The sequence below is a fragment of the Solwaraspora sp. WMMA2065 genome (assembly GCF_030345075.1).
Classification (GTDB): Bacteria; Actinomycetota; Actinomycetes; order Mycobacteriales; family Micromonosporaceae; genus Micromonospora_E.
Window position 1 is genome coordinate 3,392,584 of sequence record NZ_CP128361.1, and the last position, 112,031, is coordinate 3,504,614.

General features: G+C 70.9%; 114 protein-coding genes and 2 pseudogenes (2 of these 116 only partly in view). 49 read left to right on the forward strand and 67 right to left on the reverse strand.

Going from position 1 to position 112,031, the window contains the following annotated elements; all coding sequences use genetic code 11:
• A protein-coding gene (locus tag O7610_RS15255; protein ID WP_289211216.1) for a copper chaperone PCu(A)C crosses the window boundary here: on the reverse strand, window positions 1–145 show its 5' end (the start). 449 nt of this gene lie to the left of the window's left edge; the window shows 145 of its 594 coding nt (coding positions 1–145); the start codon lies at window positions 143–145; its stop codon lies off the left edge, out of view.
• A gap of 66 nt (window positions 146–211) precedes the next feature.
• Window positions 212–814: a copper resistance CopC family protein gene (locus O7610_RS15260; RefSeq protein ID WP_289211217.1), complete on the reverse strand. Its 603-nt coding sequence runs from the start codon at window positions 812–814 to the stop codon at window positions 212–214.
• Between the two features lie 133 nt (window positions 815–947).
• Here O7610_RS15260 and O7610_RS15265 point away from each other — a divergent pair, with 133 nt between their 5' ends.
• The gene (locus O7610_RS15265) at window positions 948–1,832 is read left to right on the forward strand and encodes an ABC transporter substrate-binding protein (RefSeq protein ID WP_289211218.1); all 885 of its coding nucleotides are present in this window, start codon (window positions 948–950) and stop codon (window positions 1,830–1,832) included.
• 130 nt (window positions 1,833–1,962) lie between these two features.
• Window positions 1,963–3,489, forward strand: a complete 1,527-nt coding sequence (locus O7610_RS15270) for a catalase (protein WP_281551406.1) — start codon at window positions 1,963–1,965, stop codon at window positions 3,487–3,489.
• Window positions 3,490–3,537: 48 nt separating this feature from the next.
• Here O7610_RS15270 and O7610_RS15275 read toward each other — a convergent pair whose 3' ends face one another.
• Window positions 3,538–4,044 carry a hypothetical protein gene (locus O7610_RS15275; protein WP_281551407.1) on the reverse strand — a complete coding sequence of 169 codons (507 nt, stop codon included), beginning with the start codon at window positions 4,042–4,044 and terminating at the stop codon, window positions 3,538–3,540.
• Window positions 4,037–5,371, reverse strand: a complete 1,335-nt coding sequence (locus tag O7610_RS15280) for a molybdopterin-dependent oxidoreductase (protein WP_281551408.1) — start codon at window positions 5,369–5,371, stop codon at window positions 4,037–4,039. Before O7610_RS15280 ends, O7610_RS15275 begins: the two co-directional genes overlap by 8 nt.
• 115 nt (window positions 5,372–5,486) lie before the next feature.
• Here O7610_RS15280 and O7610_RS15285 point away from each other — a divergent pair, with 115 nt between their 5' ends.
• Complete coding sequence (locus O7610_RS15285) at window positions 5,487–6,575, forward strand: NAD-dependent epimerase/dehydratase family protein (RefSeq protein WP_281551409.1); 1,089 nt, start codon at window positions 5,487–5,489, stop codon at window positions 6,573–6,575.
• A gap of 39 nt (window positions 6,576–6,614) precedes the next feature.
• On the opposite strand, the gene O7610_RS15290 is transcribed toward O7610_RS15285, so the two are convergent.
• A complete protein-coding gene (locus O7610_RS15290) occupies window positions 6,615–8,012 on the reverse strand; it encodes a hypothetical protein (protein WP_289211219.1) in 1,398 nt (465 codons plus the stop codon).
• A gap of 144 nt (window positions 8,013–8,156) precedes the next feature.
• Between O7610_RS15290 and O7610_RS15295 the strand changes: the two genes are divergently transcribed.
• The 3 genes from O7610_RS15295 to O7610_RS15305 are packed head-to-tail and all read left to right on the forward strand — an operon-like array spanning window position 8,157 to window position 10,254.
• Window positions 8,157–8,831 (forward strand): glycosyltransferase family 2 protein, encoded by a 675-nt coding sequence (locus O7610_RS15295; RefSeq protein ID WP_289211220.1) that lies wholly within the window; start codon window positions 8,157–8,159, stop codon window positions 8,829–8,831.
• A complete protein-coding gene (locus O7610_RS15300; protein ID WP_281551412.1) occupies window positions 8,828–9,583 on the forward strand; it encodes a TIGR04282 family arsenosugar biosynthesis glycosyltransferase in 756 nt (251 codons plus the stop codon). The genes O7610_RS15295 and O7610_RS15300 overlap by 4 nt, the downstream gene beginning before the upstream one ends.
• Window positions 9,580–10,254, forward strand: a complete 675-nt coding sequence (locus O7610_RS15305; RefSeq protein WP_281551413.1) for a class I SAM-dependent methyltransferase — start codon at window positions 9,580–9,582, stop codon at window positions 10,252–10,254. Before O7610_RS15300 ends, O7610_RS15305 begins: the two co-directional genes overlap by 4 nt.
• A 4-nt stretch (window positions 10,255–10,258) precedes the next feature.
• On the opposite strand, the gene O7610_RS15310 is transcribed toward O7610_RS15305, so the two are convergent.
• Window positions 10,259–11,944 (reverse strand): glutaredoxin domain-containing protein, encoded by a 1,686-nt coding sequence (locus tag O7610_RS15310; protein WP_289211221.1) that lies wholly within the window; start codon window positions 11,942–11,944, stop codon window positions 10,259–10,261.
• A gap of 103 nt (window positions 11,945–12,047) precedes the next feature.
• Between O7610_RS15310 and O7610_RS15315 the strand changes: the two genes are divergently transcribed.
• Together O7610_RS15315 and O7610_RS15320 are read left to right on the forward strand one after the other, a co-directional pair.
• Window positions 12,048–12,707, forward strand: a complete 660-nt coding sequence (locus O7610_RS15315; RefSeq protein WP_281551415.1) for a TetR/AcrR family transcriptional regulator — start codon at window positions 12,048–12,050, stop codon at window positions 12,705–12,707.
• 73 nt (window positions 12,708–12,780) lie between these two features.
• On the forward strand, window positions 12,781–14,130 hold the full coding sequence (locus O7610_RS15320) for a LamG-like jellyroll fold domain-containing protein (RefSeq protein WP_281551416.1): 1,350 nt from the start codon (window positions 12,781–12,783) through the stop codon (window positions 14,128–14,130).
• Between the two features lie 28 nt (window positions 14,131–14,158).
• Here the strand turns inward: O7610_RS15320 and O7610_RS15325 are convergent, their stop codons facing one another.
• The gene (locus O7610_RS15325) at window positions 14,159–14,779 is read right to left on the reverse strand and encodes a TetR/AcrR family transcriptional regulator (protein WP_281551417.1); all 621 of its coding nucleotides are present in this window, start codon (window positions 14,777–14,779) and stop codon (window positions 14,159–14,161) included.
• Window positions 14,780–14,944: 165 nt separating this feature from the next.
• Between O7610_RS15325 and O7610_RS15330 the strand changes: the two genes are divergently transcribed.
• Window positions 14,945–15,778, forward strand: coding sequence for an alpha/beta fold hydrolase (locus O7610_RS15330; protein ID WP_281551418.1), 834 nt, complete (start codon window positions 14,945–14,947; stop codon window positions 15,776–15,778).
• 71 nt (window positions 15,779–15,849) lie between these two features.
• Here O7610_RS15330 and O7610_RS15335 read toward each other — a convergent pair whose 3' ends face one another.
• Together O7610_RS15335 and O7610_RS15340 are read right to left on the reverse strand one after the other, a co-directional pair.
• On the reverse strand, window positions 15,850–16,224 hold the full coding sequence (locus tag O7610_RS15335; protein WP_281551419.1) for a sensory rhodopsin transducer: 375 nt from the start codon (window positions 16,222–16,224) through the stop codon (window positions 15,850–15,852).
• A 124-nt stretch (window positions 16,225–16,348) separates the two neighbouring features.
• Window positions 16,349–16,624 carry a type B 50S ribosomal protein L31 gene (locus tag O7610_RS15340; protein WP_281555691.1) on the reverse strand — a complete coding sequence of 92 codons (276 nt, stop codon included), beginning with the start codon at window positions 16,622–16,624 and terminating at the stop codon, window positions 16,349–16,351.
• A gap of 148 nt (window positions 16,625–16,772) precedes the next feature.
• Here O7610_RS15340 and O7610_RS15345 point away from each other — a divergent pair, with 148 nt between their 5' ends.
• A complete protein-coding gene (locus O7610_RS15345; RefSeq protein ID WP_281551420.1) occupies window positions 16,773–17,066 on the forward strand; it encodes a hypothetical protein in 294 nt (97 codons plus the stop codon).
• On the opposite strand, the gene O7610_RS15350 is transcribed toward O7610_RS15345, so the two are convergent.
• From O7610_RS15350 to O7610_RS15405, 12 genes are all read right to left on the reverse strand, one after another.
• Window positions 17,051–18,691: a TIGR03773 family transporter-associated surface protein gene (locus tag O7610_RS15350; RefSeq protein ID WP_475054190.1), complete on the reverse strand. Its 1,641-nt coding sequence runs from the start codon at window positions 18,689–18,691 to the stop codon at window positions 17,051–17,053. The two genes, O7610_RS15345 and O7610_RS15350, sit on opposite strands and share 16 nt — an antisense overlap.
• Complete coding sequence (locus O7610_RS15355) at window positions 18,691–19,809, reverse strand: WxL protein peptidoglycan domain-containing protein (protein WP_281551422.1); 1,119 nt, start codon at window positions 19,807–19,809, stop codon at window positions 18,691–18,693. The genes O7610_RS15350 and O7610_RS15355 overlap by 1 nt, the downstream gene beginning before the upstream one ends.
• A gap of 90 nt (window positions 19,810–19,899) precedes the next feature.
• On the reverse strand, window positions 19,900–21,369 hold the full coding sequence (locus tag O7610_RS15360; RefSeq protein WP_281551423.1) for a choice-of-anchor M domain-containing protein: 1,470 nt from the start codon (window positions 21,367–21,369) through the stop codon (window positions 19,900–19,902).
• Between the two features lie 94 nt (window positions 21,370–21,463).
• Window positions 21,464–22,381, reverse strand: a complete 918-nt coding sequence (locus O7610_RS15365) for an anchored repeat-type ABC transporter permease subunit (protein WP_281551424.1) — start codon at window positions 22,379–22,381, stop codon at window positions 21,464–21,466.
• Window positions 22,381–23,157 carry an anchored repeat-type ABC transporter ATP-binding subunit gene (locus tag O7610_RS15370; RefSeq protein WP_281551425.1) on the reverse strand — a complete coding sequence of 259 codons (777 nt, stop codon included), beginning with the start codon at window positions 23,155–23,157 and terminating at the stop codon, window positions 22,381–22,383. Before O7610_RS15370 ends, O7610_RS15365 begins: the two co-directional genes overlap by 1 nt.
• Complete coding sequence (locus O7610_RS15375) at window positions 23,154–24,077, reverse strand: choice-of-anchor M domain-containing protein (RefSeq protein ID WP_502959027.1); 924 nt, start codon at window positions 24,075–24,077, stop codon at window positions 23,154–23,156. The genes O7610_RS15370 and O7610_RS15375 overlap by 4 nt, the downstream gene beginning before the upstream one ends.
• Window positions 24,078–24,087: 10 nt before the next feature.
• A complete protein-coding gene (locus O7610_RS15380; protein ID WP_353850258.1) occupies window positions 24,088–25,671 on the reverse strand; it encodes an anchored repeat ABC transporter, substrate-binding protein in 1,584 nt (527 codons plus the stop codon).
• 179 nt (window positions 25,672–25,850) lie between these two features.
• Complete coding sequence (locus O7610_RS15385) at window positions 25,851–26,504, reverse strand: choice-of-anchor M domain-containing protein (protein ID WP_281551426.1); 654 nt, start codon at window positions 26,502–26,504, stop codon at window positions 25,851–25,853.
• Between the two features lie 31 nt (window positions 26,505–26,535).
• Window positions 26,536–27,222 (reverse strand): choice-of-anchor M domain-containing protein, encoded by a 687-nt coding sequence (locus O7610_RS15390; RefSeq protein WP_289211222.1) that lies wholly within the window; start codon window positions 27,220–27,222, stop codon window positions 26,536–26,538.
• Between the two features lie 59 nt (window positions 27,223–27,281).
• Window positions 27,282–28,607 (reverse strand): GTP-binding protein, encoded by a 1,326-nt coding sequence (locus O7610_RS15395; RefSeq protein WP_281551428.1) that lies wholly within the window; start codon window positions 28,605–28,607, stop codon window positions 27,282–27,284.
• Window positions 28,604–28,783: a 50S ribosomal protein L32 gene (gene rpmF, locus O7610_RS15400; protein WP_281551429.1), complete on the reverse strand. Its 180-nt coding sequence runs from the start codon at window positions 28,781–28,783 to the stop codon at window positions 28,604–28,606. The genes O7610_RS15395 and rpmF overlap by 4 nt, the downstream gene beginning before the upstream one ends.
• Before the next feature lie 110 nt (window positions 28,784–28,893).
• Complete coding sequence (locus O7610_RS15405) at window positions 28,894–29,262, reverse strand: ArsR/SmtB family transcription factor (RefSeq protein ID WP_281551430.1); 369 nt, start codon at window positions 29,260–29,262, stop codon at window positions 28,894–28,896.
• A 66-nt stretch (window positions 29,263–29,328) separates the two neighbouring features.
• Here O7610_RS15405 and O7610_RS15410 point away from each other — a divergent pair, with 66 nt between their 5' ends.
• Window positions 29,329–31,284 (forward strand): heavy metal translocating P-type ATPase, encoded by a 1,956-nt coding sequence (locus O7610_RS15410; RefSeq protein WP_475052921.1) that lies wholly within the window; start codon window positions 29,329–29,331, stop codon window positions 31,282–31,284.
• Window positions 31,285–31,306: 22 nt separating this feature from the next.
• Here O7610_RS15410 and O7610_RS15415 read toward each other — a convergent pair whose 3' ends face one another.
• The gene (locus O7610_RS15415) at window positions 31,307–32,218 is read right to left on the reverse strand and encodes an AraC family transcriptional regulator (RefSeq protein WP_281551431.1); all 912 of its coding nucleotides are present in this window, start codon (window positions 32,216–32,218) and stop codon (window positions 31,307–31,309) included.
• Between the two features lie 90 nt (window positions 32,219–32,308).
• Here O7610_RS15415 and O7610_RS15420 point away from each other — a divergent pair, with 90 nt between their 5' ends.
• Entirely contained in the window at window positions 32,309–33,322 is a 1,014-nt protein-coding gene (locus O7610_RS15420; protein WP_289211223.1) for an aldo/keto reductase, read from the forward strand.
• A 76-nt stretch (window positions 33,323–33,398) separates the two neighbouring features.
• On the opposite strand, the gene O7610_RS15425 is transcribed toward O7610_RS15420, so the two are convergent.
• Window positions 33,399–33,899 (reverse strand): DUF456 domain-containing protein, encoded by a 501-nt coding sequence (locus O7610_RS15425; RefSeq protein WP_289211224.1) that lies wholly within the window; start codon window positions 33,897–33,899, stop codon window positions 33,399–33,401.
• Window positions 33,900–34,029: 130 nt separating this feature from the next.
• On the opposite strand from O7610_RS15425, the gene O7610_RS15430 reads away from it, so the two are divergent.
• Complete coding sequence (locus tag O7610_RS15430; RefSeq protein ID WP_289211225.1) at window positions 34,030–36,117, forward strand: alpha-glucuronidase; 2,088 nt, start codon at window positions 34,030–34,032, stop codon at window positions 36,115–36,117.
• Between the two features lie 10 nt (window positions 36,118–36,127).
• On the opposite strand, the gene O7610_RS15435 is transcribed toward O7610_RS15430, so the two are convergent.
• The gene (locus O7610_RS15435) at window positions 36,128–36,376 is read right to left on the reverse strand and encodes a hypothetical protein (protein WP_281551435.1); all 249 of its coding nucleotides are present in this window, start codon (window positions 36,374–36,376) and stop codon (window positions 36,128–36,130) included.
• Complete coding sequence (locus O7610_RS15440) at window positions 36,373–36,957, reverse strand: hypothetical protein (protein ID WP_281551436.1); 585 nt, start codon at window positions 36,955–36,957, stop codon at window positions 36,373–36,375. The genes O7610_RS15435 and O7610_RS15440 overlap by 4 nt, the downstream gene beginning before the upstream one ends.
• A gap of 299 nt (window positions 36,958–37,256) precedes the next feature.
• On the opposite strand from O7610_RS15440, the gene O7610_RS15445 reads away from it, so the two are divergent.
• The 4 genes from O7610_RS15445 to O7610_RS15460 are packed head-to-tail and all read left to right on the forward strand — an operon-like array spanning window position 37,257 to window position 39,102.
• On the forward strand, window positions 37,257–38,117 hold the full coding sequence (locus tag O7610_RS15445; protein WP_289211226.1) for a helix-turn-helix domain-containing protein: 861 nt from the start codon (window positions 37,257–37,259) through the stop codon (window positions 38,115–38,117).
• Between the two features lie 11 nt (window positions 38,118–38,128).
• Window positions 38,129–38,332 (forward strand): DUF397 domain-containing protein, encoded by a 204-nt coding sequence (locus O7610_RS15450; protein WP_281551438.1) that lies wholly within the window; start codon window positions 38,129–38,131, stop codon window positions 38,330–38,332.
• Between the two features lie 6 nt (window positions 38,333–38,338).
• Window positions 38,339–38,569 (forward strand): DUF397 domain-containing protein, encoded by a 231-nt coding sequence (locus O7610_RS15455; RefSeq protein ID WP_289211227.1) that lies wholly within the window; start codon window positions 38,339–38,341, stop codon window positions 38,567–38,569.
• Between the two features lie 29 nt (window positions 38,570–38,598).
• Window positions 38,599–39,102 carry an HAD domain-containing protein gene (locus O7610_RS15460; protein WP_289211228.1) on the forward strand — a complete coding sequence of 168 codons (504 nt, stop codon included), beginning with the start codon at window positions 38,599–38,601 and terminating at the stop codon, window positions 39,100–39,102.
• Here the strand turns inward: O7610_RS15460 and O7610_RS15465 are convergent.
• Window positions 39,092–39,298, reverse strand: a complete 207-nt coding sequence (locus tag O7610_RS15465) for a hypothetical protein (protein WP_289211229.1) — start codon at window positions 39,296–39,298, stop codon at window positions 39,092–39,094. The two genes, O7610_RS15460 and O7610_RS15465, sit on opposite strands and share 11 nt — an antisense overlap.
• Window positions 39,299–39,357: 59 nt before the next feature.
• Between O7610_RS15465 and O7610_RS15470 the strand changes: the two genes are divergently transcribed.
• From O7610_RS15470 to O7610_RS15500, 7 genes are all read left to right on the forward strand, one after another.
• Window positions 39,358–39,570: a helix-hairpin-helix domain-containing protein gene (locus tag O7610_RS15470; RefSeq protein ID WP_289211230.1), complete on the forward strand. Its 213-nt coding sequence runs from the start codon at window positions 39,358–39,360 to the stop codon at window positions 39,568–39,570.
• A gap of 15 nt (window positions 39,571–39,585) precedes the next feature.
• Window positions 39,586–40,248 (forward strand): GNAT family N-acetyltransferase, encoded by a 663-nt coding sequence (locus tag O7610_RS15475; protein ID WP_281551442.1) that lies wholly within the window; start codon window positions 39,586–39,588, stop codon window positions 40,246–40,248.
• Window positions 40,245–40,919: a nucleotidyltransferase domain-containing protein gene (locus tag O7610_RS15480; RefSeq protein WP_289211231.1), complete on the forward strand. Its 675-nt coding sequence runs from the start codon at window positions 40,245–40,247 to the stop codon at window positions 40,917–40,919. Before O7610_RS15475 ends, O7610_RS15480 begins: the two co-directional genes overlap by 4 nt.
• Window positions 40,920–41,044: 125 nt before the next feature.
• A complete protein-coding gene (locus O7610_RS15485) occupies window positions 41,045–41,452 on the forward strand; it encodes a YciI family protein (protein ID WP_289213632.1) in 408 nt (135 codons plus the stop codon).
• Complete coding sequence (locus O7610_RS15490) at window positions 41,449–42,597, forward strand: RNA polymerase sigma factor (RefSeq protein ID WP_281551444.1); 1,149 nt, start codon at window positions 41,449–41,451, stop codon at window positions 42,595–42,597. Before O7610_RS15485 ends, O7610_RS15490 begins: the two co-directional genes overlap by 4 nt.
• A gap of 63 nt (window positions 42,598–42,660) precedes the next feature.
• Window positions 42,661–43,557, forward strand: a complete 897-nt coding sequence (locus O7610_RS15495; RefSeq protein ID WP_289211232.1) for an ADP-ribosylglycohydrolase family protein — start codon at window positions 42,661–42,663, stop codon at window positions 43,555–43,557.
• Window positions 43,557–44,129, forward strand: coding sequence for a hypothetical protein (locus O7610_RS15500; protein WP_289211233.1), 573 nt, complete (start codon window positions 43,557–43,559; stop codon window positions 44,127–44,129). The genes O7610_RS15495 and O7610_RS15500 overlap by 1 nt, the downstream gene beginning before the upstream one ends.
• 24 nt (window positions 44,130–44,153) lie before the next feature.
• On the opposite strand, the gene O7610_RS15505 is transcribed toward O7610_RS15500, so the two are convergent.
• Complete coding sequence (locus O7610_RS15505) at window positions 44,154–44,885, reverse strand: hypothetical protein (RefSeq protein WP_289211234.1); 732 nt, start codon at window positions 44,883–44,885, stop codon at window positions 44,154–44,156.
• 122 nt (window positions 44,886–45,007) lie between these two features.
• Here O7610_RS15505 and O7610_RS15510 point away from each other — a divergent pair, with 122 nt between their 5' ends.
• The 3 genes from O7610_RS15510 (at window position 45,008) to katG (ending at window position 48,382) form a co-directional block, all read left to right on the forward strand.
• Entirely contained in the window at window positions 45,008–45,568 is a 561-nt protein-coding gene (locus tag O7610_RS15510) for a dihydrofolate reductase family protein (protein WP_289211235.1), read from the forward strand.
• Between the two features lie 85 nt (window positions 45,569–45,653).
• A complete protein-coding gene (locus O7610_RS15515; protein WP_281551449.1) occupies window positions 45,654–46,106 on the forward strand; it encodes a Fur family transcriptional regulator in 453 nt (150 codons plus the stop codon).
• Window positions 46,106–48,382, forward strand: a complete 2,277-nt coding sequence (katG, locus tag O7610_RS15520) for a catalase/peroxidase HPI (protein WP_281551450.1) — start codon at window positions 46,106–46,108, stop codon at window positions 48,380–48,382. The genes O7610_RS15515 and katG overlap by 1 nt, the downstream gene beginning before the upstream one ends.
• A 74-nt stretch (window positions 48,383–48,456) precedes the next feature.
• Here katG and O7610_RS15525 read toward each other — a convergent pair whose 3' ends face one another.
• From O7610_RS15525 to O7610_RS15555, 7 genes are all read right to left on the reverse strand, one after another.
• Entirely contained in the window at window positions 48,457–50,166 is a 1,710-nt protein-coding gene (locus tag O7610_RS15525; protein ID WP_289211236.1) for an FAD-binding oxidoreductase, read from the reverse strand.
• A 249-nt stretch (window positions 50,167–50,415) separates the two neighbouring features.
• On the reverse strand, window positions 50,416–52,452 hold the full coding sequence (locus O7610_RS15530; RefSeq protein ID WP_289211237.1) for a beta-galactosidase: 2,037 nt from the start codon (window positions 52,450–52,452) through the stop codon (window positions 50,416–50,418).
• Entirely contained in the window at window positions 52,449–53,138 is a 690-nt protein-coding gene (locus O7610_RS15535) for a hypothetical protein (RefSeq protein WP_289211238.1), read from the reverse strand. Before O7610_RS15535 ends, O7610_RS15530 begins: the two co-directional genes overlap by 4 nt.
• Window positions 53,131–54,660 carry a GH39 family glycosyl hydrolase gene (locus O7610_RS15540; RefSeq protein WP_289211239.1) on the reverse strand — a complete coding sequence of 510 codons (1,530 nt, stop codon included), beginning with the start codon at window positions 54,658–54,660 and terminating at the stop codon, window positions 53,131–53,133. The genes O7610_RS15535 and O7610_RS15540 overlap by 8 nt, the downstream gene beginning before the upstream one ends.
• A 79-nt stretch (window positions 54,661–54,739) precedes the next feature.
• The gene (locus O7610_RS15545) at window positions 54,740–56,389 is read right to left on the reverse strand and encodes an ABC transporter substrate-binding protein (protein ID WP_281551455.1); all 1,650 of its coding nucleotides are present in this window, start codon (window positions 56,387–56,389) and stop codon (window positions 54,740–54,742) included.
• 59 nt (window positions 56,390–56,448) lie between these two features.
• Window positions 56,449–57,375: a carbohydrate ABC transporter permease gene (locus tag O7610_RS15550; protein WP_281551457.1), complete on the reverse strand. Its 927-nt coding sequence runs from the start codon at window positions 57,373–57,375 to the stop codon at window positions 56,449–56,451.
• Window positions 57,372–58,364 (reverse strand): ABC transporter permease, encoded by a 993-nt coding sequence (locus O7610_RS15555; RefSeq protein WP_281551458.1) that lies wholly within the window; start codon window positions 58,362–58,364, stop codon window positions 57,372–57,374. The genes O7610_RS15550 and O7610_RS15555 overlap by 4 nt, the downstream gene beginning before the upstream one ends.
• Before the next feature lie 297 nt (window positions 58,365–58,661).
• Between O7610_RS15555 and O7610_RS15560 the strand changes: the two genes are divergently transcribed.
• Both O7610_RS15560 and O7610_RS15565 read left to right on the forward strand, forming a co-directional pair.
• Window positions 58,662–59,735 (forward strand): LacI family DNA-binding transcriptional regulator, encoded by a 1,074-nt coding sequence (locus tag O7610_RS15560; protein WP_289211240.1) that lies wholly within the window; start codon window positions 58,662–58,664, stop codon window positions 59,733–59,735.
• Between the two features lie 38 nt (window positions 59,736–59,773).
• Window positions 59,774–60,766 (forward strand): acetylxylan esterase, encoded by a 993-nt coding sequence (locus tag O7610_RS15565; RefSeq protein ID WP_289211241.1) that lies wholly within the window; start codon window positions 59,774–59,776, stop codon window positions 60,764–60,766.
• A 46-nt stretch (window positions 60,767–60,812) separates the two neighbouring features.
• On the opposite strand, the gene O7610_RS15570 is transcribed toward O7610_RS15565, so the two are convergent.
• The 3 genes from O7610_RS15570 to O7610_RS15580 all read right to left on the reverse strand — a co-directional run bounded on the left by O7610_RS15570 (window position 60,813) and on the right by O7610_RS15580 (window position 62,271).
• Window positions 60,813–61,052, reverse strand: coding sequence for a hypothetical protein (locus O7610_RS15570; protein WP_289211242.1), 240 nt, complete (start codon window positions 61,050–61,052; stop codon window positions 60,813–60,815).
• The gene (locus tag O7610_RS15575) at window positions 61,039–61,500 is read right to left on the reverse strand and encodes a helix-turn-helix domain-containing protein (protein ID WP_289211243.1); all 462 of its coding nucleotides are present in this window, start codon (window positions 61,498–61,500) and stop codon (window positions 61,039–61,041) included. The genes O7610_RS15570 and O7610_RS15575 overlap by 14 nt, the downstream gene beginning before the upstream one ends.
• A 78-nt stretch (window positions 61,501–61,578) precedes the next feature.
• On the reverse strand, window positions 61,579–62,271 hold the full coding sequence (locus O7610_RS15580) for a SanA/YdcF family protein (RefSeq protein ID WP_281551463.1): 693 nt from the start codon (window positions 62,269–62,271) through the stop codon (window positions 61,579–61,581).
• 74 nt (window positions 62,272–62,345) lie between these two features.
• Between O7610_RS15580 and O7610_RS15585 the strand changes: the two genes are divergently transcribed.
• Window positions 62,346–63,728, forward strand: a complete 1,383-nt coding sequence (locus O7610_RS15585; RefSeq protein ID WP_281551464.1) for an outer membrane protein assembly factor BamB family protein — start codon at window positions 62,346–62,348, stop codon at window positions 63,726–63,728.
• Window positions 63,729–63,783: 55 nt separating this feature from the next.
• Here O7610_RS15585 and O7610_RS15590 read toward each other — a convergent pair whose 3' ends face one another.
• The 7 genes from O7610_RS15590 to O7610_RS15620 form a co-directional block, all read right to left on the reverse strand.
• Entirely contained in the window at window positions 63,784–64,818 is a 1,035-nt protein-coding gene (locus tag O7610_RS15590; protein WP_289211244.1) for an iron-siderophore ABC transporter substrate-binding protein, read from the reverse strand.
• A 74-nt stretch (window positions 64,819–64,892) separates the two neighbouring features.
• The gene (locus O7610_RS15595; protein ID WP_281551466.1) at window positions 64,893–65,948 is read right to left on the reverse strand and encodes a FecCD family ABC transporter permease; all 1,056 of its coding nucleotides are present in this window, start codon (window positions 65,946–65,948) and stop codon (window positions 64,893–64,895) included.
• Complete coding sequence (locus tag O7610_RS15600; RefSeq protein ID WP_281551467.1) at window positions 65,945–67,015, reverse strand: FecCD family ABC transporter permease; 1,071 nt, start codon at window positions 67,013–67,015, stop codon at window positions 65,945–65,947. Before O7610_RS15600 ends, O7610_RS15595 begins: the two co-directional genes overlap by 4 nt.
• Window positions 67,016–67,018: 3 nt before the next feature.
• A complete protein-coding gene (locus O7610_RS15605; protein ID WP_289211245.1) occupies window positions 67,019–69,274 on the reverse strand; it encodes a glycosyl hydrolase family 95 catalytic domain-containing protein in 2,256 nt (751 codons plus the stop codon).
• 23 nt (window positions 69,275–69,297) lie between these two features.
• Window positions 69,298–70,200, reverse strand: a complete 903-nt coding sequence (locus O7610_RS15610) for a nucleoside hydrolase (protein ID WP_289211246.1) — start codon at window positions 70,198–70,200, stop codon at window positions 69,298–69,300.
• A gap of 276 nt (window positions 70,201–70,476) precedes the next feature.
• A complete protein-coding gene (locus tag O7610_RS15615) occupies window positions 70,477–71,457 on the reverse strand; it encodes a sulfite exporter TauE/SafE family protein (protein WP_281551470.1) in 981 nt (326 codons plus the stop codon).
• Between the two features lie 148 nt (window positions 71,458–71,605).
• The gene (locus O7610_RS15620) at window positions 71,606–73,024 is read right to left on the reverse strand and encodes a GH1 family beta-glucosidase (protein ID WP_281551471.1); all 1,419 of its coding nucleotides are present in this window, start codon (window positions 73,022–73,024) and stop codon (window positions 71,606–71,608) included.
• Window positions 73,025–73,352: 328 nt separating this feature from the next.
• On the opposite strand from O7610_RS15620, the gene O7610_RS15625 reads away from it, so the two are divergent.
• Together O7610_RS15625 and O7610_RS15630 are read left to right on the forward strand one after the other, a co-directional pair.
• The gene (locus O7610_RS15625; RefSeq protein WP_289211247.1) at window positions 73,353–74,039 is read left to right on the forward strand and encodes a phosphodiesterase; all 687 of its coding nucleotides are present in this window, start codon (window positions 73,353–73,355) and stop codon (window positions 74,037–74,039) included.
• A 194-nt stretch (window positions 74,040–74,233) separates the two neighbouring features.
• Entirely contained in the window at window positions 74,234–75,433 is a 1,200-nt protein-coding gene (locus tag O7610_RS15630) for an RtcB family protein (RefSeq protein ID WP_281551473.1), read from the forward strand.
• Window positions 75,434–75,545: 112 nt separating this feature from the next.
• On the opposite strand, the gene O7610_RS15635 is transcribed toward O7610_RS15630, so the two are convergent.
• Window positions 75,546–75,791 (reverse strand): hypothetical protein, encoded by a 246-nt coding sequence (locus tag O7610_RS15635; protein WP_281555821.1) that lies wholly within the window; start codon window positions 75,789–75,791, stop codon window positions 75,546–75,548.
• Window positions 75,792–75,943: 152 nt separating this feature from the next.
• Window positions 75,944–76,267, reverse strand: a pseudogene (locus tag O7610_RS15640) (glycoside hydrolase family 11 protein); the annotation flags it as partial.
• Here O7610_RS15640 and O7610_RS15645 point away from each other — a divergent pair.
• Complete coding sequence (locus O7610_RS15645; RefSeq protein ID WP_475048355.1) at window positions 76,189–77,208, forward strand: ADP-ribosylglycohydrolase family protein; 1,020 nt, start codon at window positions 76,189–76,191, stop codon at window positions 77,206–77,208. The pseudogene O7610_RS15640 and the gene O7610_RS15645 overlap by 79 nt on opposite strands.
• Window positions 77,209–77,394: 186 nt before the next feature.
• Here O7610_RS15645 and O7610_RS15650 read toward each other — a convergent pair whose 3' ends face one another.
• From O7610_RS15650 to O7610_RS30885, 3 genes are all read right to left on the reverse strand, one after another.
• On the reverse strand, window positions 77,395–78,921 hold the full coding sequence (locus O7610_RS15650) for a hypothetical protein (protein WP_289211249.1): 1,527 nt from the start codon (window positions 78,919–78,921) through the stop codon (window positions 77,395–77,397).
• Window positions 78,922–80,050: 1,129 nt separating this feature from the next.
• Entirely contained in the window at window positions 80,051–80,875 is an 825-nt protein-coding gene (locus O7610_RS15655) for a ThuA domain-containing protein (protein WP_353850261.1), read from the reverse strand.
• Window positions 80,872–81,630 (reverse strand): GbsR/MarR family transcriptional regulator, encoded by a 759-nt coding sequence (locus tag O7610_RS30885; RefSeq protein WP_502959028.1) that lies wholly within the window; start codon window positions 81,628–81,630, stop codon window positions 80,872–80,874. The genes O7610_RS15655 and O7610_RS30885 overlap by 4 nt, the downstream gene beginning before the upstream one ends.
• Window positions 81,631–81,774: 144 nt before the next feature.
• Here O7610_RS30885 and O7610_RS15670 point away from each other — a divergent pair, with 144 nt between their 5' ends.
• On the forward strand, window positions 81,775–82,053 hold the full coding sequence (locus tag O7610_RS15670; protein ID WP_281551477.1) for an efflux permease Rv1217c-related protein: 279 nt from the start codon (window positions 81,775–81,777) through the stop codon (window positions 82,051–82,053).
• Between the two features lie 13 nt (window positions 82,054–82,066).
• Here the strand turns inward: O7610_RS15670 and O7610_RS15675 are convergent, their stop codons facing one another.
• The 4 genes from O7610_RS15675 to O7610_RS15690 all read right to left on the reverse strand — a co-directional run bounded on the left by O7610_RS15675 (window position 82,067) and on the right by O7610_RS15690 (window position 84,978).
• Complete coding sequence (locus tag O7610_RS15675; RefSeq protein ID WP_281551478.1) at window positions 82,067–83,170, reverse strand: sensor histidine kinase; 1,104 nt, start codon at window positions 83,168–83,170, stop codon at window positions 82,067–82,069.
• Window positions 83,163–83,894: a response regulator transcription factor gene (locus O7610_RS15680; RefSeq protein WP_289211250.1), complete on the reverse strand. Its 732-nt coding sequence runs from the start codon at window positions 83,892–83,894 to the stop codon at window positions 83,163–83,165. Before O7610_RS15680 ends, O7610_RS15675 begins: the two co-directional genes overlap by 8 nt.
• Window positions 83,895–83,899: 5 nt before the next feature.
• Window positions 83,900–84,499, reverse strand: a complete 600-nt coding sequence (locus tag O7610_RS15685) for a DM13 domain-containing protein (protein WP_289211251.1) — start codon at window positions 84,497–84,499, stop codon at window positions 83,900–83,902.
• Window positions 84,500–84,579: 80 nt separating this feature from the next.
• On the reverse strand, window positions 84,580–84,978 hold the full coding sequence (locus O7610_RS15690; protein ID WP_281551481.1) for a hypothetical protein: 399 nt from the start codon (window positions 84,976–84,978) through the stop codon (window positions 84,580–84,582).
• Between the two features lie 106 nt (window positions 84,979–85,084).
• On the opposite strand from O7610_RS15690, the gene O7610_RS15695 reads away from it, so the two are divergent.
• From O7610_RS15695 to O7610_RS15710, 4 genes are all read left to right on the forward strand, one after another.
• Window positions 85,085–85,657, forward strand: a complete 573-nt coding sequence (locus tag O7610_RS15695; RefSeq protein ID WP_289211252.1) for a TetR/AcrR family transcriptional regulator — start codon at window positions 85,085–85,087, stop codon at window positions 85,655–85,657.
• Between the two features lie 65 nt (window positions 85,658–85,722).
• A complete protein-coding gene (locus tag O7610_RS15700) occupies window positions 85,723–86,667 on the forward strand; it encodes an oxidoreductase (protein ID WP_281551483.1) in 945 nt (314 codons plus the stop codon).
• The gene (locus tag O7610_RS15705; protein WP_281551484.1) at window positions 86,664–87,251 is read left to right on the forward strand and encodes a TetR/AcrR family transcriptional regulator; all 588 of its coding nucleotides are present in this window, start codon (window positions 86,664–86,666) and stop codon (window positions 87,249–87,251) included. The genes O7610_RS15700 and O7610_RS15705 overlap by 4 nt, the downstream gene beginning before the upstream one ends.
• A gap of 2 nt (window positions 87,252–87,253) precedes the next feature.
• Window positions 87,254–88,165 (forward strand): oxidoreductase, encoded by a 912-nt coding sequence (locus tag O7610_RS15710; RefSeq protein WP_289211253.1) that lies wholly within the window; start codon window positions 87,254–87,256, stop codon window positions 88,163–88,165.
• Between the two features lie 132 nt (window positions 88,166–88,297).
• Here the strand turns inward: O7610_RS15710 and O7610_RS15715 are convergent, their stop codons facing one another.
• On the reverse strand, window positions 88,298–89,227 hold the full coding sequence (locus tag O7610_RS15715; protein WP_289211254.1) for an SDR family NAD(P)-dependent oxidoreductase: 930 nt from the start codon (window positions 89,225–89,227) through the stop codon (window positions 88,298–88,300).
• Window positions 89,228–89,289: 62 nt separating this feature from the next.
• On the opposite strand from O7610_RS15715, the gene O7610_RS15720 reads away from it, so the two are divergent.
• The 3 genes from O7610_RS15720 (at window position 89,290) to O7610_RS15730 (ending at window position 90,745) form a co-directional block, all read left to right on the forward strand.
• Window positions 89,290–89,889, forward strand: a complete 600-nt coding sequence (locus O7610_RS15720; protein ID WP_281551487.1) for a winged helix-turn-helix transcriptional regulator — start codon at window positions 89,290–89,292, stop codon at window positions 89,887–89,889.
• Window positions 89,890–89,997: 108 nt separating this feature from the next.
• Entirely contained in the window at window positions 89,998–90,267 is a 270-nt protein-coding gene (locus O7610_RS15725) for a hypothetical protein (protein WP_281567280.1), read from the forward strand.
• A 79-nt stretch (window positions 90,268–90,346) separates the two neighbouring features.
• Entirely contained in the window at window positions 90,347–90,745 is a 399-nt protein-coding gene (locus O7610_RS15730; RefSeq protein WP_289211255.1) for a LysE family transporter, read from the forward strand.
• A 21-nt stretch (window positions 90,746–90,766) separates the two neighbouring features.
• Here O7610_RS15730 and O7610_RS15735 read toward each other — a convergent pair whose 3' ends face one another.
• From O7610_RS15735 to O7610_RS15760, 6 genes are all read right to left on the reverse strand, one after another.
• A complete protein-coding gene (locus tag O7610_RS15735) occupies window positions 90,767–91,387 on the reverse strand; it encodes a hypothetical protein (RefSeq protein WP_281551490.1) in 621 nt (206 codons plus the stop codon).
• Window positions 91,384–92,676 (reverse strand): DUF7224 domain-containing protein, encoded by a 1,293-nt coding sequence (locus O7610_RS15740; protein WP_281551491.1) that lies wholly within the window; start codon window positions 92,674–92,676, stop codon window positions 91,384–91,386. The genes O7610_RS15735 and O7610_RS15740 overlap by 4 nt, the downstream gene beginning before the upstream one ends.
• On the reverse strand, window positions 92,673–93,365 hold the full coding sequence (locus tag O7610_RS15745) for an ABC transporter ATP-binding protein (protein WP_289211256.1): 693 nt from the start codon (window positions 93,363–93,365) through the stop codon (window positions 92,673–92,675). Before O7610_RS15745 ends, O7610_RS15740 begins: the two co-directional genes overlap by 4 nt.
• Window positions 93,366–94,356: 991 nt before the next feature.
• The gene (locus O7610_RS15750) at window positions 94,357–96,567 is read right to left on the reverse strand and encodes a hypothetical protein (RefSeq protein WP_289211257.1); all 2,211 of its coding nucleotides are present in this window, start codon (window positions 96,565–96,567) and stop codon (window positions 94,357–94,359) included.
• Window positions 96,564–96,827, reverse strand: coding sequence for a DivIVA domain-containing protein (locus O7610_RS15755; protein ID WP_281555697.1), 264 nt, complete (start codon window positions 96,825–96,827; stop codon window positions 96,564–96,566). Before O7610_RS15755 ends, O7610_RS15750 begins: the two co-directional genes overlap by 4 nt.
• Before the next feature lie 304 nt (window positions 96,828–97,131).
• Window positions 97,132–97,332: a hypothetical protein gene (locus O7610_RS15760; RefSeq protein WP_289211258.1), complete on the reverse strand. Its 201-nt coding sequence runs from the start codon at window positions 97,330–97,332 to the stop codon at window positions 97,132–97,134.
• Between the two features lie 125 nt (window positions 97,333–97,457).
• Between O7610_RS15760 and O7610_RS15765 the strand changes: the two genes are divergently transcribed.
• Both O7610_RS15765 and O7610_RS15770 read left to right on the forward strand, forming a co-directional pair.
• Window positions 97,458–97,646, forward strand: coding sequence for a hypothetical protein (locus tag O7610_RS15765; protein ID WP_281551496.1), 189 nt, complete (start codon window positions 97,458–97,460; stop codon window positions 97,644–97,646).
• Window positions 97,647–97,795: 149 nt separating this feature from the next.
• Window positions 97,796–99,157 carry an NsdA family TPR-like regulatory protein gene (locus O7610_RS15770; RefSeq protein WP_289211259.1) on the forward strand — a complete coding sequence of 454 codons (1,362 nt, stop codon included), beginning with the start codon at window positions 97,796–97,798 and terminating at the stop codon, window positions 99,155–99,157.
• A gap of 21 nt (window positions 99,158–99,178) precedes the next feature.
• Here O7610_RS15770 and O7610_RS15775 read toward each other — a convergent pair whose 3' ends face one another.
• From O7610_RS15775 to O7610_RS15785, 3 genes are all read right to left on the reverse strand, one after another.
• Complete coding sequence (locus O7610_RS15775) at window positions 99,179–99,397, reverse strand: NUDIX domain-containing protein (RefSeq protein ID WP_348651180.1); 219 nt, start codon at window positions 99,395–99,397, stop codon at window positions 99,179–99,181.
• Between the two features lie 562 nt (window positions 99,398–99,959).
• The gene (locus O7610_RS15780; RefSeq protein WP_281551499.1) at window positions 99,960–100,616 is read right to left on the reverse strand and encodes a hypothetical protein; all 657 of its coding nucleotides are present in this window, start codon (window positions 100,614–100,616) and stop codon (window positions 99,960–99,962) included.
• A 1,151-nt stretch (window positions 100,617–101,767) separates the two neighbouring features.
• The gene (locus O7610_RS15785; RefSeq protein ID WP_289211260.1) at window positions 101,768–102,784 is read right to left on the reverse strand and encodes an SDR family oxidoreductase; all 1,017 of its coding nucleotides are present in this window, start codon (window positions 102,782–102,784) and stop codon (window positions 101,768–101,770) included.
• 638 nt (window positions 102,785–103,422) lie between these two features.
• Between O7610_RS15785 and O7610_RS15790 the strand changes: the two genes are divergently transcribed.
• Window positions 103,423–105,183, forward strand: coding sequence for a S8 family serine peptidase (locus O7610_RS15790; protein WP_289211261.1), 1,761 nt, complete (start codon window positions 103,423–103,425; stop codon window positions 105,181–105,183).
• Between the two features lie 15 nt (window positions 105,184–105,198).
• On the opposite strand, the gene O7610_RS15795 is transcribed toward O7610_RS15790, so the two are convergent.
• On the reverse strand, window positions 105,199–106,233 hold the full coding sequence (locus O7610_RS15795; protein WP_281551502.1) for a TerC family protein: 1,035 nt from the start codon (window positions 106,231–106,233) through the stop codon (window positions 105,199–105,201).
• A gap of 349 nt (window positions 106,234–106,582) precedes the next feature.
• Here O7610_RS15795 and O7610_RS15800 point away from each other — a divergent pair, with 349 nt between their 5' ends.
• The 3 genes and pseudogenes from O7610_RS15800 to O7610_RS15810 all read left to right on the forward strand — a co-directional run.
• Entirely contained in the window at window positions 106,583–106,951 is a 369-nt protein-coding gene (locus tag O7610_RS15800; protein ID WP_289211262.1) for a helix-turn-helix transcriptional regulator, read from the forward strand.
• A 211-nt stretch (window positions 106,952–107,162) separates the two neighbouring features.
• Window positions 107,163–108,422 carry a sensor histidine kinase gene (locus O7610_RS15805; RefSeq protein WP_289211263.1) on the forward strand — a complete coding sequence of 420 codons (1,260 nt, stop codon included), beginning with the start codon at window positions 107,163–107,165 and terminating at the stop codon, window positions 108,420–108,422.
• Between the two features lie 47 nt (window positions 108,423–108,469).
• A pseudogene (locus O7610_RS15810) lies at window positions 108,470–108,799 on the forward strand (response regulator); the annotation flags it as partial.
• A gap of 119 nt (window positions 108,800–108,918) precedes the next feature.
• Here the strand turns inward: O7610_RS15810 and O7610_RS15815 are convergent.
• Window positions 108,919–109,335 (reverse strand): RidA family protein, encoded by a 417-nt coding sequence (locus tag O7610_RS15815; protein ID WP_281567278.1) that lies wholly within the window; start codon window positions 109,333–109,335, stop codon window positions 108,919–108,921.
• A gap of 88 nt (window positions 109,336–109,423) precedes the next feature.
• Between O7610_RS15815 and O7610_RS15820 the strand changes: the two genes are divergently transcribed.
• Entirely contained in the window at window positions 109,424–109,816 is a 393-nt protein-coding gene (locus O7610_RS15820; protein ID WP_289211264.1) for a winged helix-turn-helix transcriptional regulator, read from the forward strand.
• Between the two features lie 120 nt (window positions 109,817–109,936).
• Here the strand turns inward: O7610_RS15820 and O7610_RS15825 are convergent, their stop codons facing one another.
• Window positions 109,937–110,335, reverse strand: coding sequence for a hypothetical protein (locus O7610_RS15825; protein WP_281551507.1), 399 nt, complete (start codon window positions 110,333–110,335; stop codon window positions 109,937–109,939).
• A gap of 142 nt (window positions 110,336–110,477) precedes the next feature.
• Between O7610_RS15825 and O7610_RS15830 the strand changes: the two genes are divergently transcribed.
• A complete protein-coding gene (locus O7610_RS15830) occupies window positions 110,478–111,017 on the forward strand; it encodes an ABC transporter substrate-binding protein (protein WP_289211265.1) in 540 nt (179 codons plus the stop codon).
• Between the two features lie 88 nt (window positions 111,018–111,105).
• On the opposite strand, the gene O7610_RS15835 is transcribed toward O7610_RS15830, so the two are convergent.
• On the reverse strand, window positions 111,106–112,031 hold the 3' portion of the coding sequence (locus O7610_RS15835) for a cellulose binding domain-containing protein (protein ID WP_289211266.1). It continues 97 nt past the right edge of the window; the window shows 926 of its 1,023 coding nt (coding positions 98–1,023); its start codon lies beyond the right edge, outside the window; the stop codon is at window positions 111,106–111,108.

Sequence of the window (112,031 nt, forward strand, 5' to 3'; positions counted from 1 at the left end):
TGTCCGACGGCGTCGGCTCGGCGGTTGTCGACGCCCCGTCGCCACCGCAGCCGGCGAAGGCGAGCACGACACCGGCGAAGCCGGACAGCGCCGCGAGCCGCCGTGCCCGCTTCCGTACCGAACCAGCCTGGACCGCTGTTGACATGCGCGTTCTCCTCACGAGTGGTATCCGAGTAGTCGGGCCGTGATCCACACCGGTTCCGGAAGTGACCTAGGTCACCCGTCGGCGACGCGCGGCGAAGAACGCCGCCACGGCCGCCCCGACGATCACGAGCGCCACCCCGCCGACCAGGTACGGCCACCGCCCGACGCCACCCGACGGCTCCTCCGGCTGCGCCTGCCCGGGTTCCGCTGCCGCGCTCCCGGTCGCGGCGGCGCTCGCCGTCGCCGCACCGGACGCGGCGGTCAGCGGCGCGTTCACCGCGAACCGGAACGACCCCTGCACCGGGTGGCCGTCCGCCGACACCACCCGGTACGCCACCGTGTAGACGCCGTCCGGCAACGGCTGCACCGGCCGCGCCACAGCCCGCTGCTGATCCACCACCGGGCCCTCCACCGGCACCTGCGCACCACCGGCGTCGCTGACCACGATGGTGGTGAACTCGCCGTTGAGCCGCTCGGTGAACACCAGCTCGATTTCTTCCGGCGCCTGCGTCACCCGGGTGTTCTGCCCGGGCTGCGAACTCACCAGCGCGTTGTGCGCCACAGCCTGCGACGCCGGCAGCAGGACGGCAGCAACGGCGGCGGTGACGGACACTGCCGCGCGCAGGCCCAGCGTGGCGAAGGCGACGCCACGGCGACCACGTACGGACATCTCGGCTGTTGTCGGCACGGATGACACCTCCCTCGGTCAGGGCTTCTGGACCCGGCCCGGAATCGATTGAACATTACTCACGTCGCGACGCTCGCCGCTGGTCGGACAGCTTGCCAGCCCGCACAATGACCTGATGCGCCTGATGTCGTTGCTGCCGTCGGCGACGGAGATCGTCTACGCGCTCGGGCTGGACGACGATCTCGTCGGGGTGACCTTCGAGTGCGACGAGCCGCCGACCGCCCGCCGGGACAAAGCCATCGTGGTCGGTGGCCGCGACACCCGGGGCATGACCCCGGCGGAGATCGACAGCTACGTCAAGGGCCGGATGGCTGCCGGGGACGACCTGTACACGCTGCACGCTGACGCGCTGGCCGGCCTGGCATCGGATCTGATCCTCACCCAGGACCTGTGCCGGGTGTGCGCGCTGCCGTCCGGCCAGGTGTCCAACGCCCTCGACTACCTCGGCTGCCGCGCCGACGTGCTGTCGCTCGACCCGTACACCCTCGACGAGGTGCTCGACACCTTCGTCGCGGTGGGTGAACGTACCGGCGTACCGGATCGGGCCGGCGTGCTGGTCGCCGGCCTGCGCCGCCGGCTCGCGGCGGTGGCCGCCGCAGTCGCCGGCGCCGCCGCGCCCCGGGTGGCGGTGGTGGAGTGGGTCGACCCGCCGTTCACCGCCGGCCACTGGGTGCCCGACCTGGTGTCGGCCGCCGGAGGCAACCCGGTTGCCGCCCGTCCCGGTGCCCGCTCGACGCAGACCACCTGGGACGCCTTCGCCGCCGCCGACCCGGACGTGGTGCTGGTGGCACCGTGTGGCTTCCATCTCGACGGCGCCGCCCAGCAGGCCCGAGTGGTGACGGACCGGATGCCGGGCGTACCGGTGTGGGCGCTCGACGGGGACTCCCTCGTCGTCCGGCCCGGACCGCGGCTGATCGACGGGGTCGAAACCATCGCCGCCGTGCTGCACCCCGACCGGGTGCCGGCCGCGCCGGCCGGCGCGGCCGCCCGCGTCGCCTGATCACGGCCGCCCGCGTCGCCTGATCGGGGATCCAGTGTCGGGCCCACCGGCCGAGCACGCAGGGCTGGGATCGTCGTTGGCTGGGTATGAGTGCCAGTAGCGCAGATTTCAGCCGACCCGAGGAGAACTCGTGACCGACCAGCGACAACGCCCACCGACCACCACCGACGCCGGGGTGCCGGTCGCCAGCGACGAACACTCGCTCACCGTCGGCCCGAACGGCCCGCTGCTGCTGCAGGACCACTACCTGATCGAGCAGATGGCGAACTTCAACCGGGAGCGGATCCCGGAGCGGCAGCCGCACGCCAAGGGCGGCGGCGCGTTCGGCGTGTTCCAGGTGACCGGCGACGTCAGCGCGTACACCCGGGCGGCGGTCTTCCAGCCCGGCACCGAGACCGAGGCGATCGTCCGGTTCTCCACCGTCGCCGGGGAACGGGGCAGCCCGGACACCTGGCGTGACCCGCGCGGCTTCGCCGTGAAGCTGTACACCAGCGACGGCAACCTCGACATCGTCGGCAACAACACGCCAATCTTCTTCATCAAGGACCCGATGAAGTTCCAGCATTTCATCCGGTCGCAGAAACGCCGGGCCGACAACAACCTGCGCGACCACGACATGCAGTGGGACTTCTGGACCCTGTCGCCGGAATCCGCGCACCAGGTCACCTGGTTGATGGGCGACCGGGGCATTCCGCGTACCTGGCGGCACATGAACGGGTACGGCAGCCACACGTACATGTGGATCAACGCGCGGGGCGAGAAGTTCTGGATCAAATACCACTTCAAGACCGACCAGGGCATCGAGTTCTTCACCCAGGACGAGGCGGACCAGATGGCGTCGGCCGACACCGACTACCACCAGCGGGACCTGTTCGAGCACATCGCCGCCGGACAGTTCCCGTCCTGGACGCTGTACGTGCAGGTGATGCCGTTCGAGCAGGCCAGGACGTACCGGTTCAACCCGTTCGACCTGACCAAGGTATGGCCGCACGGCGACTACCCGCTGCACGAGGTGGGCCGCCTGACCCTGAACCGCAACGTCACCGACTACCACACCGAGATGGAGCAGGCGGCGTTCGAGCCGAACAACGTGGTGCCCGGCACCGGGCTGTCCCCGGACAAGATGCTGCTGGCCCGCGGGTTCAGCTACGCCGACGCGCACCGCGCCCGGCTCGGCGTCAACTACCGGCAGATCCCGGTCAACTCGCCGAAGGTGCCGACACACAGCTACTCCAAGGACGGCGCGATGCGCGTACACAACGTCACCGACCCGGTGTATGCGCCGAACTCGTACGGTGGACCGCAGGCGCAGCCGGATCTCACCGACGACGGCGGCATCTGGTACGCCGACGGCGAGATGGTCCGGGCGGCATACTCGTCGCACGCCGAGGACGACGACTGGGGGCAGGCCGGCACCATGGTCCGCCGGGTGTTGGACGACGCGGCCCGCGACCGGCTGGTCGACAACATCGTCGGGCACCTGCTCAACGGGGTGAGCGAACCGGTGCTGCAGCGTGCCTTCGAGTACTGGCGCAACGTCGACAAGAACATCGGCGACCGGGTGGCCGCCGGAGTCCGGGCCAAGCAGGATGAGAAGGACCCGAAGGCGGCCAAGCAGGCCAATCCCGCCCGGTCCAGCATGCAGGCCAAGGCCTGACCCATGGCGGTACGTCCCGGTCGGGGTACCTCGACCCGACGCTTTGGATCATCGGCGGTCCCGCGACTGGACGCGGTGCAGGCGGACGGCGAGCCACAGCCCGCTGACGGCGAACATCACCGCGCTGGCCAGCAGCCAGCGAGTCAGGTACGGCTGCTGGGTCAGGCCGGTCGCGGCGGTGAACGTGCCGCCGCCGAGCCGCAGAATGCCGGGCAGGTAGACGATGAACAGCAGCGCCGACCCGAGCGCCGGCACCCGGACATGGTTCACCACGGACAGCCGCGCCGGGCGGCTACCGTTCCCGGTGGCCGCCTGGGTCGCGGTGAGCAGCGCCCGGTCGGCGGCCGCGTAGACCGGGAACATGACCAGGTCGTGCACGATCACTGCGGCCACGAACCAGATCAGCATCCGTACGGCGGTCGCCTCGCCGGCCAGCCGCAGCGCCACCCAGCCGGCGACCGCGAAGCAACCCACCAGCAACAGCGGGTGCCACCACGGCGCCCCGTAGCCGGCCCGGAGCCGCCCGGCCACCAGCTGCCTGCTCCGGTCACCCATTGCCGTCACCGTCGCCGCTGAAGTCGATGGTCGCCACCCATTTGGTGCAGTGCACGCCGGGCAGCGCCGGCACGATGATCCGGGCCGGAAAGCCGTGGTCGAGGGAGAGGTCGACGCCGTTGACCCGCAGCGCCAGCAGCGAGTCCGGGTCCAGCACCTGGTTGGCCTGCAGGGTCGCCTTGTTGAACAGGCCGCCGCGCTGGATCGAGGTGACCCGGGCCGACGCCGGCTCGGGCACCCCGGCCTCGGCGGCCAGGTCGCGCAGCCGTACCCCGGTCCAGGTCTGCAGGGTCGACCAGCCCTCCACACACGCGATCGGCAGCCGGGCGGTGTGCGAAGGCATGCCGAGCAGCTGTTCCCGGCTCAGGCTCACCACCCGGCCGTCGTCGCCGAGCAGTTCCAGGCGCCAGCCGTCGCCGGTGTCGGCCGGCCGGATCCCGGCCGCCGCGGCGGTGCGGTTGACCGGGAAGCCGTTCGGTCCGTCACCGGCCGGTCGACCACGGGGCAGCAGCAGGGCCAGCCGCCGCCACGGGCCGTCCAGGCTCTGCCCGACGGTGAGCACGGCCAGCAGTAGCGATCCGCCGCCGACCAGGGCGAGCGCTCCCCGGCGGCTGATCGTCGCCGGGGCGGGCCGCAGGGCGACCAGGCCGTCCGGGTCGGGCGGCTCGGGCCGGGTGTCGGCCCGCGAGGTACGCAGTTCGGCACGCAGCGGCCGGGACCGCAACGCGGTGACCATCCGGGGCAGCTTGAGTACGACGTGAACGACGAACGCGGCGGTGAACACCCACGCCCCGAAGTAGTGCGCGGTGTAGAAGTCGAACCCGAACAGGTACGCGTACTGCACGTTGAGCACACCGGTGACGGTCTGGAACAGGATCCCGCCGACCAGCAGCAGCAGGGAGATCCGCTCCAGTGCCTGCGCCGCAGACCGCACCGGCGGCCAGGCGAACAGTTTCGGAATCACCGACCACAGTTTGGCCAGGATCACCGGGATCAGCGCGATCCCCAACGCCACGTGCAGGCCCTGGCTGACCCGGAACAGCCAGGACGGGCGGGTCGGCCAGTCGAAGTACGGCAGCCGCAGCCAGCCGACGTCGCGCGGGAACGCCTGCCCGAACTGCGGTCCGTAGGCGATGTAGTCGAGCAGCCCGGTGATCATCACCACCGGCAGGCCGATCAGCAGGACGAGGCCGAGGACCGAGGTCAGCCAGGGGCCGCGCAGCGGGCTGCGCCAGCGGCGGGCAACGTCGGACGGGCCGGCGGAGGTAGGACCGGCGGAGGCGGGGCCGGAGCCCGGGTCCGGAACCGGATCGGTGGTGGCGGCCATGTACCGGGACGCTAGTTCGCGACGACCCGGTCAGGGCCCGGTTCGACGATTACGGAATTCTGACGACTGGCCGGAACCGGACCGGCGACCCACCGACCGGCCATACCGTGAGCGGATGCGGATACTGCTCACCGGCGCGGCCGGGTTCATCGGATCGCACGTCGCCGACCTGCTGGTCGACGAGGGACACGAGGTGGTCGCGCTGGACGCGCTGCTGCCGCAGGCACACGGCGACAAGCCACCCGACTGGGTCCGCCGGCACGACCTGGTACGCGGCGACGTCCGCGACGGCGAACTGTTGGACCGGCTGTTGCCCGGCGTCGACGTGGTCTGTCACCAGGCGGCGATGGTCGGCCACGGCCTCGACCCGTCGGACGCGCCGGCCTACGCCGGGCACAACGACTACGGCACCGCGGTACTGCTGGCCGCGATGCACCGGGCCGGCGTGACCCGACTGGTGCTGGCCAGCTCGATGGTGGTGTACGGCGAGGGCCGCTACACCTGCGCCGCCCACGGCGTCGTCCGGCCGGCGCCGCGCCGCCCCGACGACCTGGCCGCCGGCCGGTACGACCCGCGCTGCCCGCAGTGCGCCGGTGAACTCCGCTGGACGCGGGTGCCGGAGAACGCGCCGCTGGAACCGCGCAGCACGTACGCGGCGAGCAAACTCGCACAGGAGCATCTGGCGGCGGCGTGGGCGCGGCAGACCGGCGGCGGTGGCTGGGCGCTGCGCTACCACAACGTCTACGGCCCCCGGATGCCACGCGACACCCCGTACGCGGGAGTGGCGTCGCTGTTCCGGTCGGCGTTGGCCGACGGACGGGCACCGCAGGTGCTCGAGGACGGCCGGCAGCAGCGGGACTTCGTGCACGTCACCGACGTCGCCTGGGCGAACCTGCTGGCCATGGTCGCCGACCAGCCGGCCGGCATGGTGCCGGTGAACGTCTGCTCGGGTGAGCCGCACCCGGTCGGTGAGCTTGCCCGGCAACTGGCGGCGGCGATGGGCGGGCCGGAGCCGGCGATCGTCGGCGGTGCCCGGCCGGCGGACGTACGGCACGTGGTGGCCGACCCGGGCCGGGCGGCGCGACTGCTCGGCTTCACCGCCCGGGTCGGTTTCGCCGACGGGGTGACCGCGTTCGCCACCGACCCGCTGCGGGAGCCGGCCGCGCTGCAGGGTGAACCGGCAGCCCTGCCGGTGCCGGCCTGAGACCCGGGCCGGCGCTGCCAGCGCCGGCCCGGGACCCGGTCAGGAGAAGGTGAGTAGCAAGTGGTTGACGGCGAGCGCGGTCGCCGCCTGCCCGGCCAGCCACCAGCGGCGTGCGCCGGCCGGCAGGTGGGCGGTGGCGACCAGCAGCCACACCACGAACGGCAGCCAGATCCGTTCCACCTCGGCCTTACTCAGCCCGGACAGGTCGGCGGCGAGGATCGCGACGGCCGCCGTCAGCGGCAGCACGACCGTCGGCCGTGCGGCGGCCCGCAACCCGGCTAGCAGCCGTCGCCCGCGCGACGCGCCGGCCGGCTCGGTCGGGGCAGCAGGTACCGTCGGCGTGGCCTGCCGGGCCGCCCCGATCGTGCGCCGCAGCGCCGGCCCGACGACCAGGCCAGCGGAGAGCAGCATCGCCGCCAGGTTGGCCCACACCCAGTAGCTGTACGGACGCTCGGCCGCCCAGCCCTGGTAGTACCGCTCGACGACCAGTTGATAGCCCTCCCACCACCAGAAACCGGCGGCGGTGAACGCCACCACGACTGCGGCCACCCCGGTGCCGGCGATCAGCAGCGCGGGCAGGAACCGGCCGGGCCGCATCACCAGCACCGCCAACGCCAACGGTCCGACCAGCACGAACCCGTACGACAGGTAGAGCGCGAAGCCGAGCAGCAGGCCGCCGGTGAGCAGCGCCGCCGGGTGGCGGGCGGCCAGCAGGGCCAGCCCGGCGGCGACCACCCCGGTGAACACCGCGTCGCCGGACGAGCCGATCCACACCGCGCCGGGCAGCAGCACCAGGAACGGCAGGACGGTGCGGGCGGCGTCCTCCGCGCCGAGCCGACGCAGCGCCGCCGGCACGCTGACCACCATGGTCGCGCCGATCAGGATGCAGGCCAGGCCGGCCGCGGTGCCACCGCCGAGGCCGATCCGGTCCAGCCAGACGAAGACCAGCAGCGCCCCCGGCGGGTGGCCGGCGGTGTGCGTGGACCAGGAGCCGGGCTGGAAGTCGATGATCCGGTCGCTGAACCCGGCCAGCATCACCGGGATACTGGTGATCCGGTGCACCTCGTGCAGGTACTCGGCCTGGTTGGTGAGGCGTTCGGTGACCCCGGCGGTCCAGCCGTCGATCAGGGCCAGCGACAGTATCCAGGCCACCGCGGCGAGGTACCCGACGCCGAGCAGCCGCCCCCAGTTGGCGGTGCGCGCCCACCGTACCCCCCAGCCGACGACCGCGACGGCGACCACGACGGCGAGCGGCGTGCCCCAGCCGACGTGCGGACGCCAGAACGCGTACAGCGGTGCGGTCTCGGCATAGAGTCCGACGCCTCGCCGGTTGAGCACCACACCGACGACGACGGCGGCGGCGATCAGCGCCAACTCGACCCCGAGCACGATCAGGTCGGCGCGACCGGACCGCCGGGTGGCGGATTCTGGTGTCATGACCACCGGACGGTACGGCCTGCACCGGCATCCGGACCGGGCAACGGCCGGACCGTAACCCTCCGGTAAGAATTGCCGCCCGTAAGACTTCCGTAAGCGCGGAACGCCACCCGGTCGGGGGCGGTTCGTCCTAGCGTCGGCGGTATGCCGACACCGATCGACGTGGTGCTGCCCTGCCTCGACGAGGCAGCCGCCCTACCGGGCGTACTCGCCGCGCTGCCGCCCCGCTACCGGGCGCTGGTGGTGGACAACGGGTCCCGGGACGGGTCCCCGCAGGTGGCCGTCGAGCACGGCGCCCGAGTGGTGCACGAGCCCCGACGCGGGTACGGGGCGGCCGTGCACACCGGTCTGCTGGCCGCCGAGACCGAGCTGGTCTGCGTGCTCGACGCGGACGGGTCGTTCGACCCGGCGGAGCTGCCGGCGCTGGTGCGTCCGGTGGCCGACGGGCACGCCGAACTGACCGTGGGACGCCGCCGACCGGTGTCGGCGCGGGTCTGGCCCTGGCATGCCCGGGCCGGTACGGCGCTGGTTGCGGCGCTGCTACGGCAGCGCGGCGTACCGCTGCGGGACCTGAGCCCGATCCGGGTGGCCCGCCGCGAGGCACTGCTGTCGCTCGGGGTCACCGACCGGGCCTTCGGCTACCCGTTGGAGCTGATGATCCGGGCCGCCGGTGCCGGGTGGCGCATCGTCGAGCTGGACGTGACGTACGCACCCCGGGCGGCCGGCACCCGGTCGAAGGTGTCCGGCTCGGTACGCGGCACGCTCCGGGCGACCCGCGACTTCGGTCGGGTGTTGCGCACCGTGGACGGTGCCCGTTGACCGTCCTGCTGGTGATGGCGAAGGCACCGGTGGCCGGGCTGGTGAAGACCCGGCTCTGCCCACCGGCCACTCCCGCGCAGGCCGCCCGGATCGCCACCGCCGCGCTGCTGGACACGATGGACGCGGTCCGTGCGACCGGCGCGGCCGGTGCGGTGACGCCGGTGCTGGCGCTGGCGGGCCGGCTGACCGACGCTGACGCGTACCCGGGTGCCGCCGAGGAGTTGACCGTGGCGACCGCCGGCTGGCGGGTGCTGCCACAGCGCGGGGACGGTTTCGCCGACCGGCTGGCCAACGCGCACGCCGACGTGGCGGCGGCCTACCCGGGCCGGCCGGTGCTGCAAATCGGGATGGACACCCCGCAGCTGACCGGCGCGGCGCTGACCGCCGCCAGCAGGGCGCTGACCGGTGTCGATGGGAGATTCACCCGGGCCGCAGCGGTGCTCGGTCGGGCTGCCGACGGCGGCTGGTGGGCGCTGGGCCTGACCGATCCCCGGCACGCCGAGGTGCTGCGGCGGGTGCCGATGTCGACCTCGCACACCGGACGCGACACCTGGTCAGCGCTGCGCGCGCGAGGGTTGCGGGTCGCGCCGCTACCGGTGCTGTGCGATGTCGACGAGTGGCCGGACGCGCTGGCGGTGGCCGACGCGGTCCCCGGCAGCCGGTTCGCCGGACAGGTGGCGGCGGTTGGCGTACCGGCCCTGGCCCGGACACCGGTGACGGTGGCGATGCCTGCGGCTGGGGCACGACGGTGACCGCCAGCGTGCCCGGCCGGTACGCGGCGGACCACGGTTTCGCCGCCCCCCTGCTGGCTCCGGCTTCCGGCGGACACTGGCTGGTGCAGGGTGACGGGGTCCGCTGGCAGCTGCCGGTGGAGCGCTGGCACGGGCCGGTGGAGCCGACAGCCGACGCGGTGGTGGCCCGGTGCTGCGGCCCGACCCTGGACCTGGGCTGTGGGCCGGGCCGGGTCACGGTGGCGTTGACCCGGGCCGGGGTGACCGCCGTCGGGGTGGACGTGTCGGCCCGGGCGGTGGCGCTGACCCGGGCCCGGGGCGGGGTGGCGATCCACAGTGACCTGTTCGACCGGCTGCCCGCCGAAGGCCGGTGGCGGCACGCCGTACTGCTGGACGGCAACATCGGCATCGGCGGCGACCCGGTGGCGCTGCTGCGCCGGTGCCGGTCGTTGCTGCATCCACAGGGCACCCTGCTGGTGGAACTGGATCCGCCCGGGGTCGGGCTGTGGCGCGGGTACGCGCACGTGGTCAGCACCGCCGCCGGGGGCCGGCCCCGGCTGGGGCCGGCGTTCCGGTGGGCACGGCTGGACACCGACGCGGTCCGAGCCGCTGCGGCCGCCGGTGGGCTGACCGTCCGGGAGGTGTTCCGCGACGCCGGCCGGTGGTTCGGCGAACTGGCGGTGTCGCGGTGAGTGGCTACCGCCCGCCGTCCGACACCGCGCCGTCCGACACCGCGCCGTCCGACACCGCGCCGTCCGACACCGCGCCGTCCGACACCGCGCCGTCCGGCAGCGGGTAGCGCAGCACCAGTGGATCGGCCGACAGATTGTGCCGGGCGAGGAACTCGCGTACCTGCGGTTCGACGGCCGGGCCGGTCAGCGCGGCGAACCGCTGGAGCATCGACGCGACCGCGCAGACCACGGCGAGCTCGACCAGTTCGTCGGCGTCGAAGTGGTTGATGGCCGGCTGCACCTGCCGCCGGGGGGTCACCAGCGGCACCTGGGCGGAGAGCCAGGCCAGCCGCAGCGCCGCGCGTTCCCGGTCGTCGAAGACGCCGCCGTCGTCGGCACGGCCGGTGGCGGCGGCCACGCAGCGGTCGATCCGGGTCACCGCGTTTGACCGGTCCGGTGCGGCGGTGAAGGCGAGGTAGCCCTCGGCGGCGGCCAGGTAGCCGTGGTCCCGGGCGACGGCCGACACCCGGGCCATCAGGTGTTTGAGGTCGGCGGGGATCCGCGAGTGCGGCCGGTCGCGCATCAGTTCGACGTACAGGTGACAGTGCCGGCGGCGCTGCGCGGCCGGCCAGGCCCGCACCCAGGCCGGGACGAAACCCAGCTCGCGTTCGGCGTAGGTCTCCGGGTCGCCGACGAGTTCGTCGTAGCCGGCCATCAGCTGCGGCAGGGTCGGCCCGCCGGACGGCAGCTCGTGGTCGAGGTTGCGCGGGTTGGTGTCGCCGACCGCGTGCCGGCCGGCGGTCACGCCCCGGGCACTGGCCGTCGCCGCCCAGTCGCCCTCGATTTCCAGGCCGACCAGGTCGTTGAACACGTTGAGGAAGCCGAACGACGCCACCACCATGGTGAGCGCGTCCATCCTGGCCTGGGCGTCCCCGTCGCCGTGGCGGGCCTGGTCGACGGTGTCCCGGACCTTCGCCAACGCCTGTGGGGTGACGGCGTTGCGGGTGGCCCGGGCCGCCAGGTCGGTCAGGGCGGCTTCGTGCGGCCCGGTCGCGCTGTCCGGTTCCGCCGGGCCGGTCGCGCCGGGTACGGCGACGGCGTGGGTCATGCAGTAGGAGCAGCCGTGCGCGCGGGACGTCGCGTAGGCGACCTCGGACATCACCGCCCGGCCGAGCCGCTGCCCGCCGGCCTGCACGGCCGCCGCGTTCTGGCAGTAGACGAACAGCTTGTAGGCTGCCGGCCAGCGGTGCAGGTAGGCGAAGGTGTTGGGCCAGAAGCCGAAGAACCTCCGGTACATGTGCAGGATCGGCCAGGTCTGCGGGTCGGGGTCGTGGGTGCCGTCGCTGGTGGGGATGACTGTGGACAGTGCGAGGTCGGCCGCACCGTCGGCCAGCTCGTCGTCGGTGTACGCGTCGAGGTCCAGGTCGCCGCGGTGTGGTGCGGTGGTCAGGGCGGCCAGCCGGCCGGTCGCGGCCAGCCGGTCCAGGTCGTCGGCGCTGCCGACGTGGTAGTCGCCGAGGAAGATCTGCGGGACGGTGTACGCGCCGGAGAAGTAGGCGCTGGCGTTCGCGGTGCGGGCATCGGCGGTGACGTCGTACGACTGGAAGTCGATGCCTTCGCCGGTGAGCGTCCGCTTGGCCCGGGCGCAGAAGACACAGTCGGGCTTGGTGAACGCACGCACGGTCGGTCGGGTGGGCAGGGACGGGTGCACGATAGAGCCTCCTTTGGCTGCGGTTACCGGGCCCCGGGCGCTTCATTGAGCATACACTCATTGAGTTCTTACTCAACGAGTTTGGTCGAGGATGTGGAGGACCATGGCAACCAGTCGGCAACAGGCCGCCGAGCAACGGCGACGGCAGCTGCGTGAGGTCGCGGTACGCGTCTTCGCCCGGCAGGGCTTCGCGGCCACCACCACCAAGCAGCTCGCCAAGGAAGCCGGCGTCGCCGAGGGACTGCTGTTCCACTACTTCCCCACCAAACTCGACCTGCTCAAGGACGTGGTCTCCGAGTACGGCGGCTACCGGCTCGCGATCGGCGACGTCCTCGACCCGCTCGACCCGGACGACCCCCGGTTCGCGCTGGCCGCCTACTGCCGGGCGCTCCTCGCCCACCTGCGCGAACACGCCGACCTGATCGCCGTACTGGCCGGGGAGAGCCAACTCGACAGCGACCTGTCGAATGTGTTCTGGGACGTGGTCGGCGACATGCGGGCCGGTCTGGCCGGGTGGCTCGACCGGGCGGTGCGGGCCGGTTCGGTACGCCCTGATGCCTCGACCACCGTCGCGGCGCACCTGGTCACCTCGACGCTGTCGCTGTTCTTCCTGGAACACCGGCGACTGCCGGAGCGGCAGTGGCGTACCCGGGCAGCGGAGCACGTCGCCGCCGTGGTGGACAACACGCTCGCCGGCATCGGCGCGGCACCGGCATCCGGCACCGCCGCCCGGGTGGACCGGCCACCTGCCCCACCGAGTTGATCTTCCGTTGGTCGCAGACCGTCGTTCAGCCAGCTGACGCCCGGCGCTCACCACCGGGCGCGACGTTGCTCGGGTGACTGACGATCCCTGCGTACTCACCAGCCGCGACGCCCCGAGGGCCTCGGACCAGGGTCTGGCCTGGGCGCAGGGCGTCGTCGACGGACACCGTACGCTGCCGGTGATCCTCACCACCCACGACCTGGCCTGGGCCGACGACGCCGGTGCGGCCAAGCTGTCCGGCCACGGGCAGCGGCTGTGGGACCGGTTGATTCGGGACAACGACCAGATCTTCCTCACCCTCAACGGCCACTACTGGCCGCCCGGGCGGACCACGCTCACCAACGCGGCCGGCCACGACGTACACGTGCACATCGTCAACTACCAGGACCGGTACTACGGCGGGGCCGGCATGATCCGGCTCTACCATTTCGATCTGGTCCGCAACGTCATCGACGTGGAGACCTTCGCGCCCTGGTTCCTCACCCGGGATCCGGCCAAGCGGACGCCGCTGCAGGCCGAGACGGTCGAGCTGACCGGCCCGGTCGACCGGTTCAGCGTCGAGGTCGACTTCGCGGCCCGGTTCGACGGGTTCGCGCCGGTGCCGCCGGCCGCGCCCCGGCCGCCGGTCGCGGTGCTGCGGCACACCACCGTCGGCTACTGGCGGTTCGACTCGGCCGGCTTCGGTGCCGGCACCGGTAGCCCGGTCACCGGCAACCCGGTGCTCGACGGCACCGTGGTCCGCGACCTCAGCGGCAACGGCAACGACCTGACCGTGGGCCGGATCGGCGCCGGCACCGCCGAGACGTTGACCTTCTCCGACGAACACCACAGTGGCCAACCGGCGCACGCCAGCCTGCGCTTCGACGGCGGCAAGGGACCGGACCGGGGTGCCATCCTGCGAGCCGGCCCGGACGCGCCGATCAACGGTATGAAGTTCCGTGACGGCTACACCATCGAGGCGTTCGTGAAGCTGCCCGACCCGTACCCGGGCGACCACGCCTGGATGGGAATCCTGAGCTGGGAGGGGCGCAGCGGCGACGCCGGCAAGACCACCGGCTGGTCCCCGCTGGAGTGCACCTGCAGCCTGAACATCTCCCCCGAGCGCTTCCTGCAGTACGTTGTCTACGCCGACGTGCAGGACGCCGACCCGACGTCGTGGAGCCACGCCCTGCCGCCCGGCCGGTGGATGCACCTCGCCGTGGTCAACGACTCCGAGCAGACCGTCGTCTACGTCGATGGGTCGACGATCGCCCGCAACCCCACCCAGCCCTCGACCGGCATCGCCACCCTCGGCCTGCCGTTCGTGATCGGCGCGACCTCGTTCGACCTGCAGTACGGGCAGGGCTTCTACGGCTGGATCGGTGACGTGCGGATCACCGCGAAGGCGCTGCGCCCGCACCAGTTCCTGCACCCGTACAGCTGACCGTCAGCCGCCGGCGGCTGACGAAGGTTCAGCCGCCGGCGGTCGGGTCCGGTTCACCGGTCGGCGGTCGCTGTGCGGGCGCTGCCGAGAGGGCGCTGCCGATGAGAACCTCGGCGGCGGCGCGCGCGTGAGCGGCGGCGGCGTTGTCGCCGGCGATCGCGGTGGTGGTCTGTACTCCCTCGGCGAGAATCGCGAGTTGGGCAGCAAGGGTCGCGGATCCGCCGGCTTCGGCTACCAGTGTCGCCACCCGCTGCTGAAACTCCGCCTTCTGCCCCCGGACGAACTCGGCGACGCCTGGCGTGGTCCCGCCCAGCTCACCGAAGGTGTTGATGAACAGGCAGCCACGGAAGTCGTCGGCCGTGGCCCACTGGGCGAGCCCGTCGTAGATGGCGAGCAGCTTGTCGCGTGGTGTGCCGCCGCTGGCCACGGCGGCGTCCACGAGGTCGTTCCACATCCGCTGCCGGCGGGTCAGCACCTGCTCGACCACGGCTTCCTTCGACCCGAAGACCTGGTAGAGCCGCTTGAGCGGGACTCCTGCCTCGGCGCGCAGTGCGTCCATGCCGACGGCCTGCACGCCCCGGGCGTAGAAGAGCTGGTCGGCGGCGTCGAGCACCTTGTGCCGCACCTCGTCGTCGGTCAACGCCGGCATGTCTTCTCCTTCAGGTCGAGCCGCCACCCGGTTGGCCGTTGTCGCCGGTGACGAGGGTCACCGGCGAATCGTCGATTGCCGACTGGCGGAGAGAACGATCGTTTTCTACTGTAGGACACAGCGAGCGAGAACGACCGTTCTCACAACGAGCGACCGGAGGTCGTCATGCCTTACCTCACCGTCGGCCAGGAGAACAGCACCAACATCGACCTCTACTACGAGGACCACGGCCAAGGGCAGCCGGTGGTGCTCATCCACGGCTACCCGCTGGACGGACACTCCTGGGAGAAGCAGAGCGCGGCACTGCTCGCCGCCGGCTACCGGGTCATCACCTACGACCGGCGTGGCTTCGGGCAATCCAGCCAGCCCACCGTCGGGTACGACTACGACACCTTCGCCGCCGACCTGAACACCCTGCTGGAAACCCTGGACCTCACCGACGTCGTACTGGTCGGCTTCAGCATGGGCACCGGCGAGGTCGGCCGCTACCTGAGTCGGTACGGCTCCGCCCGGGTCGCCAAGGCCGCGTTCCTGGCCTCGCTGGAACCGTTCCTGCTGGCCACCGACGACAACCCGGCCGGCGTGCCGCAGGAGATCTTCGACGGCATCCTCGCCGCCGTCACCGCCGACCGGTACGCCTACTTCAGCGACTTCTACCGCGACTTCTACAACACCGACGAGACGCTCGGCGGCCGACTCTCCGAGGAGGCACTGCGCAACAGCTGGAACGTCGCGGCCGGCGCCGGGTGGTTCGCCTCCAGCGCGGTCGTGCCGACCTGGCTCACCGACTTCCGGGCCGACATCGACCGGATCGACGTGCCGGCACTGATCCTGCACGGCACCGCCGACCGGATCCTGCCGATCGACGCCACCGCCCGCGAGTTCCACAAGCGGTTACCAAAGGCCGAGTACGTCGAGATCGACGGAGCACCGCACGGCCTGCTCTGGACCCACGGGGCGGAGGTCAACACCGCGCTGCTCGCCTTCCTGGGCAAGTAGACCGGGCGCGCCAGGGCGGCGGACCGGGTGCGGGCAGGTCCGGGTACGGGCAGGTCCGGGTGGGCCTGCCCTCACCCGGCGTACGGGGTCGCGTCGGTCAACGCCACCACCCCCGGCAGCCGGGTGTCCTGCCGCTGGAACTGCACCACCACCGGCTCCGACGAGGTCAGTACGCAGCCGAACGGTCGGCCCAGCCGGATCGGCTCCGGGTCGACGAGGTCGTTGAGCCGGGCGTGCCGGATCCGGCGCGCCCACACCATCCAGCGGTACGGCCCCGCCGGCTCCTGATCGTCGTAGTACACGGTCAGCTCGACCTCGGCGTCGACGTCACCGGCGTTGAGCAGGCAGAGCTGGTCGAAGCTGGTGAACTCCGGCTCGTCGCCGTTGCTGACCGGCGGGATCCGCCCCCCGGCCACCACCCAGATGCGGGCACCGATGCCAGCCATCACGCCTCCTTGCCGGCCGCTGCCGCCACGATCGCGGCCTACCGGCACCTGCCGGCTACCCGGCGACCGGCTCGGCTAACCCCGGCCACGATCGCACGGGGCAGAGCGGGGGCGGCTGCGTACGCTAGCCGGCCGCGGCGTCGCCCTCCGGGCGCTTCTTCCGGGCGTACTTGGCACGGAACTTCTCCACTCGACCGGCACTGTCCAGCAGTCGCTGCCGACCCGTCCAGAACGGGTGGCTGGCCGCGGAGATCTCCACGTCGACCACCGGGTACGTCTGGCCGTCGGTCCACTCGATCGTCTTCTGGCTGGTCGCAGTCGATCGGGTCAAGAACGCGAAATCCGCGCTCCGGTCCCGGAAAACCACATAATCGTATTTAGGGTGGATATCAGGCTTCATCCGTGCGAACCAGCCTTCCTGACGCTTGACAGTAATGATTGTCATTCTAGCAAGGCCTGTCACACCCCCGGACCCGGATACACCCTGCACGTAGAGCCCGGATAACGTATGCTCGCATCGCAATGTAAATATATATTAGGGAGCATCCATGTCTCACCCGGTGCACACCGAACACCCGCACAGCCACTCTGCGACCTGCGGGCACGCTGCGGTGACCCACGACGGGCACACGGACTACCTGCACGACGGGCATGTCCACCACGAGCACGCCGGGCACTGGGACGAGTGCGGCACGGACCAGCACGTGACAGCCGAGTCACATGCTGACCACACGCATGGTCCCGACTGTGGCCACGAGATGGTGCCCCACGGCGACCACCAGGACTTCGTCCACGCCGGGCACCGACACGCCGCGCACGGCGACCACTACGACGAGCACTGAGCGGGGCGTCGCCGACGCGTCGCGAACAACACCAGCGCGCCAGCGATCACCAGGATGGCTCCGGTGGCCGGCAGGTGCCACGACGATCCGGTCCGCGGCAGTCTCCCGTCACCGGAGCCACCACCCGGGTTGTCGTCGCCTCCGGGCCCGAAGCCCGTGTCCGGGTCCGTCGCGTCACCGATCGCCACGGTGAGCGAGCGGGAGTCGGTGAGAGTCGACCCCGACGACGTGGTGGCCGACATCTCGAAGGCCAGCCGGTAGATGCCCGGCTCGCTGAACGCCCAGTTGCCGTGGGCGTGGGTGTTGATCGGGATGTCGAGCCGCTGCGGCAGCCGGGCCGACGAATCGAACAGCACCTCGGATTCACCGAACGACCCGGTCAGGAACAGCGCGAACCGGCCGGGGCCGTCGACACCGGTGAAGGTCCAGACGACCGGGCCACGAACCCCGGCCACCACCGACGGATGCTGCGTGTTCCAGCCCGGCCAGACGATCCCGGCGCGCTGCCCCTGCGGCAACAGCCACACCTCGTCACCCGGCGCGCCCAGGAAGTCGGCGTTGTCCGGCACGGTGATCTTCGCATTGTCCTTGACGTGCAGCACCACGTCGGACAGGTCGCGCCACACCGGGGGCGAGACGGTGTCGTCCTTGAGGCGGATCGTCCAGTCCGCACCGGTGAGCTCCGGGCCCATGTCGACGTGACCGTCGTCGATCACCACCCGTGACCCGTCCTGTTGAGCCGCTGCGGCGAGCTGCGACGCGGTGCTGGTCGCCGTCGGTGCGGCAGCCGCCGCCAGCGCCCGCGCGGGGGTGCCGTCCGACGGCGAATCGGCACCGAGCGGTACACCGTCGCCCGGGGCGGCACCGGACGCCCTCGCCAGGTCCGCCGCCGGAGCGGGAGCCGGGGCCGGCACCGGCCGGGTGTCTGCGGGGTCGGGCGGCGCCTCGTCGAGCCGCGGCACCAGCACCCGGTAGTCGGCGTCGGCCGTCACCTCGGCGCCGTTGGCCAGCGTCGCGGCCGCCGACAGCGTCAGCCGGTACTCGCCCGCGGCGTCGAAAAGCCAGACCAGACCGCCGGTCCTGGTCGCTGCCGGCAGCCGGGCGGTACGCGGCATCGCGTCGAGGGTGCCGAACAACGGCGTCGGCTGGCCGAGCCCACCGAGGGTATAGGCGACGAATCCACCCGGGCCGTCGACCTGACGCAGCGACAGCTCGATGGTGTCGCCGCGTACCGCCCCGCGAGGCACTGCCCGGGTGTCCAGATACGGAAACTCGACGTCGCTACCGGTCAGTGCCCACATCGGCCGACCGGCCGGGCCGAGGAACCGGAACGCCGGATGGTCAGGTGTCCGCACCGCCACGCCGCCTGCCGGTCCGAAGACCGCCGTCGCCGGCTTCCGGTCGGGCCCGGACACCTCGCGAGTGACCAACGACAACGTTGCGCCATCGAGGGTGACCGCTACCAGGTCGGCACCTGCCGAATTCACTACTGCCGGCGGATCGGTCGCGGGTGCGGCGGTCACCGGCGCCGGCGCGGTCAGGGCCGCAGCCAGTGCACCGATCGCCAGCACCGCGGCGCACCGGCGACGCGTCGCCGCACCGGTGGGGCGGTGAATCGTCGTCATCATGAGGTCCCCTGGGTCGTCTTGTCGTCAGTGGCATCGGTGACCGCGCGGTCGCGTACGGCCTCGGCGCGGCCCTGTTCGCGCGCGGTGGCGACGGCCTGTTCCAGCTGTGCTGCCCGCCGGCGCCGGGCGCGGCGGCGGCGGGCGACGACCAGCCAGCCGGCCAGCCCGATCACCAGCAGGATCACCAGCTGCGACCACGGGACGGCCCACAGGCCGCTTTCGCGGGTCACGGTCGCTGGGGGCGGGTCGAGCACCTCGTCGGCGACGGCGGTCGGTGCGACGGTGAGCCGCGCACCGAGCCGGAACATCGGCGGCACGCCGTCGACCCGGATAGTGGTCCGGTAACTGTCGCCGGGCAGGATCTCCGGCAGCGGATCGCCGTCGACTTTGCGCCCGGCCAGCCCGAACGGTCCGGCGACGGTCAGCTGCGGCTGCCCGGTAAGTCGTACGTTGCCGGTGTTGCGCACGGTGAAGCTGGCCGTGACGGTGCCACCCGCGACCGGGTTCCAGGTGCCGTCGTACGTCGCCGACAGATCCCCGACGTCCAGGCCCGGCTGCAGTTCCCCGGTGACCCGTAGATAGATCCGGGAGCCGACCCGGTGGTCGACCGCCACCTGGTTGCCCTCGCCGTCGGTGCCGGTGGCGGCGAGCGAGGCGACGATGCCGCCGGGGTGGTCGCCGGGGGTGGCGTTGTCCGGCACCGCGATGGTGAACGGCACGTCCAGCCGCGACGTCGACGGCACGGTGAAGGTGCCGGACTCGAACGTCACCCAGGAACCGACGTCGACCGGTTCTCCGGTCGCCGGTAGCAGGTCGAAGCCGCCCTGGTCGGTGGTGAACGCGTCGCTGGCGTACACGTCGAGGGTGATCGGCTGGTCGGAGTGGTTCGTGATCGCCACGTAGTCGGTGAGAGTGGCACCCGGATCCAGTTTGTACTCGAACGCCGGCCGTCCGTTCGGCCCGTCGGGGCTGGACGGAGCGACGCCCCAGGTGAGCGACTGCGCCGCGAGGGGCGTGTAGCTCGGCGATGCGACCGTCGCCGGGCCGGTGACCGGGCCCGTCGACACGACGGCGGCGGCGAGGAGTCCGGCGAGCAGGGCTGCTGGCGTACGCATGCGGGGTGGTCCGTTTCGCGGAGGGTGTGGGGCGGTCCGGGCGACGACGCGGCACGGTGTCGTCGCCCGGCCCGTTCCCTGGTGCGATCCTCAGATCGCGGTGAGGGTGAGGGTCGCGGTGTAGGTGCCGGGCACGGTCTCGGTCGGCAGGCGCAGCTGCAGGCCGGCCGACAGGGTCGCGGTACCCCGGCCCACGCCGGTCGGTGCCGAGCCGAGCACGGCACTGCTGCCGAGTCCACCGCCGACGCCGACGACGTACGGCTCGACGACCGGGCCCGCGACGACGCCCTGACCGGCGGACTGGTCGACCACCTGCGGGGTCCAGCCGAGGTAGCCGGAGCTGAAGGTGGCACCGTCGGGTCCGGTGAAGTTCTCCGGCAGCTGACCGGAGGCGCTCCAGCCGGGAGTGCCGGCCCGGGTGTCGGTGACGGTGACCGGGCGCAGGCTTCCGGTGCTCTCCCAACTGTCACCACCGCTGGTCAGCTGCGCCGGCGGCAGGACAACGCTGCGGTCGTCCGGGTCGACGCTGATCACCAGTGCGCCCTGGGTGGGATCGATCGACGCGGTGATGGTCTGCGAGGCCTCCGGGTCGGTCGGGGTGAAGGCCACCCAGAGCCAGACCTCCGCGCTGGTCGCGACGACGCTGTGGTTGTCGTCGTAGAGCTTCACCTGGTATTCGCAGGCGTTGAGCTCACGGGTGGCGGTGAAGCTGTAGGACGCGCCGGCCTCGCCGGCAATGATGGCGAAGTCGTCGCTGCCGGGGCAGCGGCTGAACCAGTGGTAGTGGTCCAGCTCGGTCTGCGGGGTCTGCACCGCCTGCAGTGTGACGGTGTCGCCGGGCTGGTACTCGTCGGCCATGCCGGCGATGCTCAGCACGGTCTCGGGACCGGTGCCGTCGAGCTCGCCGACCACGAACGCGTAGTCGACCGGGCCGGTGCTGACGGTCGTGCCGTCGGTCAGCGTCGCGTCGGCCTGGAAGGTCAGCGTGTAGGCGCCCAGCGCGCTGAACGCCCAGTTGGCGTGCGCGTGGGTGCGGATCGGTACGTCGATGGCGTCCGGCAGGCCGTCGTCGCTGCGGAACTTCATGATCGGGCCGCCGAAGCTGTCCTGGGTGAACACCCAGACGTTTCCTGGTCCGGTGACCTCGACGAGGCTCAACTGGACCTTGTCGCCGGCGAAGACGCCGGAGCCGAGGGTGGTGGTGTTCCAACCGGGCCAGAGCAGCTCGGGGTCCTGGGTCAGCGGCAGCAGCCAGATCTGCGATCCGGCCGGCCCGAGGAAGGCGAACCGGGGGTCGTCCGGCACCGTCATGGCCGCTTCGGGCAGCACCTGGAAGGTCACGTCCGCCGGATCACGGTTGACCGACGGGCTGACCGTGTCGTCGTGGACCTCCAGGGACAGTTCGCCATCGTGGTAGTGGACGTCGACCGCGTCGGTGTGGCCCTTGGCGAGCACCACCTTCTCGGCTGCGGCCGCGGCGGTCGGCACCAGCAGTACGCCGCCGGCGATCACCGCCGCACCGGCCAGGGCCGCGAGCCTGCGGGCACCTGTCGTTCTCATCGTTGTTCCTCCCCTCGCCCGCACCGCGGACCGGTGCGGGACGTGGTCGTGACGGGGCGGAAGCCCCACCGCAACGTAACGACTATCATTTTCATTAACCTATCGGCCGTTCGGCCACCTCTGTCAGCACCGGTGTGACCTGCGCCTCGTCGGGCCCTGCCGGCTGCCGCCGCCAGCGGGCGACCAGACCGTGCCGCGGGGCCAGGAACCAGGCCAGCAGGAACACCGCCGTCGCGACCAGCACGATGGTGCCGCCCACCGGCAGGTCGTAGCTCCAGGACAGGTACAACCCCACCAGCGCCGAGCCGCCACCGATCAGCGGGGCGAGCAGCATCATCACCGCGAGCCGGTCGGTCAGCAGCCGCGCCGCCGCCGCCGGCGTGATCAGCAACGCCAGTACCAGAATGTTGCCGATCGTCTGCAGCGAGATCACCACGGCGAGGGTGACCAGCACGTACAACACGATGTCCAGCCAGAACACCGGCAACCCGACCGACCGGGCCGACTCCCGGTCGAGACTGACCGCGACCAGCTCCTTGTGCAGCAGGAACAACGCGGTCAGGATGGCCAGCCCAGTGAAGCCGACCGTGTAGAGATCCCGGTCCGGAATGCCGGTGATCGAACCGAACAGGAACTGCTGCAGCGAACCGGCGTACCCTGGTGCCTGCGAGATGATCACGATGCCGAGGGCGAAGGCGGCCACGAAGAACACTCCGATCAACGAGTCCTCCTTGACCCGCCGCCGCTGCGCGAACACCGCGATCAGCAGCGCGGTCACGATCCCGGCGACCGCACCGCCCAGCACCAGGCTGCCCTGCAGCACGAAGGCGACCGCCAGCCCCGGGAACACCGCGTGCGCCACGGCGTCACCGATGAACGCCATCCCCCGCAGCACCACGTGGCAACCGACCACCCCGCAGACCACACTGGACATGATGGCGATCAGCAGCGCCTTCGGCAGGAAGGCCAGATCCGGGTTGAACAGGTCGGCGACGAACTCGGTGACCGGCATCAGCCGCTCCCCTCGCCGACCCCGACGGGCATGGTGCCGGCGCCGACGATCCGCAGCAACGGCGACCGTTCAGTGATCCCGAACGTACGCATCCACAGCCGCGGATCCCGCAACTCGGTCGGCTTGCCCTCGGCGATCACCTGCCGGTTCAGCAGCACCAGCCGGGAACAGGCATCCATCGCCCCGATCAGGTCGTGCGTGGTCATCAACAGCGGCGTACCCTCGGCCGCCAGACCGGCGAACAGCTCACCGAGCAGCTCCTGGGTCGGCATGTCCAGCCCGGTGAACGGCTCGTCGAGCAGCAGCAACGCCGGCTGCAGCGCCAATGCCCGGGCCACCAGCACCCGCTGGCGCTGGCCGCCGGACAACTCGGCGACCGGCCGACGACGCAGGTCTCCCAGGCGTACCCGGTCGATCGCCTCGGCGGTGGCCCGCCAGTCGGCCCGCCCCGGCCGGCGCAGCAGCCCGATCCGACCGGTCCGGCCGCTGAGCACCGCCTGCTCCACCGAGATCGGGAACTCCCAGGCGAACTCGTGCCGCTGCGGCACGTACCCGATCGCGCACCGCCCCGGCCGGCTCGGCACCCCGTCGACCAGGATCCGCCCGGACCGGGTCCGGATCAGCCCGAGCACCGACCGCAGCAGCGTGGTCTTGCCGGCCCCGTTCGGCCCGATCAGCCCGACCAGCTCCCCCGGGTCGACGTGCAACCGCACACCGCGTAGCACCGGACGGCCGCCGAGGTCGACGTCGAGATCGTGTACGGCGAGCGCGGTCATGAGGCGACACGCTCCTGCTCGACCCGGCGGCGTACCGCCCGGCCGCGCAGCACCACGACGACCAGCGCAACCGCCAGCACGACCGCGGCCAGCACAAGGCCGCCGAGCAGCCAGGGGCCGGTGCCGTCGCCGGTGCCGTCGGCTGCGGCCCCCTGGCCGTCAGCACCGTCGGAGGCGACCGGCGCGGCCGCGACCTCGTCGGGTTGCGCGGCGAACGCGTCGTCGGTGCTGACGGCGTCGCCGACCGCGAACCGCAGGTGCCGTACCGCGCTCACCTGCTCGCCGCCGACCAGGTCGGCGCTGACCCGGACGGCGACCAGGTACACGCCGGGGACGGTGAACACCCAGTTGGCGTGGGTGTGGGTGTTGACCTCCACCCACATCGGCTGGCCGGGCGGCTCGGTGGAGCGCCACAGCACCTGCGGTTCGCTGAACGTGCCGGCCTGCAGATACATGGTGACCTCGCCAGGTCCTTCGACCCCGGCGAGCTCCAACGTCACGCCCCGGTCGATCGTCTGCATCACCCGTGGGTCCTGGGTGTTCCAGCCGACCCACACCACGTCGGGGTGCTGCACCTGCGGCACCACGTGCACCTCGGTGCCGGCCGGCACGTCGAGGAAGCCGTACACCGGATCATCCGGCACGGTCTGCAGCGCGGCGTCGGTGACCCTCAGCACGGTCCGGTCCGGATCCCGCCACACCGGCTGCGCCGCGTCGTCGTGCAGCAGCAGGGTCCACTCGTCGTCGACGTAGCGCGGTCCGATGTCGACATGACCGGCCGCCAGCACGGTCATGTCCGCGGCGACCGGCTGGTCCGGGGCGATCGACTGGTCCAGTGCCGGGTCGGGCGATGTCGGCTGGGCGGCCAGCGTCATCGCCAGCAGCGCGGAGACGGCCGTCGACAGGCCGATCGACTTCACTGATGCCTCCTCATGGTGCCAGACAATCGAGCAGCGACTCGGCGTTGAACCGCATCAGCTCGACGTAGCTGGTCACCCGGTCGTCAAAGGTGTCGCCGTAGATATCGCAGACCCGTACGTCGAGGTCGTCGGCGAGTTCGGTCAATGTCGAGGACCTCGACCGCAGGTTCGGCTCCAGGAACACCGCCGGTACCCGCAGGTTGCGGATCGTCTCGGTGAGCCGACGCCGGTCGGCCAGGCTCGGCTCGGCCGCCGGGTGCGGGCTGACGAAGCCGGAGATCTGCACGTCGTACGCGGCCCCGAGGTAGCCGAACGCGTCGTGAGTAGTGATCAGGTGCCGCCGGGCGGGCGGGATCCGCGCGATCGTGTCACGGACGTAGTCGTCCAGCGCGGTCAACTCGGCGATGTACGCCGCCGCGTGCCGCCGGTAGTCGGCGGCACCGGCTGGGTCGACGCCGATCAGGGTGTCGCGGATCAGTTCGGTGTACGCGATGACGTTGCGGACGTTCTGCCACAGGTGCGGGTCGATCTCCCCGTGCACGTGCTTGCCGAGCACCGCCTGCGGCAGTTGGAAGATCTCGGTGCCCGGTCGGCCGAGGAAGCGGAAGTCCCGACCGGCCGGCACCTGGGCGAGGGCCTTGTTCGGCACCTCGATGACGGTGTCGGCCGGATCGTGCACATGCTGATGGGCGTCACCGGCGCCGTGCGGGTCGGCGAACAGGTACAGCGACGGCTCGCCGCGCGCCGCCGCGTCGAGGTCGACGGTGATGTCGGCGTGCCCGCCGCGCAGTACGTCGGCCCCGGCCATCCCGGGCACGCTGTGCGGATCGACGCCGACGGCAAACGTGAAGGTCTGTTCCCCGAGGGCGACGGGGCGGCTGTCGGTGGTGACCGCCAACCGTGCCGACATGGTGAGCCGGTAGACGCCCGGCTCGGTGAAAGCCCAGCTCATGTGGGTGTGCGCGTCGGGCGGGAGGGTGGCGGTGTCGTCCCGGTAGCCGGTGGCGGCGTCGAAGCCGTCGGCCGAGTCGAGATAGACGGCCGGGTTGCCGAACGACTCGGTGAGGTAGGCCGCCATGGCGCCGGGGCCGGTCACGTTGGTGCTCTGCAGCAGGATGTCGGAGACCCGGTCTGCACCATAGGTCCCGCCGGTGCCGCGTACCCGCATGCCGAGCCAGATGGTGTCGAGCGAGAAGTCCTCGACCAGCGGGATGATCTCGGCGGCGTACTTGATCGCCCCCTCGGCGAGCGAGATGTTCGGTACGCTATCCGGCAGGTTGGCGTCGAGCGCCTTGATGATGGCGTGCTCCTCCAGCAGCAGGTAGTTGCTGAAGGCGACGTCGGCGTAGACGACGTTGCGCACGTCGCGCAGCGACGGCTCGTACGAGTGGGGGTCGGCACCGTCGGGGACGAGCGAGGCGACCGCGACGCGGTCCCCGCCGACGTTGTCGACCAGGTCCCGCAGAATGCCGGTGGTGGTGACGACCTGGAGACGGTCGTCAGCGGCGCTCAACGTCTCGGGGACGACACAGGCCGCCAGGTTACCAAGACTGACAGCGAGCAGCGCCGACCCGATGAGCCACCGTGCGCGCATGATCCACCCCACCTTCCGTACGCCCTGCGCCCGCGCACCGCACGCTAGCACGCAAACGATAACCGTTGTCATACTCGATCCGGCGTGCAGCCGGTGCCGAACGGGTGATGTTCGGCACCGGCTGCACGGGTCGGCGGGTCGGATCAACCGACGAATCAACCACTCGGGTCGAACGGGGGTCAGCCGACCTCGAAGGTGAATTCCTCGGTGCTGCTCACCGGCTGCCCGTTCGACGCACGCACGCCGCTTACCTCGAACGTCGCCACGTAGGTGCCGGCCACGTCGAAGCCCCAGTTGACGTGGGCATGGGTGTTGCGGTTGACGTTCAGGCTGTCCGGCAGACCGTTGCCGCTGTCGAACAGCACCGTGGGCGTGCCGCCCGAGGCGGTGAAGATGCTGAACCCGCCCGGCCCCTGCACGCCGGTCAGCTTGAACACGACCCGGTTGAACTGCAACGCCCCGCTGGCCACCCCGGTGGTGTCCCAGCCGGCCCAGAGCAGCCCGGCGGTGTTGGTCTGCGGCAACACGTAGGCGTACCCCCCGCTGCCGAGGAACGACCAGGCGGAACCGGACGGCACCGCCGTGTGCGCGGCGGCAGGCACCACGAGGACCACGGTGGACGGGTCACGCTCGACGAAGGTAGCGCCGGTGTCATCGCCAACGGTGACCTCGATCGGCCCACCGGCGACATGATCGACATTGATGACATCGACGTGGCCACTGGTCAGTTCGACGGTCGTGGCCTGCGCCGGGGTGGGTACGGCGACCGCGAGCACCGCAGCGAGGGCACTCGACGCGATACCGGCAAGCAGCCGGCGGCCAGGAGTCTTCATCACACTGCTCCCTCCGGATTCCCGACGCACGTCAGGGCAGGACGACGAATCGCAGGTAGACCGAGTCGGACTCGACGACGGTCGTGGTGCCCGCCAGAGTGGCACTGGCCTTCACCTTGAGCAGGTAGACGCCCGCCTTGCTGAACGCCCAGTTGACGTGCAGGTGCTCACCGACCGCCAGGTCGACAACGTCCGGCAGCCCGTCGCGGCTGTTGGCCAGCACGGTCGGCTGCCCGAACAGGTCCTCGGTGTAGACCGCCATCTTGGCGGAGCTGGGGGCGCTGATCAGCTGCTGCACGGTCAGGTCGACCGAGTCGCCGGCGAAGACGCCCGCTTCGAGCTCCTCGGTGGCGAGGCCGGCGAAGAGCAGTTCCTCGTTCTCGATCTGCGGCAGGATCCACACCGGCGAGCCGGCGGCGCCGAGGAAGGCGAAGGCCGGGTCACTGGGCACGGTGGCCTTCGCCTGGGGCTTGACGACGAAGATCACGTCGTCGTGGTGGCGGTGCTCACCCGGCTCGACGGTGTCGTCGTGGACGCCGAGCTCCAGCTCACCGTCCTCGTACTCGACCTCGATGACGTCGACGTGTCCTTCATGCAGGACCACGGGCAGGCCGGTGCCGTGTGCCTGCGCCGGAGTGGCCGAAACCACCAGAGCGGCAATCATCGCGGCGCTGGCGACGAGCGTACCGGCGGCCCGCCGGCGAGTTGCGGTCGACATGGGACAGACTCCCTCCCGGTGGTCCCTGGTGGACCACCGGGAGCTAACGGTAATCGTTTTCAACTTATCGCGGTAGGGGTGCGACCTGTCTGAGTCGACACATGTCCATGTTCGTCCAGCTCGCCGACATCCCAGTCGGGAAACGGGTCCGGCAGCTCGCGCCATGCCGCGAGCCCGGCGACCAGCCCCGCTCCGGCCGCCGCGAGCTCGGCATCGGTGAGCAGCGCGCCGTCCAGCGCCGCCCGTAGCCGCTCGCCATCGAGCCCGATGCCGATGAACACCAGCTCCTGGTGCCGGTCGCCGAAGACCGGATCCCACCGGGACTCCAGGTCGGCCCGCTCGGCCGGGTCGTCGGGCCACTCACCGGAGCTGGCCACCGGCACCCCCGCCGGGTCGCACCGCGCCGACGGACCGGCCTGCGACCACAGTGCCTGCACATCGGGCCGGGTCGCCAGCCAGAGAAAGCCCTTCGACCGTACGACGCCGAAGCTGTCCAGCTCGGCGAGCAGATCCCAGAGCCGCTGCGGATGAAACGGCGCGACCGCCCGGTAGACGATGCTGCTGATGCCGTACTCGATCGTCTCCGGCACGTGCTCGCCGTTGAGTTCGGCGACCCAACCGGGAGCGGTCTCGGCCGCCTCCAGATCGAACCGCCCGGTGTCGAGCACCTCGCCCAACGGGACCTGCGCCCGCACGGTCCGCAGCTGACGGGCCTTCGGGTTCAGCCTGGTCACCAGCGCCTCGACCGTCGCCAACTCGGCCGACCCGACCAGGTCGGTCTTGTTGACCAGGATCACGTCGGCGAACTCGATCTGGTCGACCAGCAGGTCGGCGATGGTGCGGTCATCGTCGTCGTACGCGGCCAGCCCACGCTGCTCCAACGACTCGCCGGCCCGCAACTGGGCGATCAGGTGCGGCGCGTCGACGACAGTGACCATGGTGTCCAGCCGGGCGATGTCGGCCAGCACCCCACCGTCGTCGGTGCCGAAGGCGAACGTGGCCGCCACCGGCAGTGGTTCGGAGATGCCGCTGGACTCGATCACCAGGTAGTCGAAGCGGCCCAGCCGAGCCAGTCGGGCGATCTCCACCAGCAGGTCGTCGCGCAGGGTGCAGCAGATGCAGCCGTTGGTCATCTCGACCAGGCGTTCCTCGGTACGCGACAGGCTACCGCCGTCGCGCACCAGCGCGGCGTCGATGTTGATCTCGCTCATGTCGTTGACAATGACCGCGACCCGCCGCCCTTCCCGGTTGGCCAAGATGTGGTTGAGCAGGGTGGTCTTGCCCGCACCGAGGAATCCGGACAGCACCGTTACCGGCAGCCGACGGTCACTGGCCACCGCGCCGGCCGTCGCACCGTTCCCCTCGCTGGCCACCGCACCGGTCATCGCGGATCCTCGACCTGGCGGCCCCGGTACAGGCCGCAGTGTGCGCAGGCCCGGTGCGGCAGGATCTTCTCCTGTCGCGGGCAGGGGCAGGTCACCAGCATCGGCACCGCCGCCTTCCACTGGGCGCGCCGGTGGCGGGTGTTCGACCGCGAGGTGCGGCGCTTCGGTACGGCCATGGACGGCCTCCTCTCGTCTACCCAGACGATAACGGAAGCCGTTTTCATTAAGTAGGACCGACGCGGCCGGTTTCGACTCCACCACAGGTGACCGGCCCCGAGCCAGGCGCTCACCCGTGGTGATCGGAGACCCGCTCCCCCGGCCCGTGGTCGGGCAGCTCGCGGTCGGCATGGTCGGCGTGGAACAGCGCCTCGGCCAGCAACTGCCGGACGTGCACGTCTGCGGCCGAGTAGTAGACGAATGTGCCCTCCCGGCGACCCCGGACCAGCCCGGCGAGCCGCAGCTTGGCCAGGTGCTGGCTGACCGCCGTCGGCGCGGCACCGACCAACTCGGCCAGGCAGGCGACCGACGACTCACCCTGCAGCAGCGCCCAGAGAATCTTGATCCGGGTGGGGTCGGCGAGCAGGCGGAACGTCTCCGCGGCCAGGTGCACCTGCTCCTCGACCGGCATCCGGAAATCCGGAATCGAGGTGTGCATGCCGGTCAGACTAGTCGAGGCCGCCTACTTGCATATCTGCATAGCTGCGCAGCTATTGTAATGGCCGTGCTCATCGATACCCCGCCGTACGCGCCCCCGAAACGCGCCGAGCGCCTGGCCGACGCCACCCGCCGTACCCCGATCTGGGCGCTGCCCGAGGTCCGCTGGGCGACCGCCGCGACCGCGCTGTTCGCCCTCGGCGGCACGCTGCACCTGGCCGGAGCCCCGGCGTGGAGCTGGTGGGCCGCCTACCTTGCCTGCTACGTCGCCGGCGGTTGGGAACCAGGCTGGTCCGGGCTGCGCGCACTACGCGAACGCACCCTCGACGTCGACCTGCTGATGGTGGTCGCCGCGATCGGGGCCGCCGCCGTCAACCAGGTCTTCGACGGCGCCCTGCTGATCGTCATCTTCGCCACCTCCGGCGCGCTGGAAGCGCTCGCCACTCGACGAACCGCCGACGCCGTCCACAGCCTGCTCGACCTGGCCCCGCCCCGGGCGACGCGGATCGTCGACGGCACCGAACAGCGGGTCGACACCGTCACACTGCGCGTCGGCGACGTCATCCTGGTCCGCCCCGGCGAGCGGATCGGCGCCGACGGACAGGTTGTCGACGGCGCCAGCGAGGTCGACCAGGCCACCATCACCGGCGAGCCGCTACCGGTGGACCGCAGCCACGGCGACGACGTGTACGCCGGCACCCTCAACGGCACCGGAGCGCTACGGGTCCGGGTGACCACCCCGGCAGGCGAGACCGTCGTCGCCCGGATCGCCGCCATGGTCGAGGAGGCCGCCGCCAGCAAGGCACCCACCCAGCTGTTCATCGAACGGATCGAGCAGCGCTACTCGGTCGGAGTCGTGGTCGCGACTCTCGCCCTGTTCGGCATCCCGCTCGCCCTCGGCGACAGCCTCACCGACGCCCTGCTGCGGGCGATGACCTTCATGATCGTCGCTTCCCCCTGTGCCGTGGTGCTGGCGACCATGCCGCCGCTGCTCGCCGCGATCGCCACCGCCGGCAGACACGGCGTACTGGTCAAATCCGCCGGGGTGATCGAACGCCTCGGCCGTGCCGACCTGGTCGCCTTCGACAAGACCGGCACCCTCACCGAAGGTCGGCCCCGAGTCACCGCCGTCCACCCCGTACCCGGTGATCCGGCCACCGGCGACGCGGACCAACTGCTGGCTCTCGCCGCCGCCGCCGAACTGCCCAGCGAACACCCGATCGGTGTCGCCGTGGTCGCCGCCGCCCGCGACCGCCAGTTGGCGATCGCCGCCACCGACACGTTCGCCGCACTACCAGGGCGCGGCGTCACGGCCCGCGTCGGTGACCGGCAGGTGGCCGTGGCCAGCCCGGCCCAGCTGCTGACCGCCACCGACGACGGGGCCCGCCGGCTGGTCGCCGAAGTGGAGTCCGCCGGCCAGACCGCCGTCGTGGTCGCCGTCGACGGCACGCCGGCAGCCGTCCTCGCGCTCACCGACCGGTTGCGACCCGGCGCGGCCCCGGTCACCGCCGCGCTGCGTGCCCTGACCGGGCGGTCGCCGGTGCTGCTCACCGGCGACAACCCGCAGGCAGCCGGCGGGCTGGCCGCCGAGGTCGGCATCGACGAGGTACGGGCCGGTCTGCTGCCGCAGGACAAGGTCGCCGCGGTACGGCAACTGCAGGCCGGCGGCCGGCGGGTGCTGGTGATCGGCGACGGAGTCAACGACGCACCGGCGCTGGCCACCGCGCACACCGGCGTCGCGATGGGTGGCGTCGGTGCCGACCTCGCCCTGGAGACCGCGGACACCGTCATCGTCCGCGACGACCTGACCACCATCCCCGCGCTTGTCGCCCTCGCCCGGCGGGCCCGGCGCTGCGTGGTCGCCAACCTGGTCATCGCCGGCACCGTCATCGTGGTCCTGGCGACCTGGGACATCGTCGGCCACCTGCCGCTGCCGCTCGGCGTCGCCGGGCACGAGGGCTCCACCATCCTGGTCGCGCTCAACGGCATGCGGCTGCTGCGCCGCTCGGCCTGGCAGCAGTGACGGCCCCGGCGCGCAGCGACGCTCAGGCTGTCGGCGACCGCCCCGAAGCTGCCGACGCCAGGTCGCTAGCGCGCCGCCGGGCCGCATCGCGACCTGGCGGTACGCCGTACGCCCGCCGGTACTCGCGGTTGAACTGGGTCGCGCTGACGTACCCGACCGTCCTGGCCACTCCAGCGGCGGTGTCGGCGCCAGCGACCAGCAGCCGCCGGGCCTGCTGCAGCCGCAAGGACTTTTGGAACCGCATCGGGCTCATCCCGGTCACCGCCTTGAAGTGCCGGTGCAGGGTCGCCACGCTCAGGTGGGCCGCCGCCGCGATCTGCTCGACCGTCAACGGCTCGGCGTACCGGGCCCGGATCAGCCCGGCCGCCGCCCGGACCTGCGACAACCGGGACTCGGCAACGGTGAGCTGACGCAGCGCCGGCCCGAGCGGGCTGCTCAACAGCCGGTACAGGATCTCGCCCTCCATCCGGGCGGCGAGCGGCCGGATGTCGGCCGGGTCGTCGAGCAGCCGTACCCACCGGGTGACCGCCTCGACGATCCCCGGGGTCATCGCCGCCGTGGTCAACGCGGCCGGCTCTGCCGACCCGGCCGGCGGCGACGGTGGCTCGTCCAGCTCCAGCAGCAGATCGGCGAGCATCCGCCCGTCCAGACGCAGCACCGCCGACCGGTACGGCACCTGCTCGAACACGGCGGTCACCGGCAGCTCCACCGAGCTGAGGAACATCGCCCCCCGGCCGACCAGCCAGCTGCGCTCACCGGCGGTGCTGCGTTTCGCGCCCCGGGCCACGAAGCAGACCATCGGCTCGTACAGCAGATCGGTCGGCCCGGCCCGCTCGTCGTCGAAGCGGACCAGCCGCAGCCGGGGCACGGCGGTCTCGACCGCCGGCACCGGGCAGCAGTGCCGGGCGACGACCCGTGCCAGCTCGTCTATCATCGATCGCCCCGCCGTCAGTGAGAGGATCAGGCAAGAGTACGCGGAGCGCGCCCCATGCCGGCACCCCCGGGGCGGACATAGCGTCGGGGCATGACACAGACAACGAACGGCCGGCAGCTGCCCCGGCGCGAACTCGGATCGCAGGGGCTCGAAGTCGGTGCGATCGGCCTCGGCACGATGGGCATGACCATGGCGTACGGTCCGGCCGACCCGGCCAGCGGCATCGCCACCATCGGTCGGGCGTACGAACTCGGCGTCACCATGTTCGACACCGCCGAGCTGTACGGAATGGGCACCGGCAGCAACGAGCAACTGCTCGGCAAGGCGGTACGCGGCTTCCGTGACGACGTGGTGCTCGCCACCAAGTTCGGCCTCGACCTGACCGACCCGAGCCGGTTCGGTACCGCGTTCGACAGCCGGCCGGAACACATCCGCGAGGTCACCCACAACAGTCTGCGCCACCTCGGCACCGACCACATCGACCTGCTCTACCAACACCGGGTCGACCCGAACGTACCGATCGAGGACGTCGCCGGCACTGTCGGTGAGCTGATCGCCGAAGGCAAGGTGCGCTACTTCGGGCTCAGTGAAGCCGGCCCGGACATCATCCGGCGGGCGCACACCGTCCACCCGGTGTCGGTGCTGCAGACCGAGTACTCGGTGTTCGAGCGGGCGGTGGAGCCGCAGGTGCTGCCGACGGTCCGCGAGCTGGGCATCGGATTCGTTGCGTACTCGCCGCTCGGCCGCGGCTTCCTGACCGGCGCGGTCCGGCCCGCCGCCGAATACCCGGACGGTGACATGCGGACCTGGGACGAACGCTGGCAGCCGGGCAACTACGAACAGAACCTGGCCGCGGTGCGCGAGCTGACCGCGATGGCCGCTGCCAAGGGCGTCGCGGTCACCCAGCTCGCCCTGGCCTGGCTGCTCGCCCAGGGCGACGACATCGTGCCGATCCCGGGCACCCGCAACCCGCAACGGCTCGCCGAGAACGTGGCGGCGGCGTCCGTCCCACTCGACCCGGACGAGGTCGACCGGATCCGCGAGATCCTGCCGCACGGCGCGGCCGGCTCCCGCTACCCGGCCGCCCGGATGCCGGTCTGGTGACAGCCGGCGCGCCACCCGTCCGGGCGACGGCCCGACCTGGTTGACGATCCGACGCGACGCGCGGTCTGCTCGTGGTTCAGGCCACGAGCAGGCCGAGCAGCCACAACCCGGCGATGACGAGCGCGGCACCCAGCTCTATCAGCATCGCCAGGCCCACCGCCAGCACCGCCCGCTTCGTCGCCGGCCAGGCGGCGGCGAAGTCGCCGAGCCGCTGCCGCTCGGCCAGCCAGACGCCGAGCACGAAGCCGATCACCAGGCCGAGCACCGGAACGACGAAGAAGCCGACCAGGCCCAGCGCACCGCCGACCAGCAGCGACCGGTTGGGCACGCCGGCCCGTTTCAGGTCCCGCCCCGGCCACAGATACTTGGTCACCGTGCCGGCTACGGCGATCAGGGTCGCCGCGACGACGATCAGCCACCGACCGCCACCGGCGTCGCTGAAGATCGCCCAGCCGAGCACCCCGGCCCAGCAGAGCAGCAGACCGGGCAGGATCGGCACGATCACGCCGATCAGCCCGACCAGGATGGCCAGGCCACTGAGCAGGGTGACCAGTGTCTGTGTGTCGTCGAGATCCACACCGACAGGGTGACCGATGGCCGCCAGCGCCGCGAACCCGGCGACGTCCGAGGGCTGCGATCCGGGTAGGGATCCGGAAGAATTCCGGGCACGGGTCCGGAAGAAGATCGAAAAACTCAGGGAGGATCGCGTGGCCGCTGCCGCACCGGCAACCGATGTCCATCCGGCCTGGCTGCCGGCGCAGGCATGGCGTGCCATCGGGGCACGGCACACCCTGGTCTCCGGTGACGAGAAGCTCGTCGCCACCGTGCACGCCGAGGTGCGGGCCGCCTGCGACCGGTTCGGCGGATCGGTTACCCGGCTGTCGGTCGACGGCGAGGCAGACCTGATGCTGGCGTTGACCGGTGCCGGCGGTCCCGGCGGAGCAGCCGGTGCCTCCGACGGAGCAGCCGGTGCCTCCGGCGGGCTCGGCGACGAGGGCTACACGATCGGCCGCGCCGGCAGCCTCACCACGGTCACCGCCGACACCCCCGCCGGGCTGCTGTACGGGCTGTTCCACGTGGTCCGGCTCGGCGAGTCGGCGTTCGGCGACGACATCCCGACGCGGACGCACCGGCCGGCGATCGGCCGGCGGATGCTCGACCACTGGGACAACATCGACGTGCACCCGGTGATGGGGCAGGTGGAGCGGGGCTACTCCGGCGGGTCGATCTTCTGGCGGGACGGCGCGATCACCGACGACCTGGACCGGGTCAGGGCGTACGCCCGGCTGCTCGCCGCCAGCGGCGTCAACGCGGTCACCGTCAACAACGTCAACGTGGGGCGTACCGAGGCGCGGCTGCTCACCGACCGGCTCGACGACGTCGCCACCTTCGCCGACATCTTCCGCCCGTACGGCATCCGGCTGCACCTGTCGGTGACCTTCGCCGCGCCGATGGTGCTCGGGGGCCTGGCCACCGCCGACCCGCTCGACGCGGCGGTACGCGACTGGTGGGCGACCACCACCGCCCAGGTCTACGCCACGGTGCCCGACTTCGGCGGGTACGTGGTCAAAGCCGACTCGGAGGGCCAGCCCGGCCCGTTCGCGTACGGGCGCAGCCACGCCGACGGCGCCAACCTGCTCGCCGACGCCCTCGCCCCGCACGGCGGGGTGGTGCACTGGCGGGCGTTCGTCTACAACCACCGGCAGGACTGGCGGGACCGCACCACCGACCGCGCGCGGGCGGCGTACGACCATTTCGCCCCGCTCGACGGCCAGTTCCGCGACAACGCGATCGTGCAGGTCAAGTACGGGCCGATCGACTTCCAGACCCGCGAGCCGGTGTCCCCGGTGATCGGCGCGATGCCGGCGACGCGGCTGTCCGTGGAGCTGCAGGTGACCCAGGAGTACACCGGCCACCAGCTGCACGTCTGCTACCTGCCTCCGTTGTGGAGCGAGGTGCTCGGCTTCCGGTTCGACGGCGACAGCCTGGAGGCCGACGGGGACGTCAGCGGTGACGCGGGGTCGTCGGTCGCCGCGATCGCCGCGCGGGGCGGCACCCTGGCCGCCGTGTCGAACGTCGGCGACGACCCGTTCTGGTGCGGGCACCCGCTCGCCCAGGCCAACCTGTACGCGTTCGGCCGGCTCGGCTGGGACCCGACCGCCGACCCGGCCGCGCTGCTCGACGAGTGGATCGACCTGACCTTCCCGGCCGGCGCGGTCTCCGATCCGGCGCAGTTGCGGCAGGCACTGCACGCGATGATGGACGGCTCGTGGCGCACCTATGAGCGGTACACCGCCCCACTGGGTGTCGGCTTCATGGTCAACCCCGGCAACCACTACGGTCCGTCCGTCGACGGGTACGAGTACACCCCGTGGGGCACCTACCACTTCGCCGACCGCGACGGCGTGGGCGTGGACCGGACCCTGGCCACCGGCACCGGTTACACCGGGCAGTATCCGAAGCCCTGGTCGCAGGTGTACGAGTCGTTGATCGACTGCCCCGACGAGCTGCTGCTGTTCTTCCACCACGTGCCGTACGGCCACCTGCTGCACAGCGGCTCGACGGTCATCCAGCACATCTACGACACCCACTTCGCCGGGGCCGACGAGGCGATCGCCATGCGGGAACGGTGGCTGGACATCGCTGACATCGGCCTCGACTCCGCCCTGTACGCCCGGGTCGCCGACCGCCTCGACGAGCAGGTCCGCTCGGCGCGGGAGTGGCGCGACCAGATCAATACCTACTTCTTCCGCAAGTCCGGCGTCCCGGACGCCCACGGCCGCCGGATCCACTGACTGGCCTCCCTTACAGGTCGAGTGGCGCGCCGGAGTCGACCCGGAACGGGTACGGCCGCTCGGCGACACTCGGGGGCCACGTCGGGTCCGGCGGCTCCGGGGCGGCGGTGGTGGCGGTGATCCCACCCCAGCGGTCGCGGCAGACGTAGGCGAGGTCGGCGTGGATCCAGACGCCGTCGTTGTCGCGCAGCACCGGCCGGCCGCAGTGCCGGCACGGCGCGACCCTGGGGTACGGCGGCGTGGCCGGGGTGTCCGTCATGGCAGGTTGACGTCGACATCGGCGTCGGCGTCCCCGTCGCCCCAGCTCAGCCCGCCCAGGCCGGCCGCCCGGTGGAACCCGGCGTGGTAGCGGACCTCCGCGCACACCTCACCGTCCGGTCCACGTACGCCGCAGAACAGCGGCTCGTTGAAGTTCCACGCCTCTGCCCGCGACAGCAGCGGCGTGTACTCGCCCAGCTCCGGGCACAGGATGGTGAGCCCTTCGGCGTACGCGACGGCCTGCTCGCGCGCTTCGTCGAAGTCGGCGGCGGCGAAGGTCAGGTGCAGTGTGTACCGGCCGCGCCGGTCGGGCCGTAACCAGTCCGGCAGGTTGCCGCCCCGGTCCCCGCCACCGCCGTTGACCCGCCCGACCGGACGGCAGCGCTCGCGTTCGTTGAGGTAGCGGTTGACCAGCGCTTCGGCGTGCCCGGCAGGGCCGGCGTCGGCTCCGAGGGCGTGTGCGACGGCGGCCCGTGCCGGTTCGGACAGGTCAGCCCGATCGAGTACGGCGAACAGGTCCCGGTTGCGCTCGGTCGGGTCGAGGGTCGGGTCGGTCCAGCGTGCTGAACGGTTGTCGGTCACGGACACCTCCAAGGGCAGGTACTCGCAGTTCACCGTCGTGGAGCAACTCGCGCGAGGTGGAGGAAGGCTGCCGTACGGGGAACGACAGCCTTCCTCCGCTCGACCCACCGCCACAGACCCTCGCGTCCCTGACGGCGGGGAGTTACCCGGCGAGACCTCGACCTCGCCGCCTAGATCATGATGTGAATCATTCACTTCGACTAACATCTGAACACATCAGTAAGATCAAGACCAGTCCCTATAGGAGAAAACTTTGGACGGTAGTTGAACCTCGTCATGCAGTCCGCGAGACTTGCTGGATGCCAGAGAAGCGAGACCGGCGGACCCCCACCGTGCGCGGACGTCAACTGGGTCTGGAGCTGAAGCGCCTACGCACCGAGGCGAGGCTGACCGCAGACCAGGTCGCTGAGGAGATCGGCTGCTCGCAGGGCAAGATCTCCCGCATCGAACTCGCCCAGACCAGCGTCAGCAAGGGCGACCTCTACCTGATGCTCAACCTGTTCGGCGTCACCGACCCCGCACGACAGGAGCAGTACTGGCGCCTGGCCAAGGAGGCCCGTGGACGCGGCTGGTGGGAGGACTACCGCGACACCATCACCAGCGAGTTGAGCACCTACATCGCCTTCGAGACTGAGGCATCCGGGCTCCGCACCTGGTCATGGGGCACGATCAACGGCCTACTACAGACAGAGGAGTACGCGAGGGCGACCTTCACCGGCGAGCCAGCCGGACGAGACCGGACGCCGCACGACATCGACAAGCACGTCGAGGCGAGGCTGGCCCGCCAGCACCGGCTCACCGAGGACGCGCTGAAGCAGTGGGCCATCCTGGACGAGTCCGTGCTGCACCGGCCGATCGGCGGACCGGAGATCTTCAAGGCTCAGCTGGACCGCTTGCTGGCACCGCCCAGCAGCGTGACCATCCAGATCCTCAAGCAGCAGACAGTCTGGCACGCGGGCCTCAACGGCGCCTTCACGATCATGGACTTCCCTGAGCATCCGTCGGTCGTCTTCGTCGAGACACTGACGGGCGACCTGGATGTGGAAGGCGAGAGAGACGTCAGGCGGTATAGCCTGGCGTTCGACTACCTACGCGCGACGGCGGCCGGAGTCGAGGAGTCACGAGAGTTGATCGCTCGCGCACGGGACAGCATCGAGTAGGGATGGCGGCAATGGACCTCTCCAAAGCGAACTGGCGAAAGAGCAGCCGCTCCAGCGGCGGCGGAAGCGGCGACTGCGTCGAGGTGGCTGACCTTGACATCGCCGTAGGCGTACGGGACAGCAAGGACGCCACCGGCCCAGCTCTGCTGTTCAGCCCGGCTGCCTTCACCAACTTCCTGTCCGGCCTCAAGGACTACGAGTCCGCGGAGGGCTGATCCAGCTTGCTGCAACGATCTCGGACGGACGGACACGACGTAATCGCGCAGGACCTGCCCCGCGCCCACTGGCGCAAGAGCAGCCGCAGCAGCGCCAGCGGGTCAGACTGCGTCGAGGTGGCCACGCTGGCCGGCGACACGATCGGCGTACGCGACTCCAAGGACCCGAACGGCCCGGCGCTCCTCTTCCCCGCCAGAGCCTGGACGGCGTTCCTCACCACAGTGTCCAGCCGCTGACGCGGCCGGTCTGCCTTCCGACGACGCCGGTGCCAGCCAGCTGCCCGTACGTGTTCCTCGACGTCGACGGCGTACTCATTCCCTTCGCCGCCGGTGCCACTGGCCGCGCGCCTTCGCCCGTCGCCGCAACCGATCTTGATGTCGGTGGTAATCCGCTGCTGGATCGGCTCGATCCGGAGGACGGACGCCAGCTGCTGGCGCTCGATTGTCAACTTGTCTGGGCGACCACCTGGATGGCCGAGGCGAACGACGTCGTCGCGCCGCTGCTCGGCCTACCGGGGCTGCCGGTCGTTCCGTGGCCGGACTCCGACGACGAGCCCCCGCGCGGCGTGCGCTGGAAGGCGGCGTTCCTCACCAGCTGGGCGGCCGGGCGTACCTTCGTCTGGCTCGACGACGAGATCACCGACCTGGACCGGCAGTGGGTCACCAGGAACCACCCTGGCAAGGCGCTACTGCACCGCGTCGACCCGCAACTCGGCCTCACCGACGCCGACTTCTCCACCATCCGCCAGTGGCTCAGGGCTACCACGTAGCGTTGAACTCGGCGTACGCCGCAGCGTCCTCGCCGGCAAGGGCGGCGTGCCAGGCAGCAGCAGCATCGACGGCGCGCCGATCCAGGTACTCACGGATCGCCCACGCGATCAGAGCAAACCGGTTGCCCCCGGTAACAGCAGCGGCAAGTTCCTCGCCGAGGTCATCGTCGGGCGTGATCAGAATGCTCACGGTCATGCCGCCGACGCTATCAACGACCAAGGCCCGAGCACGGCCACGCCGGCTACGGTGGGCGGATGAGCACTCGCCATCTGCCCGCCCAGATCGGTGACCTGCCGCCGATCGGACGGCCTGCCAACAGTGCCCTGCTGGCAGCCGGCGTCACCACCCTCGCCCAGGTCGCCACCTACCGTCGCGCCGGTCTGCTGGCCATGCACGGGATCGGCCCGAAGGCCGTCGGCATCCTCGCCACCGCGCTGGCCGAACGCGGCCTCGGCTTCGCCGACTGACGGAGGAGACGCCGGATGACCTCGCCTGATGGTGTCCGCCCACCAGCCCGCCATGATCACTTGACGTTCTGCTGGGAGAGCATCGGCGTGTCGCCCAGCAGAACGTCAAGTGATCATGATGGACCGCGGCCCGCCGACGCACCGGCACTCGTACGCGAGGCCACGCTCGCTGATGTCGACCAGCTGACCGAGGTGCACACGCTGGCCCGCACCGCCTACTACACGGCGGCAGGTGGGCTCGACCCGGCCGACCCGTCGCTGTCGTCCCCCGCTGCGTACGCCGAACGCCGCACCGCTTGGGCGAACGCGGTCACCTCGCCGGAGCTGTTCACCGTCGCCGCTGTCCTCGACAGCCGGGTCGTCGGCTGCGCGGCGATGGGACCCGCCTTCGCCGGTCATGTCGACCCGGGCCGCGTCGGTCAGCTCTACCAGATCCACGTGCTCCCCGACTGCTGGGGTCGAGGGATCGGTGGACTGCTGCACGACGCGTTCGTCGCGTACCTGGAGAGGACCGGCCGGACCGGCGGGCTGCTGGAGGCGTGGGAACGTAACGGTCGGGCCCAGCGCTTCTACGCCGCTCGGGGCTGGCAGGCCGACGGCCACAGCCGCCCCGGCCCGGGCGACACCCGCTATATCTACCTTCAGCTCGGCCGGGCAGCGGTACCCTGCCCGGCGTGAACGAGCTCGTCGAGCGGCACACTGTCCTCGCCGTCGTCGTCGGATCCCGGGCGTACGGGCTGCACGGGCCGGACTCCGACTACGACCGGCGCGGCGTGTACGTGGCCCCGACCCGTGCGTTCTGGCAGCTGGACAAGCCGCCCACCCACCTCGACGGGCCGGCACCGGAGCAGTTCTCCTGGGAGTTCGAACGCTTCTGCACCCTGGCGCTGCAGGGCAATCCGACCGTCCTGGAGGTGCTCTGGTCCCCGCTGATCGAGACGCTGCGCGAGGATGGCGAGCAGTTGCTGGCCGTCCGGCAGGCGTTCCTGTCGACGCGGCTGGCCCAGGCGTACGGCGGCTACGCCCGCGACCAGCTCGACCGGGTGGCGGCCCGCCGGGAACGCACCGGCGAGACCAACCACAAGCAGGCCATGCACATGATCCGGCTGCTGACCGCCGGTGCCCACGTGCTGCGGACCGGGGAGGTCCTGGTCGACGTGGGACCGTCGCGGGACCGGCTGCTCGCGGTCCGGCGCGGCGAGCTGCCGTGGACGGCGGTCACCCGCTGGGCGGCGGATCTGCTGGCCGAGCTCGACGACGCGGCGGCCGGCACCGTACTGCCGGAGCAGCCCGACCGGGCCGCCGTCGACCGGCTGCTCATCGGCGTACGGGAAAGAAACCTGCGGTGACGGGCGCGCGGGGTCGTTGAAGTTTCCCGGAGAGATTCCGCGCCGGCATGTCGAGAACCCGGGAGCGGCTCCGTCCCAGGTGCGAACACGGCCACAATGGGCCGTACCTCACCAAGGAGAACATGATGGCCAAGTACCTGCTGCTCAAGCACTACCGGGGCGCGCCGGCGGCGGTCAACGACGTACCGATGGACAAGTGGGAGCCGGCGGAGGTCACGGCCCACATCCAGTACATGAATGACTTCGCCGCCCGGCTGGAGGGCACCGGCGAGTTCGTCGACGGTCAGGCGCTCTCCCCGGAGGGCACCTTCGTCCGCTACGACGGCGAAGGCCGGCCACCGGTCACCGACGGCCCGTTCGCCGAGACCAAGGACCTGATCGCCGGCTGGATGGTGATCGACGTGGAGAACTACGAGCGCGCGATCGAGCTGGCCGGCGAACTGTCCGCAGCTCCCGGTGCCGGTGGCAAGCCGATCCACGAGTGGATCGAGGTGCGGCCGTTCTACGCCGAGCAGCCCTCGGCCACCGAGTGAACGAGTCCCTGCTGCGGGAGCTGGTGCCCGCGGTGATCGGCGTCCTCGTCCGCCGCGGAGCCGACTTCGCGGCGGCCGAGGACGCCGTGCAGGACGCCCTGGTCGAGGCGGTACGCGGATGGCCCGACGACCTGCCGCGCGATCCCAAGGGCTGGCTGGTCACGGTGGCCTGGCGCAGGTTCCTCGACGCCGTCCGCGCCGACACCTCCCGGCGGCGGCGGGAGGAGCTGGTCGACGCCGAGCCCGCGCCCGAGCAGGGGGCGGCGGCGACGGATGACACGCTGGCGCTGTACTTCCTGTGTGCGCACCCGGCCCTGACCCCGGCCTCGGCGGTCGCGCTCACGCTGCGCGCGGTCGGCGGGCTGACCACGCGGCAGATCGCGCAGGCCTACCTGGTGCCGGAGGCGACCATGGCCCAGCGGATCAGCAGGGCCAAACGGACCGTCGCCGGCGTCCGGTTCGACCAGCCCGGTGACGTCGCCACCGTGCTGCGCGTGCTCTACCTGGTCTTCAACGAGGGGTACTCCGGTGACGTGGACCTCGCCGCCGAGGCGATCCGGCTCACCCGCCAACTGGCAGGCATGATCGACAATACGGAGGTCGCCGGCCTGCTGGCGCTGATGCTGCTGCACCACGCCCGGCGTCCGGCCCGCACCGGTCCCGAGGGTCGGCTCGTGCCGCTCGCCGAGCAGGACCGCAGCCGGTGGGACACCGCACTCATCACCGAGGGCGTCGACGTGCTCCAGTCCGCCCTCACCCGCGACCGGCTGGGCGAGTTCCAGGCCCAGGCTGCCATCGCCGCGCTGCACGCCGACGCGCAGACCGCTGAGGAGACCGACTGGGTGCAGATCGTCGAGTGGTACGACGAACTGGTACGCCTCACCGACAACCCGGTGGCACGACTCAACCGGGCCGTCGCGCTCGGCGAGGCCGACGGCGGGCGAGCCGGTCTGGCCGCCCTGGCAGAGCTCGACCCGGCCCTGCCCCGGTACGCCGCCGTTGCGGCACACCTGCACGAGCGCGACGGGGATCCGGCGACCGCGGCACGGCTGTACGCGCAGGCCGCCCGGTCAGCGCCCAACCTGCCCGAACGCGACCACCTCACGCGACAGGCCGCCCGGCTCAACGCGCAGCTGCGAAGTTGACGGTGACCCGCAGTGGCTCCGGCCTTCCCGACGGCCGCCGCAACTGGCAGAGTCTGCTGCGACATGACGATGCTCGACCTCTGCTATGACAGTCTTGACGGCCTTTCCGTCGGTGACGCCCTCGGCGCCCAGTTCTTCGTCCCCGGCACCAGCTCCGCCGCGCTACCTGATGGTGACCCACCGGCCGGGCCGTGGCCGTGGACCGACGACACCGAGATGGCCTGCTCGATCGTCGCCGAGCTGCGCGAGCGCGACGGTATCGACCAGGACCGCCTGGCGGCCCGGTTCGCCGAGCGCTTCGAGCCGTACCGTGGCTACGGTGCCGGCGCGGTGGTCCTGCTACGCCAGATCCGGCAGGGCGTCGCCTGGCGGGACGCCGCAGGTGCGGCGTTCGACGGACAGGGGTCGATGGGCAACGGTGCGGCGATGCGGGTCGCCCCACTCGGCGCCTTCCACGCGGGCGACAACCGTACCGCCGCTCTGCAGGCCTGGCGGTCGGCGGAGGTCACCCACGCCCACCCCGAGGCGATCCTGGGTGCGGTCGCGGTCGCCGTCGCGGCGGCGGAAGCCGGCTGGTCCCGGCTGACCCGGTCCCGGCCCGAGCCGGCCGAGCTGCTCGACGTGGTGCTGGGCCATCTGATCGACGGCCGGCTGATGTCCGGCATCGTCCGGGCCAGGCAGCTGCTGGGGGTCGGCGTCGCCGAGGCGGCGTACGAGTTGGGCAACGGCTCGCAGGTGCTGGCCTTCGACACCGTCCCGTTCGCACTGTGGGTCGCCGCGACCCGGCTCGACGACTACCCGGCGGCGATCCACGCCTGTGTCGAGGCCGGCGGCGACGTCGACACGACCGCGGCGATCGTCGGCGGCGTCGTGGCCGCGTACACCTGCTCCGGACCGGGCGGGATCCCGGCGCGGTGGCTGGCCCGCCGCGAGCCACTCCCCGACCGCGTACGCCGGTGATGGGCCTGCCTGTCACACGGCGAGCAGCGGATCCAACCGCCACGGCGGTCAACCATCTCGTCCTCGTCACCGGCGAGGAGGGTGCCGGCAAATCGACGATTCTGCGGGCGCTGCTCCCCCACACGCCCGGCTGCGCCCGGATCGATGCCGAGGACATCGGGCAGACCAACCCGTGCCCGATGGACGACGGGTTCTTCGATCTGCTCCGCCGCAACGTCGCAACTCTGGTGACGAACTTCTGGGCTGCCGGCTACGTCAATGTCCTCACTGGCAGCTTTCTGCGCGACTACGACGACTACCTCGCGTTCCGTCAACTCCTGCGGCAGCAGACGACCGTGTTCCTGGTCGAGCTGCTGGTCGACCGAGACGTACGCGAACACCGCCGACTCACCCGGGCCAAGCAGACGACGCAGCGGTGGCGCGACCGGGTCGACCTGATCCCGGAGGATCGGACCCTCCGCGAGGCACTCGACCCGGACTACCGCTACATCGGCGTCGACACCAGCGCGTTGAGCGTCGCCGCGACCGTACAGTCGATCATGGATTCGATCCCGGAGATCTACGTCCGGTAGGACGCGTGGGGTTGGCCGCCGTGATCAGGATCCTCGTGCGACGGGTGTAGCGCTGGGCGGTTGTCCGCCGGCGTGGCGGGCGTCGGCCGCGGCGAGCCCGACGCGTAGCGCCTTCTGTGCACCGGGCGGCCAGGGGCCGGAGGCGGCCAGCGGGATCTCGGTCATGAACCGCCGCTCGGTCTCGGGGATCAGCGCGACGACGAGATCCGGGTCCGTTGCCGCTGTCGCGTACAGGTTCGGGCCGTCGGCGTAGAACAGGTCGACGGCGACGAGCCGCCCGTCCACCGTACGCATGACGTTTGTCGGGTTGTGGTCCAACGGCCCGCACCAGGGCAGTTCCCGTCGGGCCCGGTCGTGGATCCGGCGCACGACGTCGACGAGGTCGGCGACGTCCGGATCATGCCTGGCGATCGCCCGGTGGAACGCGACAGCTTCGTCCTGACTCACCGGTCGAAGCCATTCGAGCAGCTGAAGGTCACCTCCGCCGGGCAGACGGCGGTGCGCGAACAGTTCCGGCACCTGCCGGGTGTGCGCGGCCTCACGGTAGAGCGCTGCGGTGTACGGTCCCGTCGGGTCGAACGGGCTGATCCGGGCGGCCATTGTGCCGTCGGGCGAGCGGAGCGCGATGGCCCAGTCGCCAGCGCCAGCGGGCGTCCAGCCGGCGGCACGCAGCGTCTCTTCGGCCTGTCGATGGTTGGCCTGCCGGCCGAGCAGATCGAGCACCGCGTGGTGGGAGGCTGCGTCGGGTGCCGCCACGGTGTCGTGGATAGGTCACCGTAGGCACCGCCGGCGGGTTGTTACCGTCGGCGGGACAGTTGCGTACCGCAGTCACTGGAGGGCGCGTGCCGGGCCGATTCGTGTACTGGATGAACGTGTCCGTGGATATGAAGATCGAGCACGCCCCGGGTGAGAACGGCGGCGGCGACTGGATGCGTATCGGGGAGTCGCTGCACCGGGAGTTCAACGCGCGGGCGCGGGCGCTGTCCCAGATGGTGCAGGGGCGGAAGGTCTACGAGATCATGGAGGCGTTCTGGCCGGGCGCGCGCGACGACGACTCGCTGCCGGACTTCCTACGCGAGTACGGCGAGATCTGGACGTCGGTCCCGAAGGTGCTGGTGTCGCGTACCCGCGTCGACGCCGGACACGACACCCGCGTCGTCGGCCGCGACGGTGACGCCGTGGCGGCGCTCGCCGAGCTACGGGCGCGGGCCGACGGTGACATCGGCATCGGTGGGGCCACCGTCGCCACCCAGTTGCTGCAGGCCGGCCTGCTCGACGAGTTGATGCTCTTCGTCCATCCGGTGGTCCTCGGCGCCGGCCGGCCGTTGTTCGACGGCCACGACTGCCCGGTCGAGCTCGACCTGCTTGAGCACCGCGCCTTCGAGCAGGGCGTCACCCTGCACCGGTACGCCGTTCGAGGCGCCCGCCAACTGGCATGACCTGTGGTTTTGCTGGTCGCCGCAGGTCGGCGACACCTCCGTACCGAAACTTGAATGATTCCAGAAAACGGCCTATCGTGGCCCGGTGACATCCGACCTCGAGGCGCAGTTGAGGGCGGCCTCGTTGCGGGTGACCCGACCGAGGCTGGCAGTCCTCGCGGCGCTACGCGACCGCCCGCACGTCGACACCGACACGGTGCTCGACCTGGTGCGTGCCGACCACCCGACGGTGTCCCACCAGGCGGTCTACGATGTGCTGCGGGTCCTCACCGACGCCGGGCTGGTGCGGCGCATCCAGCCCGCCGGCGCGACCGCCCGCTACGAGCGGCGGGTCGGGGACAACCACCACCACGTCGTCTGCCGCTCCTGCGGCGCGATCGCCGACGTCGACTGCGCCACCGGATCCGCCCCCTGTCTCACCGCCTCCGACGACCACGGTTTCACGGTCGACGAGGCGGAGGTCGTCTACTGGGGCACCTGCCCCGGATGCACGACCGACAACGCCACTTCGTTATCGGCCAATCCGGAAGGGAACTGATGAGCGACACCCAGAACACCGGCCCCACCAGCGCACAGGGTGTGGACAAGATGGCAGCGTCCGGCTGCCCGGTCGCCCACGACTCGGTGACCGCGCACGGCAGCGAGAGCGAGAACCCGGCGATCGACTCACCAACTCCCAAAACGGGCGGGCGGCCGCGTACCAACCGGGACTGGTGGCCCAACCAGCTCGACCTGTCGGTGCTGCACGCCCACTCGCCCAAGGGCAACCCGCTGGGCGCGGACTTCAGCTACGCCAAGGAGTTCGCCACGCTCGACGTCGAGGCCCTCAAGCAGGACATCACCAAGGTTCTCACCACCTCGCAGGACTGGTGGCCGGCCGACTTCGGTCACTACGGCGGGCTGATGATCCGACTCAGCTGGCACGCCGCCGGCACGTACCGGATCGAGGACGGCCGGGGCGGCGCTGGTGACGGCGGGCAGCGCTTCGCCCCGCTCAACAGCTGGCCGGACAACGCCAACCTGGACAAGGCCCGCCGGCTGCTGTGGCCGGTCAAGGCCAAGTACGGCCAGAAGATCTCCTGGGCCGACCTGCTGGTGCTGGCCGGCAACGTCGCCCTGGAGTCGATGGGCTTCAAGACCTTCGGCTTCGCCTTCGGCCGGGAGGACGTCTGGGAGCCGGAGGAGATCTTCTGGGGCCCGGAGGACACCTGGCTGGGTGACGCCCGCTACCTCTCCGAGAAGGAGATGTCGGCTGGAGTCGGCGCGACCGAGATGGGCCTGATCTACGTCAACCCGGAGGGCCCGCGCGGCAACGCGGACCCCCTCGCGGCGGCCCACTTCATCCGGGAGACGTTCGCCCGGATGGCGATGAACGACGAGGAGACCGTCGCCCTCATCGCCGGCGGCCACACCTTCGGCAAGACCCACGGGGCCGGTGACGCCGACGCTCACGTCGGCCCGGAGCCGGAGGGCGCGCCGATTGAGGCGCAGGGCCTGGGCTGGTTGAGCACGCACGGCAGCGGCAAGGGCGGCGACACCATCACCAGCGGCCTGGAGGTCACCTGGACCGACAAGCCGACGCAGTGGAGCAACCGCTTCTTCGAGATCCTGTTCGGGTACGAGTGGGAGCTGACCACCAGCCCCGGTGGGGCCAAGCAGTGGGTGGCCAAGGACGCCGAGGCGATCATCCCGGACGCGCACGACCCGGCGAAGAAGCACAAGCCGACGATGCTCACCACCGACCTGTCGCTGCGCTTCGACCCGACGTACGAGCAGATCTCCCGCCGGTTCCTGGCCAACCCGGACGAGTTCGCACTGGCCTTCGCCAAGGCCTGGTACAAGCTGCTGCACCGCGACATGGGCCCGGTCAGCCGGTTCCTCGGTCCGTGGGTGCCCGAGGCCCAGCTGTGGCAGGACCCGGTGCCGGCCGTCGACCACGAACTGGTCGGCGACGCCGACGTGGCCGCGCTCAAGGCGAAGGTCCTCGACTCCGGGCTGAGCACCGCGCAGCTGGTCAGCACCGCCTGGGCGTCGGCGGCGAGCTTCCGCTCCACCGACAAGCGTGGCGGCGCCAACGGGGCCCGGATCAGGCTCGAACCGCAGCGCAGCTGGGAGGTCAACCAGCCGGAGCAGCTGGCCACGGTGCTCAGCACCCTGGAGGGCGTCCAGCAGGAGTTCAACGCGGCCGGCGGCGCGCAGATCTCGCTCGCCGACCTGATCGTGCTGGCCGGCTCGGCCGCCGTCGAAAAGGCAGCGCACGACGCCGGGGTCAAGGTGACCGTGCCGTTCCACCCGGGCCGCACCGACGCCAGCCAGGAGCAGACCGACGTCGAGTCGTTCGCGGTGATGGAGCCGCGCGCCGACGGGTTCCGTAACTACCTGCGGCCGGGCGAGAAGACCCAGCCGGAGGTCCTGCTGGTCGACCGGGCGTACATGCTCGACCTGTCCGCCCCGGAGATGACCGTGCTCATCGGTGGTCTGCGGGCGCTCGGGGCGAACGTCGGCGGCGCGCAGCACGGCGTGCTCACCGACCGGCCCGGCGTACTCACCAACGACTTCTTCACCAACCTGCTCTCCCCGGGCACCCGGTGGAAGGCGGCGGAGTCCGGCGAGCACGTCTACGAGATCCGCGACCTTGCCACCGACGAGGTGAAGTGGACCGCGACCGCGGTCGACCTGATCTTCGGCTCGAACTCGCAGCTGCGTGCCCTCTCCGAGGTGTACGCCAGCAGCGACGCCGGCGAGAAGTTCGTCGCCGACTTCGTCGCCGCCTGGGTCAAGGTCATGGAGCTGGACCGGTTCGACCTGTCCTGAGCCGGCATGTTCGACAGACGTGGCCCCGCTGGCCGGTACCGGCCAGCGGGGCCACGTCGGGTTCCGGTCCGAGGTCAGCGGGGACACCACTGGTTGGCGTAGCCGTCGACGGCGCCGCAGGACCCGATGCCCTGCGGGTAGGTGAAGAAGCCGGTCGGGTCGTACTTGCGCTTGACCTCGACCAGCCGCGGGTAGTTCCCGCCGTAGTAGGCGTGTCGCCAGTCGGCCAGGTGGGGATCCGGCAAGTTCTGGTACGCCCCCGCCGGAGGGTGGCCGGCGAACACCTCGTCGAAGAACTCGGTCAGCCAGAGTTCGTTGGCGACGGCGACCTCCGGCGGATCGTCGTCTGCCCAGGTCGCCTCGGCGGCCATGATGAAGGTGACGTCGCGGTGCACGAACGCGGTGGCGTCCGGCTGTACCTCGTTCACCTGCCCACCCAGGCAGAACAACGCGATCCCGGCCCCGTCCGGGTTGCGGCTGCCCGGCCACCGGTGCAGGCCGTCGAGCACTGCCTGCAGTTGCCGCCGGTTCAACGACTCGGGCAGCGCCGCCGACTTGACCGCGAACTGCTGCGCCGGGGTGTTCGCCGACAGCAACACGCTCGCCTCGGCCGGCGACACCGCCCGGACGCCGTCCCGGTTGGCTTCACGTTCGGCCGGCGTCCCGACGCGCAGTACCGGCTCGAGGATCTCGGTCAGCTCGTCGACGGTGCCGTAGAACTGGCCGAGCGCGTCGGCGTACACCTGCTGCTCGCCGGCGGCCAGCGTGGTGCCGGCACCGATGCGGCAGTCCAAGCGCCGATCGCTGCGGTAGGCGGTCGCGACGTCCTGCAAGGCCAGCATGGCCGGGGTGACGCTGGCCGCCGACCAGCGGAACCGAAAGAACGACACCAGACCCTGCAGCTGTACGTAGCGGAAGGTGAACGAGGTGTTGACGCCGAAGTTGTTGCCGGCGCCGCCCCGGCAGGCCCAGAACAGGTCCGGATCGTTGGTCTCGTCGCAGGCCGTCACCGTGCCGTCGGCCAGCACCACCTCGGTCGATACCAGCCGGTCACAGGTCAGGCCGAACATCTTGTCGCTGAAGCCGATCCCGCCGCCGAGCACCAGCCCGGCCACACCGACCGTCGGGCACCGTCCGGCGGGGACGAAGACACCCTGGTCGCGCAGGATCGGCAGCAGGTCGGCGTTGACCACGCCGGCCTGCACGGTGATGGTGCCGGCATCGTCGGTGACCTCGACCGACCCGTACCGCCGCGGCGGTGCCGGCCAACGGTTCGGCGTGACCTCGATCCCCCGCAGCCGGCTCATCACCATCAGCAGGCCGGTCGTGGTGGAGTAGCCGGCGTAGTTGTGGCCGAGGCTGGACCGGGGCACCAGCGGCATCCCGACATCATGTGCCCAGCTGACTGCCACCGCGACGTCGTCGGGTGTGCCGGGTGTCAGGATCGCGGCTGGTTGCACGTTGGCGTACCGGTGGTTGTACGGGATGCTGAGTGCCTCGTAGCTCGCCCCGCCGGGGCGGTACAGGGTGGCATCCGCCGACAGCTGCCCCTGCAGCTCGACCCACTGCCGGTCCGGCAGATCCCGCCACGGACGATCGTCCCGGCCAGCGCCGGGCCCGATGTCCGGGTCCTGGGGCCTGACCTGCGTCGGTTGTTCGGCCGGGGTACGCGTCGGCTCCTCGGCCGGCGTCGGTACGGCCGTGGCTGGTCGCCCGATCAGACCGACCGCTGGGACCAGCCCGGCGACCGCGCCTGCCCGCAACGCCGTACGTCTGCTCACCATCGTCCGTGCTCCCCCGCTGGCACCGTCCGGATCAGCCGGTCGGTTCCGCCCCGGCCACCGCACCGACCCTGCCACCGGTCAGGCGCCGCTCAGGTCCCTCAGGCACACGTCACCCATCCGGCGTACACCGGTTCTGGGTCATCGTGTCGGCGCGGCGGGCTGAGGGTGGTGCACCCTAGCTGGCGCGATAGGGTGCACCACCTTCGACCCGCCGCGTGACACGACGTCCCGACGGACGGCGGCGCGGCGTCAGGTGTCCTCGCGGAGCACGAGTACGCCGTACCGGTCCAGGCGCAGCGGCGCACCGGCGGTGACCCGTTCCCCGGTCAGCAGGTCGACCCCGGCGGCACAGGCCGGCAGCTCCACTTGCTCCTCGCCGTGGTTGAGCAGGAACCGGATCCGGGTGCCGTCCGGCGCGACCCGTACCGCCGACTCCAGATCCGGCACGTGTGCGTACGGGCCGAGCAGTCCGTGCCGGTCCAGGATTCGGCGTACCACCCAGAAAACCCCCGCCAGGTCGAGCCCGGCGGCGACGTACCACCCCTCGCCGGCGCCGAACCGGTTGCGGGTGACCGCCGGCGTGCCGGCGTAGAAGTCGGCCTGGTAGGTGCCGATCACCTCGGCGCCCTGCGGGATGACCAGCTCGAACAGCAGCGTGGCGGCGGAGACGACCGACCGGGCACCGTCCGCCGCCAGGGTGACCGGGTTGACCACGTCGGCCTCCCGGGCGTCCCATTCGTCGATCCGGATCCCCATCAGTTGGGCCAGCGGCCCCGGCACATCGGCCAGGAACGCCTGATCGTTCTCGTCGACCCGCCCGGAGAGATACGTTGCCAGCACGGTGCCACCCCGCTGGGCGACCCCCTCCAGGCGGGCGGCGAGATCGTCTTTGACCATGTGCAGAGCCGGGGCCACCACGACGTCGTAGCCGGTCAGCTCGGCGGTCACCGGCGCCACGTCGACGTCCACCCCCGCGTCCCACAGTGCCCGGTGATAGGCGAGCACCACCTGCTGGTAGCGGACCAGCCGGGACGGACCGTCGGAAATCTCCAACGCCCACCAGCTGTCCCAGTCGAAAAGCACCGCCACCCGGGCCGGGGTGCGGGCACCGAGCGTCACGCCGCCGAGCTGCGCCAGCTCCGCACCCAGCTCAGCGACCTCGGTGAAGACCCGGGTGTCGGATCGGCCGGCGTGGCCGATGACCGCCCCGTGGTACTTCTCGCTGGCCCCCCGGCCGGCGCGCATCTGGAAGAACAGCACCGCGTCGGCGCCGTGCGCCACCGCCTGCCAGCTCCACAGCCGCATGACGCCGGGCCGTTTCAGCGGGTTGACGTCGCGGCAGGCGGTGACGCTCGGCGTCTGCTCCATCAGCCAGAACGGCTGGCCGCCTTTCAACCCGCGGATCAGATCGTGGGTGAACGCCATCCGGGCCGCCGACCGGTCGTCGGGTGGGTAGTTGTCCCAGGAGGCGAAGTCGAGATGCTCGGCCCACCGGTGGTAGTCGATCGGCCGGTACATGCCCATGAAGTTGGTGGTCACCGGGGTGTCCGGGCTGGACTCGCGGATCGCCGCCTTCTCGTCGACGAAGTTCGCCAGCATCGCGTCCGACATGAACCGCAAATAGTCGAGGGTGATGCCCTGGAACGCGGTGTGGTCGGGCCCGCGCCAGTGTTCGGTCAACGCCGACGGCGGCTCGATCTGCCCCCACTCGGTGAAGGTGTGCGACCAGAAGGTGGTGTACCAGGCGGCGTTGAGCGCGTCGAGGCTGCCGTACCGCTCGCGCAGCCAGAGCCGGAAGTTGGCGGCGCACAGCTCGCAGTAGCAGGCACCGCCGTACTCGTTGTTGACGTGCCAGGCGACCAGGCCGGGGGTGCGCGCGTAGCGATGCGCGACCCGCCGGGCCAGCTCCGTGGCGAGTCGGCGGTACGTCGGTGAGCTGGGGCAGGAGTTGTGCCGTTGGCCGAACCGGTGCCGGCGGCCCTCGAAGTCGACGCGGGTGACGTCGGGATGGGCACGGGCTATCCAGGCCGGATGCGCTCCGGTGCCGGTGGCCAGGCAGATCTGCCGGCCCTCGGTGACCGCCCGCTCGACGATGCGGTCCAGGGTGGAGAAGTCGTAGACACCGGGACCGGGCTGGGTCAGCCCCCAGGTGAAGACGCCGACCGTGACGGTGTCGATCCGGGCCGCGTCGAACAGCCGGTAGTCGTCCTTCCAGACGTCCTCGGGCCACTGCTCCGGGTTGTAGTCCCCGCCGTACGGGATCTTCGCGACGTCGGGCAGCGTCACCTGGTGAACTCCTTCTCGATCGCCGTGATCATCGATCGGCTGGTGCGCAGCAGCAGCAACGCCAGCACCGAGCCGGCCAGCGCCAGCACCGCCTCGGAGGCGTACGCGGTAATTCCGGCCGCCACGACCCCGAGCGCCAGCACTCCGAGGGAGGTGCCGGGCGTACGGGTCAGGAAGTGCGCGGCGAGCCGGGCCACGTCGCGGGCGCGGAACGCGAACAGCGAGGTGATCACCAGCGCGATGCCACCCCAGACGGTCGCCGCGACCGCGACGAGGACCAGCAGCGCCGCCCACCAGCGCGGCACCCCGGCCGCGTCGAAGTAGGCCAGGTTGACTGCGACGATGGTCAGCCCGGCCAGCAGCGGCAGCCAGATCCGCAGCACCCCGCCGAGGTTGGCCCGGTAGCCGCGCCGGAAGTCGACGGCCGGGTTCAGGTCGGTGATGTCGGGACGGTGCCGGGCGATGGCGTACAGGCCGGCGGACAGCGCCGGGCCGACCGGGACGGCGCAGGCGGCGTAGAGCGCAATGTTGCTGGAGTCCCGGGCCAGCAGCAGCGCGGGCACCAGACCGGGCAGTACGCCGGCGAGCAGCAGCAGCTCGACGACGGTCAGCCGGTAGACTATCGCCGCGACCCGCGACAGCGGGCCGGTGCCGAACTGCCGCTGCGCGGCGCCGAGGTCACTCATCGCGGCCGCCCTGCCCGAGCAGCCGCCGATCGTCGCACCACGGCGGCGTCTCGTCGACCACCGGGGTGATCTCGACCAGGGTGACCTCGTGCCGGGTCAGGGTCAGGTCGACGTCGACCCGGCCGTCGACGACCGGCAGCGAGCGGTGGGTGCGGGCCGGTTCGGCGGCGGTACGCAGCGCGTCGAGCTGCGCCGGCCGGGGTGAGCGGGGGCGGCCGAGCTCGCACCAGGCCCGCCAGGCGTTGCCGGCGTCGTCGCTGACCGACGAGCGCAGCAGGAACACCGAGCCGGCTGGTGCGGTGGCCGGGACAGACAGGTCGACGGTGTGCCGGTCCGGTGCCGCCGTGACGTCGGCGACGTCGACCGGCGCCCAGGCCAGCACGGTGACCCGGCCGGTGTCGTCGTCGCGGGTGATCAGGTGGTCGGCGCCCCGGGCGAGCACCTGACGGCCCATCCGGGCCATGAACGCGTACAGGTGGTAGGTGGGTTTTCTGATCTGCCTATGGGTGAGCAGACCGAAGCCGCCGTGGAAGATCGCGGCCGGGATGCCGACCTCCTCGAAGACGTCGCTGAACGTCCAGTAGGAGAACGAGTCGACCAGGTCGCCGCCGGCCGCGACGACCGGGGCCAGGTAGGCGGCGTGGAACGCGGTGTCGTGGACCGGGTTGTCCGGCCGGTAGGAGGAGTTGAACTCGGTGATGTGCACCGGCAGGTCGGCCAGGGCGGTGCCGGCCAGGTGTTTACGCGGGCTGGCGAACTGTTCCAGCAGGTGGCCGGCGGGCATCAGGGTCTGGTAGGTGCCGAACGGCACGTGCTGGGCCGGCCCCGAGGTGTACGCGTGCCGGCTGACGAAGTCGATCGGCACATCGCGGTCGGTGACGTACTCGGCGAACGGCACCAGCCACTCGTCAGCACCGGGTGAGATCGCCGGCCCGCCGACCTGCAGGTCGGCGTCGACCTCCTTGACGGCGTGCGCGGTCACCTCGTACAGCCGGTGGTAGGCGGCCTGGTCGGCGCCTTGCCAGAAGATGTCCAGGTTGGGTTCGTTCCACACCTCGATCGGCCAGCTGCGGACCTGCGCCAGGCCGTACCGGTCGACGAGGTTGCCGATCGTGGCCCGGACCAGGTCGGCCCACTCGGACTCGCAGCGGGGCGGGGTGACGTTGCCGCGCCACCAGAAGACGGTCTGGTCGCCGGAGGCGAGTGCTCCGGGCATGAAGCCGAGCTCGATGAAGGGGGCGATGCCGAGGTCGAGGTAGGTGTCGACGATCTGGTCGGCGTAGGTGAACGAGTGGTGCACGCCGCGTCGGCCGGCGTGTTCGTACGGTCGGTGGATGCCGACGCCGTCGCTGAGCAGCCCGTGCCCCCGGATGTAGCGGAAGCCGATCTCCCGTTGGACCAGCGCCAGGGACTCCTGGTAGTCGCTGCGCAGCGCGAGGTCGAGCCGGCCGGTGCCGACGCAGGCCCGCCAGGCGTCTGGCAGGGTGCCGGTGCCCTGCTGCGGTACGGCGATCCGGGTCATCTCTGCTCCGCTCCTCATGATGGTGCCGGCTGTGCCGGTCACGTCCCTGCCACGGACGCGACCGGCACCCCCCAGGTGGTCAGCCGTGCTCTTCCTGGTATCGCTGGTACGCCCCGTTGACCAGGTCGATGTACTGCTGGGCGTTCTTGCCCTCGACCTCGGCGACGTAGGCGTCCCATTCGGACAGGTCACGCTGGCCGAGGATGAACTGCAGGGTCTGCTGCTGGACGTAGTCCTTCAACGGGGTCTCCCACAGGGTGGCCTGCTCGCGCTCCTCCCCGCTGAACGGCCTCGGCGGCGAGACCGGCAGGGTCTCCTTCTGCCCCATCGCCTCCTGGAACTTCAGCTCCTCTTCGGAGAAGGTCGACTGCAGCAGTTCGGTGGTGCCGCCGTAGGCGAACACCCCGTTGCTGAAGCCGAAGTCCTTCTGCAGGTGCTTGCTGGCGTCGGGGTTGATTCCGATGAAGTCGATGTCGGAGTCGAGGACCCACTTGTCGGCGGCGTCCTTGGTGTAGGTGACGCCTTCGACTCCCCACTTGGCGAACTCCTGGCCTTCGTCGGAGTACCAGAGCCAGTCGATGAACTGCATCATCGCGACGAAGTTCTCGCTCTCCCGCGCCTTGCTGGAGATCATGATTCCGTTCTCCAGGCGGGAGCCGGCCTTGACCGAGCCGACCGGGCTGTCCGGCCGGGTGATCTTGGCGATGGTGGCGTTCGGGTTGTTCTGTGCCAGCGCCGGCCGGTAGTCGTTGACCAGGGTCTGCGCATTGGTGCTGATGACGAACGACTTGCCGGTGGCGAGCTTCTGGATCGCGGTGTCGTCGTCCTGGGTCAGGCTCTCCGGGTCGAAGAGACCCTCGGCGACCAGCGAGTGCAGGAACTCCACCATCTCCTTGTACTCCGGCATCGTGCCGGTGAAGACGAACTCCTGGGCCTGCCGGTTGAACGAGGCGTTCTGGTAACCCCAGCCGCCCATCGTGTCGTAGCCGTACGACGGGCCGATGATGTTCTGCAGCGCGCCCAGCGGGGTGGGGATGCTCCACCGGTCCGACATCGGGTAGACCTCCGGGTACGCGGCCTTCATCGCCCGCAGCATGTCCCGGAACTCGTCCCAGGTGGCCGGCTCCTCGAGGCCGAGCTCGGCGAGGATGTCGGTGCGTACGGCGATGGTGTAGTCGGTCCAGACGTCCTCGTGCAGACCGGGCAGCAGGTAGTACTTGCCGTCCTGCTGGCGCAGCGAGTCGATGTCACCCTGCAGGTTCCACTTGGCGACCTTGTCCTGGAAGTGCGGCATCAGGTCGACGTAGTCGCTGATCGGCAGGATCGCTCCGCTGGAGACGTACGCCGATTCCTGGCCGGGGTAGGTCTTCGGGATGATGAACGGCGCGTCGCCGGCGCCGATCAGCAGGCCTCGCTTCTGCTCGTAGTCGCTCAGCGGCACCTCGACCGTTTCGAGCGACACGTTGGTGCGCTCGGTCAGTTCGTCCCAGAACATCCACTCCTTGTCGATCTGATAGTTGGGGTGGTTGTTGTAGAGCAGCGAGAAGCTCAGCGCCTCGGTGGCGGTGAACTGGTCACCGAGGCCGTAGCTCTCCATGGCTCCGACCCTGTTGCCGTCCAGGTCCGCTGTCTCGGTGTCGCCGTCGCTGCCACAGGCGGCGATACCGAGTGTGAGGGCAAGGACGCCGGCGGCGACCGCTGCGTGGCGGTGCCGAGATCGTTGGAACATCGGACTTCCTTTCGTGTGCGGAAGGCATTCAGTCGAATGGGGCGGACCTGTCCGCAGCGCTACCCCTTGACCGCGCCGAGCATGATGCCCGACACGAAGTAACGCTGAATGAATGGATAGACCATGATGATCGGTAGTACGGTCAGGATGATGGTGACGGCCTGGATGTTCGCGGCTGCCTGGGCGAGGCTGTCGCTGCTGCTTCCGGTGGAGGTCGCGGTGGTTGCCCCGGCGATCAGATTGCGCAGGTAGACGGTCACCGGAAAGAGTTCGGAGCGGTCCATGTAGAGGAACGCGGTGAACCACGAGTTCCAGAACGAGACCGCATAGAAGAGCACCATCGTGGCGATGATCGCCTTTGACAGCGGGATGACGATGCGCCAGAGGATGCCGTACGTGTTGAGCCCGTCGACGGCGGCAGCTTCCTCCAACTCGGTTGGCAGGCTTTCGAAGAAGGCCTTCATGACCAGCAGGTTGAACACGTTGATCGCGTTCGGCAGCACGATCGCCCAGATGCTGTTCTTCAGCCCGAGGCTGGTGATCAGCACGTAGTTGGGGATCAGGCCACCGGAGAAGAACATGGTGAAGACGGCGATACCGACCAGCGCGCCCCGACCCTTCAGATCCTTTTTGGACAGAACGTAGGCGTAGCAGGTGGTTAGCACGATTGAGATGACGGTGGCGGTGACCGTGTAGACGATGGTGTTACGGTAGTTGGTCCAGAACATCGAGTCGGACATCACCAACCGGTAGGTGTCCAGGTTGAACCCGCGCGGGATAATGTTGACCTGGCCGGATCGGATGTAGCCCTCGTCGCTGAGCGATCGGGCGACGATGTTGGCGAACGGGTAGAGCGTGACGATCACGACGCCGGTCAGGATGATGCCGTTGACCGCCCGGAAGATCTGGTAGCCGCGGGTGTCGTCGGGCCGTCGGGGGCGGCGTCGGGTCGGTTGGAACAGCTTGCGGGAGGCGTCGACGGTCACCACAGGCTTGTCCCCACCGTGCGACGGGCGATCAGGTTGGCGGACAGCACCAGGGTCAGCCCGATCAGCGCCTCGAACAGGCCGATGGCGGCGGCGTAGCTGAAGTTGCTGGAAACGACACCCATCCGGTAGAGGTACGTCGATATGACGTCGGCGGTGGGGTAGGTCAGCGGGTTGTACAGCAGCAGGATCTTCTCGAAGCCGACCGCCATGAAGGTGCCGATGTTGAGGATCAGCAGGGTGATCATGGTGGGCCGGATGCCGGGCAGCGTCACGTGCCAGGTCTGCCGCCACCGGTTCGCCCCGTCGATCCGGGCCGCCTCGTAGAGGTCCTCGTCGATCGTGGTGAGGGCGGCCAGGTAGAGGATCGTCCCCCAGCCGACGGTCTGCCACACCTCGGAGGAGACGTAGATGGTGCGGAACCAGCCCGGCTGCTGCAGGAACGGGATCGCGTCACCGCCGAACGCCCGGATGATCGAGTTGACCGTGCCGTCGACCGAGAGGATCTGCATCACCATCGCCGCGACGATCACGATCGACAGGAAGTGCGGCAGGTAGGACACCGACTGGACGAACCGCTTCACCCGGCGGGCGCGGACCTCGTTGAGCAGCAGGGCCAGCACGATCGGCAGTGGAAACACCACGACCAGGGTGAGCGTGCCGAGGATCAGGGTGTTGGTGAAGACCTGCCAGAACGTGGGGTCGGCGAGGAACATCCGGACGTAGCGCAGGCCGACCCAGTACTCACCGAAGACGCTGCCGCCGGGCTGGAACCGGCGGAACGCGATGACGTTTCCCAGCATCGGCAGATAGCGGAAGATCAGGAAGAAGACCAGCGGCAGGACGACCAGTGAGTAGAGCTGCCAGTCGCGGCGCAGCGCCCGCCGCCAGGTACGGGTCCGACTCCGGCCGCGTCGCGGTAGGTCGCCGACCGGCGGCAAGGGCACCTGCGCCTGCGGCGACGCATCGACCGTGCTGGGTGTGCTCATCCCAGTTGCCACCCCTCACGTCCGGCCCGCCACCGGCCCCCTGCCGGCAGCAGGGAACGCCTCGCGGGACACGTTCCTCGAAACTTTCGGAAATATGTGCGTTACCTTGCGGGGAACCTAAACTCCCCGGCATGGTGTGTCAAGGGTCACTGAACCGGACCTTCAACTGCATAGAGTGCGCTTGACGACGCCCAGATGTCACCAAAGCCCTACTCATCGCCACCCCTGACACACACTGACCCCGGGTTACCAGCAGGTTCAGCACCGGAAGTTTCGGTTACCTTACGTGAGGTACGCATGACAGAAGCGCCGCCGCTGCCCCCAGCACCGTCGACTCCCACACCCGTCCCGACCACCGACCCGCCGTCTCCGACGACCATCGCCACCATCGCCGACGAGGTCGGCGTCTCGATCACCACCGTATCCAAGGTTCTCAATGGTAAGGCAGACGTGGCGCCGCAGACCCGGGCCCGGGTGGAGGCCAGCCTGGCCCGGCACCAGTACCGGCGGCGGGCCCGACGCCCGCCGATCCGGCACGACCAGATCGACCTGGTCTTCCACGAGTTCGACTCACTCTGGGCGATGGAAATCATCCACGGGGTGGAGACCATCGCCAGCGCCGCCGGCATCGGTCTCAACCTGACCCAGCTCGGCGGCCGGCACAGCCCGTCGGAGGACTGGCTCGACGGCGCGGTGGTCCGGCGCCCGCTCGGCGTGCTCTTCGTCCTGTGCCACCTCACCGAGCGGCAGCAGGAACTACTCGCCCGCCAGCTCATTCCCTTCGTGGTGATCGACACCGACAGCGCCACGTCGGCGTCAGTGCCGACCGTCGGATCCAACAACTGGAACGGCGGGCTGATCGCCACCCGGCACCTGCTGCAGCTCGGGCATCGACGGATCGCCATCATCTCCGGGCCACGGGACGTACTGTGCGCTCAGGCCCGTACCGCCGGATTCCGGTCGGCCCACGACGAGGCCGGCCTGCCGGTCGCGGCCGACCTTGTCCGGCACGGCGACTTCTACGTCGACGCCGGCTTCGCCCACGGGATGGCACTGCTGGACCGCCCGGACCGGCCGACCGCGATCTTCGCCGGATCCGACATGCAGGCGCTGGGCGTGCTCCGGGCAGCCCGCCAACTCGGCCTGGATGTCCCACACGACCTGTCGGTGATCGGGTACGACAATGTGCCGGTCGCCGCCTGGACGGTGCCCGCGCTGACCACCGTCAACCAGCCGCTGCGCGACATGGCCGGCACCGCCGCGCAGATGTTGCTGGACCTGGCCCGCGGTGCCGAGTTGTCGACCAGCCGCATTGACCTGGTCACCGAGTTGGTGATCCGGGAGAGTACCGCCCCGCCACCGCCTGCCTGAGCATTTGTCCACCGTGCATCTGTCTCCTGGGAGATTCAATGCCCTCGTTTGATCTGCCGTTGCCGCAACTTGCGACGTACAACCCATCTGTGGTCGAACCAGCCGACTTCGCGATGTTCTGGAAGTCGACCCTGGACGATGCCGCCAGCCGTGAGGTGCTGATCGACGTCCGCTTGGAGCCAACGGACCTGCGCCTACTGGACACCTGGCAGGTGACGTTGCGCGGGTTCGGCGGCGACCCGGTCAACGCCTGGTACACCCGCCCGGCCGGGGTGGACAGGCCGCTGCCGGCGGTCGTCGAGTATCTCGGCTACGGGCGGGGCCGGGGCCTGCCGCATGAACGGCTGATCTGGCCGGTCGCCGGCTACGCGCACCTGTTGATGGACACCCGCGGCCAGGGCGACCAGTACGGCAACGGCGGGGACACCCCGGATCCGCACCCCGCCACGGCCGGCGGCCCCGGGCCGGTGACCCGGGGGATCCTCGACCCGGCCGACTACTACTACCGCCGGCTGATCACCGACGCGGTCCGCGCGGTGGCTGCGGTGCGTGCGCTGCCCGGCGTCGATCCGTCCCGGGTGGTCGCGGCCGGCAACAGCCAGGGCGGCGGGCTCGCCCTGGCGGTCGCCGGCCTGGTCGACGACCTGGCCGCGCTGATCTGCACCGCGCCGTTCGGCTGCCACTGGCAGCGGGCGATCGAGATCACCGACAACGAGCCGTACGGCGACATCGCCCGGTACCTCGCCGTGCACCGCGACGCCGAGCCGGCGGTACGCCGCACCCTGTCCTACTTCGATGGAGTGTTGTTCGCCCGCACCGCGGTGGCTCCGGCGCATTTCGGTATCGGGCTGCGCGACACCACCTGCCCACCGAGCACGGTTTTCGCCGCGTACAACCAGTACGGCGCCGGAAACGGGCGTTTGGAGCCACCGGCTCGGGAGATTCACCCGTATCCGTTCAACGGCCACGAAGGCGGTGAGTCGGAGCAGGTCCGCAGACAGTTGCGCTGGCTGCACGAACTGTTCCACTGAAACCGTCACCGGACCGGAGCAACAGTTCCACTCGAACCTCTGCCAGCTAGTCGAAATCCCGTACCATTGCATCGCCGAATGCGGCGTTCATGAAGACAATTCGACGCTCGACCGCGTCCGACGGCTGCATCGGCAGGTTCCGGCGCACCTCATCGAGGATCAGGTTCGACCAACGCGGGACGTAGAGCTCTTCCTCCGCGAGCCGGAGTAACAGATTACACAGAGCATTGGGGATGAGGACGTTGGCATCCAGGATAGCGGTGAGCGGCACGCTACGCGACGTCACGCTCGTCAGAGTTTGCCGGAGTGCCGTACATCCCGGAATCCACCGCATCCGCAGTCATCTCGGCTAGCAGTTGGCGTCGCGCGTGGCTCCGCTGTTGCTTGTAAGCGAGCAGACCACCTAGCGGAATCCGCCGGGAGGAGTTGGGTCTGGAATAGGGGATCTCCCCATCGTCCAGCAGCTTGATGAGAGTCGGCCGGGACACACCGAGCAGCTCAGCCGCTTCTCTTGTGGTCAACTCCTGGTCGACCGGCACAATTGCCACGCCCCTCCCAGAGGCAAGCACCTGCACCAGACGCGCGAATACCTCGCGCACCGACCCGGGAAGCTCCGTCTCGATGCCGTCGCGAACCAGCGCCAGCTCACGTCCCTCGGCCGTCTCGAGCAGATCAGCAAGTCGCGCCAGCTCCGCGCGCTCGTCCAGACCGGGCACAATCGCATCCCCGTTCATGGCCCTCCTCTACGCTCTCAGACCATCAGCATCGCGCGAAAGCGCAAGAAGTGCAACCCAAAACCGACATATATGCCGTTAGTCGCGCAGGGCGTCGTCGAGGCTGGTCTCGGGTGGGCCGGGCAGCGCCGGATCCCGGCCCACCAGCACGTCGTACGCGGCCTTGACCGAGGCAAACCGTTCCCGGAACGCACCCCAGCGCCAGGCCCGCTCGAAGCGGCGTACCGAATCGTCACCGACGCCGACCGCGTCCACGCCGACCCGCCGGCAGACCGTGACCGCCCGCTCGATGTGGAAGCTCTGCGTCACCACGATCGCCTGCTCCACGCCGAAGACGCGGCGCGCCCGCAGGCACGAGTCGTAGGTGTCCAGACCGGCGTGGTCCTGCACGATCCGGTCCGCCGGCACGCCACGATCGATCAGCCAGCGCCGCATCGCGCCCGGCTCGTCGTAGTCCCACTCCCGATGGTCGCCGGAGACCAGCACCGCCCGGACCCGGTCGGCTTCGACCAGCCGCCGGGCCACCTCCAGCCGACCGGCCAGGAACTCCGACGGCGTGCCGTCCGGCCGGACCTGCGCCCCGAGCACCAGGGCGACCGGAGCGGCCGGCACGTCGGCCAGCTCGTAGACATGCTCGGCCGCCGACGCGCGGACCCAGTAGCCGCTGCCGGTGACCAGCAGCGCGACCGTGACCGCCGCCGCCGCGCAGACAACCAGTTTGCGGCGCAGCCACCTGGTTCGACGGGTCGGATGAGCCGGGGCGTCGTCCATGCCGTAATTATGGTCGACGGGCACGTCGCGCCCGCCGCTGGACACCGGCCGCGACAGGGAAGAGTGTGGAGCACATGGTCATCGAGCTGGGTCTGGCCAGCCACCCCGAGGCGCCGCCGCAGGCACCGGCCGGACGCTGGTGGCGGACACCACGACGGGTACGGCTGGCCGCCGGCCGGGCCCGTCCGCTCGCCGCCGTCGCCGGCCTGGCGCTGCTGGCCGGCCTGTCCGGCGCGGCCCCGCCCAGCGGCCCGCTGCTCGTCCAGGTCGCCAGCCATCAGGTGAAGGCCCGGGACATCGTGCTCGCCGGGGACCGGCTGCTGGTCACCTCGGCTGCCGCGCAGGGCGCGGCGACCACCTGGCAGTTGTCCGCGTACGGCGTACCGGACGGCGCGCTGCGGTGGACGGTACCGTTCGACTCGGCGAGTTGGCGGCTGCGCCAGGTGCGCCGGACCGGTGACGTGGTGCTGGTCGACCCGAGGTCCGGTCCCGGCACCGGCTCGACGGTCATCCTGGACGCGCAGACCGGGCAGACCCGGTGGGTGGCACCGGACGGGCTGGTGCTGACCGACGACGGGCGTACCGCGCTGATCGACGAGCCGGACGACGCCGGCGCCACCTCGTCGACGCTGCGTGCGGTCGACGTGGCGACCGGCGACGAGCTGTGGCGGGCCGACCTGTCCGTGCCGACCGAGGTGCTGGCCGGGACCGCCGGGCAGGCGCTGCTGGTCGGCACCGACGGCCGGGCCCAGGTACGCGACGGGCGCGACGGCACGATGCTGCGTACCGCCGATCTGGGTGAGGTGTCCCGGCCGGACACCATGGCCGGCACGCTGCTGCTGCGCCAGTGGCGCGGCGGTGAGCTGGGGGTCACCGGCTACGACCCGGCGACGTTGCGGCAGCTGTGGCACCGGCCGGTGCGGTACGGACCGGGCCGGATCACCGGGTGCGGCGAGCTGATCTGCTTCCCGGACGACACCCGGATCGAGGCGGTCGACCCGTTGACCGGCCGGACGGTGTGGCGGGTGCCGGCTGACCTGGTGGTCGACTTCGACAGCTACCTGGTGGCGTACAGCGTCTCGGCCGACGGCGGGTCCGGCGCCGCAGCGGACGGCGACGGTCGCGGGTATCCCGCGTCGGTGGCGGTGGCGGATGCCAGCGCCGAGGCAGGTTCGGGCAGCGGGCGGATCATCGACCCGCGGACCGGGCGGACCCTGCTGCCGTTGAGCGCCTGGGAGATTGAGTTGGAGGGGCGCGGCGACGCGACGTTCGTCGGCTACCGGCAGCTGACCGAGACCGGACCGGCGTGGCTTGCGGTACTGGCGCCGGCCGGTCCGGAGACGGTACGCATGGTCGGTAGCGTTCCCGGACCGGTCGGCGGCTGTGTCGGCGACCGCGGCACGATCGTCTGCCGGCTGGGTGCCGACGCGATCAGCATCTGGCACTACGAGCTCTGACCCGGGGGGCCGGGCCGGCCCGGGTCAGGCGAACCGACCCGGGCCGGGTAGCCGTTCAGGAAGCGGCGTCGACCTTGTCGGCGGCTTCGGCGAGTGCGGCGACGTACTCGTCGAGGCCCCAGGTGACCGACAACGCGGTGGGCGGCGACACCGAGGCGATGAACTCGGCACCGACCAGCGAGGCGACCGCCCCGGACCGGATCTGCGGCATGGTCTGGGCGGCCTGCGAGGACAGGAACGCGTCCTGTTCCTCCTGAGTGGTGGCGAACGACACCAGCACGTCCGAGGTGAGCTGGTCGAGTTGCTCGTAGCTCATGGTGAAGTAGAACGTCGACTCGTCGGTGCCGAGGTCGTTGACGCTGGGCGCGCCGGTCATCCCGAGGTCGAGGGCGAACTCGACCCGCGGGTCGGCCTCCTTGTAGACGTAGAAGGTGCCGGCGGAGTCCCAGACCATGGCGACGCTCTTGCCGGCCAGTTGCGGGTTCTCCTCAGCCTTGTTGGCGACCCGCGCGTCGATGTCGTCCAGAAGCGCCTGTGCTTCGTCGCTCTTGCCGAGCGCGGTGCCGACGGTGGTGATCAGGTCACGCCACGGGGTGGCCCACGCCTCGCCCGGGTGGGCGACCGTCGGCGCGATTTGACTGAGCAGGTCGTACTGTTCCTGGTCGATGCCGGAGTAGACGGCGAGGATCAGGTCCGGGTCGGCTGCGGCGATCTCGTCGAACGGCGGATCCTGGGCGTCCGGCAGTACGGTGGGCACCTCGGCGCCGGTCTCGTCGAGCTTCTCGGCGATCCACGGCAGTACGCCGTTGGCGTCACCGCCGTAGCTCTGGAACGGGATGGCCACCGGCACCACGTCGAGCGCGATGGCGGCGTCGGCGCTGCCCCATCCCCAGGCGACCACCCGGGTCGGAGTGTCCTCGATAGTGGTCTCACCGAGGGCGTGCTCGATGGTCACCGGGAAACCGGCCGAGCTGCCACCGGTCGCGGGGTCATCGGCGCTGGAGTCGTCGCCGGAACCGCACGCGGTCAGGCCGATGGCGAGGGCAAGCGGAGCGGCGAAAAGGACGCGGCTGAGTTCTCTGCTGATCACTGTCTCTCCTACGAGCGCGGGGTCGTCCGCGAAGGTCAGCACATGCAACCACGGCTAAGTTAGGTTTGGCTAGCCTATGTAATCCTGGTTACCGAGCCGTGATTCCGGCCGGCGGTGGCGAGCAACCACAGCAGGTACGGCCCGCCGATCACCGCGGTGACGATGCCGACCGGGGTCTTGATGTTGCCGGGCAGCAGGTGCTGGGCGACCAGGTCCGCCCCGGTCACCACCACCACTCCGACCAGAGCGGCGGGCAGCAGCACCGGGGCGCCGGAACGCATCATCCGCCGGGCGATCGGCATGGCGACGAACGCCACGAACGCGATCGGCCCGGTCACCGCGGTCGCCACCGCGGCGAGGGCCACCGCGATCGCCAGCAGACTGATCCGGCTGCGCTCCAGCCGCACCCCCAGGCCGGTTGCGGTGTCGTCGCCGAACTGCAGCAGCCCGAGCGCCGGACGCAACGCCAACAGCGCCGGGGTCAGCACGCCGAGCAACGTCGCCAGGACGGCGATCTCCGGCCAACGGGCGCTGCCCAGGCTGCCGACCATCCACGACAATGCCATCTGCGCCTCGCGTACCTCCCCCCGGGTCAGCAGGTAGCCGAGGACACCGTGCGCCATGAACGCGGCGGCGATGCCGACCAGCACGAACCGGTACCCGGTCAGCCCGCCCCGCCAGGAGAGCAGGTAGACGGCGGTCGCCGTACCGGCCGCACCGACGAACGCGGCGACCGACACGCCGAGGCTGCCGGCGCCCAGCATGACCAGCGCGAACACCGCGGCGGCGCTGGCCCCGCCAGTGACGCCGATGATGTCCGGGCTGGCCAGCGGGTTGCGCAGCAGGGTCTGGAAGATGCCACCGGCCAGGCCGAACGCGGCACCGGCCAGAATCCCGGCGACCAGTCGGGGCAGCCGCAGGCTGAGGATGATGAAGTCGTCGCGGCCGTCGCCCTGCCCGATCAGCGTGCGGAATACCCCGTCCACCGAGATCCGGTAGGCACCGAGACCGAGGCTGAGCAGGGCGAAGACGGCGACGACCCCGACCAACCCGGCCAGCACGACGGTGGTCCGGCGGCGTTGGCGACGCCGCAGCCGGCCCAGCGCGGGAAGCCCGAGACCGGCGGTCACACGCTGGCCAATCGGGAGCGGCGGACCAGGGCGATCAGCACCGGTGCGCCGAGGAAGGCGACGACCAGGCCGGCCTCGACCTCACCGGGCGGGGCGACCAGCCGGCCGAGCACGTCGGCCGCGATCAGCAAAGCGGCACCGAGCACCGCGCTGTACGCGAGGATCCACCGGTAGTCCGGCCCGGTCACCCAGCGGGCGGCGTGCGGCACGACCAGCCCGACGAAGACGATCGGTCCGGTGAGCGCCGTCGCCGAGCCGCAGAGCAACACGGTCGCGGTCATGATGACCGCCCGGTCCCGAACCACGTGCTGGCCGAGCCCGTGGGCGACGTCGTCGCCGAGGCTGAGCGCGTTGAGCACCCGGCCGGAGACCAGCGCCAGCAGGGTGCCGACGGCGATGAACAGCAGCACCGTACGGGCGGTGTCGAGGTCCCGCCCGACCAGCGAGCCGACCTGCCAGAACCGGTAGCGTTCCAGGGTCTGCAGGTTGGTCAGCAGCACCAGGGTGATCAGCGAGGTGAGCACGGCGGTGAGCGCCGAGCCGGCGATGGCGAGTTTCACCGGAGTCGCGCCGTCGCCGCCCATCGACCCGATGCCGTAGACGAGCAGCGCAGCGAGGGTCGCGCCGCCGAACGCGAACCAGATGTAGCCGGCGGTGGTGCCGATGCCGAGCCAGGTGATCGCGACGACGACGGCGAGCGAGGCTCCGGCGTTGATGCCGAGCAGCCCAGGGTCGGCGATCGGGTTCCGGGTCAGTCCCTGCATGAGCCCGCCGGAAAGTCCGAGTGCCAGACCGGCGAGCAGTCCGATCACGGTCCGGGGCAGCCGCAGGTCCCAGATGACCACGTGGTCGTTGACCGCCGGGTCGCGGTCGACCAGCGCCTCGACCACCACCGGCAGCGCGATGTCGCGGGATCCGAGGGCGAGGCTGGCGAAGACGGTCAGGGCCAGCAGCAGTACGGCAACGAGCAGCCCACCAAGCCGCCGACGTGTCGTAAAGCTACGACCACTTTGGGTAACATCCCGTCCGACACGCTCACCCCGACCGGCCCGAAGTGAGGTAAGCATCGCCTAAGTATGCAGGGAAAGCTCCACCGGCTCATCGGCGGGCAGGTCCACCGCCCTCGCACCGTACGGGCTGCGTACTGCCACCTGTTGGCTGAGCGCCGAGCGGAGCCGGACCCGCAGCGTCGTGGCGTCCCAGGTCAGCTCCTCGACGGTGATCCGGCCCCGGCAGGTAACCCCGCGCAGGGTGCCGCCGGGCAGCTCGCCCGGCCAGGCCGGCAGCAGGTGCAGCGACCCGGGGCGCGAATCGACCAGCATCTCGATCAGGACGCCGGGCAGCGTGTGCACGGCGTCGGCGTTGTACGTCTGCAGACCCGGGTTGTGGGCGCTCATCAACGACCGGAAGAACATGTCCGCGCAGATGATCTTCCGCAGGTTGGCGGCGGCCCGGTCGGCGTCGCGCAGCCGGGCGGCGACCAGCGCACGGTGCAGGCTGCCGTGCGCGGACAGGTTCTCGTCGCCGCGTACCGCCAGTGCCCGGTGGGCCGCGCGGGCCAGCTCCGGGGTGCCGTCCGGGGTGATCTCGTGCAGCGGCCAGACCGGGTAGAGGTGGCTGATGTGCCGGTGGTCGTCGTCGGCGCGGTATCCGGGCCACGCCCACTCGGCCAGCGCGCCCCGCTCGTCCACCAGGTATCCGGGCAGCCGCGCGGCCAGATCGGCCCACCGGGGCGCACCGGTCAACCCGCCCGCGACCCGCATCGCGTGCCGGGCGGCGGCGATGTCCATGGTGGCGTTCACCGCCGGGTAGACCGGCTCGTCGTGCTCGTCGGGCGGCCCGGTCTCGGCGGAGAACGACGGCACGATCATGTACCGGCCGTCGTCGTCGACCCGGGTCAGAAAATCCTCGAAGAACTCGGCCGCCTCGACCAGCCAACCGGCCACCTCCCCCAGCGGCTCCCCGGTGACCAGGTGGTGCTCCCACAGCGGGTACAGCAGCCAGTGCGCGCCGGGCAGCCAGGCCGGCCAGGGCCACTCGTCGCAGAAGTGGAACAGGTGCCCGTGTTCGCCGTCGGTGCGCCCCGGCGCGAGCAGGCCTCGGCCGCCGTACACCGCCCGCGCGTTGCGTCGCCAGTCGTCGACCTGGCCGGCGATCAACCGTCGGTGCGCAGCGGTCACCTCCGGCAGCGCGCCGATGTTCGCCCCGGACAACTGCAAATTCAGGTTGGCGTCGGTGGTGAAGTCGCCGGCCCAGGCGGCGTCCCAGGAGCCGAGCCAGAGCCCGGTCAGCCGGGGCGGCAGCACCCCGCTGGAGCTGATCAGCAGGTACCGGCCGGCGTGGAACAGCCGTTCCAGCAGCGCCGGTGACAGTCGCTGGTCGTCGGCGCGCTGGGCGTCGAGCAGCTCACCGACCGGACGGCGCCGGTCGGCCTCGTCGACCCGCAACCGCAGCTCGACCCGCTGGTACATCGGCCGGTGCAGGGCGACGTGCCGAACCAGCAGCCGCTGGTAGTCGGCGCCCGGCTGCTGATCGGCCAGCCCGGCGAGCCGCGCGTGCAGCACCCCGGTGCCCCAGCCCGGCGCGTCGTAGCGGTCCAGCACGGTCAGCGCCAGCGCGTCCCCGCCGATCAGGATCCGGTCGCCGAGGATCTCGGTGTCGCCGGTCACCAGGGTCAGTCCTTCGAAGCCGTACGCCCCGAGGCCGGCCGGATAGCTGCCCCGGACCCGCAGGAACGCGTACCCGTCGCGCCGGTAGGCGGTGATGTCGTAGCTGACGTCGGCCGGCCGGCCGGGCAGGTCGCCGGTCGCGCCGAGCAGGCATGGGCCGGCAGCCAGCCGGACCACGGCGACCCGGTCCGCGCGGGAGACGAAGGCTTGCCGGGTTCCGCCGCCGGCCCACCGCACGGTGATCTCACCGGTGGTGAAGTCAGTGGTACGCAGGTAGTCGGCGGGCAGCGGCGCCGGCTCGGCGGCCCGGCCAGCCGGCGCGTCGACGGTCAGGTCGTCGACGGTCAGGTCGTCGACGGTCAGCGCGTATCCGGGGTGGAACGACTGGGTCCACTCCAGCTGCCGGCCGGCGGCGAGCAGCCGACCGGCCTCGGTCCGTCGGCCGGCCAGGATCAGGTCCCGGACCTGCTCGATGACCCCCGCCAGCTCCGGTGGCCGCAGGCCGCGGGTGCCGTTGGGCAGCACGAACCGGTGATGGTCGACCACGATCCGTTCGGCGGTCGGGTCGCCGTACACCATCAGCCCGTACTCGCCGTTGCCGGTGAGGAACGCGTCTTCCCAGCGCGCCGCTGGCGCCGTGTCGTCGATCCGGTGCATCGGATCGACCTTAGCCAACGTCTTCAGCCGTACGCGAGGGTCAGCTTCGCGTACAGGTCCTCCAGCACGAACCGGGAGTCCACGCGGTGGTAGACCCGAATCGTCCGCGAGCGGTCCTGCCGGTGCCGATAGCTCAGATCGGGCCGGACGATCGGTGCCGGAATCTGGCGGTGATCCATCCAGTGCTCGTCCAGCAGCACCCCGACGGCAGGGGAGTCGCCGAGGACCCACGACTCCCCTGCCGGCCAGTTCGCATTGTCACCCATCGCGTCGTTGAATTCGACGAGTTGCCGGAACAGGTACGCACCGACCGGCCCACGCGGCGCCACCCGGACCGCGAGTTCGCTGAGACCGACCCGCATCATGCCGTACGCCGCGTTGGGGATCTGCCACAGCTCCACCTCGGAGTCGAACACCTCGTTGGCGGCGTCGACGTCGTTACCCAGGTTGAACTCGGCACCACCGTCCGGGTACGGGCCACCGCCGATCCAGACGGCGGTCAACCGCCCGGCAATCCTCGGCTCGACCCGCAGCGCGGCGGCGAGATCGGTCAGCGGCCCGAGAAAGGCCACGAACAGCGGCAGTGGATCGTCGCGCATGGCTTCGGCGACGATCAGGTCGACCCCGGGTGCTCCGCCGACCGCGTCCCGCAGCGGACGGCTGACCCCAGCGGCCACCGGCGGCGGAGCCGGCAGTCGCATCAGCTCCAGCAGGTGGTGGATCTCGGCGACGCTGGCGGCAGCGGTGTCCAGGCCGTTTCGGACGCCGAAGTGCGCGCCGACCAGCCCGCGCACGTCGAACCGGGGGGTGAGCAGTGCGTGCACGATCGCGTACTGGTCGTCGGCCTCATTGCGCGCGTCGCTGTCGACCACCAGCCGGATCCGCTTGGACCGCGGCACGGTGAGTGGATGTCGCCGAGAGTCCATCTGGACATAGTGTCAGCCGGCGGCCCGAACCGTAACTGGGTCGGGTAGCCGTTGTGGACGGGACGGGGCAGAGAAAAGCAGGTGCGTTCGAGGCGAGATCAGCCGCTGCGGAGTGTGGTGCTGACGACGGCGCTAACGGGGCGCGGTACCGCACCGGCGGAGCAACTGTGGCAGCCGCCGGGCGCGGCCGGCGGGCAGGTCGCCGCCGCAGAACCACCATCATGATCAACCTGCGCCGCTGGCTGCAGACCACTGATCGGGACGGTGTTCTGACCGTCACCGGCCGCCGACCCGCAGCGGTTCGGACCGGTCGGCCGGCCGGTCCGGCTCACGCAGCTCGGTACGGGCCAGCGCGGGCAGGCCGTGCCGGCGGCGGGCGGCCATCCAGCCGAGTGACCCGGCGACCACGACGGCGGCGAGGGCCACCAGCAGCGGGATGTCCGGCACGCCGAGCAGTTTCATGGCGCTGGCCAGCAGTACCAGGGTCAACGCCCGGCGGACCAGGCCGCCGGGTGCCCGCGACGACAGTTGTGCGCCGAGCCACGCGCCGGGCACCGCGCCGAGCAGCAGCGAGGTGGTCAGGTCGAGGCGGAAGTCACCGAAGAGCAGGTGCCCGACGGCGGCGGCGATCACCAGCGGTACCGCCTGCACCAGGTCGGTGCCGACGAGAAAGGCGGGCCGCAGCAGCGGGTAGAGCATCAGCAACGCGATGATGATCAGCGAACCGGAGCCGACGCTGGTCATCCCGACGATCAGACCGCCGACGGCACCGATCAGCACGGTGGGCAGCGGCCGGGCCCGCAGCGCCGGCTCGGCCGGTGCGGCATCATCCGCGCGATGGTCTGCGGCGCCGGCCCGGCGGCGGGTGGCGTGCTCGGCCATCCGGGTGTAGGTGCGGAAGACCAGACCAGCGGCGGCCAGTACCAGCGCCACCCCGAGCGCCACCTTGATGCCCTGCTGCAGTCGCTCGCCGTCGCCGAGCGAGCGCAGCAGCAGGACGCCGGCGAACGCGCTCGGCACGCTGCCCAGGCAGAGCCAGCCGACCAGCGACCAGTGCACGGTACGCCGCCGGATGTGCACCAGCCCGCCGACCGGTTTCATCACCGCGCTGACCACCAGGTCGCTGGAGACGGCGGCGAGCGGCGGCACGCCGAAGAAGATCACCAGCATCGGGGTCATCAGCGCCCCGCCGCCCATGCCGGTCAGCCCGACGATGATCCCGATGCCGCAACCGGCCAGCACCAATACCCAGTCCACCCTGTCGAGGGTGCCGGACCGGACCGGCAATGTCTAGCATGTCGATCGGAATTATCAGGTCGATAGGTGAACCGAATCCGGGCAGTTCGCGGTCAGCGGCTGGCCGGCAGTGCCGGGGCGACCGGCACCACCGGGCCGACCGGCCCGGTCAGCGGGCGGTCGGCAGCGCGTTAGCGGCCACCACCCGCCGGTACCAGTGCGCGCTCTCCTTCCAGGTACGCCGCATCGTCTGCCGGTCGACGTGCACGATGCCGAACGTCTTGCCAAACCCGTGCGCCCACTCGAAGTTGTCCATCAGCGACCACACGAAGTACCCGCGCACGTCGGCGCCGCCGTCGATCGCCTCGGCCACCGCGGTCAGGTGCCGGTGCAGGTAGTCGACCCGGCGCGGGTCACGGACCCGGCCGTCGTCGTCGAGCACGTCGTCGAACGCCGCCCCGTTCTCGGTGATCATCATCGGCAGCCCCGGGTAGTCGCGGTGCAGCCGCAGCAGCAGCTCGGTCAGCCCGGTCTCGTCGATGTTCCAGCCCATCTGGGTGTACGGGCCGGGCTGGGTGACGAACTCGACGTCGGTGACACCGATCCACGGCGAGGCCGCCCCGTCGGCGTGCCCGTCGGCGGTCGACCGTGGCGACACCCCGTCCCACTGGCGGACCAGCACCGGGTTGTAGTAGTTCACCCCGAGCAGGTCCAGCGGGGCGTGCGCGGCCGCCTCGTCGCCGTCGCGCACGAACGACCAGTCGGTCACCGCCGCGGTGTCGTCGATCAGGTCCCGTGGGTACGCCCCGTCCAGCATCGGCCCGAGGAACGCCCGGTTGGCCAGCGCGTCGATCCGGCGTACCGCCTCGGCGTCGCCGGGCGACTCGCCCCGCACGTGGTGCAGGTTCAACGTCACGCTGACCCGGGCCGCCGGGTCGATGCCCGCCCGCAGCGCGCGTACCGCCAGACCGTGGCCGAGGTTGAGGTGGTGCACGGCGGCCAGCGCGGCGGCCGGCTCGGTACGCGCCGGGGCGTGCACGCCGGAGCCGTAGCCCAGGTACGCCGAGCACCACGGCTCGTTGAGGGTGATCCAGGTGTGCACCCGGTCGCCGAACACCTCGCCCATCCGGCCGGCGTACTCGGCGAACCGCTCGGCGGTGTCCCGGTGCGGCCAGCCGCCGGCGTCCTCCAGCTCCTGCGGCAGGTCCCAGTGGTAGAGGGTGGCGACCGGCGCGATCCCCCGGGCCCGCAGCCCGTCGACCAGCGCCGAGTAGAAGTCCACGCCCCGCTGGTTGAGCTGGCTGCCGGCCCCTGGCAGCACCCGGGACCAGGAGATCGAGAACCGGTACGCGCCGACGCCGAGCTCGGCGAGGATGTCCAGGTCCTCCTCCAGCCGGTGGTAGTGGTCGCAGGCCACGTCACCGGTGTCGCCGTTGGTGACCAGACCGGGGGTGTGCGCGAAGGTGTCCCAGATGGACGGTGTGCGGCCGTCCACCGCAGCGGCCCCCTCGACCTGGTACGAGGCGGTCGCCGTACCCCAGAGGAAGTTGCCGGGAAAGACAGGGCCGGACGGTAATGATACGGACATGTCGGGATTCTCCTTACGCGCTGAGCACGATCTCAATCTGGCGGGTGTCCGGGTCGGCGGTGACCCGACCGCCCCCCTCGGTGGCCTCCGGGCAGGGCCTGTACCGGACACCCGCGTCGGCGACGCCGCACGATCAACAGGCTCCAGCATGCCTGCTGGTCGCCGATCCGACGCGGCCGGACCCGGCGACGGACCTGGCAACGGACCCGGCCGGCCGGTGAGCGCCGCAGCTGGCGGCCGCCGGGAGCAGCAGCCGGGAGACCGGCCGGACAGCCCTGACGCCGACCATCGGCGGTAGATCGCCCCGAACCTGGGTACGCCTTTCGCCGTGACCTTCGGAGCCTGGCTGGCGCATGTGCGGGGCGGTCGGCTGCTGCACCCGCGCGGCTGCTCGTTCACCGGCGAGGTCCAGCTCTGGGGCCCGCTCGCCGACTGGTTCCTGCCAGCGGGGCGCTGGCCGGCCGTCATCCGGTTCTCCCGGGGCACCCCGACCCCGCCCGGCTGGCCGGACATCCTCGGCCTTGCGGTCCGGATCCAGGTCCCGGACCGCCCGGTCGACCTGCTGGTGTCCAGCGCCGGCCGAGCGCCGGTCCTGCGCCACCTTCCGCTACCCCGGCGCGACTTCGCCACCACGTACGGCAGCATCCTGTCGTTGCGGCACGGTCGGCACCGGATCTACCTGGCCGCGTTTCCGGCCGCCCCGGGTCGCCTCGGCGGCGCGGTCGAGCAGCTCGCCGAGGTCGCCGCCCGTCGCCCAATCGCGCTGCGGCTCGCGGCGGCCACCGCCACCAGTCACTGGCGGACGTTCGGTCGGATCGACGTCGGCGAGCCGCTGCCGTCCGCCGTTGACGCCGCCCTCGCCTTCGACCCGACCGGTCACCCTCCGCTGCGGCTGCGAACGGGTGGGCTGATCCAACGGCTCCGTACCGTCACCTACGCCGCCTCCCGGCGCGCCCGGGGCGCCCGCACCGACGACAATCCGATTGTCGCCGCCGGTCAGCGGCCGCTAGCGTGAGCGGCACCGTGACGACCGAGGAGCGACCGATGCGACCGCTGGCGAAACCTGCCACCGCCCGACGAGGCTGAGCCGCGCCCACCGGCAGTCCCGCTGATCCTCGCCGATCCCTCCGGCGATGCACGCCGGTCCCTTCCCGGTGCCGCCGGCCGGCACCGGATCACCGTCGCGTTTCCCCTACCGAGGAGTTTCCGATGAGTCATGCCCTGCTGCCCGGGACCCGGGCCCCGGTCAAGGTCTGGACCGATCCGGCGACCATCGAGCCGCACGCCAGCCAGCAGCTGCGCAACATCGGCACGCTGCCGTGGGTGCACGGCGTCGCGGTGATGCCCGACGTGCACTACGGCAAGGGCGCCACCGTCGGCTCGGTGATCGCGATGCGTCAGGCGCTGGCCCCGGCGGCGGTCGGCGTCGACATCGGCTGCGGCATGTCCGCGGTGCGGACCAGCCTGACCGACGCGCAGTTGCCGGACGACCTGGGCGCGCTGCGTACCGCGATCGAGGCCGCGGTCCCGGTCGGCTTCCAGGCCCGCGACACCCCGGTCGACCCGCGCCGGGTGCACGGTCTGCCGACCGCCGGCTGGGACCGGTTCTGGTCCGGCTTCGCCGGCCTGCACCCCGGGGTCGCCGCGCTGGAGTCCCGGGCGCAGCGTCAGCTCGGCACGCTCGGCGGCGGCAACCACTTCATCGAGGTCTGCGTCGAGCAGGGCGGTCCGGACGCCGGCCAAGTCTGGCTGATGCTGCACTCCGGCTCCCGCAACATCGGCAAGGAGCTGGCCGAGCGGCACATCGCGGCGGCCCGGAAGCTGCCGCACAACGCCGACCTGCCCGACCGCGACCTGGCGGTCTTCCTCGCCGACACGGCGGAGATGACGGCGTACCGGCGGGACCTGGCCTGGGCGCAGGAGTACGCGGCCCGCAACCGGGCGGTCATGCTGGCGCTGCTCTGCCGGGTGCTGCGCACGGCGGTGCCGGCGGTCCGCTTCGACGAGCCGATCTCCTGCCACCACAACTACGTGGCCGAGGAGGTCTACGACGGGGTGCCGCTGCTGGTGACCCGCAAGGGGGCGATCCGGGCCGGGCGGGGCGAACTGGGCATCATCCCCGGGTCGATGGGGACCGGCTCCTACATCGTGCGGGGTCGGGGCAGCGAGGCGGCGTACTGCTCGGCGTCGCACGGTGCGGGTCGGCGGATGTCGCGGTCGAAGGCGAAGAAGACCTACACCGTCGACGACCTGGCCGAGCAGACCGCCGGGGTGGAGTGCCGCAAGGACGCCGGTGTGGTCGACGAGATCCCGGCGGCGTACAAGGACCTGGACCAGGTGCTCGCCGAGCAGGCCGACCTGGTCGAGGTGGTGGCGCACCTGCGGCAGGTGGTCTGCGTCAAGGGTTGACCACCGGATGGGCGACCGGGGCGCGCACCGGGGCGGGCCGACCCTCCCAGCAGGGTCGACCCGCCCACGATGTTTCCTGTCGACAGTGGTTGCTATCGACGGTCGGTCGGGGTCATGTTCGACAGGTGACCGTCGGCCAGGTCCAGTTGCCGCCGTGCATGATCGTCACTCCGAAGTTGTTACCGCTACCGTTCGGCCTGGCGGTGATGTTCCCGGTCGTGCCGCTGACCGAGGCGTTCCAGCTGTTCTGCAGGCTCTGTCCGCCGTGCAGGCTGAGGGTGACCGTCCAGTTGCTGACGTTCTGCACCGAGACGTTGAGGTTGAACCGGTCGCCGAACTGCTGGCCGGCCGACAGCACGGCGGTGCAGTTGCTCTGGCCCGGGTCACCCGGGTTGCCAGGGTTGCCGGTCGGGGACGGTCCGGGGTTGCCGCTGCTGCCCCCCAGACGTTGATGTCGGAGCTCCCCTGGCTCTGGTAGCCCTCGGTCGCCATCACCTGGTAGCTGTGGTTGGAGCCGGGCTGTATCCCGGCGCGCGCCCAGGCGTCGAAGTGGTTGGCGGTGGTGATGGTGCCGCCGGTTCGCTTCTGCTGCCGGACGCTCCAGTACTGCCAGAACGTCTGGGTGCCGTCGATCGACGGCGCGTTGAGCGCGCATCTGCTGGCGTCCGGTGTCGTGCCGGGTGCCGAGGGTGGGACGCACGCCGGTTGACCGGCCCGACTAGCCTGCCGACCGGGACGAGACGGGGGAGGTCGCGGTGGGTGACACGGCGGTGGGTAGCGCGGCGGGTGACCGGGCGTCCGGGTGCCTGTTCGGGCTGGCGTACGGTGACGCACTCGGCAAGCCGACCGAGTTTCTGACGGTCGCCGAGATCCACCACCGGTACGGCCAGGCCGGGCCGCGTGAGCTGACCGGCGAGCCGGCGCTGGTCACCGACGACACCCAGATGACCCTCGCGGTCGGCTGGGCGCTGCATGACGCCCCGGCCGCCACCCCGGACGGGCTGGAACCGCTGCTCCGGGCCCGGTTCCTGGCCTGGGCGGCCAGCCCGGACAACAACCGGGCCCCGGGGATGACCTGCCTGCGGGCCTGCGGCGAACTGGCCACCGGGGTGGCCTGGCAGCAGGCCACCGTAGCCGGGTCGAAGGGCTGCGGGGCGAACATGCGGGTCGCCCCGGTCGGTCTGGTCGACGCCTACGACGACGACACCGTGGCCGGCGTCGCGCAACTGCAGGCCGGGCTGACCCACGGACACCCGACCGCGCTGGCCGCGAGCGAGTTGACCGCCGTCGCGGTCCGGCTGCTGCGCGCGGGTACGCCGCTACCGGCGCTGCCGGGCCTGCTGCGTGAGCACTGTCGCGGGCAGCGGGAGGTGTACCGCGACGACTGGCTCGGCCCGCTGTGGCAGCGGCCGGGAACGGACAGTCCGACGGGGTTCATCTCCCGGGGCTGGGATGAGTGTCTCGACGCACTGGACCGGCTCGACTCGGCGTTGGCGGCCGGGGACGACGGCGGCGACGCCTGCCGGGTCACCGGGGAGGGCTGGATCGCGGAGGAGGCCCTGGCCACCGGGCTGCTCTGCGCGCTGTGGCATGCCGACGACCCGGTGGGCGGGTTGGCCCGCGGGGCGGCCACCTCCGGTGACTCGGACTCGATCGCCTGTCTGGCCGGGGCGTTCCTCGGCGCGGCGTACGGAACGGCGGCCTGGCCGACGACGTGGCCGGACCGCATCGAGTACGCCGACCAACTGCACGCCCTCGGCCAAGCCTGGGACTGACTGGGCCGAGCAGCATCGACCCACTGCACCACCAGCAGCACCAGCCAGCCACCCGGCAACGTCAGCTGCACGGCCGGATGAACCCGCAAGCTGCGGAGTTCCCGGGCCGGCTGCCGACGCCGACGGCTGACCGGGCCCGGAGACTCCGCTCCTACCGCCAAGCACCGGCCTGGCGGACGGCCGGTGTCACGACACGCAGCAGTCGCGGTCGACGGCGGACAGCGGCGACGTCCGCAGGATCCGGACCTGGCCCAGGTCGCCGCCGAGCGGGTCGGCGAAGCTTCCGTTCGGCTCCGGCAGCACCTCGACGACGAGCACGCTGACCGGTAGCCCGGGCGGCAACCCGGCCGCCTCCAGTGCCGCCCGCACGTCCGCCCCCGACCAGGTCGTCTCCCCCTCCACCGGCAACGGCACCGAACGTGGACCGGGCTGTCGTCGGGGTAACCACAACGGGCGCAGGCCGACCTGCACGTTGCGCCGCGTACTCGCGTCGGCCTGCATCACCCGGGCGTAGAGCACCGCCCACAGCTGGGTGTTCGGCGGGTCCGGCAACACCCGGCGCAGCCCGAGGTACGGGACGGCGTACGGGGCCCGGACCCGCACCGCACCGTCCGGTTCGGCGAGCACCGTGGCGGCCAGCTCCGGTGCCGGATGCGCCACCCCTTCCAAGGTCAGTGGCTCGCCGTACCGGCCCTGGGCGGTGGACCAGAGCGGATCGTCGAGCGGGCCACAGTCGTGGCCGACGCGGATCTCGTAGGTGTAGAACGAGAACAGCTCCGGCGAGCCGGGGTCGGTGTTGGGCGGCAGCGGCACCAGGAAGTGCCGGTCGCTGTCGGCCGCCGGTTCGAGGCGCTGCATGGTGGCGTATCCCGCCAGGTCCTGCACCTGGCCCGGGGTGATCACCCGGACCGGTTCCGGGTCCAGCGGCAGGGTCGGCACGGTGGCCGGGTCGGCGACCGGTTCGGTGTCGGGCAGCAGCATCGGGTCCGGGGTGACGGTCAACGGCCGGACGAAGTAGGCGTCACGCGGGTCGGCCAGCGGTTCGACGAACTCCAGCCAGAGTCGCCGGATCCGGGGCGTGGTCGCCGCGTACGACGCGTCGGTGCCGTACGGGGTGAGCGCGATGCCGGCGGCGACCACCCGGGGCACCTGCCTCGGCGGCGTGACGATCGGCAGCGTCGACGAGATCACCTGCCGCACCACCTCGCCGGTTTCGAGGCGGAACTCCAGGTCGTAGTCGACCTGCGGCTCGTACGGCAGCCCGTCGGGACCCAGCGGTGCCGCCACCGCGTCGAGGAAGACCATCCGGACGAAGCCGCGATCGGGGTCGCCGGTGCCGGCCTGCACGTTGACCGAGTCGACCAGTTCGATCACGCCGACGTCGGTGACGGTCTGCGGTGCATCGGGGGCGTCCGGCAGCCGTACGGTGCGCCGCAGCGTCAGCGTCGGTGAGCCGGCGCCGCGCCACGTCCAGTCCCGGTCCACCACCGCCTGTACGGCGTGCAGCCACCGTCCGGCGAGTTCGGTCGGATCGGTGAACTCGACGCTGCCGCCATCCGGGGCGAGGTGGTGGCCGAGCCCGGCGCAGCCGAACACCACCCACTCCCCCGGCGCCCCGAGCAGAGTCGGGCCGTCGGCGACCAGGTCGAGCGCGCCGGCCAGCCGGCCGAGCAGCGCCGGGGTGGGCGCGGTCTGGCACCGATCACCATCCACGCGCTGTCCAGCGGGTGTTCCCGCGGGTCCGGGGCGTACCAGCGGGCGGCCAGGCCGGTGACCCGCAGCAGCCAGGTCGCCGCAGTGGACGCCTCGCCGAGAATCGCCGGGTCGGTGACGACGACGACCGGCAGGCCGAGCCCGGCGTCGCGGATGGTGCCGGTGCCGGTGAAGTCGGTCAACGGGTTGCCGGCCGGGTCGGCACCGACTCCGGTGGCGTCCACGGTGGTCGGTTCGACGGTGTAGCCGAGCATCAGCGTCCAGAGCTGTTCGACGAACGTCCGGTCCCCGGTGGCCGGGCCGAACCGGAACTGCTGTCCCCAGGCCGTGGCGGCGCCGGGGTCGCCGACGATCTCGACTACGCCGGACCTGAAGCGGAAGGTCACCGAGGTGGGCAGGGTGCTGGCGGTCCCGGCGCTGTGGCAGCCGCCGACGCCGCCGGCCGGCGGCGGGTCGGGTGCGGGGTCGAGTCGCAGTACGGCGCTCAGCGGCGCGGGCACCTCGACGACGTCGCCCGGTACCGTCGCGGTGCCCAGCGTCAGCGTCCCACCGGTGACGAGCAGCCCGGCGTACGCGTCGACGGGCAGCCCGCCGAACAGGTCGCCGCGGATCCAGACGGTGCCGGCTTCGATGTCGACGACGGTGCCGGTACGTTGCACGGTCGGCGGCCGGGCCTGGGTGACCACGAACGCGGGTGCGGCGGCACCGGCCTCGCGGACCTGGAGCCGGCGGGCGGCGACGAACGTTTCGTACCAGACGTCGACGCCGCCGGGGGTGCGGTACGGGCCGACTCTGCGGGTCGGGGTCAGCCCGGTGCGGCTGTCGACGAACCGGCCGGCGAGGAGCTCTTCGCGTTCGTCACGGCGGTGCACCAGCCGGGTGTCGCGGGGCAGATCGGCGGTGGCACGCTGAGCGGCCGACGCGGCAAGACTGGTCAGGACGGTACGGACGACGGGGAGATCTCCACGGACTGGCTCTGACACGCGCTCCTCCTCGGAGGCTGCTGCAGCCGGACTCGGACCGGTCTGCAGCGTGCGCCACGTCACACTCCGTGTTCAATCAGATCTTGGATAGTTACCGACCTTCGGAGGTCAGCGCTGGCCGTCCGGATGAGCCCGGGCCACGGCCGTCACCCTGTGACATCCCAGTCGGCTTCGTCGGCCGACCGGCCCACGTCGGTCGGCGGCCGGCCGGCGGCCCAGCGGATCGCGCCGAGCAGGTGGGCGCGGAACGCCGGTTCGGCGTACGCCTCGACGGTGTGGCCGCCGCCGGTGTAGAAGGTGCGGCCGCCGGCGTACGTCCGGCACCAGGCGTGCGGGTGCGGCTGCCCCATCTGCCCGCCGGTGTAGCTGGTTTCGTCGAGCACCGCGAGGATCCGGGCGTCGGTCGGCCGGGTCCGGTAGTCGTACCACTCGTCGGTGCGCGCCCAGCGGGTCGGCAGGTGCGCGGTGGCCGGGTGGGTCCGGTCGACGACCTCGACGGTGGCCGGCTGCACCGGCGGGTGCTGGGCGAAGTACGCCCCGACAAGTTCGCCGTAGAACGGCCAGTTGTGCTCGGTGTCGGCGGCCGCGTGCACGCCGACGAATCCGCCGCCACCGTTGATGTAGCCCTCGAACGCGGCCCGGCCGGCGTCGTCGAGCACGTCGCCGGTGGTGTTGAGGAAGACGACGGCGGCGTACCGGCTCAGGTTGTCCGGGGTGAAGACGGCCGGGTCCTCGGTGGCGTCGACGGCGAAGCCGTGCTCCGCGCCGAGTTCGCCGACGGCCTCGACACCGGCCGGGATGGAATCGTGCCGGTACCCGGTGGTGCGGCTGTAGATGAGCACCCGGTACCCGGTCTCGGCGCTCGACTCGGTGCAGCCGGTGGTCACCAGCGCCACGATACCGCCGAGCAGGCCGGTGCCGACCACCCGTCGGGTGAGGCCGGCACGGGGCCGGACCGGTTCGCCGGTCACCGGACCGGCTCCGCGACGGCGGTGGGCGCATCCGGCTGCGGCGGCAGACCGCGGGTGGACAGGAACGCCTGCCACTCGGCGGTGATCCGCTCGACGTCCCGGCAGACCAGCCCGAAGAACTCGCCCATCAACTGCAGCCGGTCCCCGGCGGGGGTGTCCGGCCCGAGTACGGCGGCACCGTGGGTCGCCGCGTCCGCCCAGGTCCGGAAGACGTGCACCCGCAGCGACCAGGCCCGGTACCACAGGCCGTCGTCGACGGCGTAGCGGTCGCGCCGCTGCCCCGGCTCGCGTCGCCGGGCGACGAAGCCGATCCGCTCCAGGAAGGCTATCGACTTGGAGATCGACGCCGGGCTGACCCGCAGCCGGTCGACCAGCTCGGCGGCGGTGAGTGAACCGCCGTCGCTGACGAAGAGGCTGACCAGCACCCGGGCGGTCATCCGGGGGAAGCCGGACTGGATCATCAGGGCGGCGAACTGCTGCTCGAAGGCCTGCACGGCGGCCGTGTCCCGGCCGTACCCGGTGGCCTGGTCGGCCGGTGGCCGTGTGACCGGGCCGGTACGGCGGGCCCGGTGCGCGGTGGCCCGGTGCGCGGCGGTGGCCCGGTAGCCGCCCGGCCCGCCGTTGCGCCCGACCTCCCGGCTGATCGTGGAGGTCGGCCGGTCGAGCCGGCGGGCGATCTCGGCGTAGCCGGCGCCGTCGGCGAGCGCCTGCTCGATGCGCTGCCGGTCCTGATAGGTCAACCGTCCGCCGGGCATCCGCCCCCCGCCCTCCGCTGCGTTCGGTCTCAATTCATTGCAACACATCCTGACTGATCGTTGCGTTGACCGCAACCGCCATTGCAACGCCAGGCCCGATTCAACGCGTGATGCCCGCTGGTGACGGGCTCTTCACTGACCACCTTGCGAACGCTACGTAGATTTCTGGTCACGGAAACAGCGATCGAGGTCGGGGTCCTGACCAAGCGGTACGGCCGCAGCACCGCGCTGGACGGGCTCGACCTGTTCGGTGCGCTGCTGCAACTGCCGCAGCCGCTGCGCGATCTCTCCCCGTTCACGCATCTGCCGAGCCTGCCGGGCGGGCAGGTGTCGGCCGTACCGCTGGTCGTCCTGGCGCTGCTGGCGGCCGGCTCCGCCGCCGGCATGATCGGGCTGCGGCGGCGGGACCTGCCGGTCGGCTGACCGTGTGCGAGGGTCAACCGGCGGCGGGCAGGTGGACGAGGAACCGGCAGCCGGGGCCGGCGTTGGCTACCTCGACCCGACCACCGTGCGCCTCGACCAGGCCGCGCACGATCGCCAGGCCGAGCCCGCCGCCGGCCGGCGGCGGCTCGGGACGGGGTCCGGCCCAATTGGGCAGGTACGCCGGCCCGATCGGCGACCCCGCTCGGGGCGGGCCGGCGGGAGCGGGGCTGCGCGCTGTTTCGCCCCGGAACGCCACGTCGAACACCCTCGGCAGGTCCGCCTCGGGAATACCGCCGCAGGTGTCGTGCACCGCCAGCCAGGCGGCACCGCCGTCGCGGCCCGCACTGACCTGCACCACCCCGTCGTACGGGGTGAACCGGATCGCGTTGCGAAGCAGGTTGCCGATGATCCGGGCCAGTTCCGGCTCGCTGGCGGTGACCGACGGCCAGCCGCGTTCGGCGGCGACCAGCCGGATGCCCCGCGCCCGGGCCAGCGGCTCGGCCGACGCCAGGGCGTCGGAGACCACCTCGGCGAGGGGCACCCGGCGCAGCGACAGCCGCAACGCGCCGGCGTTGATCCGGGACAGTTCGAACAGGTCGTCGACGAGTTGGGTCATCCGGTCGGTCTCGGCCCGGATCCGCCGGTGGTAGTCGGCGACGGTGGCCCGGTCGGCGACGACGCCGTCCTCAAGCGCCTCGGCCATGGCCCGCAGCCCCGCCAACGGCGTCCGCAGGTCGTGCGACACCCAGGCGACCAGTTCCCGCCGGTTCGCCTCGGCCTGGCGTTCCCGCTGACGCAGCTGGTCGGCCCAGACCGCCTGCCGGGCCAGCCGGGCACCCAGCCACCAGCCGACGGCCAGGCTGACCGCTCCGGACGCGGCGAGCACCAGGAGCACCACGTCCCGGTCGTGGACGGACAGGAACATCGCCTGGGCCGCGCCGACGACGCCGGCGAGGACCGCCAGTACGGTGACGGTGAGCAGGACGGTCAGGTGCACGACGATGCTGTGCCGGCGCAGCAGCCGCAGCGCGACCGCGCCCGGCACACCGATCAGCAGTGACGCGCCCAGCCCGATGGCGAACACGGCGAGGACGTCGCCGGTGGGCAGGTCAGGCATTGCCGGCCGCCGGTTCGTAGCGGTAGCCGACGCCCCAGACGGTGACGATCCGTAGGGGTCGGGCCGGATCCCGTTCGACCTTCTCGCGCAGCCGTCGCACGTGGACTGTCACGGTGGACTGGTCACCGAAGTTCCAGCCCCACACCTGGGCGAGCAGTTCCTCCCGGCGGAACGCCTTCGCCGGATGGCGGACCAGGTGCAGCAGCAGGTCGAACTCACGGGTGGTCAGCGCGAGCTCGCTGTCGCCGAGCCGGGCCGACCGCCGACTGGTGTCCAGCGCGAGCTCGCCGTCGCGGACCACCGGCGGTTCACCGCCGACCGGGCCGGGGGGCGGCCCGGAGCGGCGGAGCACCGACTGTACCCGCAGCACCAGCTCCCGGGGCGAGAACGGCTTCGTGACGTAGTCGTCGGCACCGAGCTGCAGGCCGATCACCCGGTCGGCCTCCTCCCCAAGTGCGGTCAGCATGATCACGGGTACGCCGCTGGCCTGCCGCTGCAGCCGCCGGCACACCTCCAGCCCGTCCAACCCTGGCAGCATCAGGTCCAGTACCACCAGGTCGGGCCGGCACTGGTCGACCGCGGCCAGCGCGGCGACCCCGTCGGCGGCGCGGGTGACCTGGTAGCCGGCTCGTTCCAGGTACCGGCGGACCACATCGGACACGGTGGGATCGTCGTCGACGACGAGCACCCGTAGGGACGGTCCGCCGGTGGTGGGCGCGGCCATGGCTGTCAGGCGGTCAACTCGGCTGCCCCGAACGACACCGAGAAGCGTTTGCACCAGATGGAGACGCTGGTCAGGCTGGTCAGGTCGACGTCGGCGGGGATCTCGTACACCTGGTCACCCCGGTTGCCCTTGAGCCGGTCCAGCTCGGCCCACTGCCCGTCGTCGAAGACGAACCAGCCGTCGCGGCCGTCCAGCACCGGCTGGTCGGAGAGCCAGACCCGCAGGTCCGGGCCGTTGGAGGTGGCGAAGTCGCGGAACACGAGCTGACGGCGGCCGTCGGCCAGCTCGACGACCTGGGCGGTGCCGCTGGTCTCGTGCTCGTGGGTGACGAACTCGCCGGAGGCCAGCAACCGGTTCCCGGCCGGTGACGGGCTGGCCGGTGCGGCGCTGGGCGATGCGGACCCGGGCGACGCGGACCCGGAAGCGGCGGGGTCCGGTGCCGGGGTGCCGGTCGCCGCGATCTGCACCTGCGGCAGCGCCTCGTCGACCACGTCGTCGGTGAACAGTTTCCACGGCTGGTACCAGTAGCCGCCGAACGCGAGTCCGGCGGCTACGACGACGGCGAGCAGCCAGCTCAACGGGTTGGCAAGGAGTCGTTTCCACACGCGGATCAGCCTACGGCGGCAGCGCCCGGCCGACCGTAGTTGATCTCTTGCGAAAGTCTTACGGTCGGCGTACCGGCAGGTCAGCTGGTTGCGACGGCGTACGCGAGCAGCAGCAGCGCGACGGTGAGCTGCCCCGCGCCGAGCACGGTCAGGGTGTTGCCGACCGACCACTGTCCGGGGCGGCCGATCCCGGCGTGCAGAAAGAAGCCGCCGGACTGGCTGATCGTGCCGGCGGCCAGCAGCGCGCCGACCGCCCAGGTGTACGGGTCGGACAGTCCGGCGCGGGCGGCGATGCTCAGTGCGGTCAGGGTCAGCACCAGCAGCACACCGGCGTGGGCGTGGCCGGCCCGGAACAGCGACAACTGGAAGTCGGTCAGTTTTCGGGCGGCGGCCAGCCGCATCAACGAGTAGCCGCCGAACATCACCGTCGGGACGCTGACCAGCGCGATCACGGTCAGCCATCGGTCCGCCGTACTCATCAGGGGTGCTCCTCGGGGTCGGAACTGCACGCGCCCGCTATCTTGTCACTGACAAGATAGCCGCTCCGGGTAGCATCTTGTCAACGGAAAGATAACGGGAGGCGCGATGCGGCAACAGCCGTACCACCACGGCGACCTGCGTAGAGCCCTGCTGACCGCCGCCGCCGAGGCGATCGCCGAATCCGGGGTGGCGGCGCTGAGCCTGCGCGACCTGGCTCGACGGGTGGGGGTCTCGCACGCCGCCCCGACGCACCACTTCGGCGACAAGACCGGCCTGCTCACCGCGATCGCCACCGAGGGCCTCGACCTGCTGGCGACCCAGTTGGCGGCGGCCGGCGGTGACATCCTCGCCGCCGGCCAGGCGTACGTGCGGTTCGCCGCGTCCCACCGGGCGCACTTCGAGGTGATGTTCCAACCGAGCCTGCTGAACTTCGACGCGCCGGAGCTGGTCACCGCGCGACAACGGGCCGGCCGCGCGCTACGGGCCAGCCTGGACGACGCCCGGGTGCCGGCCGGCGACCGGGACAACGCCCGCCTGGCGGCCTGGTCGATCGTGCACGGCTTCGCGACCCTGTGGCTGTCCGGGGCGCTGCCGCACGACGCAGACGACGACCCGGCGGCGCTCGCCGGCCCGGTGATCCGACTGCTCTTCGAGCCCGCTCCTGATCAGCATACTTGACAGATTGAGTGCATCGCGTAAAGCTTGTCTCGCCTGTCAAGTAGACGGAGAAGCGAGGGGTCAGCGTGGCTGCATGGTCATTCGATGACATTCCCGACCAGACCGGCCGGGTCGCGGTGGTGACCGGGGCGAACACCGGCATCGGCTTCGAGACCGCCCGGATGCTCGCCGGCAAAGGCGCACACGTGGTGCTGACCTACCGGGACAAGGGCAGGGGCGAATCGGCGCTGGACCGGATCCGGGCCGGTCAGCCGGCCGGCACAGTGACCGGGGCCGAGCTGGACCTGGCCGACCTCGACTCGGTCACCGCGTTCGCCGACGCCTACCGCGCCGACCACGACCGGCTCGACCTGCTGATCAACAACGCCGGCGTGATGGCACCGCCGCTGGGACGCACCCGGCAGGGCTTCGAACTGCAGTTCGGCACCAACCATCTCGGCCACTTCGCGCTCACCGGCGAACTGCTGCCGCTGCTCGACGCGGCACCGGCGGCCCGGGTGGTGACCGTCTCCAGCCTGGCCCACTGGACCGGCGGCATCGACATCGACGACCTCAACTGGCGGCAACGCCGCTACCGGCCGTGGGCCGCGTACGGGCAGAGCAAACTCGCCAACCTGCTGTTCACCCTGGAACTGCAGCGCCGGCTGACCGAGGCCGGGTCGACCGTGCGGGCCGTCGCCGCCCATCCCGGCCTGACCTCGACCGAGATCGGCCGCCACCAGGGCCGGTCCACCGGCGAGAGCCGGTCGCGGGTCGAGCGGATGATTCGGATGCGACCACCGGCCGGGGCACTGCCCAGCCTGCGCGCCGCGACCGATCCGCAGGCCGCCGCCGGCAGTTACTGGGGTCCGGCCCGCCGGTTCGGCGCCTCCGGGCCACCCGCGCCGGCCCGCAGCTCCGCACGGGCCAAGGACACCGTCATGGCCAGCCGACTGTGGTCCGAGAGCGAACAGCTGACCGGGGTGGCGTACCCGTTCTCGGCACTGGGACGTACGGAGCGCCCGGCGTGACGCCGGGCAGTACCCGACGGGACACCATCGCCGACGCCGCGATCGACGTGTTCATCCGGTACGGGTTCCGGAAGACCTCGATGGACGACCTGGCCCGCGCGGCCGACATCTCCCGGCAAGGGCTCTACCTGCACTTCAAGACCAAGGACGAGCTGTTCGTCGCCGCCGTGGACCGGATGGTGACCGGCGTGTGCGCGGCGACCCGGGCGGCCTTCGCCCGCGACGACCTCGACCCGCCCGGGCGGATCCTCGCCGCGTTCGAAGCGTGCCAGGGCCCGTCGGTCGGGGCCGCGGTGCACGGCAACTTCGAGGAGCTGCTGAACACCGCGGCCACGCTGCGCTGCTCGCTGGCCGAGCGGATCGAGCGCGGGCTGGTCGACGGGGTCGAGCAGGTCCTGGCCGACAGCGGGGTCGCCGACCGCTGGCGGACAGCCGGCCTGTCCGCCCGGGACCTGGCCGAGCACCTGCACGCCACCTCGTTCGGCTTGAAACACAAGCTCTCGTCGGTCGACGAGTACCGAAACGGAATGCAGACCGCCGTGACGATCGTGTTCGCCGGCGGCGAGGCCCTGACCCGGGAGTGACGATGACACCGTGGACCTTCGACGACCTGCCGGACCAGAGCGGCCGGACCGCCGTCGTCACCGGCGCGAACTCCGGCATCGGCTTCGAGACCGCCCGGATGCTCGCCGCCAGAGGCGCCCACGTGGTGCTCGCCTGCCGGGATGCCGGACGGGCCGGCACCGCGGCCGACCGGATCCGCGCCGAGCAACCGGTCGGCACGGTGCGCTGCGCCCGGCTCGACCTGGCCGACCTCGACTCGGTGGCCGAGTTCGCCGAGGCGATGCACGCCGACCACGACCGGCTTGACCTGCTGATCAACAACGCGGGGGTGATGCTGACCCCGTTGCGGCGCACCCGGCAGGGCTTCGAGCTGCAGTTCGGCACCAATCATCTCGGCCACTTCGCACTCACCGGTCGGCTGCTGCCACTGCTGCTGCAAGCCGGCGCCAACGCCCGGGTGGTCACCGTCGCCAGCAACGCCCACCGCGCCGGCCGGATCGACTTCGCCGACCTGAACTGGCAGCGGCGTCGCTACCGGCGGTGGGCCGCGTACGGGCAGAGCAAACTCGCCAACCTGTTGTTCACCCTGGAGCTGCAACGTCGGCTGGCCGGAGCCGGGTCTCCCGTACTGGCGACCGCTGCCCATCCCGGGTGGACCGCCACCGACCTGGCCCGGCACACCGGTGGCTTCGTCACCGCCGTCAGCCGGTTGATTGCGATGAGGCCGCGCGACGGAGCGCTGCCGACGCTGCGCGCCGCCACCGACCCGGCGGTCGACGGTGGCAGCTACTGGGGGCCGGGCCGGCTGTTCGACATGGTCGGCCCGCCGGTCGCCGCGCGTCGCAGCCCGGCGGCCGACAACGCAGCCACCGCTGGCCGGCTGTGGACGGAGAGCGAGAAGCTGACCGGTGTCGAGCTCACAGTCGCCGAATAGCCGCAGCCGCTTGCGGCCGGGCCGCCAGGTCGGGCAGCAGCCGGTTGACGGCCGCCGACCTGCCGAACACGACACCCTGGAGCTGAGACCGGCGACGGTACGGACGAGACCGCCGACCTGGTCCACGTGACGCTACTCGGGCAGCGCATCCTGTCCCGCAGTCGCTGACCGGCTGTCGGTGTGAGTGGAGGCGCAGGTCGCCTGGCTGAGCGCGGTGACAGTCTGGATGACCGTCGGGTCGGTGGCCCGCGCGTCCGGGCGCACCGGGGTGCCCTTCGGGCCGAGCACCGTACCGCTGGGCAGGTCGGCGGTGGCGGCGGCGATGGAGCTGCGGGCGGCATCGGTCGCGCTGGCCCGGAACAGGTTGAGGTAGATCAGCGGGAAGGCCAGCCGGGCTGGCATCGGGAACAGGTCCGCGCGCATCGACCGGCCCATGTCAGTCGCGCTGGCCCCCGGGTCGGCGGCGAGCATCGTGACGCCGGTGCCGGCGAGTCGGTCGGCCAGACCCATCGTGTACGCGAGGTTGGCCAGCTTCGCCCGCCCGTACGCAGGAAAGCCGTAGTAGCGCCCGGCCATCTCGACCCGGTCCAGCGGGGTGCGGTCGGCGAGCCGGATCGCGCCCGAGGTGAGGTTGACGATCCGGCCGTGCCCGGCGGCAATCATGTCGTCGACCAGCAGCTCGGTGAGCAGATAGCCGGAGAGGTGGCTCATGGCGAAGGTCGCCTCGATGCCGTCGACAGTGTGCCAGTGCTGCCGGTAGATCCCGCCGACGTTGTTGACCAGCAGGTCGAGCGGGCCGGCGGCGCGGGTGTCGTCGGCCAGGGCGCGGACGGCGGACAGTGCGGAGAGGTCGGCCCGGATGAACCGGGCGGGTACCGGACCAGCGGCGGAGCGGGAGCCCGTGGCGGCGGCGCTCACCTGGTCGCGGGCGGCGTCGCCCCGCTGCTGGTCGCGCCCGACGATCGTGACGGCGTAGCCGTGGCCGGCCAGGGCACGGGCGGTGGCCAGGCCGATGCCGCCGGTGCCACCGGTGACCAGGGCCCGCTTCGTTGACTCAGTCATGACTAAAAAAATAGTACTAGCTACTGACCTTTAACAAGTGTGCCGCTGGATACAGTGGCGACGTGCAGGTCGAGCAGGACGTACTGCTGGCCGCCGTGGGTCGGCTGCGGGGGCGCTGGACGCTGCACATCGTGCACGCGCTGCTCGACGGACCGGCCGGCTTCAACGACCTGCGCCGGGCGGTCCCGGCGATCGGGCCGAGCACTCTCGCCCGCCGGCTCGGCGAGCTGGAGGCCGCCGGCATCGTCACCCGTACGGTGATCGACACCACCCCACCGGGCACCCGCTACGCGTTGACGCCGACCGGCACCGGACTGCGCCCGGTGCTCGCCGAAATGGCGGCCTGGGCCGGCGACACCAGCGACCCGGACACCCGCCACCACCAACTCGACGACCTGCTGTCACTGATGCAGGAACGCTGGATGCTTGAGCTGCACTGCGCACTGCTGGTCGGGCCGCGCCGCTTCACCGACCTGACCCGCGACACCGGGGTCAACCAGGTCACCCTCACCCAGCGCCTGGCAGACCTGGAGCGGCGCGGCCTGATCCAGCGCCTTGCCGACGGCAGCTACGCGTTCAGCGCCGTCGGCGATGGCTTCCACCGGGTCGGCGAAGCCCTCGCCCGTTGGGCAGCGGCTACATCCGGCACCCCCATCAGCTGACCGGTCAGCGGTGGTGGTAGGCCGTTGCTACCGTCAGCCGGCGTGGACGGGCACCGCGATCCTCGGCTTCCTGCTCCCCTGCTTCAAGGGCAGCCCACGCCGCCAGTGGTGGTACTCGGGCTGGAACTACCTGACGGTCGCCATCGTCGCCAGTCTCTGGCCCGGCGCAGCGTCGAACTCGCGCTGCTCGCGGCCGGCACCACGACCGCTGGCCTGTTCATGGCAGGTGCCGTCGCCGCGGTGACGCTCGGCGGCCTGCCGGAGCGCTGGCCGCCACCCGCCGCTGACCTGGCTCGGCCCGGCCCGGCCCGGCGCGGCACTAACCGGTTGTGGCCCGGCACGTCGGTCGACATAGGCCTGACGTGTTCGACGCGCTGACGTCCGGGTTGCTCGCCGGCTACGGCATCGCGGTCCCGGTCGACGCGATCGGGTCCTGATCGTCACCGTCTCTGCTCAGGTGTCGCTGCGGCACGGCGCGGCCGTCGCCCGACTGCTCGACCCGGCGACCGGCATCCTGCGGGCAGCCGCCGCCGTGGTGCTCGCCGCGAACGCGGTACGCGGAATCGTCGTAGCGATGCAGGCCCGTCGAGCGGCGACCGAAGCGCCGCAGTCGGCACCGGCGCGGTCGATCGCCCGGACGTACGCCGCCTTCGTCGGGCTGACGTTGCTCAACCCGATGACCATCGTCTACTTCGCCGCTCTCGTGGTCGGCCACCAGGGCGGAGCGGCAGATTCGACCAGCAGCCTGCTACTCGTCGCAGCGGTGTTCGTCGCAGCGGCCAGTTGGCAGGTCCTGCTGGCATCTGGTGGCGCGCTTCTCGGCCGCGCGCTCGCCAGCCCACGCGCCGGCTGGTGACGGCGCTGGTCGGCAACGGCATCATCGGCCTGCTCGCCATCCGCCTAGCCTGGCAGGCCAGCCTCGGCTGAACCGCCACACCGCCACTGCCGCACCGACCACCAGCAGCAGTACGGCCTGGGCGAAGGCCGGCCCGGAGGAGGCATCGGCGATCGGCCACGCCCACCAACGCACCAGACCACCGTCACCGGTGCCGAACAGCGCACTGACGATCACCGCGCCGACCGGCACCACCGCTGCAAGCCGTGCGCCGACGAACGGGGCGACGATCTGGGCCAACCCGAGGCAGCCGATGAGATTACGCAGGTAGCCGGGGCCGAGCTGCCACCAGCCGACCGCCGAGGCGACGCCGACTGCAACCGCGGTCATCAGCGTCATCGCCGCGGCGACACCGAGGTCGCGGGCGGCCACCGAACGTACCGCCGTGGTGTCCAGGTCACCGCTGCTGCGGTCGATGCCGTGCCAGAGGACGACGATCGGGACAAGCGGCAGCAGCAGGGCGAACACAACCGGCACCAGCAACGCCCCGGCCAGGCTGGGCAGCGGCAGCACCTCACCGCCGATCACCGTCGCGGCGGCCAGGCTCGCGGCGTACGCGACGGTCACCGTCGTCAGGGCGCGGGTACGCCACCACCAGATCACTGCGGATCGTCCGACGCGAAAAGTTCCGGGTCGAGGCGCGGCACGGTGGTGCAGTCAGCCATCGGCGCGAGGTTGGCTCGGTACCAGGCAGCCTGCCGGTCCTCGTCGAGCTGACGCACCCGTACCGCCAGGTCGATCAGCTCCGGCGGCGCGACCGGGCCGAGCTCCGACGCCGGTACGCCGGCCGCCAGCGCCATCCACACCAGCAACGCCGCACGATTGTGGGCACCGGGCCACTCCCCCTCGGCCGCGCAGGCGGGCACGGTGTCCGGGACGATGCTGGAGACCAGACTCAGCACCGCCGTCTGCGGGTCCGACTCGGCGGGCAGGACGATGAAGACAGCGTCGGCCGCGTTGCTCTCCTGGCTGGTCACCGTCTCGGGCAGCGTGACGCCGACCGCAGCGAGCCGGGGATACGCCGACGCCAGCGCCGGATGGATCGCATCCCGGGCCGTCTCCTGCTCCGGCCACAGGCACAGCGTGGGCCGTTGCCCGACGCACTGTGGCGCTCCGGCGCGCGGGCCGCCGGAAGACGGGCCGAGCGGTGCCGCCACGGTGACCGCGACCACTAGCAACGCGGTGAAGCTCAACGCACCGCCGACGTGAGCCGGGCGGGCGCCGGCAAGGGCGACCAGCGTGCCTGCGCCGATACCGACGGCGAACAGGGCGGCGGCCAGCAGCGCCCGCGCGTCCGGCTGCTGATCGATCGCACAGCAGCTTTCAAAGGACAGCCCGTTGATGTGGCGGATCCAGAACGGCTCGACGGCGGCCGGGTAGGCCAGCCAGATGTAGGAGCCGCCCAGGCTGACCGGCAACGCGAGCGCGGGCGGCAGCCAGCGACCGAGCCCGTATCCGACCACGGTGTGCCCTACCATCACCAGCAGGTAGACGCCGACCAGCCCGAGGTGCGGACCGCCGGGCGCGCCGACTGCGGCAGGGGCGGTCGACAGCACCGCCGCGACGACCCCGGCCAGCCCCATTACCAGCGTCGGGCCGACCGCAACGAAAACGACTGTCCACATCGGCCGAGCGATGGTCTGTGTGTCGATACCGCCGCTGCGGTGCCGCATCCCCTCCCAGGCGGCGCAGACCGCGCAGAGCGGCACCACGATGAACAGCATCAGGTTGGCCTTGGCAACCGCAGCCGTCCAGTAGCCGGGCGTGGCCGTTTCGACGACCGCCGCACCTTGGAACAGCACGAGGGCCAGCATCGGCACGGTCACGTAGGTCTCGGCGCGGCTACGCCAGGGGTAGATCGTCCGCATGGCGCCGTGCGCGTCCGCGCTCATGCCTCGGTGCCGATGAACTGCACGTAGGCGTCCTCGGCCTGCCGGGACGGCTCGACGCCAGGCCTGGCCCGCGCCAGGAATGCCGGCACCTCACCGTGGAACCGGATGACACCGTCGTCCAGCACTGCCACGTGCTGGTAGATGTCGCTGATGTCTTCGGTCTGGTGCGTCGACACGAGCAGGTCAACGTCGCCGACAACTGAGTTCAGCACCTCGCGCAGCACCCGCCGCTGCTGCGGGTCCAGCCCGGCGGCCGGCTCGTCCATGACGATCAGTTTCGCGTCGTGGACGAGGGTCTGCGCGATCCCGACCCGACGGAGCTGACCGCCGGAGAGCGCCCTGCTGGGCCGTTCCGCCAGGTCCTGCAGGCCGACACGGCCCAGGGCGCGGGCCGCGTTGACCCAGGCGTCACGGCGGTTGAGGCCTTTCAGCCAGCCGGCGTAGGCGACCTGCTCCCGCACCTTCAGGCCGGGCATCGCGGCGACGTGCTGTGGCAGCCAACCGACCGAGCGGCGGTACCGCGATCGGGTACGCCGGACATCGCTGACCAGGTCACCGACTCGCACCGTGCCCGCGTCGGGCTGCAGCAGCCCCACGATCAGCGACAGCAGCGTGGACTTGCCAGCACCGTTGGGGCCGAGCAGCACGGTCGCACCGGGCTCGAACTCGACGGTCAGGGCACGGAACACCGGGATGTCCTTGCGATACCGGAAAGAACAATCCGCGATCAGTACGGGCACAGGGTCAACCTCTGGAGGCATGAACACGGCAGACATGGGGCGGCAAGTCAGGACCTTATGGCTGACTTGCCACCCCATCCTAGATGATCAAGGCATCAGGTCAGTAGTAGGTGGTCAGCGAGTTTACGTTGACTCGCCAGCCGGAGGTCGATCCGTTGATCTTCTTGATGGTCCAGTGGTAGCTACCGACGTCGGTCATCCGACCCCAATTGAACGTTCCACACGACGAGGTGCGCTCGCCGTATGTCACATCGGGGAGCGGCCACGTCCTGTTACGAGCAAGGTCGAGAGTAGTGTTCTGGTAGGTTCCCGCTACCACCGAACAACCGGACCACACCGTACGAGTCGATGCCGAGTCACTGTTGTTGTCGGTCCAGTCCCGGGATGTGAATCCGGTAAGGGCATCGCTCACACTACTCGACCAACTTCCCTCAGCGCGCACCGGCGACACCAAGGTCAAACTGAGCACCAAGCCACCCACAGCAACAGTTACGACCTTCGCGAGTCTCTTCACTGTTCCCCGCTTACTTTGGAAGGACAACGAGAGCTGGCCAGCGGTTAAATTACTCGGCGCGGTGTCCACACATGTCAACACCCTTCGATCACCGTTGATCACTGGCCATCAGCGACGATCTCAAGCACTCGAGGCCTGGCCTCAGGGAACACAGGAAGACCGCCACATAGGAGCACACACGGTAAAGCCAAGGTGACAACAATCACATGTTGCAACCGTCCAATGGCTTGATGTTGCTTGCCGCCGCCGCGCCGATCATCACGATCCTGTGCGATGCCGGAAAGAACAGCCCGAGCAGTACGTATGCCAGGTCAGCGATCGGTCGTACCGTTATCCCATGGTCCACGCAGGACGTTACCTCCACATGAGCAATGCTCTCGGAGCGCCAAGGCACCAGGACCTCGGGGCGCGGGCCACCGCAGGTCGTCAGGTCGCGGGTGGGCGCAGACGCAGGGCGGCGACGGCGGCTGGCAGGTCGGCGGCGGTGGCGACCCGGCGGGTGGTCTCGGGACCTTCACGTACGTGCACCTCACAGTGGGACGCGGCGAGCGAGACGATCACCGTCTCGCCGGCGTAGTACCCCGCGAGCAACGACAGCAACGGCACCAGGTCGGCAGGCGTCACCCAGTCGCCGGGGTCGCCGTCGGCTGCCGGCGTCGGCACATCCTGCGGTACGCATTGCGGCACGTTCTGCGGTACGGCGATCGCGGTCGACGGATCGACCGGCACCGCCGAGCGGGTGGCGCCGCACACGTACTCGACGGCCTGGGCGAGCGCGTGCCCAAGGGTGGGCCGGTGCGGGTAGGCCCGCAGGCCGATCGCGGCACCGGGCGCGGCGAGGTACGCACCCCACGACACCCCCTGCATGCGGTACGGCGTACCGGCGTCGTTGCGGTGGTCGGCGACGGTGACGATCAGCGCCAGCCCCAGCCCGTACGCCAACGCGAGCACCCGCGCCAGCGGTGGCGCGTCCGGCTCGGCGGCGTGCAGCAGCACCCGGCCGCCGGGGTGCCCGTTGGCGACGTTCGCCAGGTACGCGGTCAGCAGGTCCTGCCCAGGGTGGTCGAGGGTGACGTGGCCGTACCACAGCTCCTGCACCAGCAGGACCTCGTACTCGTCGAGCGGCGCGAGCTGGTCCGGGCCGATCGGCTGGCCGCGTACCGTCAGGTCGCCGACGTGGAACGGGAGCCGGAACTGCGGCGGCACCTGGTGGATGGGTTTGCCGCCCGGCTGGCTGCCGATCTGCGGCACCACGGCGGTGGCTTCGTCAGGCAGTGCCCAGTTGAGGTGGCGGGCCCAGTGCTGCCCGTCGGTGACGGTGACGACGGCACCGTGCCGGATGCGCAGCGTGTCGCCGCAGCTGAAGCAGCGGCTGAGGCCGGCGGCGTACCGGCCGCTGCGCCCGGCACCGCCGCAGTAGCGGCACTCCGGGTCGGCGGCGGGCGCGCCGACGGTGCAGACGCAGCGGCGCAACCCCTGCTCCGGTACGCAGTACGGGCAGGGTTCGGACGGGATCGCCGGCCCCTGCCAGCTGGGCGGCGGCGGCTGCCACGAGCGGGCGAGCTTGTCGACCGTACGCCGGGAGATCTGGCCGGTGGTGCGTTCGGTGAGTTCCTCGACGACAGCGACCACCCGCAGGCTGGTGTGCCACCAGCGGCCGTCGCGCCAGATGGCCTGCGCGCCAGGGGTGGCCTCACCCGTGCCGACTGAGGTGCAGTCGGCGATCATGCGGCGTTCGAGCTGGTCCAGGTCGAGTTTCGGCGGCCCGATCGGCGGGCCGGGTCGGCCGGGGCGCAGGTAGTGGGCGGGTACGTCGACACCACGGTCGCCGATCCCGGTGGCGAGGCGGGTCGCGTCGGCGGCGACGATCGCCGCGTCGAGGCTGTCGGAGCTGCCGACACCGCTGGCGAACGCGTCGCCGACGCCGGTGTCGGGCAGTTCGAGGCGCAGCTGCCAGCCGTAGCGGTCGTCGCCGTACGGATCGGGCCGGGTTTCGACGACCAGGTCGAGGCAGAGCAGTTCGGCGAGGGCGCAGAGTCGGCCGAGGTGGCGGGCCGGGTCGGGGCGGTCCGGCGGGGCGGTACGGCCCAGCCAGAGCTGCCACGGGTGGTACGTGTAGTTGGCGATCGCCGCCGCTTCCAGGGCGTGCCGCCGTGCCTGCGGCAGGTCGGGTCGCCAGTCGCGGGGCAGCACCAGCCCGCCGACGAGAAGTTCCCGCTCGGGTGCAGCCGGGTCGTAGAGGTGGTCGGCGCCGACCCGGTCGGCCAGTTCGGTGACGACGGCGTCGAGGTCGAGCCACCAGCGGCCGGCGCGGTGCACCGGGTCGAGCGCGCCGGGCACGATGTTGACGGAGGCGACGGCGGCGGTGTCGGCGTTGGCGACGGTGTAGACGAGTTGGGCGCGGCGGCGGCCGAGCCCGGCGCAGCGGTCGCAGGTCACGCAGTTCGTGCCGGTGCCGAGACAGACCTGACAGTCGCGGTACGCCGTACCGCCCGGGTTGCCGGCGGTCAACTGGTCGTCGTCGACGATGAGATGGTCGCCGTACCAGGTGCAGCTGCACCGGTGGGAGGTGACGCCACCGCCGTCGCAGGTGGTGCAGTCGACGACGGTGACGCCAGGGTTGTCGGGCTCGGTCACCGGACGGCGGCCTGGTTGATCGTGGCCTGGTTCATCGCGGCCTGGGTGGACTGCCAGCGGCGCAGCGCGTCCTTGATCCGGTTGTTCTGCTCCCAGGTGCGGTCGAGTTCGGCGTAGAGGACACCGAGGTCGTAGGCGACGCGGTCGAGGAACGCGCCGACTTCGACCGGGTCGAGGCCGCGGGCCGTGACGCCGACCGGGCGGAACCGTTGGTTGCGCACCTGCCAGGGCCGGATCGGCCGGTACGCCGCCGAGCGCATGTTGGTGCCGGGCACCCGGTGCACGCCGGGGTCGCCGCCGGCCGGCCAGCGGCTGGGCGGGGTGGACGCCATCCGCCGGCGTCCCCAGCGGACCCGCATCCGTTGCCAGATCCTTCGCATCATCAGTGCTCCTCCCCTGTGTGGTGCGGTGATTGCTTTGGTGGTGTGCGTGGTGGATGGGGGTGGCCCTGCCCCTTGCCGACTCGGGCGGGGGGCACCCCCGCCCCGATCACCGCAGCCCTCCTTGGCGGTACGGCGACCGGGGCAGACCTTGGTTCCGCCGCGTGAGCTGCGGAAATCCGGATCAGGCGCAGTCGCCGAGGTCAGCGGGCGCGCTGCCCGGCCCGGTCGCCCTCGGGGCAGCGGTGCGGGGCCGGACGTCGGCGTCACCGCGCCGGGCGTCGGGCATGAGCACCGGCGGCGGTACGTCGACCGGCACCTGCAGTGGGCCGGTTCCCGGGTCGTCCCAGTCCGACCCACACGACCGCCAACGGTCGTCATCCATCTGCGTCACGGTTAACTCCCCTCCTCCGAAGATGTGCGCGACTGAGAATCACCCATCCCCCTTACGGGTGTCAAGTGCATCAAGTTGACGGGGCTGCTAGTCGTCACCTCCGTACGTTCATTGACATGCGGTTGGCCGGGATGTCCGAGATCCAGCAGATGCTCGGTGGCGTCTCCCGCCAGCGGGCATCCGAGATCGTCAACCGTCCGTCGTTCCCCGCACCGCTGGATGTCCTCGCCACGGGCCGCATCTGGTCCCGCGACGCGGTCGCCGAGTGGATCCGCATCCACCGACCCACCCAACGCGAGGACTGAGATCCCCTCATCACGTCAGAGACAACTGGACGACCGCCCTCGCCGGCACCATGTGAACACCCGTGCGAAATTCGAGCCTTCGTGTGGCCATATGCAGCGTCAATGCCTGACCGGTACCGTCCAAGGTAGTCACTTGGGAGGGGTGCTCCGTGAACGGATCCAACGATGCTCTGGCCTCGCTCATCACCGAGGCGGGCTTCTCGTGGGCCGGGCTGGCCCGGCGGGTCAACGGCCTCGGGGCGGACGAAGGGCTTGCCCTGCGCTACGACTACACGGCGGTGCACCGTTGGGTAAAGCGCGGCGAACGTCCGCGACCGCCGGTGCCGACGCTGCTGGCACGGGCGCTCAGTGAACGTCTGCGTCGCCGGATCACCCCGGCAGACTTCGGCATGACCGACGAGGAAACCCTTGCCGCTCGCGGCCTGCAGTACGCCGACCATCCGCGTACCACAGTCGACACGATCATCGACCTCGGCAAGGCTGACGTCGCGCGCCGCAACATCGTCAAAGCCCCATTCGTACTCGCCGCGCTCGGGGCACCGAGCCGGGACTGGCTGCTCGCCACCCTCGACGAAACATCGACGGAGCGCGGCCCCCGGCAGATCGGGATGCGGCAGGTGGCCGGCATCCGGGAGATGTTCGCCCTCTTCCAGGAGCTGGACGTGATGCGCGGCGGCGGCCACGCCCGTACCGCCCTCGTCGAGTACATGCAGAGCTACGTCCTACCGCTGCTCAAGCGGGAGCACGAGCCGGACGTGCAGCAGGCGCTCTACGAGGCAGCCGCCGAGCAGTCGTACCTCGTCGGGTGGATGGCCTACGACGACGGCGAACATGGCCTCGCCCAGCGCTACCTCATCCAGGCGCTCCGGCTCGCCCAGGCCGCTAACCACTCCGCGCTCGGCGCGCACGTCCTCGCGGGCATGTCCGACCAGGCCAACCTGCTCGGTCACCCCCGCGAAGCACTGATGCTCGCCCGCGCCGGCCGCCGCGGACTCGCCGACGGCGACTCCGCCGCCTGCCTCGCCGACCTGCACATCCTCGAAGCCCGCGCCCTCGCGGCACTCGGCGAATCAGCACCGGCGGCCGCCGCCGTGGCCAAGGCCGAACAGACCTTCGCCCGCGTCGACCACGACGACGAACCCGTCTGGGCCAGATTCATCGACACCCCATACCTGTACGGCGAAGCCGCCCACTGCTTCCGCGACCTCGGGCAACCCGACGAAACCGTGCGCTTTGCCACCGAGTCCGCCGAAGGTGCCCGCCGGCAGGGCCGCGCCCGACGTGCCGCCCTCAGCCACGCCGCCCTGGCCACCGCCGACCTCGACCGGTCGGACGTCGAAGCCGCCGCCAACCGCGCCGCTCATGTCGTCGAGTTGGCCGCCTCCGTCAACTCGTCCCGCACCATCGGAACCGTCAAAGACCTGCAACACCGCATGAAGCCGTACGCCACCCTCCCCGAGGTACGCCACTTCACCACCCGCGCCACCGAACTCCTCGGCCTAGCCGCCTGACGAAAGCGCATGTCGCAGCCCTCAGCGGTTCAGCCACCAGGCAGGCCGAAGGCCAACACGTGCAGCAGGCCGACGATCGAGCCGGAGCCCAGGATCTCGTTCCGGTCGAGAAGCCCTCGGCCGCCAGCCGGTCTCCTCTTCGACCTCGCGTGCCACGGCCGTCTCCGGGCTCTCGCCCTCGTCGACGATCCCACCGGGAAGCTCCAGCCCCACTGGTCCGACACGAAGCGGTGCCGCCACAGCATCAGCACCTGATCGTGATCATTGACGACGACGCCGATGGCGGCGCGGAACAGCCGTACGACATGGTGCTCGAACCGCTCGCCGCCGGGAGGACTGGACGTCAACCAGGTCGAGGCTAATCCAGGGCCGGCGCTCGTACACGGCCCGTCGTCCAAACACGTGCCAGCGATGGGCGTCGGCCTGCTCAGGACTGCGGTCGCCGCCAGTCCGGCCCAGCAACGGCCGTTCGTCACCCGTCGCCTTACCCATGCCGGCCAGACTATCCATACAGCCCGAGAGAAGTGCAGCCCTCTCAGCCACACCGCCCGGGCTGCCGCCGACTCGACCGCCCGGCTCGGGTTCCTCCGAGGAATCCCATGGCGCTTCCGGAGACCTGATGCCACAGGTGCATCTTGATGCACCTGTGGCATCAGGCTCAACCAGTACCCCAGCCCAAAGGGGCGGCATTGCGCACACGGGATAGAGGCGCACGTCGCCGGCCCACCCCGGAGACGAATGACAGCCGCGTCCCGCGAACCCATGATGACGATCGATGCCGGCACAGGAGTGTCGTCGCCCTCTACTGCAGAGCCCTGACTTCATCTCCATCGCGCCACCGATTCTTGGAATCCGGACTTTCTTTGGGATCCGACCCGTCGCGCGAATCATTGACAACCTCACTGACCCGCTTGTCGAGAAGTCTGGTGACCGAGTATTGGGCGCCCCCGAAAGCGGCGCTCCAGCCAAGGATCTGTGCCCCTGTGTCGAGCTGCGTCAGCCCAGGAACGAACTCTCCCCGAACAAATACTATCCCGATGAGAGCGCATAGTGCACCAACCGGCAGTTTGAGAACAGTCGAGGCGAGCGACAGATCGTAGGGCACCGCCGACTCGCGAATTTTGGCTAGCATTGCAATGCCCACGAGAACGGCACCCATGAAACCGTACACCAGAACCAAAAGGACGTCGATACGGTCCGGCTCAGTCTGTGGATCGTCCGCTGGGACTTGACGCTCGGGGCCCTGTCCCGTCGTCGCCCTGTCATGCGGACAGACCAGATCGTCCGGGTAGCCGAAGCAGAGACTGAGCGTTTCCGGGGCACAGGCACCCCAAATGGCAAGCACGACAACGGTGGCCGTAGTCAACATTGTCGCGGACCACATTGCATTCCTCAGCCTCCGGATACGTGAGTAATACTTGTTCATCGCCAGATGCACGCCGACCAGGACGGCCTTCATGGCGCACCGGAGCTCCTCCGGTTGGCTTCCCCCTACCAGCCACCGCCCACATCGAGAGGATTGCCGCCGTAGCTCGACGACACGACAGTCGTCCGCCTTCAGACGACCTTTGGCCAACTCCAGGACGGACGGCAGCCAGCCCTGTAGATCCTTTGTATCGAGCATCTCCAGGATCAACAACTCGGCGGCCTGGATACTGAGCCATGCACACTCCATGGTTCCCTTGAGAATTCCGCGACGCCTGGCCGCACTCCGGGCCTTTCTGAGAGACTCGTATACGCTATGGAGTGACGCTCGCCTCATGTCGGCACAGTCCCTGACACGGATAAGTGCGGCCATGCTTTCGAGATAGTCAGCGCGCGCTAGAACGTTCTGACGCCATGTGGCACCAAAGAGGAATCCACGCAGCGGTGGCCCCTCCGCCACTCTCGGCGGTTGGGGACACTCCCGCCTTCTCGCCCTCGATGCCATGATGCGACGGTATGCGCTCAGGAGGTATGTCCGGACGACGTTCTCCAAACCCTGTGACGCATGCGCCCGATGGGGTCCCTGGAGTCTCTCTCCCTTAGCCCTTGGCTCTTCTGGGAGGCGGAAAACGGCTGCCAAGAGAACCGGTAGTGGCTTATGGTGCGGATGATGTAATCAGCTTCCACTGTGACACGACGGCGAATGCTGGCTCTCGGCACGATAGCCGTAGTCATCGTGGTCACCCTGACCGGGTGGCGGTGGTGGCGCCTGCGGTCGCCGTACGGGCCGGAGGTGTTGAACGCGACCGCGACGCTGCGGCTGGTCGACCAGGCGACTGCGGACGCCACCTTCAACGGTCAGCAGCTGGTGATTCCCACCGACGGCGCCCGGGTCTTCCTCGGCCAGGTGAGCTGGACGCCCCCATCACAGCCGAAATCCGGCGCGATGCTCATCATCGCGGCGCTCGGCAAACGGACTCGCACCCTGCCCGGCTTCATCTCCACCACGTCGAATCGACCGGACCGGGTCGGATCAGGCCCTCCGGCGATGTCCTCCTCGTCTCGTCGGGCGACGCCACGCCGGTCACGTACTCCTTCGTCCTGCACCCGGCACATCCGCAGACCCGCCGGAGTTCGCGATCGCGTCCGCTCCCGCCGCCGTCGACGACCTGATGGTCGCCCTGATCAGCGTCGGATCAGGCTGTTCGCCATGTCGATGACGGCTTCCTCAGCCGGCCGAGGCTGCCAGCCCAGCATCCGACGAGCCTTCTCGCTCGACGCCTCGCGTACCGCACCGAGCTCAGGCAGCACGAACGCGATCCGCGGGCTGAACCTGGCGGCGAGACGCACCGCCCAGTCCGGCAGTACCCGCGTCGAGACCCGGTCAGCCCCGTCACCGAGCCGGGTACGCAGCAACACCGCGATGTCCTGCATCGACATGGTGCCGGCGCTGGCCAGGAACCGCTCGCCGGCCGCCGCCGGATCGGTCATCGCCCGTACGTGCAGGTCCGCGACGTCCCGTACGTCGACCACACCGATGTGGATCCGGGCCAGGACGGGCTGGCGGCCGGTCAGCATCCGGTCGATCTGATCTGACCACAGGGACTTGTCCGGTCCGAGGGCCGGACCGAAGATTCCGACCGGATTCACCACCGCCAGCTCCATGCCTTGGCCGTCCTTACGCACGAAGTCCCAGGCGGCGCGTTCGGCGAGCAGCTTCGACTTCGCGTACGCGGAGACCTGGCCCTGTTCCGGATCGGTCCAGTCCTGTTCGGTGAACAGCCGCTTGTCTGCCGGGTGGCCGTACTTCACCGTCACGATCGACGACGTCAGCACCGTACGTTTGACCCCGGCCGTACGTGCCGCGCCCAGCACCCGCAGCACCCCGTCGCGTGCCGGCCCGATGAGTTCGTTCTCGTCGCGGGGCTCGGCCAGCGGCACCGGAGAGGCGATGTGGAGTACGTAGTCGCATCCGGCCACCGCCTCGGCCCAGCCGTCGTCGGTAGTGAGGTCGGCCACGGCGAAGCTGAGCGCGTCACCCGGTTCCGTTCCCCCCGCCTGCAGCATCGTGCGTAGGTCGGCGGCACGACCCGCCGAACGCACCGTGGTACGCACCCGGTACCCCTGCAGCAGCAGCCGTACGACACAGTGCGCCCCGACGAAGCCGGAGCCTCCTGTCACCAGCACCTGCTCGCCACTCATTGCCGACTCCCGACACCACTCGCGCTGTGGACGGGCATGGCGCCCCGCCCCGGACTGCGCCGAAGGTACCGGTGACACCTATGTCTGCGACCGGGCTGGGCCGATGTTCTCGGGCTTGCGACAGCACCGGTGGTCGCGGGATCGACGGATCACCTATCCTGCTGAGCTGCTGGTGCCCGCAGCCGGCGGCCCACCCCGCTCTCGCCGACAACCCCGGCGGCCCCGTGGCCCGGCAGTCCCGAGAGGGTTGCACGACCGGTGAAGATCGACCCGCGCGCCGTTTGGCAACGTGAGAGCAATCACGTGGGCAGTCGCTTTTTTCGATCCTGTGAACAGCCCCTGGCCACCCCGCCTTCTTAACATAGTTCATTCACGTTTCAAGAAGTCTTGGCATTGGCGAACGCCGACACCCGTGCTCTCATTGCAGCAGACGGGGCTCGAGCACTCAGTCCGGCCACAGCGCCCGGTGATCCCGGCAGCTGACAAGCTGGGCAAGCCGTCGATTCACCGGTAGTCCATGCGTCACCGCGCCCAGGAGGCCAGTTTCTCCTATGTCCAGACTGCACCGATACCGTCGCCAGGCATTCGCGACAGCCGCAACTTCCGCACTTCTGGTAGTTTTCGCCGCCACCCCTGCGATGGCACAACCGACGACTTCTCTCGCTCCCCTGCTGCCTGCCGAGAATGGTACGCCAAATGGTGGCTACATTGTCGTTCTCAAGGACCAGCCGCTCAAGGGCGGCGCGGCCAACGACCCTGTGGTGGTCGCCGAGCGGGTTGGTGGCCGGGAGGTCCACCCGTACACGACGGTGCTGAACGGATTCTCCGCGAAACTCGACGCCGACGCCCTCGAGGCGGTGCGCGCCAACCCGAACGTCGAGTACGTCCAGGCCGACGCGGTGATCCAGGCCGTCGAGCCCGTGGTGACCGGCGGTGGCGCGACCACCCAGCCCAACCCCCCGTCATGGGGTCTGGACCGCGTCGACCAGCGGAACCTCCCGCTCGACCAGGAGTTCAGCTACGACACCGACGGCACCGGGACCACCGTGTTCGTCCTGGACAGCGGGATCCGTACCACGCACGACGATTTCGGCACCCGGGCGCAGTGGGCCTACGACGCGGTCAACGACGGCAACAGTCCGGGCGACTGCCACGGCCACGGCACGCACGTCTCCGGCACCATCGGCGGCACGACGTACGGCGTCGCCAAGGACGTGCAGATCCGCGACGTGCGGGTGTTGGACTGCTTCAACTTCGGCACCGACGCGGACCTGATCGAGGGCATCGACTGGGTGGCGACGAACGCACCGCCGCGCTCGGTGGCGAATCTCAGCCTGCAGAACTACGGCAGCGTGGTGAACACGGCCGCCCAGAACATGATCGACGCCGGGGTGCTGGCGGTGTTCGCGGCGGGCAACAACAACAGCGACGCCTGCAACAACAACCCTCGGTCAGCGGACGGCATCGTGGTGGGCGCGACCACCATCACCGACGGCCGGTGGTCCAGCTCCAACTACGGCTCCTGCATCGACGTCTTCGCTCCGGGCAACAACATCACCTCGGCCGGCAACAGCGGCGACAGCGCGGTCGCCTCCAACTGGTCGGGCACCTCGATGGCCGCTCCGCACGTGACCGGCTGGGTGGCCCGCTATCTGGAGGCCAACCCGAGCGCGACGATGGCCCAGGCCAAGGCGGCGCTGCTGGGCGCCGCGACCAGCAACGTGCTGACCGGCATCGGCGCCGGGTCGCCGAACCTGCTGCTGTACGCCGACCCGGGTAGCACTGTGACCGACACCGTCGCGCCGTCGACCCCGGGCACGCCGGTGGCGTCGGGCGTGACCGCGACCTCGGCCACGCTCACCTGGACCGCGTCGACCGACAACGTCGGGGTGGTCGGCTACGAGATCGAGCGGGCCACCGGCGGCGGTGGGTTCGCGTCGGCCGGCACCTCGGCGACGAACTCGTTCACGGCGACCGGGCTGACCCCGGGGACCAGCTACCAGTTCCGGGTACGGGCTGAGGACGCCGCCGGCAACCTGTCGTCGTTCTCGTCGGCGGTCACCGTCAACACCCCGACGGGGGCGGGCACCTGCCAGGTCTCCTACGCGGTCAACAGCGGTGGCTCCACGTTCACCAGCAACATCGTCATCACGAACACCGGCACCAGCACGATCAACGGCTGGACCTTGGCCTTCGCCCTGCCCAGCGGGCACTCGTTCGGCAGCGGGTGGTCCGCCACCTACGGTACGAGCGGCCAGGACGTCACCGCGACCTCGTTGACGTGGAACTCGACGCTGCTGCCGCAGGGCACGGCGAGCATCGGGTTCAACGGCACCGGTTCCGGGACCGCGGAGCCGACCGCGTTCACCCTGAACGGGACGCCCTGCACCGTCGTCTGACGACGGGCCGGACCATCACCTGACAACTGAACGGTCAGGTTGATCAGCTGGTTCAGCGGGTCGGGCACCGGAGGCACCGGTGTCCGGCCCGCTGACGCCGTCGCCACCACCGCCACCGCCGCCGATGGCGTCGCCGGTTCCGCTGGTGCTGCGCAGGCTCCAGATGATCGACACCGCGATGGTGACGACGATGACCCCGAGGGTGACCGGGATGGGCAGCTTGCCGACCGGGGTCTCGGAGAGGATGAGCTTGACGCCGGCGAAGGCGAGCAGCACCGCCAGGCCGTAGTGCAGGTGCACGAAGCGGCGCAGCAGGCCGGCGAGGCAGAAGTAGAGGCTGCGGAGCCCGAGGATGGCGAAGGCGTTCGCCGTCCAGACGATGAACGTACTGGTGCTGATGGCCAGGATCGCGGCGATCGAGTCGATGGCGAAGATCAGGTCGGTGGCCTCGACCGCGATGAGGACGACGAACAGCAGGGTCGCGACGCGCTTGCCGTCGACCCGGGTGAAGAACTTCTCGCCGTGGTACGCCGGGTCGGTGGGGATGGCGCGGCGGACCAGGCGGACCACCGGGTTGCGGTCCGGTGGGGTCTGCTCGTCGTGCCGGAAGGCCATCTTGTAGCCGGTGTAGATGAGGAACGCGCCGAACAGGTACGCGGTCCAGAAGAATGCCTCCAGCAGTTCGGCGCCGACGAAGATGAACACCAGCCGGAACACGAGGGCACCGATGACGCCCCAGAACAGCACCTTGTGCTGGTACGCGGCCGGGACCGCGAAGTAGCTGAATACCAGCGCGAAGACGAACACGTTGTCGATGGACAGCGCCTTCTCGATTAGGTAGCCGGCGTAGTAGGTGCCGGCGACCTCGCCGCCCTGCCAGGCCCACAGCAGTACGCCGAACAGCAGGCCGGCGGCGATCCAGACGCCGGACCAGATGGCTGCTTCACGGAAGCCGATGACGTGGTTGTCACGGTGCAGGAACAGGTCGACGGCCAGCATCGCGGCGACCGCGAGCATCAGCGCGGCCCAGACCCACCAGGAAACGGTCAACGGACAGACCCTTCGCCCGGCCGACCCGTGGTCAGGGCCGGCGCTACTGGACGAAGGTCTCCCCGGGCCACCGGGTGGCGGCTGCGTCGCCGGGGCGCGGCAGATCCGGGCCCGTGCTGACGACGACGCGGTGGTACTCGGGTACTCCCCCTCGAACTACGTACCAGTATTCGCGAAGCGCGATTCGCGTGTCAAGCTCCGGGCAGCCAACCGGCACGGCTGGCGGATCGCCGGACCTGCGATCCGGCTTTCCCGTACTGTCCTACGTACATTGCGTCCGAAGGCTGTTGCCTTCGAAGAAGTGCGACGGCGAGGGACGCGCGATGAGCGAAGGGGACGGCGGGTCAGCATGTCGGTGCCAGCCTCAGCCGATCCCGGCGCACAGCCAGCCGCCCGGAGCTGGACCTTCCTCACGAACCATGCGCACGTGCTGCTGGCCGTCGCCCGGGACCCGACGGTACGGCTGCGCGACGTAGCCGCATCCGTCGGGATCACCGAACGCGCGGCCCAGAGCATCGTGGCCGACCTGGAAGCCGCCGGCTACCTGCGCCGTACCCGGGTCGGCCGCCGTAACCAGTACACCGTCGACCCGACCGGGCACTTCCGACACCCCGCCGAAGCCAACCGGCAGATCGGTGACCTGCTCGACCTGTTTACCCGGCAATCAGACCGACCCGGGCCGGAGCAGGCACGGCCCGATCCGCCTACCGGAGGCTGATCCGACTTCCTACCAAGGTCGTAGGTCGAGTGTGACCCTACGCCAGATGGCGCTGGCAGCACCCTGGTTTTGTTGGCCCTCGCCGGTACGGGATGGTTCGCTGTCGATTTCATGCTGCTCGCGCCGGACATCTCCTACTGACCGGTGCGAGCTGCCCGTCCCGAGGCCGGCCGGACTGCCCGTCGCGGCCCGCCCCGACCTGGAACAGAGGATGCTGCACACGATGTACGACCACATCGAGGACCGGCCGTTCGTCCGTGACTGTCTACTCGCGACCGGCGTCGCCGCGCTGACGTTCACGATGCTGGCGGCAGTGTTCTGGGTGGTGACGCCGCCGAGCGAGTTCGCGCTCACCGCGGCGCGGGAGTGGCTGCTGGTCTGTCTCGCCGTCGGGCAGGCGCTGCTGCTGTGCCTGCGCCGGGTCCACCCACTGCTCTGCCTCGCCGCCGTCGTCGGCGTCCAGGTCGTGATGATCGCGTCGTCTCCACCGGACGCGACGATCCGGGGATTCGCACCGTTCGTCGTGGCGTACACCATCGCGGGTCTGCCGCCGGCCCGGCGGTCGTTCGCGCTGCTCGGCGCGGCGGTGGCGGTCGAGGTGGCGGCGGCGGTCGGCGCCGCCGCGGTGAGCACGCCGGGCCTGTTGCTGCCGGCGGTCGGCCCGGCCGGGTCAAGCGTGCTGTCCTACCTCGGCGGCGCGTTCGTCGGCAGCTACGTCGCCACCCGCGGACGCTACGTGCGGTTGCTCCGTCAGCAGGCCGCCGAGTCGGTTCGGACCCAGCAGGCGAAGGTACGGGCGGCGATCGGTGTGGAACGCACCCAGATGGCTCGGGAGCTGCACGACGTCGCCGCGCATCACCTGTCCGGCATGGTGGTGCAGGCGGCGGCGGTGCAGCAGTTGATCGACCGGGATCCGGCCGCAGCGAAGGAGGGGGTGGCCTGGATCCGGACGCAGGGCAAGGCGACGTTGGACAATCTGCGGTTGGTTGTCGGGGTACTGCGTGCCGGCCCGGCGGACCCGGCCGACGGCGCCGGTCCGGGACGGGACGGCGAGGGCGCCGTTCCGGTGCCCGGACTGGCCGTGCTCGACGAACTTGTCCGCACCGCCCGGGGCCTGGGTACGCCGGTCGAGTTCAGCGTCAACGGGCCGCCCCGGCCGGTGTCGCCGATCGCCGACGTCGCGCTCTACCGCACGGTGCAGGAGGCGCTGTCCAACGCCCGGCAGCACGCGCCGGGCGCGCCGGTCCAGGTCACGCTGCATTGCCTGTCGCGTGAGGTGTCGCTGGCGGTGGTTAATGCCCCGCCGGCCCGACACCCGGAGCCTGCGGTACGGATCAGCAGCGGTGTCGGGCTGGTCGGCATGCGGGAGCGGGCCCAGCTGATCGGTGCCCGGCTCGCGGCCGGGCCGATCACCGACGGCGGCTGGTCGGTCGCGGTGATGCTGACGGACAACGGAGGTGAGCGGTCGTGACCAGGGCGGAAGCCGGGGCTGATGCCGGTGCCGGGACGATCCGGGTGATGCTGGTGGACGATCAGGCGGTGGTACGGGCCGGTTCCCGGGTGCTGCTGGAGCAGGTCGCCGACATCGAGGTGGTGGCGGAGGCGTCGAGCGGGTCGTCGGCGGTCACCACCGCCCGGCGGCTGCGTCCCGACGTGGTCTACATGGACGTACGGATGCCCGGCGGCGACGGGCTCACCGCGACCCGGCAGATCCTCGCCGACGCGGCCGGGTCGCCGCCAGCGGTCTTGGTGGTGACCACGTTCGACCTCGACGAGTACGTCTTCGGCGCGCTCGAAGCCGGGGCCAGCGGATTCATCCTCAAGGACTGCGAGCCCGAGGACCTGATCGACGCGATCCGCCGGCTGGCGGCCGGCTACGGTCTGGTCGACCAGACGGTGACCCGCCGGGTAATCGCCGAGTTCGCCCGGCGACGTCCGGCGGCACCGCCTGAGTCGGCAGCCGCGCATCAGTCCAGGACCGCGTCGGCCTCGATTTCGACCCGCACGTCGGGGGCGTACAGCACCTCGACGCCGATCAGCGACGACGGTGGGAACGGCTGCGGGATCGCAAGCTCGTCGGCGACCCGCGCGACGCCGGCCATCAGGTCGTCCATCTGCTCCGGGGTCCAGTCGGTGACGTAGAACCGCAGCCGGACCACGTCCGCGAAGCTCGCGCCGGCACCGGCGAGACCGCGCGCGGTGTTGCGCAACGCCTGCGCCACCTGGTCGGCGAGCTCGTCGGCGTCGCCGACCGGCTTGCCGTCGGCGTCGCGCCCGACCTGGCCGGCGACGTGCACCTGGCGACTGCCGGTGGCGATCGACACGTGGTGGTACGGGACGGGCTGGGCCATCCCCTCCGGGGACAGCAGCTGCACGGTGGTCATTGCGGGTTTCCCTTCGTCGAACACGGATGTCATCAGGTATCAGATGTCTACCTGGTATCCGAAGGGAACTTCAACGATACTAGGTGTCATGCCGGAAACCACCCTCGCGGAAGCCGACTCCCCGCTCAGCAGGGACCAGCGGGAGCTGCTCGACCAGGTGCTGGACAAGTGGTCGTTGCGGGTGCTCGAGACGCTGTGCGGGCGGCCGCTGCGGTTCAACGAGCTCCGCCGGGAGATCCCGGCGGTCACCCAGAAGTCGCTGACCGCCACGCTGCGCCGGCTCGAACGCAACGGCATGGTCGAACGGGTCGTCACCGGCACCCGCCCGCTCGCCGTCGAGTACCGTATCGCCCCGCTGGGCAAGACCCTGCAGGACCTCGTCGACGCCCTCTTCGGCTGGACCGCCGCCAACTACGCCGAGGTTGAACGCGCCCGCCGCCGCTTCGACGATGAGGTGACGCAGGCAAGCGTGAAGCCGTGACCGGCCGCGCCCCGCCGCCCGATGTCGAGGGTGAGCGCCTGCCACGAATTGACGACCGGACTGTTCGCCCTGCCCACCTGCGGCATCGTAGGACCTACCGGCAGGCACCGACGTACAAGATCACAGCGATTGCATCGCGAGGCGGTACGGGTCGCCGGCGTACAGGCGGTGCTGCGGGCCAACGTCTCGGAGATCTTCGTCCACCTGTCCCGACGCGAGCAGCGGCTGGTCGACGCGATGCTGGCCCAGGTCGACCGGGTGGAGCGCGACGAGACCGACCCGGACCGGCTCGAACAGCTCTACCAACTTGACCACCTCGCCGCCCGGATGGCACGGATCAACCAGAGCCTGCTGGTGCTCGGTGGTTCCGGTACTTCCCGGGTACGGCGGGAAGCGGTGCCGCTGGACAACGTGATCCAGGCCACGCTCTCCCAGATCGAGCGCTACACCCGGGTACGGATCGGCACGGTCGACCGGGAGCTGTCCGTCGCCGGCGCGGCCGTCGACGAGGTGGCGCACCTGCTCGCCGAACTGCTGGACAACGCGACGAGGTACTCGCCGCCGGAGGCCGAGGTGATGGTCAGCCCTCACCGGACATGCCCGGCCGTCGCTGGTCGGCGGTCGGCCGATCGTACCGGCGGCCTTCGGCGGCGACCGGCCGGTGATCAACGCCGGCCGGGCCACGGTGAATGCGCCTGCGCCGCTGTTCCGCCCGCGCACCCGCACCCGAGTCGGCACCGGCACCGCCGCCCGCGCCGTCACCCCCACCCCGCCGGTGCCGGCAGTGGCATCCGCCTCGGCGTCCGTACCCGCCCCCACGCGGCCGGTGTCCGCCCCACCGACGGCCGCGACAGTGGCCGTGGCGGGAACGGCGGTGGCCGAGGCCCGGCGTTCGGTCAACGGCTGGGCCGCCTGGAACGCCACCTACCCCGGCCGGACCCCCACCTCGATCGTGATGGCGTCATACGACGCGGCGGCCGTGCTGGACCGGGCGATCACCGCGGCCGGGATCAACCCGACACCGGCGGAGATCAACACGGCGATCGCCGGGCTGGGGCAGCTCACCAGCCCACGCGGGCCCTGGCAGTTCGCCAAGTCCACCCACGCCCCGATCCAGAAGTGGTACCTGCGCCAGGTCCGCCGCGACGGCCGGGCACTGGCCAACGTGGTGGTGTCCGAGCTGACCACGCTCGGCGGCTGAGCTGGTGGGTCGGAGAGGACAAGTCGTCCCCGACCCGCCGGCTCCTGGTGGCCGGGCTGCACGTCAGGCCGTGTGCCGCGCTGTTGTATCAGACCGCAGCGCAGGTCAGCGTCGGAACACTGTTGATGCCGTTCCAGGACCCGATGAAGCCGAACGTCGTGCCGGCACCGGCGCCGAGGCTGCCGTTGTAGCTGACATTGCGGGCGGTCACGTTGGACCCACTGTTGGTGACGGCAGCGTTCCAGGCCTGATTGACGGTCTGGCCGTCGGCGAAGCTCCAGGTCACCACCCAGCCGCTGATCGCCGAACTGCCGGCGGTGACCCGGACGTCACCCTGGAAACCACCCGGCCACTGGCCGACGACCCGGTAGCTGTCAGTGCAGGCTCCGCCGCCGGGCGGGGCAGTGGTCGGCGGGGCGGTCGTCGGCGGCGTACCGCCGAAGATGCTGGCCTCCTGGGAGGTGGAGCTGATGCCGTCCGGTCCGTTGAAGATCCGCTCACCCCAGGTGGTCATCTGGTTCGGGTCGAAGTTGAGCACCATGTCGAGGATCGGGTCGGTGTCGCCGCTCCACGACCAGCCGAGGTAGCCGAGGCCACGGGCCTGCGCCTCAGCCAGGATCGTGTCGTGGTCCACCTCTCCGGAGTTGAACTGCCAGCCGAACTCGCCGATCACCAGCGGCCACCCGTTGGCCTCGAAGTCGTCAAGGTAGCTCACGATCGACGAGGCGTTGCTGTAGACCGCGTACATGTGGATCGACAGCACGGTATTGCCGTGGCTGTCCGCGTCCAGCACCGTCTGGGCGTCCGCCCGCATGACGTTCTGCCAGTCCTGGCCCCAGTTCGGCGCGTCGACCATCAGCAGGTGATCGAAGCCGTTGGCCCGCATCCGCCCGATGGCGTCGACCGTGGCGGCGGTCCACTGGCCGGCGTCGACGTTGCCGATCGGCTCGTTGCCGATGTTGATGACGACGTAGTTCTCCTCGCCGACCAGCGCGCTCTTCTGGCTGATCCAGT

Bases quoted from the DNA above. Each gene is read 5' to 3' on its own strand.
- O7610_RS15260 (WP_289211217.1), bottom strand. From the start codon at position 814: ATGTCCGTACGTGGTCGCCGTGGCGTCGCCTTCGCCACGCTGGGCCTG.
- O7610_RS15265 (WP_289211218.1), top strand. From the start codon at position 948: ATGCGCCTGATGTCGTTGCTGCCGTCGGCGACGGAGATCGTCTACGCG.
- O7610_RS15275 (WP_281551407.1), bottom strand. From the start codon at position 4,044: ATGGGTGACCGGAGCAGGCAGCTGGTGGCCGGGCGGCTCCGGGCCGGC.
- O7610_RS15280 (WP_281551408.1), bottom strand. From the start codon at position 5,371: ATGGCCGCCACCACCGATCCGGTTCCGGACCCGGGCTCCGGCCCCGCC.
- O7610_RS15285 (WP_281551409.1), top strand. From the start codon at position 5,487: ATGCGGATACTGCTCACCGGCGCGGCCGGGTTCATCGGATCGCACGTC.
- O7610_RS15290 (WP_289211219.1), bottom strand. From the start codon at position 8,012: ATGACACCAGAATCCGCCACCCGGCGGTCCGGTCGCGCCGACCTGATC.
- O7610_RS15295 (WP_289211220.1), top strand. From the start codon at position 8,157: ATGCCGACACCGATCGACGTGGTGCTGCCCTGCCTCGACGAGGCAGCC.
- O7610_RS15315 (WP_281551415.1), top strand. From the start codon at position 12,048: ATGGCAACCAGTCGGCAACAGGCCGCCGAGCAACGGCGACGGCAGCTG.
- O7610_RS15325 (WP_281551417.1), bottom strand. From the start codon at position 14,779: ATGCCGGCGTTGACCGACGACGAGGTGCGGCACAAGGTGCTCGACGCC.
- O7610_RS15330 (WP_281551418.1), top strand. From the start codon at position 14,945: ATGCCTTACCTCACCGTCGGCCAGGAGAACAGCACCAACATCGACCTC.
- O7610_RS15335 (WP_281551419.1), bottom strand. From the start codon at position 16,224: ATGGCTGGCATCGGTGCCCGCATCTGGGTGGTGGCCGGGGGGCGGATC.
- O7610_RS15340 (WP_281555691.1), bottom strand. From the start codon at position 16,624: ATGAAGCCTGATATCCACCCTAAATACGATTATGTGGTTTTCCGGGAC.
- O7610_RS15345 (WP_281551420.1), top strand. From the start codon at position 16,773: ATGTCTCACCCGGTGCACACCGAACACCCGCACAGCCACTCTGCGACC.
- O7610_RS15350 (WP_475054190.1), bottom strand. From the start codon at position 18,691: ATGACGACGATTCACCGCCCCACCGGTGCGGCGACGCGTCGCCGGTGC.
- O7610_RS15355 (WP_281551422.1), bottom strand. From the start codon at position 19,809: ATGCGTACGCCAGCAGCCCTGCTCGCCGGACTCCTCGCCGCCGCCGTC.
- O7610_RS15360 (WP_281551423.1), bottom strand. From the start codon at position 21,369: ATGAGAACGACAGGTGCCCGCAGGCTCGCGGCCCTGGCCGGTGCGGCG.
- O7610_RS15365 (WP_281551424.1), bottom strand. From the start codon at position 22,381: ATGCCGGTCACCGAGTTCGTCGCCGACCTGTTCAACCCGGATCTGGCC.
- O7610_RS15370 (WP_281551425.1), bottom strand. From the start codon at position 23,157: ATGACCGCGCTCGCCGTACACGATCTCGACGTCGACCTCGGCGGCCGT.
- O7610_RS15380 (WP_353850258.1), bottom strand. From the start codon at position 25,671: ATGCGCGCACGGTGGCTCATCGGGTCGGCGCTGCTCGCTGTCAGTCTT.
- O7610_RS15385 (WP_281551426.1), bottom strand. From the start codon at position 26,504: ATGAAGACTCCTGGCCGCCGGCTGCTTGCCGGTATCGCGTCGAGTGCC.
- O7610_RS15390 (WP_289211222.1), bottom strand. From the start codon at position 27,222: ATGTCGACCGCAACTCGCCGGCGGGCCGCCGGTACGCTCGTCGCCAGC.
- O7610_RS15395 (WP_281551428.1), bottom strand. From the start codon at position 28,607: ATGACCGGTGCGGTGGCCAGCGAGGGGAACGGTGCGACGGCCGGCGCG.
- rpmF (WP_281551429.1), bottom strand. From the start codon at position 28,783: ATGGCCGTACCGAAGCGCCGCACCTCGCGGTCGAACACCCGCCACCGG.
- O7610_RS15405 (WP_281551430.1), bottom strand. From the start codon at position 29,262: ATGCACACCTCGATTCCGGATTTCCGGATGCCGGTCGAGGAGCAGGTG.
- O7610_RS15415 (WP_281551431.1), bottom strand. From the start codon at position 32,218: ATGATAGACGAGCTGGCACGGGTCGTCGCCCGGCACTGCTGCCCGGTG.
- O7610_RS15420 (WP_289211223.1), top strand. From the start codon at position 32,309: ATGACACAGACAACGAACGGCCGGCAGCTGCCCCGGCGCGAACTCGGA.
- O7610_RS15435 (WP_281551435.1), bottom strand. From the start codon at position 36,376: ATGACGGACACCCCGGCCACGCCGCCGTACCCCAGGGTCGCGCCGTGC.
- O7610_RS15445 (WP_289211226.1), top strand. From the start codon at position 37,257: ATGCCAGAGAAGCGAGACCGGCGGACCCCCACCGTGCGCGGACGTCAA.
- O7610_RS15450 (WP_281551438.1), top strand. From the start codon at position 38,129: ATGGACCTCTCCAAAGCGAACTGGCGAAAGAGCAGCCGCTCCAGCGGC.
- O7610_RS15465 (WP_289211229.1), bottom strand. From the start codon at position 39,298: ATGACCGTGAGCATTCTGATCACGCCCGACGATGACCTCGGCGAGGAA.
- O7610_RS15470 (WP_289211230.1), top strand. From the start codon at position 39,358: ATGAGCACTCGCCATCTGCCCGCCCAGATCGGTGACCTGCCGCCGATC.
- O7610_RS15475 (WP_281551442.1), top strand. From the start codon at position 39,586: ATGACCTCGCCTGATGGTGTCCGCCCACCAGCCCGCCATGATCACTTG.
- O7610_RS15485 (WP_289213632.1), top strand. From the start codon at position 41,045: ATGGCCAAGTACCTGCTGCTCAAGCACTACCGGGGCGCGCCGGCGGCG.
- O7610_RS15495 (WP_289211232.1), top strand. From the start codon at position 42,661: ATGACGATGCTCGACCTCTGCTATGACAGTCTTGACGGCCTTTCCGTC.
- O7610_RS15500 (WP_289211233.1), top strand. From the start codon at position 43,557: ATGGGCCTGCCTGTCACACGGCGAGCAGCGGATCCAACCGCCACGGCG.
- katG (WP_281551450.1), top strand. From the start codon at position 46,106: ATGAGCGACACCCAGAACACCGGCCCCACCAGCGCACAGGGTGTGGAC.
- O7610_RS15525 (WP_289211236.1), bottom strand. From the start codon at position 50,166: ATGGTGAGCAGACGTACGGCGTTGCGGGCAGGCGCGGTCGCCGGGCTG.
- O7610_RS15535 (WP_289211238.1), bottom strand. From the start codon at position 53,138: ATGAGTGACCTCGGCGCCGCGCAGCGGCAGTTCGGCACCGGCCCGCTG.
- O7610_RS15540 (WP_289211239.1), bottom strand. From the start codon at position 54,660: ATGACCCGGATCGCCGTACCGCAGCAGGGCACCGGCACCCTGCCAGAC.
- O7610_RS15545 (WP_281551455.1), bottom strand. From the start codon at position 56,389: ATGTTCCAACGATCTCGGCACCGCCACGCAGCGGTCGCCGCCGGCGTC.
- O7610_RS15555 (WP_281551458.1), bottom strand. From the start codon at position 58,364: ATGAGCACACCCAGCACGGTCGATGCGTCGCCGCAGGCGCAGGTGCCC.
- O7610_RS15560 (WP_289211240.1), top strand. From the start codon at position 58,662: ATGACAGAAGCGCCGCCGCTGCCCCCAGCACCGTCGACTCCCACACCC.
- O7610_RS15565 (WP_289211241.1), top strand. From the start codon at position 59,774: ATGCCCTCGTTTGATCTGCCGTTGCCGCAACTTGCGACGTACAACCCA.
- O7610_RS15575 (WP_289211243.1), bottom strand. From the start codon at position 61,500: ATGAACGGGGATGCGATTGTGCCCGGTCTGGACGAGCGCGCGGAGCTG.
- O7610_RS15580 (WP_281551463.1), bottom strand. From the start codon at position 62,271: ATGGACGACGCCCCGGCTCATCCGACCCGTCGAACCAGGTGGCTGCGC.
- O7610_RS15585 (WP_281551464.1), top strand. From the start codon at position 62,346: ATGGTCATCGAGCTGGGTCTGGCCAGCCACCCCGAGGCGCCGCCGCAG.
- O7610_RS15600 (WP_281551467.1), bottom strand. From the start codon at position 67,015: ATGCTTACCTCACTTCGGGCCGGTCGGGGTGAGCGTGTCGGACGGGAT.
- O7610_RS15605 (WP_289211245.1), bottom strand. From the start codon at position 69,274: ATGCACCGGATCGACGACACGGCGCCAGCGGCGCGCTGGGAAGACGCG.
- O7610_RS15610 (WP_289211246.1), bottom strand. From the start codon at position 70,200: ATGGACTCTCGGCGACATCCACTCACCGTGCCGCGGTCCAAGCGGATC.
- O7610_RS15620 (WP_281551471.1), bottom strand. From the start codon at position 73,024: ATGTCCGTATCATTACCGTCCGGCCCTGTCTTTCCCGGCAACTTCCTC.
- O7610_RS15630 (WP_281551473.1), top strand. From the start codon at position 74,234: ATGAGTCATGCCCTGCTGCCCGGGACCCGGGCCCCGGTCAAGGTCTGG.
- O7610_RS30885 (WP_502959028.1), bottom strand. From the start codon at position 81,630: ATGCCCGGCGGACGGTTGACCTATCAGGACCGGCAGCGCATCGAGCAG.
- O7610_RS15675 (WP_281551478.1), bottom strand. From the start codon at position 83,170: ATGCCTGACCTGCCCACCGGCGACGTCCTCGCCGTGTTCGCCATCGGG.
- O7610_RS15680 (WP_289211250.1), bottom strand. From the start codon at position 83,894: ATGGCCGCGCCCACCACCGGCGGACCGTCCCTACGGGTGCTCGTCGTC.
- O7610_RS15690 (WP_281551481.1), bottom strand. From the start codon at position 84,978: ATGAGTACGGCGGACCGATGGCTGACCGTGATCGCGCTGGTCAGCGTC.
- O7610_RS15695 (WP_289211252.1), top strand. From the start codon at position 85,085: ATGCGGCAACAGCCGTACCACCACGGCGACCTGCGTAGAGCCCTGCTG.
- O7610_RS15710 (WP_289211253.1), top strand. From the start codon at position 87,254: ATGACACCGTGGACCTTCGACGACCTGCCGGACCAGAGCGGCCGGACC.
- O7610_RS15715 (WP_289211254.1), bottom strand. From the start codon at position 89,227: ATGACTGAGTCAACGAAGCGGGCCCTGGTCACCGGTGGCACCGGCGGC.
- O7610_RS15740 (WP_281551491.1), bottom strand. From the start codon at position 92,676: ATGAGCGCGGACGCGCACGGCGCCATGCGGACGATCTACCCCTGGCGT.
- O7610_RS15755 (WP_281555697.1), bottom strand. From the start codon at position 96,827: ATGCGCTCGGCGGCGTACCGGCCGATCCGGCCCTGGCAGGTGCGCAAC.
- O7610_RS15760 (WP_289211258.1), bottom strand. From the start codon at position 97,332: ATGGATGACGACCGTTGGCGGTCGTGTGGGTCGGACTGGGACGACCCG.
- O7610_RS15765 (WP_281551496.1), top strand. From the start codon at position 97,458: ATGCGGTTGGCCGGGATGTCCGAGATCCAGCAGATGCTCGGTGGCGTC.
- O7610_RS15780 (WP_281551499.1), bottom strand. From the start codon at position 100,616: ATGAAGGCCGTCCTGGTCGGCGTGCATCTGGCGATGAACAAGTATTAC.
- O7610_RS15785 (WP_289211260.1), bottom strand. From the start codon at position 102,784: ATGAGTGGCGAGCAGGTGCTGGTGACAGGAGGCTCCGGCTTCGTCGGG.
- O7610_RS15790 (WP_289211261.1), top strand. From the start codon at position 103,423: ATGGCACAACCGACGACTTCTCTCGCTCCCCTGCTGCCTGCCGAGAAT.
- O7610_RS15800 (WP_289211262.1), top strand. From the start codon at position 106,583: ATGTCGGTGCCAGCCTCAGCCGATCCCGGCGCACAGCCAGCCGCCCGG.
- O7610_RS15805 (WP_289211263.1), top strand. From the start codon at position 107,163: ATGCTGCACACGATGTACGACCACATCGAGGACCGGCCGTTCGTCCGT.
- O7610_RS15815 (WP_281567278.1), bottom strand. From the start codon at position 109,335: ATGACCACCGTGCAGCTGCTGTCCCCGGAGGGGATGGCCCAGCCCGTC.
- O7610_RS15820 (WP_289211264.1), top strand. From the start codon at position 109,424: ATGCCGGAAACCACCCTCGCGGAAGCCGACTCCCCGCTCAGCAGGGAC.